The organism is Hyphomicrobiaceae bacterium (assembly GCA_041397645.1).
Taxonomy (GTDB): Bacteria; Pseudomonadota; Alphaproteobacteria; order Rhizobiales; family Hyphomicrobiaceae; genus Hyphomicrobium_B.
In genome coordinates, this window is record JAWKWE010000006.1 from 288357 (window position 1) to 403699 (window position 115343).

General features: G+C 57.1%; 101 protein-coding genes and 3 tRNA genes (1 of these 104 only partly in view). 63 read left to right on the plus strand and 41 right to left on the minus strand.

The window, feature by feature from the left end; all coding sequences use genetic code 11:
* The 8 genes from R3D51_17265 to R3D51_17300 all read left to right on the plus strand — a co-directional run.
* On the plus strand, positions 1-571 hold the 3' end of the coding sequence (locus R3D51_17265; GenBank protein ID MEZ5901233.1) for a recombinase family protein. It extends 1163 nt beyond the left edge of the window; only the last 571 of its 1734 coding nucleotides appear in the window; the start codon falls outside the window, past its left edge; it ends in the stop codon at positions 569-571.
* A gap of 550 nt (positions 572-1121) precedes the next feature.
* Entirely contained in the window at positions 1122-1751 is a 630-nt protein-coding gene (locus R3D51_17270; GenBank protein ID MEZ5901234.1) for a transposase, read from the plus strand.
* Positions 1751-2104, plus strand: a complete 354-nt coding sequence (gene tnpB, locus R3D51_17275) for an IS66 family insertion sequence element accessory protein TnpB (protein ID MEZ5901235.1) — start codon at positions 1751-1753, stop codon at positions 2102-2104. The genes R3D51_17270 and tnpB overlap by 1 nt, the downstream gene beginning before the upstream one ends.
* Before the next feature lie 77 nt (positions 2105-2181).
* Positions 2182-3729, plus strand: coding sequence for an IS66 family transposase (locus tag R3D51_17280; protein MEZ5901236.1), 1548 nt, complete (start codon positions 2182-2184; stop codon positions 3727-3729).
* Positions 3730-4005: 276 nt separating this feature from the next.
* Positions 4006-5325, plus strand: coding sequence for a DNA methyltransferase (locus tag R3D51_17285; protein ID MEZ5901237.1), 1320 nt, complete (start codon positions 4006-4008; stop codon positions 5323-5325).
* The gene (locus R3D51_17290) at positions 5325-5669 is read left to right on the plus strand and encodes a hypothetical protein (protein MEZ5901238.1); all 345 of its coding nucleotides are present in this window, start codon (positions 5325-5327) and stop codon (positions 5667-5669) included. Before R3D51_17285 ends, R3D51_17290 begins: the two co-directional genes overlap by 1 nt.
* A gap of 34 nt (positions 5670-5703) precedes the next feature.
* Complete coding sequence (locus R3D51_17295) at positions 5704-6144, plus strand: DUF5681 domain-containing protein (GenBank protein ID MEZ5901239.1); 441 nt, start codon at positions 5704-5706, stop codon at positions 6142-6144.
* Entirely contained in the window at positions 6098-6307 is a 210-nt protein-coding gene (locus R3D51_17300) for a helix-turn-helix transcriptional regulator (protein ID MEZ5901240.1), read from the plus strand. The genes R3D51_17295 and R3D51_17300 overlap by 47 nt, the downstream gene beginning before the upstream one ends.
* On the opposite strand, the gene R3D51_17305 is transcribed toward R3D51_17300, so the two are convergent.
* The 4 genes from R3D51_17305 to R3D51_17320 form a co-directional block, all read right to left on the minus strand.
* Positions 6222-6629, minus strand: coding sequence for a hypothetical protein (locus R3D51_17305; GenBank protein MEZ5901241.1), 408 nt, complete (start codon positions 6627-6629; stop codon positions 6222-6224). The two genes, R3D51_17300 and R3D51_17305, sit on opposite strands and share 86 nt — an antisense overlap.
* 102 nt (positions 6630-6731) lie before the next feature.
* The gene (locus R3D51_17310; protein MEZ5901242.1) at positions 6732-7217 is read right to left on the minus strand and encodes a hypothetical protein; all 486 of its coding nucleotides are present in this window, start codon (positions 7215-7217) and stop codon (positions 6732-6734) included.
* A gap of 13 nt (positions 7218-7230) precedes the next feature.
* Positions 7231-11184 carry an RHS repeat-associated core domain-containing protein gene (locus R3D51_17315; GenBank protein ID MEZ5901243.1) on the minus strand — a complete coding sequence of 1318 codons (3954 nt, stop codon included), beginning with the start codon at positions 11182-11184 and terminating at the stop codon, positions 7231-7233.
* 705 nt (positions 11185-11889) lie between these two features.
* Positions 11890-12813 (minus strand): type II secretion system protein GspK, encoded by a 924-nt coding sequence (locus tag R3D51_17320; GenBank protein ID MEZ5901244.1) that lies wholly within the window; start codon positions 12811-12813, stop codon positions 11890-11892.
* On the opposite strand from R3D51_17320, the gene R3D51_17325 reads away from it, so the two are divergent.
* The 6 genes from R3D51_17325 (at position 12802) to gspG (ending at position 21917) form a co-directional block, all read left to right on the plus strand.
* On the plus strand, positions 12802-13257 hold the full coding sequence (locus R3D51_17325) for a prepilin-type N-terminal cleavage/methylation domain-containing protein (GenBank protein ID MEZ5901245.1): 456 nt from the start codon (positions 12802-12804) through the stop codon (positions 13255-13257). The two genes, R3D51_17320 and R3D51_17325, sit on opposite strands and share 12 nt — an antisense overlap.
* 1559 nt (positions 13258-14816) lie before the next feature.
* Positions 14817-18851 carry an RHS repeat-associated core domain-containing protein gene (locus R3D51_17330; GenBank protein ID MEZ5901246.1) on the plus strand — a complete coding sequence of 1345 codons (4035 nt, stop codon included), beginning with the start codon at positions 14817-14819 and terminating at the stop codon, positions 18849-18851.
* A 342-nt stretch (positions 18852-19193) separates the two neighbouring features.
* Positions 19194-19391 carry a hypothetical protein gene (locus R3D51_17335; GenBank protein ID MEZ5901247.1) on the plus strand — a complete coding sequence of 66 codons (198 nt, stop codon included), beginning with the start codon at positions 19194-19196 and terminating at the stop codon, positions 19389-19391.
* A 46-nt stretch (positions 19392-19437) separates the two neighbouring features.
* Positions 19438-19827 carry a hypothetical protein gene (locus R3D51_17340; protein MEZ5901248.1) on the plus strand — a complete coding sequence of 130 codons (390 nt, stop codon included), beginning with the start codon at positions 19438-19440 and terminating at the stop codon, positions 19825-19827.
* Positions 19828-20797: 970 nt separating this feature from the next.
* Entirely contained in the window at positions 20798-21376 is a 579-nt protein-coding gene (locus tag R3D51_17345; GenBank protein ID MEZ5901249.1) for an A24 family peptidase, read from the plus strand.
* Positions 21377-21467: 91 nt separating this feature from the next.
* Positions 21468-21917, plus strand: a complete 450-nt coding sequence (gspG, locus tag R3D51_17350; GenBank protein ID MEZ5901250.1) for a type II secretion system major pseudopilin GspG — start codon at positions 21468-21470, stop codon at positions 21915-21917.
* Positions 21918-21943: 26 nt separating this feature from the next.
* On the opposite strand, the gene R3D51_17355 is transcribed toward gspG, so the two are convergent.
* Positions 21944-23170 carry a type II secretion system F family protein gene (locus tag R3D51_17355; GenBank protein MEZ5901251.1) on the minus strand — a complete coding sequence of 409 codons (1227 nt, stop codon included), beginning with the start codon at positions 23168-23170 and terminating at the stop codon, positions 21944-21946.
* A gap of 2 nt (positions 23171-23172) precedes the next feature.
* Positions 23173-24930, minus strand: coding sequence for a GspE/PulE family protein (locus R3D51_17360; GenBank protein ID MEZ5901252.1), 1758 nt, complete (start codon positions 24928-24930; stop codon positions 23173-23175).
* Between the two features lie 167 nt (positions 24931-25097).
* Here R3D51_17360 and R3D51_17365 point away from each other — a divergent pair, with 167 nt between their 5' ends.
* Positions 25098-25970 (plus strand): PilN domain-containing protein, encoded by an 873-nt coding sequence (locus R3D51_17365; protein MEZ5901253.1) that lies wholly within the window; start codon positions 25098-25100, stop codon positions 25968-25970.
* Positions 25971-26021: 51 nt separating this feature from the next.
* Here R3D51_17365 and R3D51_17370 read toward each other — a convergent pair.
* Both R3D51_17370 and R3D51_17375 read right to left on the minus strand, forming a co-directional pair.
* A protein-coding gene (locus R3D51_17370) for an IS3 family transposase (protein ID MEZ5901254.1) occupies positions 26022-27373 on the minus strand; the annotation gives its coding sequence in 2 pieces (ribosomal slippage) (positions 26022-27037 and positions 27037-27373; 1353 coding nt in all).
* 54 nt (positions 27374-27427) lie between these two features.
* The gene (locus R3D51_17375; GenBank protein MEZ5901255.1) at positions 27428-27916 is read right to left on the minus strand and encodes a hypothetical protein; all 489 of its coding nucleotides are present in this window, start codon (positions 27914-27916) and stop codon (positions 27428-27430) included.
* A gap of 517 nt (positions 27917-28433) precedes the next feature.
* Between R3D51_17375 and R3D51_17380 the strand changes: the two genes are divergently transcribed.
* The 6 genes from R3D51_17380 to R3D51_17405 all read left to right on the plus strand — a co-directional run bounded on the left by R3D51_17380 (position 28434) and on the right by R3D51_17405 (position 36492).
* Entirely contained in the window at positions 28434-29516 is a 1083-nt protein-coding gene (locus R3D51_17380) for a hypothetical protein (protein ID MEZ5901256.1), read from the plus strand.
* A 43-nt stretch (positions 29517-29559) separates the two neighbouring features.
* Complete coding sequence (locus R3D51_17385) at positions 29560-29808, plus strand: hypothetical protein (GenBank protein ID MEZ5901257.1); 249 nt, start codon at positions 29560-29562, stop codon at positions 29806-29808.
* Between the two features lie 263 nt (positions 29809-30071).
* The gene (locus R3D51_17390; protein MEZ5901258.1) at positions 30072-31406 is read left to right on the plus strand and encodes a DUF4365 domain-containing protein; all 1335 of its coding nucleotides are present in this window, start codon (positions 30072-30074) and stop codon (positions 31404-31406) included.
* Entirely contained in the window at positions 31403-32857 is a 1455-nt protein-coding gene (locus R3D51_17395; GenBank protein ID MEZ5901259.1) for a hypothetical protein, read from the plus strand. Before R3D51_17390 ends, R3D51_17395 begins: the two co-directional genes overlap by 4 nt.
* Before the next feature lie 52 nt (positions 32858-32909).
* A complete protein-coding gene (locus R3D51_17400; GenBank protein ID MEZ5901260.1) occupies positions 32910-34712 on the plus strand; it encodes an AAA family ATPase in 1803 nt (600 codons plus the stop codon).
* Positions 34705-36492 carry an ATP-dependent helicase gene (locus tag R3D51_17405; protein ID MEZ5901261.1) on the plus strand — a complete coding sequence of 596 codons (1788 nt, stop codon included), beginning with the start codon at positions 34705-34707 and terminating at the stop codon, positions 36490-36492. The genes R3D51_17400 and R3D51_17405 overlap by 8 nt, the downstream gene beginning before the upstream one ends.
* A 306-nt stretch (positions 36493-36798) precedes the next feature.
* On the opposite strand, the gene R3D51_17410 is transcribed toward R3D51_17405, so the two are convergent.
* The 3 genes from R3D51_17410 to R3D51_17420 are packed head-to-tail and all read right to left on the minus strand — an operon-like array spanning position 36799 to position 46813.
* Positions 36799-45573 (minus strand): calcium-binding protein, encoded by an 8775-nt coding sequence (locus R3D51_17410; protein ID MEZ5901262.1) that lies wholly within the window; start codon positions 45571-45573, stop codon positions 36799-36801.
* Positions 45574-45627: 54 nt separating this feature from the next.
* Positions 45628-46293 (minus strand): hypothetical protein, encoded by a 666-nt coding sequence (locus R3D51_17415; protein ID MEZ5901263.1) that lies wholly within the window; start codon positions 46291-46293, stop codon positions 45628-45630.
* Between the two features lie 34 nt (positions 46294-46327).
* Positions 46328-46813: a toxin-activating lysine-acyltransferase gene (locus R3D51_17420; protein ID MEZ5901264.1), complete on the minus strand. Its 486-nt coding sequence runs from the start codon at positions 46811-46813 to the stop codon at positions 46328-46330.
* 619 nt (positions 46814-47432) lie between these two features.
* On the opposite strand from R3D51_17420, the gene R3D51_17425 reads away from it, so the two are divergent.
* The 7 genes from R3D51_17425 to R3D51_17455 all read left to right on the plus strand — a co-directional run bounded on the left by R3D51_17425 (position 47433) and on the right by R3D51_17455 (position 53989).
* Entirely contained in the window at positions 47433-49595 is a 2163-nt protein-coding gene (locus R3D51_17425; GenBank protein MEZ5901265.1) for a type I secretion system permease/ATPase, read from the plus strand.
* A 17-nt stretch (positions 49596-49612) separates the two neighbouring features.
* Positions 49613-50953, plus strand: a complete 1341-nt coding sequence (locus tag R3D51_17430) for an HlyD family type I secretion periplasmic adaptor subunit (protein ID MEZ5901266.1) — start codon at positions 49613-49615, stop codon at positions 50951-50953.
* 382 nt (positions 50954-51335) lie between these two features.
* Positions 51336-51617, plus strand: coding sequence for a DUF3489 domain-containing protein (locus R3D51_17435; GenBank protein MEZ5901267.1), 282 nt, complete (start codon positions 51336-51338; stop codon positions 51615-51617).
* On the plus strand, positions 51604-52086 hold the full coding sequence (locus R3D51_17440; GenBank protein ID MEZ5901268.1) for a DUF2924 domain-containing protein: 483 nt from the start codon (positions 51604-51606) through the stop codon (positions 52084-52086). The genes R3D51_17435 and R3D51_17440 overlap by 14 nt, the downstream gene beginning before the upstream one ends.
* The gene (locus R3D51_17445) at positions 52079-52279 is read left to right on the plus strand and encodes a hypothetical protein (protein ID MEZ5901269.1); all 201 of its coding nucleotides are present in this window, start codon (positions 52079-52081) and stop codon (positions 52277-52279) included. Before R3D51_17440 ends, R3D51_17445 begins: the two co-directional genes overlap by 8 nt.
* Complete coding sequence (locus R3D51_17450) at positions 52276-52887, plus strand: recombinase family protein (GenBank protein MEZ5901270.1); 612 nt, start codon at positions 52276-52278, stop codon at positions 52885-52887. Before R3D51_17445 ends, R3D51_17450 begins: the two co-directional genes overlap by 4 nt.
* Positions 52835-53989, plus strand: coding sequence for a recombinase family protein (locus R3D51_17455; protein MEZ5901271.1), 1155 nt, complete (start codon positions 52835-52837; stop codon positions 53987-53989). Before R3D51_17450 ends, R3D51_17455 begins: the two co-directional genes overlap by 53 nt.
* Before the next feature lie 186 nt (positions 53990-54175).
* Here the strand turns inward: R3D51_17455 and R3D51_17460 are convergent.
* Together R3D51_17460 and R3D51_17465 are read right to left on the minus strand one after the other, a co-directional pair.
* Positions 54176-54265, minus strand: a tRNA-Ser gene (locus tag R3D51_17460).
* Positions 54266-54362: 97 nt separating this feature from the next.
* Positions 54363-55418: a hypothetical protein gene (locus R3D51_17465; protein ID MEZ5901272.1), complete on the minus strand. Its 1056-nt coding sequence runs from the start codon at positions 55416-55418 to the stop codon at positions 54363-54365.
* Positions 55419-55872: 454 nt separating this feature from the next.
* On the opposite strand from R3D51_17465, the gene rplU reads away from it, so the two are divergent.
* From rplU to obgE, 4 genes are all read left to right on the plus strand, one after another.
* Positions 55873-56187 (plus strand): 50S ribosomal protein L21, encoded by a 315-nt coding sequence (gene rplU / locus R3D51_17470; protein ID MEZ5901273.1) that lies wholly within the window; start codon positions 55873-55875, stop codon positions 56185-56187.
* Positions 56188-56218: 31 nt separating this feature from the next.
* On the plus strand, positions 56219-56491 hold the full coding sequence (rpmA, locus tag R3D51_17475) for a 50S ribosomal protein L27 (GenBank protein ID MEZ5901274.1): 273 nt from the start codon (positions 56219-56221) through the stop codon (positions 56489-56491).
* Between the two features lie 107 nt (positions 56492-56598).
* Positions 56599-57132: a GNAT family N-acetyltransferase gene (locus R3D51_17480; GenBank protein ID MEZ5901275.1), complete on the plus strand. Its 534-nt coding sequence runs from the start codon at positions 56599-56601 to the stop codon at positions 57130-57132.
* Complete coding sequence (gene obgE, locus R3D51_17485) at positions 57129-58166, plus strand: GTPase ObgE (protein ID MEZ5901276.1); 1038 nt, start codon at positions 57129-57131, stop codon at positions 58164-58166. The genes R3D51_17480 and obgE overlap by 4 nt, the downstream gene beginning before the upstream one ends.
* A 24-nt stretch (positions 58167-58190) precedes the next feature.
* Here obgE and R3D51_17490 read toward each other — a convergent pair whose 3' ends face one another.
* A complete protein-coding gene (locus R3D51_17490; GenBank protein MEZ5901277.1) occupies positions 58191-58691 on the minus strand; it encodes a hypothetical protein in 501 nt (166 codons plus the stop codon).
* A 125-nt stretch (positions 58692-58816) separates the two neighbouring features.
* On the minus strand, positions 58817-60334 hold the full coding sequence (locus tag R3D51_17495; GenBank protein ID MEZ5901278.1) for a hypothetical protein: 1518 nt from the start codon (positions 60332-60334) through the stop codon (positions 58817-58819).
* 181 nt (positions 60335-60515) lie between these two features.
* Here R3D51_17495 and proB point away from each other — a divergent pair, with 181 nt between their 5' ends.
* The 5 genes from proB to rlmH all read left to right on the plus strand — a co-directional run bounded on the left by proB (position 60516) and on the right by rlmH (position 64830).
* A complete protein-coding gene (gene proB / locus R3D51_17500; GenBank protein ID MEZ5901279.1) occupies positions 60516-61676 on the plus strand; it encodes a glutamate 5-kinase in 1161 nt (386 codons plus the stop codon).
* 43 nt (positions 61677-61719) lie between these two features.
* Positions 61720-63006, plus strand: coding sequence for a glutamate-5-semialdehyde dehydrogenase (locus tag R3D51_17505; protein MEZ5901280.1), 1287 nt, complete (start codon positions 61720-61722; stop codon positions 63004-63006).
* Between the two features lie 12 nt (positions 63007-63018).
* The gene (locus tag R3D51_17510; protein ID MEZ5901281.1) at positions 63019-63660 is read left to right on the plus strand and encodes a nicotinate-nucleotide adenylyltransferase; all 642 of its coding nucleotides are present in this window, start codon (positions 63019-63021) and stop codon (positions 63658-63660) included.
* 202 nt (positions 63661-63862) lie between these two features.
* Positions 63863-64276, plus strand: a complete 414-nt coding sequence (rsfS, locus tag R3D51_17515) for a ribosome silencing factor (protein ID MEZ5901282.1) — start codon at positions 63863-63865, stop codon at positions 64274-64276.
* A gap of 71 nt (positions 64277-64347) precedes the next feature.
* Positions 64348-64830: a 23S rRNA (pseudouridine(1915)-N(3))-methyltransferase RlmH gene (rlmH, locus tag R3D51_17520; GenBank protein ID MEZ5901283.1), complete on the plus strand. Its 483-nt coding sequence runs from the start codon at positions 64348-64350 to the stop codon at positions 64828-64830.
* A 9-nt stretch (positions 64831-64839) separates the two neighbouring features.
* Here the strand turns inward: rlmH and R3D51_17525 are convergent, their stop codons facing one another.
* From R3D51_17525 to R3D51_17560, 8 genes are all read right to left on the minus strand, one after another.
* Positions 64840-66168 (minus strand): amino acid permease, encoded by a 1329-nt coding sequence (locus R3D51_17525; GenBank protein MEZ5901284.1) that lies wholly within the window; start codon positions 66166-66168, stop codon positions 64840-64842.
* A gap of 34 nt (positions 66169-66202) precedes the next feature.
* Positions 66203-67027, minus strand: a complete 825-nt coding sequence (locus R3D51_17530; GenBank protein MEZ5901285.1) for an SDR family NAD(P)-dependent oxidoreductase — start codon at positions 67025-67027, stop codon at positions 66203-66205.
* A 16-nt stretch (positions 67028-67043) separates the two neighbouring features.
* Entirely contained in the window at positions 67044-67985 is a 942-nt protein-coding gene (locus tag R3D51_17535; protein ID MEZ5901286.1) for a cobalamin-binding protein, read from the minus strand.
* A 3-nt stretch (positions 67986-67988) separates the two neighbouring features.
* The gene (locus tag R3D51_17540; protein ID MEZ5901287.1) at positions 67989-68339 is read right to left on the minus strand and encodes an MmcQ/YjbR family DNA-binding protein; all 351 of its coding nucleotides are present in this window, start codon (positions 68337-68339) and stop codon (positions 67989-67991) included.
* Positions 68340-68363: 24 nt separating this feature from the next.
* Positions 68364-68942 (minus strand): YceI family protein, encoded by a 579-nt coding sequence (locus R3D51_17545; GenBank protein MEZ5901288.1) that lies wholly within the window; start codon positions 68940-68942, stop codon positions 68364-68366.
* Between the two features lie 13 nt (positions 68943-68955).
* Positions 68956-69519 (minus strand): cytochrome b, encoded by a 564-nt coding sequence (locus R3D51_17550; GenBank protein ID MEZ5901289.1) that lies wholly within the window; start codon positions 69517-69519, stop codon positions 68956-68958.
* Between the two features lie 48 nt (positions 69520-69567).
* The gene (locus R3D51_17555; protein MEZ5901290.1) at positions 69568-71247 is read right to left on the minus strand and encodes an acyl-CoA dehydrogenase family protein; all 1680 of its coding nucleotides are present in this window, start codon (positions 71245-71247) and stop codon (positions 69568-69570) included.
* Between the two features lie 199 nt (positions 71248-71446).
* The gene (locus R3D51_17560; GenBank protein MEZ5901291.1) at positions 71447-73852 is read right to left on the minus strand and encodes a hypothetical protein; all 2406 of its coding nucleotides are present in this window, start codon (positions 73850-73852) and stop codon (positions 71447-71449) included.
* A 253-nt stretch (positions 73853-74105) separates the two neighbouring features.
* On the opposite strand from R3D51_17560, the gene R3D51_17565 reads away from it, so the two are divergent.
* Positions 74106-75008 (plus strand): YihY/virulence factor BrkB family protein, encoded by a 903-nt coding sequence (locus R3D51_17565; GenBank protein ID MEZ5901292.1) that lies wholly within the window; start codon positions 74106-74108, stop codon positions 75006-75008.
* Positions 75009-75091: 83 nt separating this feature from the next.
* Here the strand turns inward: R3D51_17565 and ccrA are convergent, their stop codons facing one another.
* Positions 75092-76378: a crotonyl-CoA carboxylase/reductase gene (gene ccrA / locus R3D51_17570; protein MEZ5901293.1), complete on the minus strand. Its 1287-nt coding sequence runs from the start codon at positions 76376-76378 to the stop codon at positions 75092-75094.
* Positions 76379-76681: 303 nt separating this feature from the next.
* Here ccrA and R3D51_17575 point away from each other — a divergent pair, with 303 nt between their 5' ends.
* The 10 genes from R3D51_17575 to R3D51_17620 all read left to right on the plus strand — a co-directional run bounded on the left by R3D51_17575 (position 76682) and on the right by R3D51_17620 (position 84524).
* Positions 76682-77044, plus strand: coding sequence for a hypothetical protein (locus R3D51_17575; protein ID MEZ5901294.1), 363 nt, complete (start codon positions 76682-76684; stop codon positions 77042-77044).
* A 179-nt stretch (positions 77045-77223) separates the two neighbouring features.
* Positions 77224-79230, plus strand: coding sequence for a protein meaA (locus tag R3D51_17580; protein MEZ5901295.1), 2007 nt, complete (start codon positions 77224-77226; stop codon positions 79228-79230).
* A 107-nt stretch (positions 79231-79337) separates the two neighbouring features.
* On the plus strand, positions 79338-79700 hold the full coding sequence (locus R3D51_17585) for a hypothetical protein (GenBank protein ID MEZ5901296.1): 363 nt from the start codon (positions 79338-79340) through the stop codon (positions 79698-79700).
* A 55-nt stretch (positions 79701-79755) separates the two neighbouring features.
* Entirely contained in the window at positions 79756-80064 is a 309-nt protein-coding gene (locus R3D51_17590) for a hypothetical protein (protein ID MEZ5901297.1), read from the plus strand.
* A gap of 124 nt (positions 80065-80188) precedes the next feature.
* Positions 80189-80274 (plus strand) — tRNA-Leu (locus R3D51_17595).
* A gap of 369 nt (positions 80275-80643) precedes the next feature.
* Positions 80644-81708 (plus strand): D-alanyl-D-alanine carboxypeptidase family protein, encoded by a 1065-nt coding sequence (locus R3D51_17600; GenBank protein ID MEZ5901298.1) that lies wholly within the window; start codon positions 80644-80646, stop codon positions 81706-81708.
* 317 nt (positions 81709-82025) lie between these two features.
* Positions 82026-82256, plus strand: coding sequence for a hypothetical protein (locus R3D51_17605; protein MEZ5901299.1), 231 nt, complete (start codon positions 82026-82028; stop codon positions 82254-82256).
* A gap of 34 nt (positions 82257-82290) precedes the next feature.
* Positions 82291-83745 (plus strand): lipopolysaccharide biosynthesis protein, encoded by a 1455-nt coding sequence (locus R3D51_17610; protein MEZ5901300.1) that lies wholly within the window; start codon positions 82291-82293, stop codon positions 83743-83745.
* Positions 83746-83948: 203 nt separating this feature from the next.
* A complete protein-coding gene (locus R3D51_17615) occupies positions 83949-84164 on the plus strand; it encodes a hypothetical protein (GenBank protein ID MEZ5901301.1) in 216 nt (71 codons plus the stop codon).
* A gap of 183 nt (positions 84165-84347) precedes the next feature.
* Positions 84348-84524 carry a hypothetical protein gene (locus R3D51_17620; GenBank protein ID MEZ5901302.1) on the plus strand — a complete coding sequence of 59 codons (177 nt, stop codon included), beginning with the start codon at positions 84348-84350 and terminating at the stop codon, positions 84522-84524.
* Positions 84525-84562: 38 nt separating this feature from the next.
* On the opposite strand, the gene pabB is transcribed toward R3D51_17620, so the two are convergent.
* A complete protein-coding gene (pabB, locus tag R3D51_17625; protein ID MEZ5901303.1) occupies positions 84563-86377 on the minus strand; it encodes an aminodeoxychorismate synthase component I in 1815 nt (604 codons plus the stop codon).
* Between the two features lie 471 nt (positions 86378-86848).
* On the opposite strand from pabB, the gene R3D51_17630 reads away from it, so the two are divergent.
* Positions 86849-86925, plus strand: a tRNA-Met gene (locus R3D51_17630).
* A gap of 129 nt (positions 86926-87054) precedes the next feature.
* Here the strand turns inward: R3D51_17630 and R3D51_17635 are convergent.
* The 3 genes from R3D51_17635 to R3D51_17645 are packed head-to-tail and all read right to left on the minus strand — an operon-like array spanning position 87055 to position 88842.
* Positions 87055-87414, minus strand: a complete 360-nt coding sequence (locus R3D51_17635; protein MEZ5901304.1) for a hypothetical protein — start codon at positions 87412-87414, stop codon at positions 87055-87057.
* Positions 87407-88282: a ParA family protein gene (locus R3D51_17640; protein ID MEZ5901305.1), complete on the minus strand. Its 876-nt coding sequence runs from the start codon at positions 88280-88282 to the stop codon at positions 87407-87409. Before R3D51_17640 ends, R3D51_17635 begins: the two co-directional genes overlap by 8 nt.
* On the minus strand, positions 88282-88842 hold the full coding sequence (locus R3D51_17645) for a hypothetical protein (GenBank protein ID MEZ5901306.1): 561 nt from the start codon (positions 88840-88842) through the stop codon (positions 88282-88284). Before R3D51_17645 ends, R3D51_17640 begins: the two co-directional genes overlap by 1 nt.
* Before the next feature lie 278 nt (positions 88843-89120).
* Here R3D51_17645 and R3D51_17650 point away from each other — a divergent pair, with 278 nt between their 5' ends.
* Positions 89121-90254, plus strand: a complete 1134-nt coding sequence (locus R3D51_17650) for a hypothetical protein (GenBank protein MEZ5901307.1) — start codon at positions 89121-89123, stop codon at positions 90252-90254.
* A gap of 170 nt (positions 90255-90424) precedes the next feature.
* Here the strand turns inward: R3D51_17650 and R3D51_17655 are convergent, their stop codons facing one another.
* Positions 90425-90964, minus strand: a complete 540-nt coding sequence (locus R3D51_17655; GenBank protein MEZ5901308.1) for an Imm21 family immunity protein — start codon at positions 90962-90964, stop codon at positions 90425-90427.
* 140 nt (positions 90965-91104) lie between these two features.
* Between R3D51_17655 and R3D51_17660 the strand changes: the two genes are divergently transcribed.
* Positions 91105-91563 carry a hypothetical protein gene (locus R3D51_17660; GenBank protein ID MEZ5901309.1) on the plus strand — a complete coding sequence of 153 codons (459 nt, stop codon included), beginning with the start codon at positions 91105-91107 and terminating at the stop codon, positions 91561-91563.
* 187 nt (positions 91564-91750) lie between these two features.
* Here R3D51_17660 and R3D51_17665 read toward each other — a convergent pair whose 3' ends face one another.
* The 3 genes from R3D51_17665 to R3D51_17675 all read right to left on the minus strand — a co-directional run bounded on the left by R3D51_17665 (position 91751) and on the right by R3D51_17675 (position 94616).
* Positions 91751-92284, minus strand: a complete 534-nt coding sequence (locus tag R3D51_17665) for a hypothetical protein (protein ID MEZ5901310.1) — start codon at positions 92282-92284, stop codon at positions 91751-91753.
* Between the two features lie 540 nt (positions 92285-92824).
* A complete protein-coding gene (locus tag R3D51_17670; GenBank protein MEZ5901311.1) occupies positions 92825-93790 on the minus strand; it encodes a hypothetical protein in 966 nt (321 codons plus the stop codon).
* Positions 93791-94322: 532 nt separating this feature from the next.
* Positions 94323-94616, minus strand: a complete 294-nt coding sequence (locus R3D51_17675; protein MEZ5901312.1) for an H-NS histone family protein — start codon at positions 94614-94616, stop codon at positions 94323-94325.
* A gap of 252 nt (positions 94617-94868) precedes the next feature.
* Between R3D51_17675 and R3D51_17680 the strand changes: the two genes are divergently transcribed.
* On the plus strand, positions 94869-95318 hold the full coding sequence (locus R3D51_17680; protein ID MEZ5901313.1) for a hypothetical protein: 450 nt from the start codon (positions 94869-94871) through the stop codon (positions 95316-95318).
* An 880-nt stretch (positions 95319-96198) separates the two neighbouring features.
* On the opposite strand, the gene R3D51_17685 is transcribed toward R3D51_17680, so the two are convergent.
* The 4 genes from R3D51_17685 to R3D51_17700 form a co-directional block, all read right to left on the minus strand.
* Positions 96199-96453 carry an Imm32 family immunity protein gene (locus R3D51_17685; protein ID MEZ5901314.1) on the minus strand — a complete coding sequence of 85 codons (255 nt, stop codon included), beginning with the start codon at positions 96451-96453 and terminating at the stop codon, positions 96199-96201.
* 51 nt (positions 96454-96504) lie between these two features.
* A complete protein-coding gene (locus tag R3D51_17690) occupies positions 96505-97182 on the minus strand; it encodes a hypothetical protein (GenBank protein MEZ5901315.1) in 678 nt (225 codons plus the stop codon).
* A 706-nt stretch (positions 97183-97888) separates the two neighbouring features.
* On the minus strand, positions 97889-98347 hold the full coding sequence (locus tag R3D51_17695; GenBank protein ID MEZ5901316.1) for a DUF4265 domain-containing protein: 459 nt from the start codon (positions 98345-98347) through the stop codon (positions 97889-97891).
* 16 nt (positions 98348-98363) lie between these two features.
* Positions 98364-98642: a hypothetical protein gene (locus R3D51_17700; GenBank protein MEZ5901317.1), complete on the minus strand. Its 279-nt coding sequence runs from the start codon at positions 98640-98642 to the stop codon at positions 98364-98366.
* 848 nt (positions 98643-99490) lie between these two features.
* Between R3D51_17700 and R3D51_17705 the strand changes: the two genes are divergently transcribed.
* The 3 genes from R3D51_17705 (at position 99491) to R3D51_17715 (ending at position 102839) form a co-directional block, all read left to right on the plus strand.
* Positions 99491-99982, plus strand: a complete 492-nt coding sequence (locus R3D51_17705) for a hypothetical protein (GenBank protein ID MEZ5901318.1) — start codon at positions 99491-99493, stop codon at positions 99980-99982.
* Between the two features lie 1550 nt (positions 99983-101532).
* Entirely contained in the window at positions 101533-102054 is a 522-nt protein-coding gene (locus R3D51_17710; GenBank protein ID MEZ5901319.1) for a hypothetical protein, read from the plus strand.
* A 272-nt stretch (positions 102055-102326) separates the two neighbouring features.
* Positions 102327-102839 (plus strand): hypothetical protein, encoded by a 513-nt coding sequence (locus tag R3D51_17715; protein ID MEZ5901320.1) that lies wholly within the window; start codon positions 102327-102329, stop codon positions 102837-102839.
* Positions 102840-102944: 105 nt separating this feature from the next.
* Here R3D51_17715 and R3D51_17720 read toward each other — a convergent pair whose 3' ends face one another.
* Complete coding sequence (locus R3D51_17720) at positions 102945-103604, minus strand: hypothetical protein (GenBank protein ID MEZ5901321.1); 660 nt, start codon at positions 103602-103604, stop codon at positions 102945-102947.
* Between the two features lie 200 nt (positions 103605-103804).
* Here R3D51_17720 and R3D51_17725 point away from each other — a divergent pair, with 200 nt between their 5' ends.
* A complete protein-coding gene (locus R3D51_17725) occupies positions 103805-104320 on the plus strand; it encodes a TrmH family RNA methyltransferase (protein MEZ5901322.1) in 516 nt (171 codons plus the stop codon).
* A gap of 17 nt (positions 104321-104337) precedes the next feature.
* Here R3D51_17725 and R3D51_17730 read toward each other — a convergent pair whose 3' ends face one another.
* The 3 genes from R3D51_17730 to R3D51_17740 all read right to left on the minus strand — a co-directional run bounded on the left by R3D51_17730 (position 104338) and on the right by R3D51_17740 (position 106939).
* A complete protein-coding gene (locus tag R3D51_17730; protein MEZ5901323.1) occupies positions 104338-104559 on the minus strand; it encodes a hypothetical protein in 222 nt (73 codons plus the stop codon).
* Positions 104560-105593: 1034 nt separating this feature from the next.
* Positions 105594-106052 carry a hypothetical protein gene (locus R3D51_17735; GenBank protein MEZ5901324.1) on the minus strand — a complete coding sequence of 153 codons (459 nt, stop codon included), beginning with the start codon at positions 106050-106052 and terminating at the stop codon, positions 105594-105596.
* A gap of 323 nt (positions 106053-106375) precedes the next feature.
* Positions 106376-106939 carry a hypothetical protein gene (locus R3D51_17740; protein MEZ5901325.1) on the minus strand — a complete coding sequence of 188 codons (564 nt, stop codon included), beginning with the start codon at positions 106937-106939 and terminating at the stop codon, positions 106376-106378.
* A gap of 1299 nt (positions 106940-108238) precedes the next feature.
* On the opposite strand from R3D51_17740, the gene R3D51_17745 reads away from it, so the two are divergent.
* The 7 genes from R3D51_17745 to R3D51_17775 all read left to right on the plus strand — a co-directional run bounded on the left by R3D51_17745 (position 108239) and on the right by R3D51_17775 (position 114142).
* A complete protein-coding gene (locus tag R3D51_17745; GenBank protein MEZ5901326.1) occupies positions 108239-108520 on the plus strand; it encodes a hypothetical protein in 282 nt (93 codons plus the stop codon).
* A gap of 321 nt (positions 108521-108841) precedes the next feature.
* The gene (locus R3D51_17750) at positions 108842-109231 is read left to right on the plus strand and encodes a hypothetical protein (protein MEZ5901327.1); all 390 of its coding nucleotides are present in this window, start codon (positions 108842-108844) and stop codon (positions 109229-109231) included.
* Positions 109232-109475: 244 nt separating this feature from the next.
* Positions 109476-109736, plus strand: coding sequence for a hypothetical protein (locus R3D51_17755; GenBank protein ID MEZ5901328.1), 261 nt, complete (start codon positions 109476-109478; stop codon positions 109734-109736).
* A gap of 461 nt (positions 109737-110197) precedes the next feature.
* The gene (locus R3D51_17760; GenBank protein ID MEZ5901329.1) at positions 110198-110614 is read left to right on the plus strand and encodes a hypothetical protein; all 417 of its coding nucleotides are present in this window, start codon (positions 110198-110200) and stop codon (positions 110612-110614) included.
* Between the two features lie 1004 nt (positions 110615-111618).
* Positions 111619-112086 (plus strand): hypothetical protein, encoded by a 468-nt coding sequence (locus R3D51_17765; GenBank protein ID MEZ5901330.1) that lies wholly within the window; start codon positions 111619-111621, stop codon positions 112084-112086.
* Between the two features lie 1315 nt (positions 112087-113401).
* Entirely contained in the window at positions 113402-113695 is a 294-nt protein-coding gene (locus R3D51_17770) for a hypothetical protein (protein MEZ5901331.1), read from the plus strand.
* Between the two features lie 168 nt (positions 113696-113863).
* Positions 113864-114142: a hypothetical protein gene (locus tag R3D51_17775; GenBank protein MEZ5901332.1), complete on the plus strand. Its 279-nt coding sequence runs from the start codon at positions 113864-113866 to the stop codon at positions 114140-114142.
* 863 nt (positions 114143-115005) lie between these two features.
* On the opposite strand, the gene R3D51_17780 is transcribed toward R3D51_17775, so the two are convergent.
* The gene (locus R3D51_17780; GenBank protein ID MEZ5901333.1) at positions 115006-115284 is read right to left on the minus strand and encodes a hypothetical protein; all 279 of its coding nucleotides are present in this window, start codon (positions 115282-115284) and stop codon (positions 115006-115008) included.
* Positions 115285-115343: the final 59 nt, after the last annotated feature.

Below are 115343 nucleotides of genomic sequence, written 5' to 3' on the forward strand. Positions count from 1 at the left end.
GCTCATTGACCAAGCGGCATGCCTCGCGCAGCGTTGGCCAGAGTTGTCCGCATCCGAGAAACGCGGCATCCTTGATGCGTGCCTCTCTCGGGTGGAGGTCAAACCCGACACCATTGTTATCGCCCTCCGCCCGCTGCGGCTCCTCGAGGCAATCCGTGGGAAGTTGAGCCCTTGCCAGTTCGACTTGTCGGACGAGGGGCCGAGCGCCGAGCTGACAATACCGGCGCGCGTTAAGCGGACCGGTATGGCGAACAAGCTTGTGATCGAGGGACAATCCGAAATTGCAATCAAACCCGATCGAAGCCTTCTGCGCCTGATCGTGCAGGCGCGGCACTTCCACGATCTCGTGACGAACAGCAACGGCAGGTCAATCAGGGATCTCGCCGACGAGGTGGGGGTGAGCCCCTCCTACTTCACCCGTGTCTTCCGGCTGAGCTTCCTTGCGCCGGACATCACCAGGGCGATCGTCCAGGGGCGCCAGCCAGCCGAGTTCCGTGCGATCAAGCTCATGCGCGCTGGCCAGTTCGGTTCGCGCTGGTCCGACCAGCGCCGCGAGCTTGGATTCGATTGACCGCGCCAGTCTCCCGGAAGCGCTCCGTCGCCCGCCAATGAGACGGCGGCACGCCGATTTTGTCAGCATCGCATGAGCGAAACGACCCACCGCGCCGCCGCCAACGGTACCACCCAAAAGCCGATAGGAGACTTGGACCGGAGGGGCCCGCGAGAACCCGCACCGAAGCGGTCTCTCGGTCGCAGATAAAATGGCATCGTGCCGCTAACCGGCGGACACTACGGACCAAGTTCGAATCCGACGCCAAAACTCGTTTTATGTATTCATATCAATGTGTTGCGTGGCGGTGGAGGCATTCACCTGCGAACCCCTCTCTGACACCGAATAACAGGGAATTTTTGCGATTTTCGGGGGTTAAATCGGCCACGAATGCCGCATTTATCCCCGTAAAACCGGCGCAATTTGCAATTTTGGCGGTGAAAATTATCAGGGAATTTTTGCCGTGTTATCAGGGCGGCCTAAGTGAGCGTTCAGGGAATGCACACTTGAGAACAGGGAACGATCCCGACCTTCTTCTGCACCGGTGAGGTCTGCTGCAGGAGAGACGAGGATGGCCCGATACAGTTCAGTCAAATGCTTAGAACTAGCGTTTTTCTGGAAGGAACACCTGAAGGCATGGCGCGACAGCGACCTGAACCAGCGGGAATACTGCGAGCGCCACGGTCTCGCTCTGAAGCGGTTTGGGAACTGGCGGGCCAAGTTCAAAGATCAGGAGACGTTCGTTCCGCCAAACCTGCTTTATCGCCGCGGCGGGGGGCTTAGACCTAGGTCTAGAACTAGGTCTAAGGAAATTCCCTTCACCCCTATGAGAAAGCGGCGCGGCTTCTCGGATGCCGACAAGAATCGCATCATCGAAGAGGCGTGTAGCGAGGGTCGCACTGTGTCCAGCGTCGCCCGCAGGTACGGGATCACGACGAGCCTGCTCTTCCGTTGGCGCAAAGAGCTAGGCATGGGGCCGACGCACTGTATCGTGCCGGTCACGATCACCGACACGCCTGACGGCCTTGCAGATTTTGCGGCGTTGACCAATCTCACGAAGCAGCCCACTCCAGTCCTCATTGATCGAGCAACGCCGGCAATTGAGGTCGAGTTGACCGGAGGGCGCCGACTTCGCTTCGAACGCGGCACAGATCCTGAGACCATTCAGCGACTGGTCGCCGCATTGGACGGAGGTGCGTGATGATCACTGCAGCCTCAAGCGTCAAGGTGCACATCGCGCTCGGCGTTACCGACCTGCGCAAAGGCATGGACGGCTTGGCAACGCTGGTCCAAGAAATTCTCCTGCATGATCCGTTCTCAGGTCATCTGTTCGCGTTCCGAGGCGGTAAGGCCAACATGATCAAAATTCTCTACTGGGATGGCACGGGGCTCTGCCTGTTCACAAAGCGGCTCGAGCACGGCGCGTTCGAATGGCCGGCGAAGGGTACGACAGGGCAAACCGTGAGCCTAACATCCGCGCAATTGTCGATGCTGATCGAAGGCATCGATTGGCGCGTTCCAGATCGCCGATGGAAGCCTGCCGTGGCGGGTTAGACTCACGTCCAAAGTGGATTGCTTCGTAGACCCGATTGCGTTCGCCGGCTGACGGACTTGGGCATAGCATCGAGATCATGAGAATCGATCTCGATGCCCTCCCCTCTGACGTCGACGCACTGCAGGCGATGATTGGCGCGCTTGTGGCGGAGCGTGATGCCGAGCGCAGCGAGGCACAGGCTGAGATCGAGCGTCTCCGCAGCCTCGTCAAGACGCTGCAAAGAAGCCAGTTCGGCCGTCGCTCGGAACGCCTCGACCAGGACCAACTCGATCTTGGGCTGGAGGATCTCGACGGCGATGTTGCCCGGGCCGAGGCGGCGCTCCCGGCGGTCACCACCGAAGGCGTGCAGCAAGAGCCTGCGATCAAGGAGCGGCTTAGTTTGCCGGATCATCTTGAGCGCGAGGAGGTGACCCTCGATGTCAAAGGCCACACCTGTCCGTGCTGCGGCGGCGCCATCCATCGGATCGGCGAGACCGTCAGCGAGGTGCTCGACTATGTTCCGGCGCGTCTCAAGGTCATTCGCATTCGCAGGCCGAAGTACGGATGCCGGACCTGCGGAAAACTGCATCAAGCTCCGGCACCCGAACGTCCGATCGCGAAAGGCCTGGCAAGCGCCGGCCTGCTCGCGCACGTGCTGGTGAGCAAATACTGCGATCACATTCCGCTCTACCGCCAGTCGCAGATTTTTGCCCGCAATGGCGTCGACCTCAATCGCTCGACACTCGCCAACTGGGTTGGTGGCGCTGCTTGGTGGCTTGAACCGTTGCGAACGCGGTTGGCCGAGCAGGTCTTCGCCTCGCCGAAGTTGTTTGCGGACGACACGACGGTGCCCGTGCTCGATCCCGGCCGCGGCCGAACGCGAACCGGGCGACTATGGGTCTATGCACGCGACGATCGACCTTGGGGTGGGACCGATCCGCCGGCAGCCGTCTACTACTACAGTCCCGACCGCAAGGCCGAACGGCCCGCGGCGCATCTCAAGGGCTTCGCAGGTGTGCTACAGGTCGACGGCTATGCCGGCTTCGAGCAGCTCACCACGCGCGGCACCATCGCGCTGGCGGCATGCTGGGCGCACACACGGCGCAAGTTCTACGATGTCCATCAGGCCACCGGCTCGCCGATCGCCGAGGAGGCGCTGCGTCGCATCGGCGCGTTGTACACGATCGAGCAAAGCATCCGCGGGCAATCGGCCGAGCAGCGCCAGCGCGTTCGCAACGTGCGATCCAGGCGATTGACTGACGCCATGCGCCCGTGGTTCGAACGCCAACTGCACCGCGTGCCGGGACGCAGCGGTCTAGCCGAAGCAATCCGATACGCACTCGCTCGGTGGGAGGCTCTCTGCCGCTTCCTCGACGATGGCCGCATCGAACTCGATACCAACACGGTCGAGCGTGCCATCCGCCCGATCACGCTCGGGCGCAAGAACCACCTCTTCGCCGGCTCGGACGGGGGCGCCGACCGCTGGGCCGTCGTCGCAACAATCCTTACGACTGCAAAGCTCAACGACGTCGAGCCTTACGCCTACGTGAAGGATGTGCTGGAGCGCATGGCGGGCGGTCATCCGGTGTCCCGACTCGACGACCTCCTCCCCTGGAACTGGAAGGCCGCGGCAGCTTCCGCCTGACAGACGTGTCAGAAATGGACGCTTACCGGCCTAACCCGTTAACAGGGCGCCTTTATCGACATAACAGGGTAACGAGATCGCCCAAAGTAACCATTCCAGCGGGGGGCTTACCCCGCGAGTCTGCTCTGTGATATTCTAGTTCGAGTTGGAGGTAGTGTGTGCGTTCTCGCGCGCTCCGAACCAACTCCAGAACCCCCAGAACCAAAGTGTTGAAGCTTGAGGTGTTAGCGGTCGCGTGGGCGAGCGTTCTGACACCTCGTTCTGGAGGTGTTACTGGTGACCAAGCTCACTGTTACTGACCTGCCGATCGGTGGTCTCAAACCGTATGATCGCAATGCCCGGACGCACAGCGCCAAACAGATCGCTCAGATCGCGGCGAGCATCAAGGCGTTCGGGTTCAACAACCCCGTGCTCATCGACAAGGACGGCGGCATCATCGCCGGCCACGGCCGGGTCGAGGCCGCCAAGCTGCTCGGGATTAAGACCGTCCCGTGCGTGCGGCTCGAGCACCTCACGGACGCGCAGAAGCGCGCCTACATCCTTGCCGACAACAAGTTGGCCGAGAAGGCCGGCTGGGATCCGGAGATCCTCAGAATCGAGCTGCAGCATTTGACCAGCCTCGATCTGGATTTCGACGTTTCGGCGACCGGCTTCGAGATGCCCGAGATCGACGTGCTGCTGAGCGATGCCGCGCCGGAGTCCGATCCGGCCGATGAGGTGCCGGCCGTCGAACCCGGTCCCGCCGTCACACGCCTTGGTGACATCTGGCAGATCGGCCCCCATCGCCTGATCTGCGGTGACGCGACCAAGGCCGACACCTATGCACGTCTGCTCGAGGGTGCGCGCGCCCAGATGATCTTCACCGACCCGCCGTACAACGTGAAGATCGAAGGCCATGTCTCGGGCCTTGGCAGCGTCAAGCATCGCGAGTTCGCCATGGCCTCGGGCGAGATGACCACGTCCGAGTTCTCGCGCTTTCTCAGCGATGTGTTTGCGAACCTCACCTCCCATTCGATTGACGGTTCTGTGCATTTCATCTGCATGGACTGGCGTCACATGACTGAGGTGCTCGCGGCCGCCTCGCCGGTCTACAGTGAGCTCAAGAACCTCTGCGTTTGGGCCAAGACCAACGGCGGCATGGGCTCGCTCTACCGGTCCCAGCACGAACTCGTGTTCGTCTACAAGGCCGGAACTGCGCCCCACATCAACAACGTCGAACTCGGCAAGCACGGCCGCTATCGCACCAACGTGTGGTCCTATGCCGGCGCCAATACGTTCAGCAAAACCCGCAACGACGATCTTGCCATGCATCCGACCGTCAAGCCTGTCGCGCTCGTCGCCGATGCCATCCTCGACTGCTCGAAGCGCAAGGGCATTGTCCTCGATGCCTTCGGCGGCTCGGGCACGACGCTGGTCGCGGCCGAGCGCACCGGCCGTCGTGGCTATGCCATCGAACTCGATCCGCACTATTGCGACGTCATCGTGCGCCGCGTCGCGAAGATCGCCGACGTTGCGATCGTGCACGCTAAGACCGGCAAGACCTTCTCTGAGATCGCCGCCGAGCGCGCTGAAACAATCGAAACGGAGGCCGTCTGATGTCTGCAAAGCGAAAAACGCCCCCGCGTGGACGCAAGGGTCAAAACAAGATCGACGTCACGGTCATTCTCACCAAGCCGGTCAAGGTCGGCAAGCAGGGTCGTGAGCAGCGCATGACGCCGTTCGAGATCAGCCTGCGTGCACTCGTGAAGAAGGCACTCAAAGAGAAGAGCTTGAACGCGATCAAAAGCCTGCTCGATACCGCCCTCAAATACGAACTCGTCGCTCCAGCGCCAGAACCTCCCCTGGAGGGCGGTGTGCGTATCTGGCGCGGCCTCTTCGATCTCAAGATCGGCGACGAGATCGGCAAAACGAAATCAAAGACCGACAACGACATCACCTGAAGCTTGTGCATCAAACCGAATAGGACACCTTGAAATGCAAGACGATGACGCACTCCAAGACGACAGACGCGCGATAGGCCCCCCAAAGCCACGACAGGGCTACAAGGCCCCTCCCGTACAGCATCAGTTCAAGAAGGGCCAATCGGGCAATCCGCGTGGCCGGCCCAAGGGCGCCAAGGGCAAGCGTCAGATTGCCGAGAAGGTGCTGCTTGAGAAGCATGAGGTTGTCGAAGGCAATCGCAAAGTCCAACGCACGACGCTTGAGCTGATCCTTCTCACCCTTCGCAACAAATCGTTCGAGGGTAGCAACCGCGCCTTCAAGGACTTGGAGAAGCTCGCCGCCAAGTACGATCCTCAACCGCAGACAAAGCGCGCTGGCATTCTGCTCGTGCCGGGTCGGCTGACATTGGAATCCTGGTCAGAGCGGTATGAGAAGAAGAACGATCCGACGCAGCCCGATCCCGATGAGGAATAGGGCAGCTGCCGACCATTGCGGCCCGCACCGGACCTACATCAGCGGCATCGAGCGCGGCGTGCGTAACCCCACCGTGGTCATCCTGGACAAGATCGCCAAGGCCCTGAAGGTGCCAGCGGGGGCTTTACTGGATGAAGCGAAGACTTCGGCGAGAAAGCCGTAAGGATCTGGGGCGACATTAGGTTGATGGAGCAACTGGGTGGGTCGGATTTTGAGCGTTGCGGCGGTGTCATGCGCGCGGATGCGGGTGGGCATCCGAAGCGCAAACAAGATGTGCCGTTGGCGGAACCTGAGTTCGCGATCACGCGGGTCGCGAGCGGCTCGAAGCTGTTGTAGGTGTAGGCATAGCTCACGCCAGAGCGCACGTCGGTGAGGGTGTTGCCGGCCCCGTCATAGGTGAAGGCGCGCGGATCGGGCGTTACGCCGGAGCGTGTCACACCCTGCAGCAGATTGCTGGTGGAATGGTAACTGTAGGTATCCGTCACCCCGCCGATCGTCTCGCTGATGCGGTTGCCAACGCTGTCATAGGTCCGCGATTGCGAGCCGTAGATCCCGCTGGCACTGTTCAGGCGGTTGGCGCGACTGAGCTACAGTTTGGAAATCTCGGCCTGCAACCAACTCTTCGATACCAACTGACCGCCAAAATGCATGTTCTCAGCGTCCTCCATTTCGTCGAGTAATTGCTTCGCTCGATTGATGTCGCCCAACTTCCATGAGGCCATTGCTAAGATCATCAATCCATGATCAATGAAGAATTTTGATCCAGCAGTTCTGTCCAGTGAAACTAGCTTTTCAGCGGCCGTCCGGCATTCAACGTAGGCGCCGTCCTCAAGCAACCATCGCGCCAACTTCGAAAGGTGGGGGCGCGGGTCATCTGAACATTCTATAGCGTTGCGCAAATCAATGTAGGCGCGCACAGCGTCACCGGCGGAACGATGAACGTACGCCCTCATGCCGAGCCAATCACACCGTCTGGGTTCCGAAGGCAGCAACTTGTTGCAAAGCTCTAACGCTTGATCGTACTTTCCAAGCCTGACAAGCGCAAAAATCTGGTCGGCGAAGTCGATTTTCATCCACTAACCTCCATTACTTAAATGGACCAAATCGCTTCTTCCTCGGCCGCCTCGAACCGTAGTCCACCTTGTTTCCGCCACAGCGTTCACTAACGAATCCGCGCGCGCAATCTGCCAACTTCGTATACCCACCTGTCTGTCCCCTTGGAGGATTGGGCAAGCTGAATAGCCATTCGCAGTGGGCATATGCCTCTTCCCATTCACGCTTGCAGTCATCGGGCGGAGGTGGCGGAGGCTTCTTTTTCTCATCGTCATCTCCTGATGACATACAATAGGCGATCCCGGCGCCAATCGCTCCGCCAATCACAGTACCAATAACTCGACCACCAGCGGCACCGCCAGGCCAGGGTGTCAATGCTCCGATGACCTGCCCAATATTTCCGCCCCATTCCGCCCCAGCAATAGCGTTGCGCCCATCCTTATCCACATACACATACGGCGAATTCCCGGCATACGCATAGACACTTGGCCCATCGACGAAGCCGAGGGGATCTGGCTGTGTATATCGTCCGATTGTCGGATCGTAATGCCGATGCCAGTTGTAGTGCAAGCCGGCTTCCATCTGGAACCACTGTCCGGGGAAGCGGGCATTGAGGGTTTCTGAGCCCGACAGCGTATAGGCGCCGCCGAACGGGCTGTAGAGAGCCGACCAGACATCGGCGCCCGTGGCATCCGTCATCTTCACAGGCCGGTTGAGCTGATCGACGTGAACCATGAGCAGCGCCGGCGTGGTGGCGACGTTGGATACCACCGCGACCGGACGGTCCACGGTCGTGCGTGCCCCGCGCGTGGGGGCGATCTCGGCCTCCGGCATCCAGATGTACTCGCGCACCGTGGCGCCTGTCGCATCCAGCTCGGCGATGATGTTGCCCCACTGGTCATGGACGAAGTACGTCGTGCCGTTGGCGGAACCTGAGTTCGTGATCACCCGGGTGGTGAGCTGCTCGCGGCCATTGTAGGTGTAGGTGCCGATGAGGTTGCCCGACTGCGACACCGTCTTGAGACGGTTGGCGTTGTTGTAGGTGTAGGCATAGCTCACGCCAGAGCGCACGTCGGTGAGGGTGTTGCCGGCCCCATCATAGGTGAAGGCGCGCGGATCGGGCGTGACGCCTGAGCGTGTCACACCCTGCAGCAGATTGCTGGTGGAAGGGTAACTGTAGGTATCGGTGACCCCGCCGATCGTCTCGCTGGTGCGGTTGCCAACGCCGTCATAGGTCCACGATTGCGAGCCGTAGATCCCGCTGGCACTGTTCAGGCGGTTGGCCGCCGAGTAGCCGAACGACTGGTTGTTGGCGGAGGTGACCGTATCGCCGATCGAGGTGATGTTGAGGTTGTCGGTCCGCCCGAAGGTAAGCCCCATCACGGTCGTGGCGCCGTTCGTCACCGTGCACTGCGATTGCTCGTAGTCCTGGGTGTGCGCGTCGGTCTCTGCCAGGCTGTTGCCGTAGGTCAGAGATTTGATGAGGTTCGAGATCGGCTGATAGGTGACGTTGTCGATGACGGTCACGCTCGAAGCGCCAGAGTTCTGCTTGGTCGAGACCTTGTTGATACGCCCGACGCTGTCGCGATCGTAAAGGACGATGCGGCCGGAAGGATACGTGACCTTCGAGACCCGGTCGGCCAGAGTGAACTCGTAGGTGACGGATTTGGCGCCTCCGCCGATGGTTTGATCTTCCTGGATGATGTTGCCACGCACATCGTACTTGAAGTCGATGGAGCCGGGCTCATCGTCGAGCGTGGTCAGCCGGCCGACGCCCTTGTTGCCGCTTGTCGTGCTGTCATAGGTGTAGCCGAGGTCCTCGGCCGAGGCCGCAGGATACGTCTTGGTCAGGATGCGGCCTGCATTGTCGTAGGTCATGTTGGTGACGATTGAGCGCCCGTCGGTCTTCTGGGTGACCAGGCCGCGCAGGTCGCGCACGTAGTCGGTGTTGCCGCTGTCGGGAGAGGATTGCCGTTTGGTCTCGCCGAAGCCGTTGCGGATGTAGGTCGTCTGCAGGCTGCGCGGATCGGCATAGGTCGTGAGGTTGTCAAGGCCATCCAACGTGTAGTTGACCTGTGCGCTTTCCTGATCGGTCTCGCGGATCAGACGGTTGAGGCTGTCATAGGCGTAGGAGTAGACGCCGCTGCGCGGATCGGTGACCGTCTTGAGGTTGTCGTTCTTCTCGTAGGCATAGCTCGTGGTCTGGCTATTGGCGCCGATGTTCTGAAGCAGGCGACCCAGCTCGTCGAAGGTCTGGGTCTGCTGGAAGACGATGGTGCTGGAGCTGTCCTTGATGTTGGAGGCGGTGATGTTGCCCATCAGGTCGCGGGTGTAGTTGATGGTCTCGCCGCTGTTGGACGTGACCGTCGTCAGCCGGCGGGCATTGTCGTAGGTATAGGTAAAGTAGGTGCCGTCAGGACGTGTCACCTTGGTGATCTGTGCGATCGCATTGTACTCGAAGCTGGTCACCGCCTGGTTGGTGCCCGGGTCGACCGTGATCGTCAGCAGACGGCCCTGGAAGTCATAGGTCAGGTTGCTCACGACGCTGTTGGCGTCGGTGATCTGGGTCGGCTGTCCCCGCGCGTTGACGGTGTTGACCGTCGTCACATGACCGACCTCGTTGGTGATCGTGGCTACGTATCCGTTGGAATCGTAGGTATAGCTGACGGTGTCACCGGTGCCCGACAAGGGCCCATCGACGGAGGCCAGCAAGCCGGCCGCGCCCGTGTAGGTATAGGCCCACGTCCGCGTCTGCCCGTTCGACGAATAGGGCACCGAGCCCGTGGTCGTATCGAGCTGAGACATCGACGTCAGGCGGCCTGTGCTGCTGTCCCAGGTGTAGTCGGTCGTCAGCCCTGGCTCCACCATCTGGGTCGGAACGCGGAACGTCGTGTGGTTCGTATAGGTCGTCGTCACAGCATCCGCCGTGCCGTACCCGCGCGTCACAGACGTCGGTAGCCCGCGCGAATCCCGAACGTACCGCGTCACACGACCTTCTTCGTCTGTGGTTTCGGTGAGAACGCCGGTTGTGGAATCATAGGACGTTGATGAAGAACTCGCAGGACAGCTCGTGCTGGCCGCGCCATCTACACTTGTTACCCGAGTGCGTCCGGCGACCTTGGAAAAATTATAGGTCGTGGACTTGCCGAGCGCGTTGGTGACGGTTGTGGACGATGTTGCGTAGCTGAACGTATAATGATCGTTGTAGGAAGGATGATACTCTTCGACAACGCGTCCGGCATCGTCATAAACATACGTTCCGTAACGCACGCCTCTTGCGTCAGTGATGCCCGTGATCAACTGGGGAAAGCGACTATCCTCATGATGATAGGTCGTCACCTCGGACGATGTCCCGTCACTAACTGTCACCGTTTTGAGACGGCGGGAATTTAGAATGCCGGTTTCGGGATACTCAAAGGCATATGTAACCGTATTTCCGCCAGGCACAGTGGCGGTGGTCAGCACACCATTGCTGTCGTACGCGAACGTGATCGTGCGCCCTAGATTGTCAGCGATGCTGGAGACGCGGTCCGTTCCGCTCGTGTAACTGATTGTGATCTGAAAGCCAGTCCGATACGTGATCTGCGTTGGCCGATAGATCGACGTGTCGATGACAGACTGCTCAAAATGATATTGACTATCGTCCTCCAGTGTCACGTCGTAAACGGCCGGACTACCTGTGGTTTCCGTTGCAGTCACGTTCATTTGTTCGTTCGACGTTTGAAACGTCGTGCTCGTGCCCACGCGCGTTAGTTCATGGTACTGCCCGGATGGCAGAACCAGAGATATTTTGTTTGAAGTGCCCTTTAGAAAGCCCACCTCAAAGGAAAAGTGCCAGTTCAGATCTATGGCCTTTACGGCCGTGCTCTGAGCCAACGGCGTATTGCTGAAGTACCGCTTTAGCTCCAGTGCGTACGTGCCTCCAGTCGCAAAATCAACCGCCGCATCGGACTTGCTTCCCGTCATCGGACTAACGGGATTACCCACTTTGCATGGGTCGTCGTAGTCTTTGCAGACGCTGCTGTCCGAAGTCACGTTTGTCACTGACGACAGCACACAACGGACGCGTCCCGCCGAGTACCGCGTTAGATAGCCGGACGGACAGTACGCTCCGACCCATGCCGCACCTATTGTCTCATATCCAGAGGCATTCAGGCACGCACAACGCGTTTGCTTCAAACAACTATTGCTTGGATTGGGACGCGTGGGGCCGGATTTGTAAGCAGGGTACGAACGATCAATCTGACAGAATTCATGACAATCATCGGAGGGCGACTCGTACTCGGTGCCGGACAATTTGTAGATCTGTCGGTTCTCCTGCGCTTCGACCGACGAGATTGCACTGAGCAGAACAAAAAAGACCGCAACAAACCTTGCGATGACCAACATGACCGCCCCCCGAACATGTAATGCGCTACGTCTCAAAAAGAGAACATCAGATGTATGATGATCTGATGTCAGCAGAAGAAATCGACCTTGTCGAGAACCATTTTATTCCCAGATGCCGGATGTTTTTGTTGGTGCTTGCGAACGCATCTGTTGACCGAGTGTTCGGTCAGTCCGCACATCCCTTTCATCACTCCGAAAACTTACAGCGCGGAGGAGACAGCGGAGTGACAGACTCTATTTTGAAGTTGCGAGCGTAGTCGCTCATGCAGCGCTTCACGCCAGGCCGCTGCGTTTCGATCGGAGCTAGAAGCAGCGACCCAGAGCACCAACTGACCGTTCATTCTGGCGCGATGTTTCAATCACCGAAGACCAGTCAAGAAACTTGAGCCCGCGTGCTGTCTTATCAATCTCGACTGTCGCGTCGCGAACAAAGCGGAGGTGGTCGCGCTCAATCCCTATCATCAGCCGGATGATCTTTGCCGCAGCGGCCGAGTGCGCGCTGACCGATGACAGCAGCCGATCCTCACCAGTGGAGCGTAGCGCCATCGTCAACTCGACAGGCGCGAGATCCAAGTCAATGAAAGAAGAGCGGGAGTTGACAGTGACATAGGGCCGAACAGCAAGAAACATCTCGCGTGAAACACCGTAGACCTGCTCAAGCTCGGCAATAGACTCAAACGGCGCGTTCTTTGGGCCAAACTTTAAGCCGGCACCGAGGTACTGGTCTCGTTCTGCCCCTCCCTCTGTTTTCTCATCATCGCTGTCCCGGAAATCTACGATTGCCGCAGCGAGGGAACTTGCTTGGGCGGGGGAGATGTTGAGTGATTGGAAAGCAAGAGCCAGCAGGCTCACGGGCGCAAAATTGAGATCAATGAGACCAGCTGTACTCACCATACGGATATCTACGACATCTGTGCCCACCCGGCATCGCGCCTCCCGACCATCCAGAGCGAGCCCTATTCTCCTCGCGGCCGGATGGCTCGGCTCCACCAAGTCATGAGCCAAAAAATCGGCAAACCCGTCGGCAAGAACGCGAACCTCTTCACGTGCGATCAAGTTTGTTGTTTCCTGGACCCGCGCACGCGATGAAATCATGAGTGCCGTAACAATGCTAGAGATCAACGCCAAGGCAACGATTACGACAGCGAGCACATAACCACCCTCCTTCGCCGTTATGGGTGGGGGATCATCGGGGCACGAGAGCCGACTTCTATAATGACGCGACATGACACGGGAATTTCCCTCCTCGAGATGTTGGTTGCGATGGCCATCCTTTCACTGGCCCTCGTAATTGCGGTTCCGCTGTTGCGCAGCCCGGACAACGATACGGCGGCGCTTCGCACAAAGGCGACATTAATAACAGCCCAACTTCGGTTTCTGCGTTCAACGACACAAAGAACCGGCCAGTCCGCCCGCATGACGCTTGATCTGGCAAAGCGGACCTTCGACTTCCAACAAAGAATACCCACCCTGGAGCTGCCCGACGGCGTGGCATTGAAGGTCATTACAGACGCGGGCATGTTGCAGAGTGCTCATAAGTTCCAAATCCTGTTTTTTCCGGACGGGAGCGCCACTGGCGTCACCGCTCAGCTTCGAACCAAGGGGCTTAGCTGTACGATCAGAGTGATATCGCTTACAGGCTCCGTGCTGTTCGATGGGTGCAAGTCATGACCCAACATGATGGAGAAAGTGGATTCTCTTTGGTAGAGGTCCTGGTTGGCTTTGTAATTTTATCGCTCGCCCTTGCCACACTCTTTAGAGCAGTCTCGATTTCCTTTGATGGTCTTCGCTTATCCCGTGAGCGAGAGCTGTTTGTAGCGCACGGCAGCTCACTCCTCGAGCTGGCACAGACGTCAGGTCTCTCGAATATGAAAACCTCGGGGATATACGCCAATGGCTCTGATTGGCGCCTCCGACTTGTGCCGATTGTTCTAGATCCAAATCAAGGCGCACCATCGTTCGGTTCTGTTTGGGTCATATTCGAGGTAAGATTTGCTGGAAAGACACAGCTCGAACTCAGAACCCTTCGCTATCGATGAAGATCACCTGCCGCCAACATCGATGGCCGCAAGATGCGGGCTTCTCTATTCTGGAGATGCTCGTAGCACTGTCGCTCCTCGCCATATTGGCGACCATGCTGTTTACGGGACTGCGCACTGGGCGGTTAGCCTTGGAGCGGGCTGGTTCGCCCGAAAGCGAACTCGAAGTGGCACTGACGCAAAGCCGTCTTCACGGGCTCCTATCTCAGATACACCCCGCCAAAACATCAAATGCCCCGGACGCCAACGACGTATTTGTCGGCGACGCGGGCGCTGTAAGGTTTGTGTCTTCATATACCGCTCAAAGTCAGATTTCTGGACTGTATGAATGCCGTCTGTTCTTGAGTTCGCCATCGAACCGGAACGGGCAACGTCGTCTAGTACTCACCCAGCGTCTACGCCGCCCAAACAATGCTTCCGCGCCCGTTCTACAAACGCAAACTACACTCTTGGAAGGCGTGGCTGGCATGCGAATTCGATATTTCGGGCAGCCCGACAGAATGCAAAGCGCCACATGGTTCTCATCTTGGCGAAAACCCGACCATCTCCCTCAGGCAATCGAAATCGCGCTGTCCTTCGAGCCTCAGTCTCGCCGATCCTGGCACACAATGATCGTACATCTTCGTCTCAGCGATTGAACTGCAGCTGCGTTCGCGCGGCAGGCTTGCACACCGAACGTCCGGTCAACACAGTTGACCGACTACTTGGTTGTGCGCGTGCTGCGCTCTGTTTGCGATCTGTGTTGCGACTCGATTGAGTGGCAGTGTTGCGCGCATACATAATCGACAACGAACGCGCTCTATGATTTATATGCCGACATCAGAGTAATTGCATGTCGCTAGCTTCAGGGAGCGTTAGCGGCAGAAATAAATTCCTCGATCATTATCTTTCACTGATGCGCATTCGCGCCGGCAGAACTTCGGTTCGGCAGGAATGCGTCGCCGCGTTTTGTCATCCGCGTTGGAGAATTTCATGCTTAGGTTGGGTCGCTTATTCAGCTGGGCCGTTTTGCTGACGTTGTTTGTCGCGCAGCCCTCGTATGCGCAAACCGTCAATGGGTGGAATGGTGGCTCGCAAACGGGATTGGCTTCCCCGAACCAGGGGTGTCAGGCCATCGTCGATGCGTCAGCAGCCAATGATTGGGTTGAAAAAGTGTACCCTGCCCCGCCGTTGAGCGGAACGCATCCCGACATGTGCAAGCGGGCAAGCTACAAATGTGACATCGGCATTCAAAACAGCGTCAACGGTAGTGGCACATCGACTTTATCTTGCGCCAGCGGTTATGTTGCCTGTTACGAAAAGTGCGTCCGAAGCAACACTTGCCCATGCGACCAGCCCAAGGAGTGTTGTGAGAATGGTCAGTCAAAAATTGGCAACCCCGTCGTTCCCCTGAATGGCGAGAAATTTGAAACTGCCAACGACTACGCAAGCGGTGGCTCAAAACAGTTACGTGTCGACCGTCGGTATAGGTCGAACAGCGGCGGCGGCGAGCGGTTCGGTCTTCTGGGAAAGTACTGGCGTTTACCGTGGGATGCATTCCTCTCGGTTATCACGACAAATCAGACGTTGTTTGTGGTTCTCCCTGACGGAAATGCTTACACGCTGGAGAAGAACGGCAGCGGCCTCTTCGTGCCGAGCACCAATCCTGTCACCAACTCTCCAAGCTGGGATATTACCGGCACTCACATCACCGGCACGCCCGAAGCCTATGAAATCAAGGATGAGGACGACAAGGTCTTCCGGTTCGAACAGGTAGCGTCGGCTTGGGTGCTGGTACAGATCCGCGAGCGCACCGGATACACCCAGACTCTGGCTTATACGTCGGGCCTTTTGCAAACGGTTACGGACAACCTCAGCCGGACTCTGACGTTCACCTACGAGACCGCCGCCCCCTCGCCGTTTCAGAATACGGCCCGCGCAATCGCGCAGATCACCGCGCCAGGTGGCGTTCAGATCGATTACACCTACGTGCGCGAAATGAACCCGGGCGGAACCCAGACCAACTACACCTCCGCTCGTCTTTCGACCGCCACCGTTTCTCAGCCCTCGACAGGCAGTTCCTCGGAAACGACGACGTATCATTATGAAGTCACGGGCAAGCCAAACCTCTTAACCGGCATAACCGATGCCCGAAACGTCCGCTACGCAACGTTCACGTATGATAGCGATGGTCGAGTTACGGTATCTGAACATTACGGCTCGAACGACCAGACCACTTTCTCCTACAATGACACCACCGGCGAGCGAACCGTCACCAATGCCCTCGGGAAATCATCTGTTATTGGCTACACGACAGTTGCCGGCACTCGCCGCGAGACAAGTGTCAATAACCAGGCCAGCACGAACACTCCCGCAAGCACCTTGAGCCATACTTATGATTCCAGTGGTCGATTGCAGCAAACCACGGACGAAGAAGGTCGTGTGACGCGGTACGTTCGGGATTCGCGCGGGTTGCCGACGTCTGTGACGCGGGGGTACGGCACGGCGGATGCTGTGACGACGACCTATACGAACCACACGACGTTCCGCGTTCCGACCCAGATGGTGGAGCCAGGGCTGACGACCGACTACACCTGGGACAGCAGCACAGGCCGCCTGACGTCGATGTCTCAGCTCGATACGACCACGGGCTCGGTGCCCTATTCGTCGAACGGGCAGACGCGGACGTGGGCCTATACCTACACGGGCGCGGCCGGCTTGCTGGCCTCCGTCGATGGGCCCTTGTCGGGCACCGGTGACACCGTCAGCTATACCTACGATTCCAACGGATACGTAGCCACGATCACCAACGAGGTCGGTCATGTGACGACGGTCAACACCGTCAACGCGCGGGGACAGCCGACCCAGATCACCGACGCCAACAGCGTCGTGAGCAACCTGACCTATGACTTCCAGGGCCGTCTGCTGACGATCACGGTCGACCCGGGCACCAACCAGGCGGTGACCAGCTTCGAGTACAATGCGATCGCACAGATCACCAAGGTGACACGTCCTGACGGCACCTACTTTACCTATACCTACGACAATGCCCGCCGGCTGACGACGGTCACGTCCAACAGCGGCGAGACCATCAACTACACCCGCGACCTGATGGGCAACATCACCGCCTCCAACATCAAGGACAGCTCCAGCACCATCGTCTTCCAGCAGACCCAGACCTTCGACGAGCTGGGTCGCCTGCTTCAGAACATCGGCGCCAATAGCCAGACCACGAGCTATGCCTACGAGAAGAACGACAACCTCAAGACGGTCACCGATCCGCGCAGCGGCGTCTACTCCTACGCCTATGACAGCCTCAACCGTCTGATCCGCGAGACCGATCAGGAAAGCGCACAGGTCAACTACACGTTGGATGGCCTTGACAACCTCACGACCTATGCCGATCCGCGCAGCCTGCAGACGACCTACATCCGCAACGGCTTCGGCGAGACCAAACGGCAATCCTCTCCCGACAGCGGCAACACCGACTACGTGCGCGACCTGCGCGGCCTGGTCACCCAGAAGACCGACGGGCGCTCAATCGTCACCAACATGACCTACGACAATGCAGGCCGCATCCTGACCAAGACGTATCCTGCGGCCTCGGCCGAGGACCTCGGCTACACCTATGACAGCACGACAAGCGGCAACAAGGGCGTCGGCCGGCTGACCACGCTCGACGATGAGCCCGGCTCCATCGACTTCAAGTACGATGTGCGTGGCAACATCATCCAGGAAGATCAAACCATCGGCGGAGGCGCCAAATCCGTCACCTACGAGTTCACTCTGGCCGACCGGGTCTCGAAGGTCACGTATCCTTCCGGCCGCATCGTCCTTTACGATCGCGACAGCGTCGGGCGTATCAACAAGGTCTCGACCAAGCAGAACTCTGGCGCTTCGAGCGTGACCGTCATCGACAACGTCACCTATCAGCCGATCTCGAACCTCATCAAATCTCTGACCTACGGCAACAGCCTGGCAGAGACCGACGCGCACACCCAGGACTACGAGCAATCGCAGTGCACGGTGACGAACGGCGCCACGACCGTGATGGGGCTTACCTTCGGGCGGACCGACAACCTCAACATCACCTCGATCGGCGATACGGTCACCTCCGCCAACAACCAGTCGTTCGGCTACTCGGCGGCCAACCGCCTGAACAGTGCCAGCGGGATCTACGGCTCGCAATCGTGGACCTATGACGGCGTTGGCAACCGCACCAGCGAGACGATCGGCGGGGTCACCGATACCTACAGTTACCCTTCCACCAGCAATCTGCTGCAGGGTGTGACACGCTCAGGCGTCACGCCCGATCCGCGCGCCTTCACCTATGATGGGGCCGGCAACACCCTCACCGACGTGCGCTCTGGCGTGAGCTATGCCTACACCTACAACAACGCCAACCGTCTCAAGACGGTGTCGCAGTCGGGCAACCTCATCGGCACCTACACCTACAATGGTCGCGAGCAGCTCACCACCCGGGTGATCACGAACTCAGGTTCCGCCAACGGCACGACGTACTTCGTCCATGACCAGTGGGGCAACATCATTGCCGAGCTGGATGCGACAGGCGCCACGGTGCGCGAGTACATCTGGATGCCGGAGGCCGAGATCGCCCCCACGCGCGGGTCACGCACGACCGTCGATAGGCCCGTCGCGGTGGTATCCAACGTCGCCACCACGCCGGCGCTGCTCATGGTTCACGTCGATCAGCTCAACCGGCCGGTGAAGATGACGGATGCCACGGGCGCCGTGGTCTGGTCGGCTCTCTACAGCCCGTTCGGCGGCGCCTATACGCTGTCGGGTTCCGAAACCCTCAATGCCCGCTTCCCCGGCCAGTGGTTCCAGATGGAAGCCGGCTTGCACTACAACTGGCATCGGCATTACGATCCGACAATCGGACGATATACACAGCCAGATCCGCTCGGCTTCGTTGATGGGCCAAGTGTGTTTGCTTATGCGCGGAGTGCGCCGCTTATCTTAACGGACAGCCTTGGGCAAGCAATCCCTCCCGATGACCCTCCCGTTCCGCCACCGACGTACCCTTCGCTAACTCCAAAACAGCGATGCGCCCAAGCTTGCAAAGAAGTTGCCGAGCGTGAGTGCTGGGGCGTATACAAACTGCGGCTCCAGTGGTTCCCATTTACTTGGAAGCTAGTGGGTCAGTGCATCGAAAATTCATACAGATACTGCTACTTGAATCAGTGTGAGACACCAACCGCGCAATGCAAAACGACTGGAAAATAGTTTGCCCCCACTGCGGAGAAAAAAACACGAAGTTTAAGTTCGTGTTCTCTGATGCCCCATGTGCAAGGTGCGGGATTAAGATCCGAACAAATATACCAATTGTACTTGGTGGCGCAGGTACAATTCTATTGGCTGTCTTCTTGTACATCGCCGGCTTTTTTGAGGGAGGTCTTGAATGGCCGATCTTGGCAGTTGGTTGGGTTGTAATCGGCCTCCTTCTAATTCGCTTGTATGGCAGAGCCTTAAAAGGCGACGAGGTTCCTTAGCATTGGCGTCACGCCCGATCCGCGCGCCTTCACCTATGATGGGGCCGGCAACACCCTCACCGACGTGCGCTCTGGCGTGAGCTATGCCTACACCTACAACAACGCCAACCGTCTCAAGACGGTGTCGCAGTCGGGCAACCTCATCGGCACCTACACCTACAATGGCCGCGAGCAGCTCACCACCCGGGTGATCACGAACTCAGGTTCCGCCAACGGCACATCTTGTTTGCGCTTCGGATTCCCACCCGCATCCGCGCATATACTTCGTCCATGACCAGTGGGGCAACATCATCGCCGAGTTGGATGCGACAGGCGCCACGGTGCGCGAGTACATCTGGATGCCGGAGGCCGAGATCGCCCCCACGCGCGGGGCACGCACGACCGTGGACCGTCCGGTCGCGGTGGTATCCAACGTCGCCACCACGCCGGCGCTGCTCATGGTCCATGTCGATCAACTCAACCGGCCTGTGAAGATGACGGATGCCACGGGCGCCGATGTCTGGTCGGCTCTCTACAGCCCGTTCGGCGGCGCCTACGGCTTCGGAACTGGGTCCAAATCAGCCGAACCCGGCACCGCGGCCGGTCTTTGCGGAGACTGTGCGTCAGAGAAGAGACGTAGTTTCTTCGACTCACCGTTAGCTGACAATACCACCTCGTTATCGCGGATCGATGCGATCATCCATGCACCAAGCATCGCGCCTTCGGCATAACTCTGCGTTCCTGTCGCACCTTCCATTCTGATCACGGCCCGATGACCATCGGATGTGCCTATAATTCCGATAAGCTGTAATCCCGGCGGCAGGGCCGGAGGAGGTGCAGAAGGCTTTGGTGACTCCGGTGGAGCAACAGCTACTTTCGGCACGTAAGGTCGTCTGCCCGGACGAAACAAAGGCCGCTTCAAGGTCTCACCGAGTTGACCGAGTTCAACTTTCCCAGACGGCAATTCGGGTTGGAGTTCCTCATCCATCGCAAGAATGGGTTTAGGCGCCGCTATCATAACCGGCGTGGCATCAACCTCGTAAAAGTAGATCCACCGATTCAGAGCGATGAGTCCCGCCACCCCGAGCAACAGCGCGACCGTCCATCCCCAAGAACGCCCTGGGAACGAGCCCATTCCCGCCGCTCGCTCTCGCCTCTTCGCCAATGTCAAAACCTCAACACTCGCATCGGAGGCGCCCCATGCGGGCCGCAGTGATACAGTCGTTCGTCAACTTCGTTTTCAAACGGATTTCAGCCTTTGAACCGGCCCTGATGCGCAGTAGCATTTTTCCAACAGAAGTGATCCACCCATGCTTCGATTTAAGATTGGTCGCGTCAAATGTCGATATCCCGTCTGTGTAGCAGTTTAGGAAGCGTCAAAGCCTGTTCGGCGCTGACCCTGCTTTTGCTCTCGACATGCACGGCTTTGGCGACAGACCCTATCCCTCAGCGGCGCGCAATCCTGAGACCCGTTCCCTCCGGTGAAGCGATCGGATGCTATTGGCAGCGCGGACGTCAGTATTGCTCCAGATTTTGCTATTGGGAGATCAACGGCAGACGCTATTGCCAAAATCGTGAACGGCTTGCGCTTCCACAGGGCGCGTTCATTGACGGATATCTTCTCGATGAGATGGCTGCTCCAGATAACCGCCGCCCTTACAGACGCAAGAGACATCGCTAGCACCTGAGCAAGATGACAGCATGGCAGCCCCATTCGTGCGAACGATTGCGCCAGAGATGAGTCCAGCAAAGATCTTCTGCGCAACCTTGATCTTCTACGCTTTATTGGCGTTCACAAAGTGGGTTTGGGACGGGGCAAACGTTCAGCCGCATATGCTTTTGATAAGTACTGTGTTGGCCGTGCTGTTAGCCATCCTGACAGCAATCGATCTTCAGACCTTTCGCCTGCCCGATGCAATCACGTTGCCCTTGATTGTGCTCGGGCTGTCTCTTTCTGCCCTTGTGCCGACGCCCGCATTGCTTGAACGCGTGGCGGCAGCCGCCGTTGCCTATGCGATGCTCGCAGGCGTTGCCAGTCTCTATCAAAGACTTCGAAGAAGACCTGGATTGGGGCTCGGCGACGCGAAGCTGTTTGCCGCGAGCGGAAGTTGGCTTGGCCTCCTCAACCTGCCGACCGTTCTTCTCATTGCCTCTACCAGTGCACTGCTCCTCATCGTAATCCGGATCTTGCGCGATGGCGGTTCAAGCGTGAACGAACCGATAGCGTTCGGCCCCTTCTTGGCATTCGGTTTCTGGTGCGTGTGGATACTGTCACTGTAGAGGGGTATCTGAAGGGGTGATATCACCGCCCACTTGGCCGAGACCAACCGCCTCTATAAGATCGTATGATCTGCAGTCAGAAAGTTATCCGATGTCGATATTCAGAAAACATCGCCTCTCTGCTTCGATCGGAAGATCTGACGCAGGCTTTACCCTGCTCGAACTTCTCGTCGTTCTAGGTATTCTCGCGCTACTGGCGACATTCGTTGGCCCCGCGGTTTTGCGCTACATGGGAAAGGCCAGGACGGACACGGCGCGAACGCAGATTTCAGCAATAGCCTCGGCAGTCGAACTCTATGCCCTCGACATGGGAAAGCCACCTGCGACCGAGCTGGGTCTGAACGCACTCGTCACCGCGCCCCAAGGCGTTGCCAATTGGAAGGGACCTTATCTCAAGAGCGCAAGCGGCTTGACGGATCCGTGGGGACATCCCTACCACTATCGCTCTCCGGGAAAAAATGCTGCTTACGAGATCTTCTCTTATGGCGAAGACAACATGCCCAATGGAGATGGCGAGGCTCAGGATCTTGTGAGCTGGTGACAGTCGGAAATGCCAACACTGCTCGGCTAGCGTAGTGCGAGATCATTGATGCTCAAAATTGCTTGCATGACCGACAGCATGAGTGCGCCGACAAACCCTCCCACTCCCAAAGTCAGCAGCGGGCCAAGAAGAGCGGTCATGCGATCGACTTCCCGTTCTAGGGTCGCTTCATGAACCGCAGCTGAGCGCTCCAGCATGGCCTCAAGCTGACCTGTTCGCTCTCCGACGGCCACCAAGCGCGCGGCCAAATCCGTGAAGAGAAGAGTCGTCTTCAGCTCATGCGATAGGGCGGATCCCTCGGATACACTGCGTGTTATGCCGTCGACAGCGTCCTTGTATATCAGATTTGCCATCACGCCTTCGGTGGCTTTCAAGGCGTCGATAAGCGGTACGCCATTCTTGATTTGGGTGGCCAGGACTCTGGAAAATCGTCCTGTTTCGCTTGTCTTGATCGCGCGCCCTAGAAGGGGAATGCGCAACATCACGCGGTCGAGGGTTCTACGAACACTTGTCGTTCGTCCCAGCCAGAGGGAGAGAAAAATCAGCGACAGCAGCCCAACACACGCAACCAACCAATGGTCGACCACAAAATTCCGCGTGGCTTGTGTGACCCTAAGAGCCATTGGAGCAACGACGCCCGCATCCTGAAACAGCGGCATGATGGCGGGCAAGAGTACGAACATCAAAACAACAATGGCAATAACGGCCACCAGCACCAGCAACATCGGATAGACGAGCGCAGAGGTGACCCGCGAACGGATCTGCGCTCCGCGCTCCAAATAGGACGCGAGGGCTGCAACCGCATCGGCCACCGACCCACTCGTTTCACCCGAGCGAACCAATCGCCAATAGAACTCGGGGAAGGCTGTCTCTTCTTCAGCGAGCGCTTGTGACAACGATCGTCCTTGCCTAACATTCTCCAGTAGCCGAGACGTCATTTCTCTAACGCCTCTCGGCAGGCCCGGCTGCAGCTGAACGACCCCCAAGGCCTCATCTATGGGGAGCTGCGCTTTGAGCATTGCCGCCAGTTCTCGAGTAAAAACCAAACGCTCGGACGCTCTCATTCCCGAGGACGTTAGAATCTCTCGCCGCCACCAGGGTTCCTTGGTTGTCGTGTGCCCGGCTTCGAGAGAAAAGACATGCAGACCCTGTCCCGCCAAAAAGGCCAACGCTGCTTCACGATTGGCGAAATCTACATATCCGCCGCGACGCGCACCGGCGGCATCGTAGGCCTCGTACCTGAAGCTTGCCATTGTCAGACCCTGGCCACTCTCAAAACTTCATCGAGACTTGTCTCCCCACACAAGACTTTCTGGAGGCCATCGGCAAACATTGGTATCATCCCGCCCCTACACGCCAATTCTCCAATGCTTGCCTCGCTCTCTCTATTGGCAATCGCGCGCTGCATTTCCTGATCGAGGCTCATCACTTCGCTGATCGTTGTTCGCCCGCTGTAGCCGGTTTGCCGACAGTCGCGACATCCAACCGGAACACGGCAATTCGCAAGAAGATCATCGCCCGCTGCCAAACGTCCCCATTCTTCGAGTAGTTCTAGCAAATGCGTCGCCGTTGGATTCGTCGTTGCAAGGGGTGCCGAACAACGTCGGCAAAGCCGGCGCACCAGACGCTGCGCCAGGATCGCCTTCACGCTCGAGGCGAGCAGATAACGCTCGACACCCATATCCAGCAACCGCGTCAGGGTTGCAGCTGCGCTATTTGTATGAACCGTAGAAAGGACGAGGTGTCCTGTAAGCGAAGCCTGAATTGCGACTTCTGCAGTCTCCAGGTCGCGCATCTCGCCTACGAGAATGATGTCGGGGTCCTGGCGAAGGATTGAACGCAGTGCAGACGCAAAATTGAGCCCAATCTTGGGCTGGACTTGAATCTGATTGATCCCCGAAATCTGGTACTCGACGGGATCCTCAACCGTAAACAGCTTCCGTCCTGGCCCGTTCAATTTTTGCAGGGCTGCATAAAGCGTCGTCGTCTTTCCGCTCCCCGTTGGACCGGTGACCAGCAGTATGCCATTCGGCTGGTTCAAGGCCGCTTCCAGCCCAGCAAGCGCTTCTGAAGAAAATCCCAGGGACCGCAAATCGAGGTTGACGCTGGCACGGTCCAGCAATCGCATGACGATGCTCTCGCCCCGCAACGTCGGCATCGTTGAGACTCGAAGGTCGAGTTCTCTTCCACGCACCGTTGTCCTTATGCGTCCGTCCTGAGGCAAACGCTGTTCTGCAATGTTCAAGCGAGACATAATCTTGATCCGAGAAGTCAGCGCCGGCCGCAGGTCGAGAGTCAATCGATTGACTTGCTGCAAAACACCGTCAATTCGGTAGCGGACAACGATGCAATCGTCTCGCGGCTCAATGTGAATGTCTGATGCCTGTTGATCGCAGGCGCTCGAGATGAGCTCGTTGACCAACCGAATGACCGGCGCTTCGGATCCGAGATCGGCGAGTTGACGAACATCCTCCTCGTCAAATCCGCCAATCTCAAGCGTACCAGTCGAGATCGAAGCGGCAGCTGGTTTCGCTTCTCCGTAAAGCTGTTCTATCGCCCCAAGAATGAGCGCTTCTTCCGCAAGAAAGACCTCGACGGGTTGTCCGATGCGATAGGCAAGAGCGTGCGCTGAATCTGTCCGCTCCAGATCACAAACGGCAACGCAGACATGCCCATTACGCTCAGCAAACGGCACAATCCTGTTGTGTCTGAGGAAATTGCCGTCAACCAGCTCCCAAAACATTGGCTCGTCAGGGAAATCGGCCGACACTGCGATGGAAAACCCGAAGTGATCCGCCAACAATTGAACGAGAGTCTTCTCGTTCAATAATCCCAACCGGCTCAATACGATGTCAAACCGCTCGCCGGACTGACTTTGAGCCCGCTGGGCTCTGCCAACAGCCATTTCATCCAGAATATTGCTCTGGAGGAGACGATCCGAAAACGAACTTATAAAGCCGGCGGCCCTAAGATCGACGACGTCTTGGCAGGCGCTTGCACTGATTGAAGTCATCGTCACGTCACAGTCCAACTGAACAGCAAGCAAGGATAGCGATCCTGCTTTCGCCCGGCTACAATTCAAATCGGCGGATCACGGCGAGAGGGCGCAAAAGACACATGGGGGTGGGTCAACGATTCCTGACGTGGTGGCTCACAGAGCTGCGTGGACTATTCTCATCGTTGGACCGCTCGCGCCGTAACGATGCAACGAGACACTTTGTTGCCGCCATCGCCGGAGGGAACGTCCGCTGGCTCGCAGAAGATAATGGTCACATCGAAGAGATTGAACGCCGCTCAGCAAGCCTTGAACCAAGCGACGCTTTCAAAGAACGTCTTACCGAGCTCTTGAACAAGAACGCAGCAATGATCGGGATACGCCTCGACAAAAGCGCCTGCCTTGAAAGAAAAATCGTACTACCAACGAACGCCCGTGATCGCTTTAGAAGTATCATCGATCTCGACATCGAACGAACAACCCCATTTAAGCTTGGCGAAATCTACAGCGCGTTCGTCGACGACGACACGCGAACCTTGTCTCGCGATAAGACCGCCTTGCGTCTGTTTATTGTAAAACGTGACTACATCGATCCGCACATCCAAACACTGACCGCAATGGGGCTCCCCCCCAGCTTTGTCGATTGTTGGGATGAGGCAGGCGTGCATCCGATTGAACTTGATTTTTTAGCCGCGTCAGCCGTTCACGATCACCCGCCCCAAACTCCCATTCGAGTGGAAGCCTCTCTAGTAGCGGTGGCAGCCCTCCTCGCACTGTTCGCCGGGGCGTCATATTTCTGGAAAGTTTCAAGCGCGTCCGCTGACCTTCGCAACAAGGTCGAACAAGCCAGAGCGCATCATCAGACCCTTCGTGCCTCTATTGCTCAGCAAGAATCCCAGCTGGAAATAGCCAATGAGATCCAAAACTTTACACGACGCGGGCCACGTCCAGAGCTCATCCTGCAGGAACTGACCCACCTTCTCCCGGATGGGACCTATCTGACGGATTTAGAACTCTCAGATGACAAGATCAGGATTGTCCGTCGTCGAATGCTTTGAGACAGTTTGCGGCGTAACTGAGCGGAGGCTCGGGATCACCTGGGTTTGATGTTAAGCGGCTTTCGATTGATGCTGCAATCGTCGTTTCCGGATGGTGTCGCGTTTGATCCTTTCTCTTTGCAACAGGATAGTTTGGCCGCGTCCGAAGTAGACGTCGGCCGGTGTGAGGTTGGCGAGGCTCTCGTGGTAGCGGCGGTGATTGTAGTGCTCGACGAAGCGTCCGATCTGGGCTTCGAGGTCACCGGGCAGATAGTAGTTTTCGAGCAGGATGCGGTTCTTGAGCGTCTGATGCCAGCGCTCGATCTTGCCTTGGGTTTGCGGGTGATGGGGCGCGCCGCGCACATGCCTCATGCCGTTGTCGCCGAGCCATTCGGCGAGATCGGCGGAGACGTAACTCGAGCCGTTGTCGCTTAACAGGCGGGGTTTATGGACGACGCGGGCTTGGTCGCAGCCTGACGCGGCCAGTGCCAGCTGCAAGGTGTCGGTGACGTCTTCGGCTTTCATGGTGGTGCACAGCTTCCAGGCGATGATGTAGCGCGAGAAGTCATCGAGGATGGTCGAGAGATAGAACCAGCCCCAGCCGATGACCTTCAGGTAGGTGAAGTCGGTCTGCCAGAGCTGATTGACTGCAGTGGTCTTATCCTTGAACTCATCCGCCGCCTTGATGACGATGAAGGCGGGGCTGGTGATGAGGTCGTGGGCCTTGAGCAGACGATAGACGGAGGCTTCCGAGACGAAGTAGCCCTGCGTGTCAGTGTATCTGGTTGCGAGTTCGCGGGGTGAGAGCTCGGGCTCATTGAGCGCCATCTCAATGATCGTCCGGCGCACGTCATCGGGAATGCGGTTCCAGACGCGCGATGGCTTTGACGGCTTGTCATCCAGTGCTTCTACGCCGCCGGTTTGATAGCGATCGACCCAGCGATAGAACGAGCCCGGCAGAATGCCGAGCTTCTCCAGCGTGCGCCGCACGGGCAGATGGGACTGCTCGACGAGTCGAATGATCTCGAGCTTTTCGGATGCAGGGTACCTCATGCCTCGTCTCCCCCATCCCCGGTCATGCTTTTTTTGAGCAGCCGGAGTTCGAGGGCTTGCTCGGCAACGACTTCTTTCAGCTCCAGGGCCTGGCGCTTGAGGTCCTTAACTTCGCTGGTGGTCGCCGACCGCGCCGTGTCGCCGGCCAGGCGCCGCTTGCCGGCTTCCAGGAACTCTTTCGACCAGCTGTAGTAGAGGCTCTCAGCGATGCCCTCCCGGCGGCAAAGCTCGGCGATCGAGACCTCGCCACGCAGGCCGTCGAGGACGATGCGGATCTTCTCCTCGGCTGAATACTGCTTGCGGGTGGCCCGCCGAATGTCTCTGACAAGACGCTCGGACTGTGTCTCTGGCGGGCTGGATTTCTGTCTCATGCTCCACTCCTCAGGTGGTTACGATGAGCCCGAAATCCTCCGTTCTTCAAGCCGCTAGTTTAGTCTCACAAGTGTTGATGTCGGACAGGCGCCTATGATCGAGCCACCAGAGACGGTACTTAGATGGGTCACGGGGACGCCCAGAATTGCAAGCTCCTCCATGACGCCCACATGCACGAGCGCCGCACGATACCCTCCGCCCGACAGAGCGAGCCCGACGCGAATATCCTTCCAGGCGTCAGGCATTTTCTCTGGCGCAACCACGTGCCCATTTTTCGGAAGAGCGCAGCCTTCCGACACAAAGTCAGCCATCGAAACGAGGGTCCAGCTGAGCAGTAGCCAGGCGGTTTGAAACCAGCGGCGACTAGGCGCGAGGTGGAAGGAAGTGAGGCGGGGTGGAGGCGCAAAGACGAGAAATGTTAGGGCGGTGGCAGTTAGGATCGCCAGTAGATCGTGCCAGTAGCTGTAACTGCCCGCGGCGTAGATCCACAATACCAGTAAGGCAGGTACAGTGAGCCATACGCGATGGAACCAGAGCCACATTCTTGCACGCCAGCATAGCGGACCAACTGCAGCGACTACGCAAGTGCGTAGGAGCAGAGGCCCTGCTCCAAGTCCATGTTGGACCAGAGCTGCCATGATGACCCAGAGGCTTGCTGTGCCGATGAGAAGCGTCCGCGTGAAGGGCCGCCTGCGAGCTAGTCGACATAACCGATGGAAACTTATTCGCAGCATGTAAAGTCTCTCGCGTGTCGTCGGTCGAACGCTAGTCGCGTGACCTAAGCCGAACGGGATTGTAAGCCCACATTACATAGCCATATCGCGACTTCTCAAATATGGAGTGGACAATTTCGACTGTGGGTGCGTTTACGGCGTCCCTGACTTCCATAAACTCACGGAGCTTTAATGCGTCAAACTTCGACGCTGCGAGGCTCTTCTGGAAAGGATTGATCAGTCCAGCGTGTGCACCGTGGTGGCGCTTGACCGTTCCAGCTGTAAAAATGCTTAATGCGGAACAGTGGAGCGCGGAGGGCGAAATCGTCGGATATGTTACTAACCAATGAAAAGACATGCGTGTTCTGCGGAAGCCCCCCCCGGGAGCAAGACCAAAGAACATGTCATCCCCCAGTGGCTTATCGCATTCACAGGTGATCCCAAGCGCACATGGAACCTTGGCGTTCGTTATGCCGAAAAGGACGAAGCCAAACGAGAGCGCCGATTTGCGGCCAACCAATTTCACTTTCCTGCCTGCGATGTCTGCAATAACGCCTACTCCGAGCTTGAAGGACGCGCCAAAGGCTACATCACCAGACTTGCTACAGCCGATCCTTTGACAGCCACACAGTGGAACGACCTACTCGATTGGTTCGACAAGGTTCGCGTCGGGCTATGGCTCGGCATGCGGCTGTTCAGCCAGGTGCTTCTACTCCCTCCTGCCAAATTCCACATAGACCAGCGCATCGGCCGCAAGGATCGATTTCTTTTGGTCTATCGCATCAACCCAGATCACAAAGGCCTCATCATGCACGGGGCGGGCGACCTGCCCTTCCTGATGTGGCCTTCCTGGATAGCTCTCACTATAAACGATCTCATCTTTGTGAACGTGTCGACGGAATATCTACTTGCGTCACGAATGGGCTTTCCGTTCCCACGCAAACTTGAAGACTTGGAAGGTGTGACCCGTGCGGGCGATTTCGATGCATTTTTCCGAGTAAAAACCCCTCTAGTGCGATTCGCATTCTATCAGGCTCCTCTTGCTATATATCAGACCATCCTCGTCACTCCGGAGACCATCGAGGAAGACGAAGAGGACCGCTACGAAACACTTCGGCAGAATGCTTATGTAAGGGAGCTGCTAATGCCTGGCAGCAACACACGCTCTGTCGTTCACTCGTCGGATGGCTTATCCGCCACTGCGCACAAACCCGATGACTTGATCAGGGAGCGTGAGCTCGCGAAGGGGGAATACAAGGATGGCATCCATTACATACGCCGCTTCTTCGAATACCGTGGCCACATGCTGAAAAACTACATCGCGTCAGGACGTGGCGAATACTCCAAGACGTTGGTCCGAAGTCTGATAAAATTCAATAATTGGGCCATCGATAGCCTGGACGATAGTTGGGAGCGGGAGGTGTTGTGACCCTGCTTTTTTGTACGGCAGGGATTAGAATCTGCTTTCGTAAATGCCAAGCGTTCCTACCTACTATGGCAAGACCGTCACGGTGCTCAATCGCAGTCCGCTGCCTGCCACTCATGCGGCAAGTGCTCTGGTCGGCTTGGGAACAAAAACGTGGCTTCTCAAAGGCTGGACGGTGGGCAGCGGAAGCCGACATCCTGCGACGCTCCCGACCGGCGCGTGGAACGGTCTTTGGCAGGTCAGCATGGCCTCGCATAACGGACATCGACTACCTGACGTGATGGGCCAGAAGTGACGAAACACATTTGACCGGACGGTGCGCCGCACAACGTTGTGTCATCCCATTAGCGGTCATCGCCACCAGTGCAATTGGCGACTTATAATTCGCCGCAGACGTGTCCGGTCTCTGGAGGATCGCGTCCGTCAATAAGACTTTCGCGGTTGAGATCGCATCAACACAGCAACAGCCCATTCAGCGAACGCCGGATCTCCACAGGATTTCGAACATAAGAAGAACAATCGTCTCGCCGATAGCCGAAAACTCATTAATCTTGTGGGATGGGCAAGCGAATCACAGACAGCCAGATTCTGGGAGAACTTGGCGAGACCGCGGTAAAAAAGCTCGTCCTGGAGATGAAGTTCATCTACGAGCACCGTGGCCGGCTCGAGGCGGGCACCGATGGCTTCATAGAGCTGCGAGATCCGATCACGGGCGCCCCGCTCGGCAAGGTCCTTGGCGTCCAGGTCAAGTCCACCGAACGCGGCCAGTACATCCGCGAGGACGACAAAGGCTTTGAGTATCTTCTTAAGCCCGACGACCTCGCTTACTGGCGCGAAACCAATTACCCTGTGATCATTGTTCTCTGGCGCCAGTTCGATGGGTCTGCGTACTGGAAAGATGTCACCGACGGCGTCAAAGGCGAAGAGCGCCGCCTGTACTTCGACAAGGCTGCAGACGTATTCGATCCCCGCTGCGCAGACCTGCTTGGCGCGCTCACGATCGACCGTCGCACCCAAGGCGTCTACCTGCCGCCTCTCAATCTTGGCGAGCAGGCCATCATCAATCTCCTGCGGATCAAGCTCCCGGACGAGATCTTTGTTGCCACCTCGCCTTTCGGTAGCATCCGTGACGCCGCTCCCGAACTTGAGAAGCATGACGACACGCGCTTTGATTGGGTCATCCGCAAGCGGCGCTTTATCTCGTTCTTTGATCCACGAAACTGCTGCACACGCGCTATTGTCGATCTCGACCAAGTCGAGGCTGTCGACACCGAGCTGATAGCCCTAAGCGACGATTCGGACGACATCACCGACATCATCGATCTACTGCGCCGCACGACCGCCCGGCAGACATCTGCCGAACTCAACTATTTGCGCAAGGAACGCCTGTTCTATTTCCGCGCGACAGGTGAAAACAGATCTCGGAGCTACAAGTATGCGGCCAACGTCAAGGAGCCCTCCGCCAAGGTGGTGAGCTATTACCCGAACAAGAAGGGTCTCAAACATCCAGGGTATGTCCGGCACCACGCAGCCACGTTCCGCTTCGAACGGCTTGCCGATGAGTGGTTCGTCGTAACCGATCCCACCTTCTATTTCACAAGAAACGGATATCAGCCGCACCCGTACCCCGAAGCGCTCCTTGCAGGCAAGAAGCGGCTTGAAAAGAATGCTGCCATTCGCGGCCAGGTGATGATGTGGCAGCACCTCCTGGTGACGAGCTCCGAAGCCCGGCCGGGATTGTTTGACACAGACTTAACCGAGCCGCTGCTCAGCTTTGAGCGTCTTCCGCTGCTTGAGCTTTCGCGCGCCGTCCCGGAAGACACCTGGACGCGTACGGATCCGCGCGCCGCAGACATGCAGGTTGATCTCTTCGCCGAAGGGCTCGCCACATGAACTTCAAGACCCACATTTTCGATGAGCCCCTACTAGAGTTCGGCGATGGCGGCCAGCACCTCGATCCGCGCGAAGGCTTGCGCCGGTATGGTCCGCTCCAACCGCGCTCAGGCGATGTTGTTAATGTCGGAGTCATCGGCACGGAAGACACAGTGAACGGCTTCCGAGAATTCCTGGCCGAAACCGGCCGCGGCATCGAGAGCGGCAACAAGGAGCTGGTCAACTTGAATCCGGATTTTCCTGGGCTCGGCAACCAAAATCCATTCCGCTGCAAGTTTGAGGTTCCAGAGGGCGCCACGGCGACGCTGTCACGCCGGCAGGTCAAGGACATCACCTCGATCGTTCGCCATGATGAGGCCGTTCGGGAGGCTGTGGAGCTGATCAAGTCTCTTGTGTCCGCCCTCATAGAGGGCGGCGCCAAGCCCGACGTGATTGTGCTGGCACTGCCCGTGCCGCTGATCGAAAAGCTTGTAAATGCCAAAAGCGACGAAGAGGTCGAAGCCGCCGAGGAAAGCGATCATCGCGATGAGGGCCTCAATTTCCGGGATTTGCTCAAAGCCAGGACGCTTCACCTAGACGTCCCGACGCAAATCGTATGGCCCGACACGTGGGACGACGCCGCCAAAATCCCCCGAAAGGTCAAACGCGACAGCAACCGTCAGCGTCAGGTCAAAGCCACGCGCGCCTGGAACCTGCTTGACCAACTCTACTATAAGGCGGGCAAGGTTCCTTGGCGCCTCTTGCCGACCGTCGGAGAATACCGGACGAGCTTCCTTGGCATCGGGTTCTATCGCGATTTAAACGGCCAGCAACTCTGGACTAGCACCGCCCAGATGTTTGACGATCGCGGCCGAGGCCTTATCTTGCGTGGCGCACGCGCCCAGACCGAGAGCCGCGGCCGGCATCCTTATTTGACGGCTGACGATGCCGAGGACCTGGTTGCCCGCTCGGTCAAGACTTACAAAGCCTTTCATGGGCACGTGCCCGCGCGCGTCGTCGTTCTCAAGACCTCTCGCTTCCGCCCGGAAGAAGCAGACGGCGTCGATGCAGCGCTCATCAAAGCCGGCATCGAAATGGTGGATCTCTTGTGGGTCCAGGAGAGCTCGCCCATCGCCATCCTCCGCGAGGGGAACTATCCAGTGCTGCGCGGCACCTTCGTTGACCTGAAAGGCAAAGGCCTCCTCTATACGCGCGGCAGCGTTCCCTATTACGGCACCTACCCAGGCTTGCGCGTCCCTCGCCCCCTGCTGCTGGTGCCACATGAAAGCACGGACCGGACAATACTCGCGCTGGCGAAAGACGTTTTGGCGCTGACGAAGATCAACTGGAGCACGACGCAGTTCGACCAGAAGATTCCTGCTCCCATCAAAGCGGCGCGCGAAGTTGGCCGCATACTCAAGTACATTGAATTCGGGACCGAGGTCTCTTCCGACTTCCGAAGATATTCGTAAGCCGGCACCTACGGCAGATGACTGCTCCAGGGTGAAATGAGGTGGAATAACTGTGCATCTTTCCAGAATCATTATCGAGAATTTCAGGAATTTTTCTGAGCTGGATGTAGCCCTTGGGGGCAACATCGTCGTCGTCGGCGAGAACCGCGTCGGCAAAAGCAATTTGCTTTACGCGTTGAGGCTCATTTTCGATGCCACGCTCCCGGACAGCGCGCGCCAGCTCAAGATGTCTGACTTCTGGGACGGACTGGGCACACCCGGTAGCGACGACAAGATCATCGTTTCCGTCGAGATTGAAGATTTTGAGGACGATCTCGACACGCTGGCACTGCTTACAGACTACCGCCTCAACGATGACCCAGATACCGTCAGACTGACTTACGAATTCCGTCCCCGCGCCGAGTTGGAGGACGATCCCACAACAGATGAGGACTATGAGTTCGTCTGCTATGGCGGTGAAGATGAAGCGAAGCGCTTCGGATTTGACTTACGGCGTCGGATGGCGATTGACGTCCTATCGGCCTTACGCGATGCCGAAGGTGATCTCGCGACGTGGAGACGCTCACCGCTCCGGCCATTGATCGAGAACGCTTTCAAGGGCGTGGATCAAGCCAAGCTGAAATCGATCAGCAAAGAGATCGAGTCGGCGAGCAAGAAGATTGTCGAATTTGATGAGGTTAAAGCTCTTCAAGAGAGCATCGCGGAGCTGCTGGCCAAAATGGGAGGTGCTCGGCAAGACGTGAAACCGCGTCTCGGCTTCGCGCCGACCGATCCTATGCGACTGTACAGGAACATTCAGTTCCTGATCGATGAGGGAAGACGCGGGATACAGGATGCAAGCCTCGGCTCGGCAAATATCGTCTTTCTGGGCCTGAAGGCGCTAGAGCTGAAGCGACTGCTTGAAGAGAACAAGCGGGACCATACGTTCCTGGCGATAGAGGAGCCGGAGGCTCACCTTCATCCTCACCTGCAAAGATCAGTCTACCGGCATCTGTTTGAGAGCATCGGCGATGATGCTGATGAGGACGCTGCCCTGTCGGTCTTCATGACGACGCATTCCCCGCACATCGCGAGCGTCGCTCCGCTTCAGTCGATCGTCCTGCTCAAGGAGACGAATGATAACGGCACTCTTGGTCGATCTGTGGCCTCGATTGATCTCGCCGGCGGCGAGGTCGAGGACCTTGCACGATACATCGACGTGACGCGGGCCGAGATGCTGTTTGCGAGGGGCGTGCTTCTTGTTGAAGGGGATGCCGAGCGTTTCCTTGTGCCGGCATTCGCCCAGACGTTGGGGAAGTCTCTGGATGATTTCGGAATTACGGTTTGCTCAGTCGGAGGCACGAATTTCGCACCCTATGTCAAGCTGCTTACCGGCCTGCGCATCCCGTTTGCGGTGCTAACCGATTGGGATCCGAGAGGAGAAGAAAAGCTTCCACTGGGCTTCAACCGCACGCTCGGGTTGGTATCGGTTATTGAAGAAACAAAGACAGGGAAGACGCCAACAAAGCTGCTCAAAGAACTCAAAGATCTTGGCGACTACAACAAGTTCTGTGAGCAATGCGAAAAGTACGGAATATTCTCGAACCTGCACACACTGGAGATTGATCTGTTTGAAAAGGATTTTGTCCCCCTGATTATTGAAGGCTTACGAGAGGGTGAGTTCGGAGACGAGCGCAAGGCGTTGATTGACGAGTGGGAGGGAGACCCAGAAAAGCTAGATCAGGGCAAGTATCTCGCCATGATAGAGTCGATCGGCAAGGGTCGCTTCGCTCAAAGCCTCGTAGCCCGCATGGGTGACCTGAAGCCGCCTTCGTACATTCGGAAGGCCATCAACTTCGTGACCGATCGTGTCTGAAACTGCTTTATATTTGCGGGCTGCAGAAGAGCTGCGCGGAAACGCAGAGCAGTGGGAAGCCTACAATAGCGAGGGCCACTGCGCCGTGCTGGCGGGTCCAGGCAGTGGCAAGACCAAGACCTTGACGATCAAACTGGCACGCATACTGGCTGAAGATGTGGAAGAGCCGAGAGGGCTCGCTTGCATCACTTACAATAATGAGTGTGCGCGTGAGTTGGAAACGCGCCTAGCGGCATTGGGCGTCGAGCCGGGGCCGCGGGTTTTCATCGGCACGGTGCATTCGTTTTCTCTTACACAAATTGTAATGCCTTACGCCAAGTCGGCTGCGCTTGGCCTGCCAGACAACTTCAAGGTTGCTACACAGCAAGATCGGCGGGCAGCGCTTGAGCGGGCTCATCGGCGCGTCATTGGTGGGCCAGGAAATCCCCAGGATTGGGATTCTCGCATGACGCGATATCGGCGCTCCATTTTGAACAGGCAAACCGAACAATGGCGCAATGAAGATCCCGAGCTCGCCAGCTTGGTGGAAGCGTTCGAGGCAGAGCTTCGGAACGTAGGCCTCATCGATTTCGACGATATGCCCTTGCTGGCTGTGAGGGCGCTGCGCGAGAACGATTGGCTGCAGCGTGCGCTTCTTGCGAAATTCCCGGTCTTGGCCGTGGACGAATATCAGGATCTCGGGGCCGCGCTTCATCGCATGGTTCTGGGGCTCTGCTTCAGCACGGGGATGCGCCTCTTTGCTGTCGGCGACGTTGACCAGTCCATCTATGGATTCACTGGTGCGCATCCAGAGCTCTTGCAGCAAATTTCCGAGAGACGTGATGTTCAAACTGTGAGGCTTCGCTTCAACTACCGATGCGGGGCACGGATCGTGACCGCTTCAGAGTATGCACTGGGCGAAGAGAGAGGCTATCAGGCCCCTGAAGGAGCCGCCCAAGGCACGATTTTCTTCCACCCGCGCCAAGGAAATTACGGGCAGCAGGCCGACTACTTGTTCGCCACTGTATTCCCTCAGATTCTCGATCGGCATCCAGAGATCAAATTGGGCGACATCGCCATCCTGTATCCGGCTGCATGGATCGGCGATAATATCGTCGCCTCGGCACAGCGTTACGGCTTCGGTACGATCCGCGCGGATACGAATGCTCTGTTTCCGCGATCAAGCAAGTTGATGAAATGGCTGGAGATCTGCGCAGTTTGGTGCTGCGGCGGCTGGCGAACGGGTAAGCCTCGCTTCGCTCAGATCCTGAATGAAGGCCGGAGGATTTTCAGCGAGGCGCTGCTCTCTGAGGAGGACAGGCTTGCGTTCCAAAGAAGTCTCACGAGCTTCCTTTGGGTCAACCGCGATGATCAACAGCGGCTCAATACATGGCTACAGGGCGTGGTCGATAGCACCGTTGGTCAATTGCTCGCACGGTGCCGCACAGCATCTGAGGAGGCAGCTGTTCTCAGCGCATTCTTACAGAGGACGGGCCGCGACGGAGACGCCTCTCAAATGAAGCTCGGCGAGTTCGCCGGTGATGGCGAGGGAAGCGAACGCATCAATCTGTCAACGCTGCATAGCTCAAAAGGGCGGGAGTTCAAGATCGTAATTCTCTTTGCGATGGACGATGGACGGATTCCGCGACAAAACGCGGGTCCTGCCGAACAGCGTGAAGCCCGCAGACTCTTCTACGTCGGGTTCACGCGGCCGAAAGAGGAGCTACACATCATTTATACGGCAGCTAGGCCTTCACTGTTTGTTGTTGAGGTCGAAAGGAGAATTCGGGACGATCTATGATCGCTGCTCGTGCGTGGAGACGATCCAATGCACTGCGCAGCGAGCCCAGGGCCTCGTCCGCTCTTGGAGGACGAGCGGAAAAGTCGATCGGCAAACTTTAGTCGAAGTAACCGGGGGCAAGCGATTCCGCTTCCTCTGCATTTCGTCGATTTGACCAACCCGTTGTCCCAGAGTCGCCGTCGACAGCAACAGCATCGTCGGCGGATACGATCTCCGCCGAGAATGGCGTCCGGATTTGACCAGCACGCGTCCACGATCACTTGTCGCTGGCCGACGGATTTCTCTTGCGCAATGGCTCACGCGCATCTAGCTCCAGGCCGCATTAACAGCAAGCTGTACGCTGCTTGGAAGTGCAGCAGATGTTACCGTGGCGTCTGCGAGACCACTTGCCGTCGTGTACGAAGCCATGGCATTGACCAATTGATTGACACTAGACGCGTTGAGCACCTGCCCGTCATTCAATTCAACCTGATCAATACGTGCCGTTGCATCTGTGTACCAGTTTTGCAAACGCATACTATCGTTCGTTTGCAAGATTGAGATCATCAGGTCGTTTCCTGTCCGTCCTAACCAAATCTCATTTCGGGTGGTGTTGCTTGTAATAGAGATAATGTCGGTTGTTGAAGCACTATCGCCATTTTGGATCACGTCTTGCCCATCACCAACGGCGAAGGCGTAGGTATCCGATCCGTTGCCCCCGGTCAGCGTATCATTGCCTGTTCCGCCGACAAGTAAATCGTTGCCATCGCCACCGTATAGAGTGTCATTTCCACCCCAGCCTTTAATCGTATCGCTTCCACCACGCCCCTTGAGCGTATTTGCCCCGCTGTTGCCGTGCAAAACGTCGTTGTAGGCAGTCGCGGAAACGGATTCGATATTATAAAGCGAATCCGTTGTCCCATCGGACTTCAAAGCCGAAGAGGTGTCGAGATTTACGACGACCCGACCTGACATGGAATTGTAATCCACCTCATCGGTTCCAGCCCCGCCGTCGATGACGTCATTTCCGCCACTCGCCGTAACAATGTCATTACCACTGAGGCCACGGATTATGTTCGCTCCACCCGTTCCCGACATACTTGGGTTGTCGCCGTTGGTTCCATTGATCCATGGGTTTGCGCCGCCGATCGTCAGTCCGAGCGTGTTGCTCGGATCAATGCGGTAGATCATATCGGCAATGCCGATCTTGGAACCATCCAACAGGAACTCAATCGACTCGAGACGGTTTGCTTCGGACGTCAGCCAATCAGCAACACGAACTTCATCGTAGGCTCCAGTCGTGGAATTCGGATCTGCTATCCTGATCAGAAGGTCGCTGCCAGACAAGAGGTAGCTGAATTGAGTACGAACGACATCGTTGCTTCGAATCCAAAGCCGATCGGTTCCTCCGCTGTCCGAAATCGTGTCGGCTTCGTTCACACTACCGTCAACGCGCGCGTCACCCCGAAGGAAAAGGTAGGAGTCGTTACCGGATCCACCGTACAGGGTATCGGCACCCTGGTGACCGAAGAGCCAGTCGTTGCCATCAAGGCCCCAAAGCGTGTTGCCTACGCTATCGCCGTAGATGAAGTCGGTCTCACTCGTCCCCGAGATATTCTCGACGTTGGTGATGGTGTCCGTGCTGTTCGTCGCACCCGAGGACACCACGACCTTCGTAACCGTGTTTGCTGCCAAATCGGCGGTGATACGAACGCCAGAAGCCACGAAGTTGTACTTGGCTGTATCTATCCCTGAACCACCGTCGATCGTGTCGTTCCCTTCGCCGACTACGATCTCGTCGTCGCCGTCCTCGCCATAGATCTTGTCGTTGCCCCCACGGCTAACCAGCTTGTTGTCGGCGGCGTTACCGCGAAGCGTATCGTTGTAGTCCGAATCAAGCACCGACTCGATATTATAAAGAGCATCGGTCGTTCCATCGGCCTTCTTCACATAGCCTTGAGTGAGGTCCGCGATGACCCCGCCGGTCATCTCGATGTAGTTGATACTGTCGTATCCGGCGCCACCGTCTATGACGTCATCGCCGCCACCGGCTACAATCGTGTCATTGCCGTCGAAGGTCCGGATGATATTTGCGCTCGCCGTTCCTCTGAAGACGGTATTGTCGCCGTTGGTTCCATTGATCCATGGGTTTGCGCCGCCGATCGTCAGTCCGAGCGTGTTGCTCGGATCAATGCGGTAGATCATATCGGCGGTACTGATTTTCGATCCGTCGAACAGCTCTAGAGACTCTATTCGATGCGATTCGCCATCTGCGAGCCAATCAACGAGTCTAATGGAGTCAAAAGCGCCCGACGCAAAGTCGTCGATCCGAACCCAAATATCGTCGCCAGAGACCTGCAAGCTAACGTCAGATCGCGCAATATTGTTGCTTGTATTTAGAAAGACAATCTTGTCGTTTCCTGCAGCATCATAGATGCCGTCAAAGTCACTGTGGGTTGCGTCGTTCAACGCGTTCCCGCGAACAAAGAAATATCGATCATTTCCGTTGCCACCCAGCAACGCGTCGGCGCCATTCCGCCCCCAGAGTACGTCATCTCCGTCTTCGCCGAGGAGTGTTTCCGCGCCGTCTGCTCCATAAATCCAATCATCACTATCGGACCCGTACACACGCTCTATGCTGGCAAGCGTATCGTTAGAACCGTCAGACTTGGTAACATTGGCACCGCTAGAGATGGCTAGATCCAAGACGACTCGGACGCCGGACGAAAGAGTGGTGTAGCTTACGGTATCGAAGCCCTCGCCACCGTCCATCGTGTCATTGCCCTGACTTCCGATGAATGTATCGTTTCCACCCTGGCCGTAAAGCGCGTCGCTTCCACCCCTACCGTTGAGAACGTTGGCTTCTGCGTCGCCGACGAGAACATCGTCGAAGTTACTGCCTTGCAACGATTCAACATTGAAAAGGTGATCGGTCGCCCCGTTTGATTTTGTGACTATGCCTGTTTCTAGGTTCGCATTGACGCTGCCAAAAGCGGTATCATGGTAGGCAACACTATCCCTTCCAGCGCCACCATCGATGACATCATTGCCCTGACTGCCAAAGATTGTGTCGTTCCCATCATTGCCGACGATGATATTGGAACTGCCGTTTCCATTGAGAGTGTTGGCTCCTGCTGTTCCAAAAATGAATGGAGTATTGCCACCGATAGTCATGCCGAGACTATTGAGCGGATCAGCCATGTAGACGATGTCTGCAACACCCACGGCATATCCATCCGCAAACTTTACAGTCTCGACGCGATAGCTTTCCAATTGTTTCCAGTTTCTCACAACGATCCGATCGACCCTAGCTGGGTTCTCCGGATCGCTGACTTCAATAACCAGATCATTGGCAACAATCTTGAAGGTCACTTGATCGGACGTAATACCGGTACCAAATTCGATCTTGTCGGTGCCACCGGTGTCGACGATATAATCCGCTCCTGTCTCACCCAACTCACTCGCATCACCGCGTTCGAAGCGATAGGTGTCGTTGCCAGCTAGGCCATAAGCGACGTCAAAGCCAGGCCCGCCAATCAGGACGTCGGCGCCCGAGGTACCATTGATCGTATCGTTGCCTGAGGATCCAATCAGAAGGAGGTCGGACTTAGAAATATCGAGACTGGCGCCATCGTGGAACTCTAGGACTTCGATCCGGTTCTTCGCCAAACTCCAATTTTGAATTGTGATCTCATCATCAGAGAGAACGCCAGCGGGCGTCTTGACGTTGATGATAAGATCGGCGCCTGCCAGCTGCACCTGTAGATCGGTGAGCCCAATACCCGGGCCAAATTTTATCTTATCCCAACCGGCATCGACCGACGCGCCAGAAACGGTCGCCCAATCGGAAATGGTATCCTGGCCGTCACCGCGGCGATAAACGTATGTATCGTTTCCGGCTCCGCCGCGCACGATGTCTGCTCCGGCTTGACCAACCAGAATATCGTCCCCAGCTTCTCCATCAATAATATCGTCTCCGGCACCACCCAGCACGATATCATCACCAGCGCCAGCAAAGATGTGATCAGGTCCCGCGCCCGATTGAATAAAGTCTCGTCCGCCACCGGTATTGATGTCGTCGCCAAGCTCCGTGCCCACAATGATATTGTTCCCCGACATGTCCGTGAGCGACTGGGAGGACATCTCCGATGCCGAAACACCAAGCTTCGACTCGTAGTTGGCAATTGTAATACTTCGGCCGTTGGCGTTATTTTTATCGGCGAATGAGACAACTAAGTCAGTACCGGATACCGCCACCGAAATGTCCGCAAACGTAGCGCCGTAGCGACTTATGCCGAGCCCCTCGACAAATCCGGCCAACCCACCGACGTAATCCGTCGCAATGCTTTCCTCGTCGAGATGCAGCTCTTTGGCTTTGCTGAGCGTAACCAACCATCCTGCCGCGAAGGCCGAGTCGGGCATCAAGGCAACCACGGCATCAATGACGTCTTTATCGGCGAGGTAGCGCGCATAGTCTACGGCTACCGCGATCTCGCCGTTCAGCTCATTGATCGACGTCGCCGTTGAATTTCTCAGTGCACGCTTAACATAGATATCTCCGCCATCGATCGAAATGGTCTTCAGAGAGGCCAAGAGCTTTGCTTCCACGAACGCCTGTGCAGCAGCAGCATCGGCAAAGCTGACATTGAAGCTCGGTATGGTCTGAGATGCTATCTTGCCGCCGATGCCACCGACGTAGCCTTGAATGAGGTCGCCCAGATTGATCGCGGCCCTCACCTGCAGCTCAAGCAGCTCCAAAGTGCCCGCGGTAGACTCCTCAAACGCTTTTTTCGCGTAAGCATTGGTGGAAGTGGTCGTCGCAGACTTGAGCGCTGCAAGTGCGATCGACTTCGTCGAGGCTTCGGCAGCCGCATTGCGTGCTGCCTCCGTGGTGGCGTTGCCCGGCGGGTAAAGATTGAAATTGATGGCCGCGACGTTGATGCCGTTGATAGAACCACCCAACAGCTTCGCGAAGTCTGAGACCGTATTGCTGACGCCCTGTGCGATACTGAGCTGATACCCCAGATCGACAATCTTGCTGGCGTTCGTGTCCTTGATCACTTCCTTCATGTAGGCGTTGCCGCCAGACAGCGTCATCCGCTTCAGTGCCGTGATAACGGCGAAACTGAACATCGCATCGCCGCGTTCGTTGTCTGGAAGGCTCCCAAATACCTGAGATGCCACAAGGGCACCATTTTCCCTTATATTGACCGAGAAGGCCCCTTTGGAGGGTTTTGCATAGACCTCCACCTCGATTGTCTTAGATCCTGAATACGTCCCGCCGATGGTCTTGATAAGATCGTTCAGGGTATCGACCGCCGCGTCCCGAATCGTCTCGATGCCCTGCAGTGCGGTCCAATCGTCAGACCGGCTGAAGCCGTCCACGAACCGACTTGAGCCGGGGTTCAGCACTAGCGTATGCGAACAATCTGTGTTGTCTGGAATAATGCTACCGAGCCAGTTGCCGGCCACCGTACCAAGCACCGCCCCTATTAGTGCGCCGATACCGGGTAGCACGACGCCCAACACGGCAGTAACAGCCGTCGTCGCAAACCCAGATGCAGCCGCAATTGCTGGCGCAATGCTTCCGATTACCGTCGTCGCAACGGCAGCGGATCCACCTATGACCGATCCTACGGCCGTTCCAATCGAGCTACCTAAGGATCCACCGATGTTTTGCGCCGACACAATTTTAGATGCAAGATAGCTTCCAATAAATGTCGAGAAGCCCTGCGCGATGCCAAATCCTGCTCCGCTGGGCAACGTCGTGCCGTTGCTGAGCACGACAGGCAGATCGAAGGCGTCCGCGCCAAACCCAGTGAAAACATCAAGCTGGTTGGCAACGTTCGAAATGGCTCGGTTGATCAGGGTATTGGCGGCATTCTGAACAAGTGCGCCATCAACGGTGTGATCGATCCCTAAAGCATCGGCCAGTTCGGCCGTGAGGAAATTCGAAATGGAGCCTAGAGACTGCGCCTGCACCGCTTGGAACAAGCTGTTCCCGAATTGACTGAAGCCCTGCTCAACGGCTGTTTCGAAATCTGCAGCGGGGGGAAGACCATCAAGGCCAAAGTAGCGATCAAACGACCCGCCAACGTTTGACAACACAGCCGAGAGCGCGGAGCCAGCCGCAATCTTTGCAAACGTGTTGTCACCGGCGAGATAATTGCCCAGCGTCGAACCGAAGATTGTGCCAACTTGGCTGAGTGTAATTGCCGCCGGCAATGGTGGCGGAGTGTACTGTCCACCCGAAGAGGTGTGATGCACCTCCGTTTCCCAGTTTTCAACTGTAAGGGTGTCATTACCTTCAACGGCGCCGGCTTCGTCGCGGCCGTCAGCGCCGTAGATCGCGTCTACGCTCACACCACCGACCTCGACGCTGGCGCTGATAACATTGCCATCCGCATCAACGGTGGTTGTGGAAGCTTCCCATTGAGATCTAGGGTTGCTGACTGCGAATGTAACTGACCCGTCTTCGTTCTGGGTAGCGGATGCCTGAACATTGCCGGTGGTGTCAGCTATAAAAGAGTTGGCTTGAAAACCCGGGCCACCGAGATTCATGCGCTGGTCCGATAAAACCATTCCCTTCACAGCACTGCTCGGCGCCACCTGCTGTTCTCTGCATTCATCTATTTCGGCGAGAAATTGTCCGAAAACATCGTCGAGGCTGATTGAAGGATTTGCCGTCGCCTGTTGCGACCACGATTGGTAGACAAGCTCTGCTGCCGCACTGGCGCTTTCGGGCGTCAGCCCCAATGAAAGGAAGCCACTTGTGATCGTGTTATTCGACCCGTGCAGGAATTGGTCAGGCTCCCTGAAGCGAACGTCAATTCCAGAAAGGAGGTTCCAAGTACACTGATAAGTGGTTTCCGCAGAAGCCGATGCAGCAGTCGCAGGATCCACTCCTTCGCCGGCAGAACCGCTTCCACCTACGTTGTTCTCTGCCGCCGATCTCAAACTCCCGGCAAACTGCAAATACGGCAGGGCAACAGCTGAGAAACTGACATTGTTCCCAACCGTCGATTGAGTGGCATAGGCTATGCGCCCGCCTAGCCTTTCCGCGAGCGTGGCCGCTCCACCAAAGTCACCCGCCGCAATTTTTGCGTCGATTTGAACTTTGGTCGTCAAGATGTCGACACCGACGAGCTGAGCGGCGTTTGCGCCGGCGTACACTGCATCTGGTCCGGTCAAAAAGGATGCAATTCCTCCGGGGGGAATACGACCCACCGCCGACACGACCAGCGCGATATCCGACTGACTGTAGGGAGATAGGCTGCCTATTGAAACCGCATGGAGGAAATCGCCGGCGAGCCTCAGCGGGATAGTGCCGTCCGCAATCAATTCGCCCGCCGTCATTGCTGCGTCGAAATCTAGTTGCGTACTGGCTTCCTTCAGGGTTCCACCCTGGTAATCGACCTCCGTAACAAGAGATCCATCGCTGGCTTTCGTGACTGTGACAGCTCCGCCTGCCACGATCTTCGTACGACCCGCGGGCAAGCCGGAGCTGTCGAATCTTGTGAGAGACGAGAGGTCGCCATCCTGCGCGTATTCATATTCAAGTGTCTTAACGCCATTCTCAAACGTTATGACTTTGCGGCTTGGCCCGCGATCATCCACGATGGCGGAAATGTTCCCAAACTCTCCGCCCAAGCCGCGGCCCAAAATCTCGGTGTAGACGACACCTCCCGACACCGGATCAAAGTATTCTCTCACCCAATCGCCTGCATCGGGATCGTTAGGATCGTTGCTAATCAACTGGGAAGTCGTGGTCTCGTATTGTTGCCCATCGAGCAATAGGGGACCCGACTCAGATGTATCGGGGTCGATCTGCCCCGTAACATAGCGCTGGTAAGCCGCAATGCCGTCGTTATTGATGAGGCCAGCGGCATTGAGGCCGATGGACGCCACATCCAATCCAGCGTCGATGACCTCCTGTATCTTCTCTTGGGCCCATGTTGCGTTGGTCTTATATTGCTCATAGCCGGGCATGGCTTGAAGGCCTTCGGCAGCCTTTCCAAGAGCATCCCACACTGGATCGCCCTTATTGAAGTGAGCCATTAGCTTGACGGAATCGACAATCGCGTCGCCGTTCAAGAGGAGTTCGAACATGCGCTTAGCCGCGAGCGTCGGAACGAGTGCAGCAGCGGCCGTCTCGAATCCTGCTCCCGCTGCCAGACCCGTCAGAGTTTCCTGGTTGAAGCCAACTCCCAATGCCTCTGCTGCCTCATCAAAGGATACCGGGCGCTCCAATTCGGCAGCCATCGCCTTGCTGGTAGAGTTGATCGCGAAAATCAGTGCTCCAGCGCCAATGGCCAAGGCAACGCCGGACATATTTGAAAGCTTAGCAGCCAGAGTTTGTGCAAAGTGCCTTGTGTTCAGACTAACTGTGCTTGGATGTATGTGTAGGTCATCGGCAAACTTAGCTGCAATCTGCTCGGGAGTGCTATACGTCGCCATATTGAGGGGCGAGGTCTCGTTCAAAGGATTAAGCAGCGGATCGTTGTTGACGCCTAACTGGTAAGCAGGATGATTCGTGAGGTCTGAATTGAAAGTAAGAGTCGGCGTATCAAAAAATTCCCGATAAAAGTTCCTCCAAAGTACGCCTGCATTCAAATCGCCGCGAGCCTTGTTAATTGTATTGATCTTCAGTCCGCCATTGGGATTGACGAGCTCCGCTCGCATGAAGCCGACATAACCGCGAACCTTGGAAACCTGGGCTTCGAGCCAAGCTTGCTCTCCCGCCGTTCCCTCTACAGTAGTTTCGTATACTTTATCAAATGACGCAAAGAAGTCCGCCTGCCACTTGTTGTAATTAGGGTGTCCACCAGTGTGGGTGGAACCTTGTAGAAAGTCCTCGACGCCGGCGACGTGGGTCGCATATTCGGTGCCGACTTTTTGGATCAGCGCAACGCCATTCTGAGAGAAGTCATTTTGTGTAAAAAGTCCCGCCGCCTCAAGCGCCTTAAGAAATGGAGAGTCTTCAAACACATCCGTTGCGATGACATGGTGATTGGCGTACGTCAGGACACCTGCCGGTGATGGGACGTTTACAAAATTTGGGGTTGTACCAACCCAATTGGCCCGGCCTGATGTGCTACCCACGAGAATTCTCTCCCTCCAAGAGTTTGGCTCAGACGCTGCGTCGCAAGCTCTCAGCTATTTCAAAATGCACTTCTTGATGACGTCCAAACCTCGGAACTTGTGCGCACGATATCGGCGCAGCAGCTCAGGAGAAAACATGAATTCTGCGCCGCCTTTGAGATACCAGAAGTGGTGCCCCTCCACGGGCTCGCGACGGATGTAGCAGGCCTCGTCCTCACTGGCTGAAATATGGAACCGTCCATCTGGCCCGATTTCGCCGCGACCTGTCCGACCACTCCAAAAAACCGTTCCCTCGGGAATTATCGCGTCGATCACCGGGGGACGAACAATCAGGTAATAAGTGCCGTGATCGCTCACCCCCTTGATGGGCCGCGTCGATTGCACGTGGATAGGATGAAAGACGTGGCGGCCTGGCTCGAGCTCTTCCAACCAATCGCGGAATTGCGGACACACGATATGCGGACCCGTCGACCAGCCCATGATCTCAGGTGCCCCGCGACTCTTGGGATCAAAAATGAGTTCGCGCGGAAAATCGGCCATCTCTTCCGGGGTGAGCGTTTCGCCGCGCTTAAGTCTAGTTACGACCAAACCACATTTTCGATGATCCGGCCGATATTCCTTGTAGACGCCCCCACCAGTAACAGATGAACGCACGACGTAAACGTAGTCGTCATCGCTGAGCTTGGGCGGGCGTGCTTTGGATTTCGATGGTGTCTTCATTTGAGCGACGCGTCCATGTTTCCGGAGAGCCACATCACAGCACTCTCACTTGCCTGCCATCTTTGGTGGCAGCGAGAAAACTCACCTGCCTCGACGGGAACACCTTGTCCTTCAGGTCCTTCACCATCTCTTCCGCACCACCGAATGGGGCGATCACTTCGACGATCCAGAGCTTGTCGCCTGATTTCCAATCCTGCGGGCGCAGCTTCGTCGTGCCCTGCGCGAGCCTTTCAGCGACCTCGTCTGAAACATTGGCCCATAACACCACCCCGACCGGCTTATCCGTCGCATAGTAGGTACGAAACTGCTGCAACATCACCGGCGTCATCACGAACCACTCAAGATCCGAGATGAAGAACTGTTTGTGCGACGGGCTCTGGGACATCAGCCAAACGATTTCACCAAGAACCGCCGAGATCGTTCTGGCGCTTCCCTCTGGCGGCGCGTGAGAAAACAATCCCGACCCGTTCGACGATGCACCTTGCGATGCCCCTCCCTGATCCATTTTCTTCGTATTCATGGCGCGCAATCCGCTCCTATTGGCCCGATTTTGATCCAACGTGCTTGTGCCCGAAAGTGTTGTCTGCTTCGAGACGGTCGCACTCTTGGACATCGTACCCGGCAATGAGGAGGAACGCCAAGCAGGTCCTGCTGGCATAAGATGAGGTCCGGCGCGTTCCTGCTCGCCAAGAGCATTTTCGCGCGACACCATTGGAGGAATGTTTTCGAACGACGCGGGGTTAGATGCAGTCATCGCACCCATGTGGGCGCACACAAGTCCAGGCAACTTCTCCACCCCAAGAGACTTCACAGGCCCACCAAAACTACTCATGCATAAGCCACAGACCAAACGACAATAGGCCTCCTAGCACGCCGGCAACCACCGGCACAATTAATTTTGTCCGCCGTCTGCCTATCATTGGTCTGACGTACCTCAAAACCTAGCCGGTCAATCCTCGAACTTACCTGGCTTAACCAAAAGGCCATTTGCAATCGCGCATAGCTCTAGTGCGATCGGCTCATACGTTCAGCGCACATGCCATATCGCGCTATAGACAAATGCCGCGCTTGTGGTAGGACGTGCGCAGATCAAGATTGCCGTTGGACATTTTCCGATTGTGAGCATCCTTAACTAACCGATGCAGAAAGTCTCGCGTCCTGATGAGGAGCCAGCTCCTTCGTTCATCCCACGATCGCCGCCAAATGTAGATACGGGGCTTGAAGCACTCGTACTCCTGCTCGCGTTCCACGAAATTCCTTCTGACCCTACGACGCTCGCGCGTGAGTTCGCGCCAAATGGCGAAGCAATCGGATCGATCGCTATCGTGCGGGCTGCGCGCGCCAAGGGCCTCAAGGCGCGCAAGACACGCGCTAAACCAACGCGCATCGCCAAGCTTCCTTTGCCAGCCATCGCAATCGATCGCGATGGCAAATTCTTCATTCTTGCCAAGACCGTAAAGGGGGCGGTCCTCGTCAAAGAGGCCGAAAAGCCGCCGGCAGAATGGAGCGAGGCACACCTTTCAGAGCGTTGGAGCGGCGACGTCATCTACATGACGCGTCGCGCAAATGTAGCTGGGGACAGCGTCCGGTTCGGACTCGGCTGGTTCGTGCCTGCGGTCGTCAAGTATCGTGAGCTATTCACGGAGGTACTTGTCGTCTCGTTTTTCTTGCAGATCTTCGCACTGATAACGCCACTCTTTACCCAAGTCGTAATCGACAAGGTGCTCGTTCACCGTGGTCTCACAACACTCGACGTGTTGGTGGTCGGCCTTCTCGCACTTGGTCTTTTTGAGGTCGTGCTGACCGGGCTAAGAACCTATGTGTTCGCCCACACCACAAGCCGAATCGATGCACTGCTCGGGGCGAAACTGTTTCGTCATTTGCTCGCCCTTCCAATTTCCTATTTCGAGAGCCGACCAACCGGTCAGACAGTTGCCCGCGTGCGTGAGCTGGAAAATGTCAGAAACTTCCTGACGAGTTCTGCGCTCACTCTGGTTATCGACTTGGCATTCACCGTCGTCTTTTTCGCAGTGATGTACTGGTACAGCCCAAGACTGACAGCGGTCGTGGCCATGTCCCTTCCCGTCTACGTCGTGCTGTCACTTGTCCTTAGCCCCCTCCTGCGACGGCGTGTTGAAGAGCGGTTCGAGCGCGGCGCGCAAAATCAGGCTTTTCTGGTCGAGACCATATCTGGCGCAGAAACTCTCAAAGCCATGGCGGTGGAGCCGCAAATGCGCCAACGATGGGAAGAGGTGTTGGCTGGATACGTCAGAGCGTCCTTCCGCACCGTGTCTCTTGGATCATTCGGTGCGCAATCAGTTACGCTGATAAACAAGGTCGTCATGGGGCTCGTGCTCTGGTTGGGGGCCCACGCCGTCATGAGTGGGCAACTCACGATCGGTGAGCTTATTGCCTTCAACATGCTAGCGGGACAGGTTAGCGGCCCTATTCTGAGACTTGCGCAACTAGCCCAAGATTTTCAGCAATTCCGAATTTCGGTGGCGAGGTTGGGCGACATCCTCAACACCAATCCTGAGGCTCAGACTTCAGCAACGCATCCGAATTTGCCACCTATTCGCGGTGAAATCCGTTTTGAAAACGTCACCTTCCGATATCGGCCTGGTACGCCTGAGGTTCTCCGAAACCTTTCGCTTTCAATCGAGCCGGGACAGGTGATCGGCATCGTGGGGCGCTCCGGCTCCGGCAAATCCACTCTTACGAAGCTGCTCCAGCGCATGCACGTACCGGAACAAGGACGGATACTTGTAGATGGCGTTGACATTTGCTTGCTCGACCCGGCTTGGTTGAGACGCCAGATTGGTGTCGTTCTCCAAGACAATATTCTGTTCAATCGCACGGTTCGCGACAATATCGCACTCAGCTTTCCGGCAATGTCCATGGAAAAGGTCATGACAGCGGCGAAGCTTGCAGCCGCGCACGACTTCATCCTCGAACTTCCTCAAGGATATGACACCGTGCTCGAAGAACGCGGCAGCAACCTGTCAGGCGGCCAGCGTCAAAGAATTGCCATCGCCCGTGCTCTCGCGACAGAGCCGCGCATTCTCGTGTTCGATGAGGCAACCTCAGCACTGGACTATGAAAGTGAGGCGATCATCCAACGCAACATGCGCGTTATCTGCAGCGGAAGAACCGTCTTCCTCGTGGCACACCGTCTCTCGACGGTACGACGAGCTGATCGTATTCTCGTCATGGAGAAGGGACAAGTCGTGCAAGATGGTCCGCACAACGAACTCGTCAATCAGCCCGGGCTTTATGCCGAATTGGTGCGTCAGGCAGCCTGAGAGAAAGTCCGTTTTCCATGTCCAACAAATCAAACTCGCTTGGCATGACACGCGAAGAATTGGAGTTCTTGCCTGCCGCATTAGAGGTCTTAGAAACGCCCCCACGACCGGCTGCAAGGCTGAGCGCATTGACAATCTGCCTGTTTTTCCTATCGGCAGTTCTTTGGGCTATATTTGGCCGTGTCGACACTGTCGCCGTCGCGCAAGGGCAGATCGTTCCTAAGTCTCGCGTCAAGTTGATCCAACCACTCGAAACAGCAATCGTTCGAGCTATCCACGTTCAGGACGGTCAGTTCGTCAAGGCGGGCGACGTCCTGATCGAACTCGACCCAACAGACGCAGCTTCCAACTACGGCGCCCTCCGTGCCGATCTCACCAAGGCTCAGTTGGATGCCGCGGTGACAGAAGCGCTCGACAGCAACGATCCAGACGGAAATTTTCAGCCCCCCAAAGATGCGCCCAGCATATTGGTCGAGGCCTCGAAGGCCCAGCTGCACGGCGAACTTGAAAAGCTAGCAGCAGTCCTAGCGATGCAATCATCCGACCTAGAGGAACAAGAAGCGTCGCTTGCAACCTACCAATCACAACTCAGAAAGGCTCAATCCGCAGAGCCACTCGTAGAAGAACGATTGGCAGGCCTTGAGCAGCTCAACGCAAAGAATTTGGTTCGCAAGCCCGACCTCTTTGCGACGCGCCAGCAAAAAATTGACAATGCATCGGAACAAGAATCCGCCCGATCAGCAATCGCCCAAACTCAGTCTCGCATAGAATCGAGACAGCGGAAGATCGAGGAGGCGCGTGCAAGTTTTAGAGCCGATGTTCTCCAAAGACGCGCGGATGCTCTCCGACGCATAGCTTCACTCGAACAACAATTGAAAAAGGAAGAACAAAGGCAAAAGGATCGTCTCCTGCGGGCACCGGTTGATGGAACCGTCCTTGGTTTGGCAATCTTCACGGTCGGCGGCGTCGTATCGACGAAAGACGTACTTCTTCGAATTGTCCCCGCTGAGAGCGAACTCCTTCTTGAAGCCACCGTTCTCAATCAGGACATCGGCTTCGTCGAGGTTGGGCAAGCCGTAGAGATAAAATTGGAAACATTTCCGTTTACGCGATACGGGCTTATCGACGGTGAGGTCAGGGAGGTTTGGAGGGACGCAATCCAGGACGAGAAGAAGGGGCTCGTCTACAAAGCTGAAGTTTCCCTTAAGCAAAAGGATATTCGAGTTGGAGATCGTTGGGTGCCATTGTCACCCGGCATGGCAGCACAGGCCGAGATTAGGACTGGAGACCGACCCGTTATTCAATATTTTTTGTCCCCACTTCTGCGCTATCGTAGCGAAGCGCTTCGCGAACGCTGAACCGCGCAAATAGCGAAATCACTGCTCAAAAAGTTCCTATGATTGTCGAAAAACATTACAGACCTACCGGAGCTATCACTGTTTGGCTTGTCGCTTGCGCTTAGCCTCTGATCAAGCGGCCGCCCAGCGATGGGCCCTTTTATTTTGAACGAGTCACAGGGAATCCTACAAAACAACAAAGCAGCGCCGGCTCGCCACTCTGTTGCAAGATAGTGCACTTCAACTTCAATTCTTCAAACTCGCTGGACTTCCTCGTCAAAGCAAGCCGTACTGAGTGCGTTCGGGCGCACGTAGCGTCTCCTTGCACAACCTCGGCACAAACCCGGGGCTTTGGGTGGTGCGAACGCCATCAATCTGGCTGGCGACAAAAGGAGACCGCAACATGACGCGACGTAGTAAGCCGAAATCACAAACCACCCCTCCCTCAAAGACGGCGGCTTCCGCCCGCTCAACATCGGTAGAACCGACATCCAAAACTCATAGAGTCATCGGGCTGCTGCAAAACAAGCGTGGCGCGACGATTTCCGAGTTGGCGGCTGCAACCGGTTGGCAGGCGCATAGCGTTCGCGGCTTCCTTTCGGCAACAGTGCGCAAGAAACTCGGACTTGAACTGCGTTCCGAAAAGCGGGCTGGTGAGGCGCGGCGCTACCATGTCGAAGGATGAGCTTGACCGAAAGGGCCGCAAACCATCTCTCGACGACATAGCGGCCCATCTCATTCGATTGAGCACAAGCGACGCAGATGAACTGCGGGCGTTTTGGCGAGAGTACTTTGGCCGCCCTGCGCCATCGCGTTTTAGGCGCGATATGATGGCCCACGTCCTCGCCTACGATATTCAGGTCAAGGTTCGTGGCGGATTGTCAAAGGCCACCACGAACCAGCTCGATATGATCGCAGCCGAAGAGTTTGGTGAAACGATCCGGAAAGGCAGGCAGCGCCTCCCGCCCGGCACTCGCCTGGTTCGCGAGTGGCACGGTGTGACGCATGAAGTCTATGTGACCGACGGCGCATTTATCTGGCAAGGAACGGCGCACCGTTCCCTCTCAGCGATCGCGCGAGCGATCACCGGCACACGATGGAGCGGACCGGCCTTCTTCGGGATTCGCTCGCTGAGCGAGGCGATGCATGGCTGACCGCGTCCCCTCAAACGAAGTCCATGTGGTCTTCGCAATGCTTACGGCTGAGTTTGAAGATGCCTCAACGATCGCCGCCGGAGTGCAACGCGTTCAAACCCCTGCCAGAGCAAAAAGAGCCCTTCGCAGTATCCGCAAGATGGCGCGTCGGACCGAGCAGCTTCTGGATCACCTTGAGGCTCTTCTAGAATGAAGCGAAAGCGCTGTGCGATTTATTCGCGCAAATCCTCTGAGGAGGGCCTCAGCCAAGAGTTCAACTCGCTTGATGCCCAACGGGAGTCTTGTGAGGCCTACATCACCAGTCAGCGTCACGAGGGCTGGCATCTGCTGCAAGACGCTTACAACGATGGTGGCTTCTCTGGCGGGACCATGGACCGTCCAGCGTTGGTACAGCTGCTGTCAGATATCCGCGCCCACAGAATAGATGTGGTGGTCGTCTATAAAGTGGATCGCTTGACCCGGTCTTTATCCGACTTTGCACGAATCGTGGACATCTTCGATGCCCATGACGTTTCGTTTGTGTCCGTGACACAGTCCTTCAACACGACAACCTCGATGGGCAGGCTGACACTCAATGTCTTGTTGTCGTTTGCGCAATATGAACGGGAGGTCACCGGGGAACGCATCCGCGACAAGATCTCCGCCTCCAAAAAGAAGGGGCTTTGGATGGGTGGGTTCTTACCCATCGGCTATTCTGCCAACGGCCGAACGCTCGTGGTCCTACCTGATCAGGCAAAAAACGATCCGTTTGATATTCGAGCGCTATCTGGAATTAGGAACCGTACGCAAACTCGAGGCTGAGTTGATTGCCTCAGGCATCCATGCGCCGACGCGAACAGCAGGTACCAATCGGGTCTTTGGAGGGCGTCCGTTCACGCGGGGCCAGCTCTATAAGCTGCTCGGCAACCCTATCTACTGCGGAGAGATCCGCCACAAAGCCACGCGATACCCCGGTCAGCACGAAGCAATCATCCCATCTGACATGTTCCAACGGGTGCAGACGTTGCTCGCCTTGAACACGCAAGGCCATCGGACGGGCCGCGGTTCAAAGTCTCCTAGCCTGCTTGCCGGACTGTTGGTGGATAAGGATGGCGATACGCTGGTTGCCAGTCATGCAACCAAGGCCGGCAAACGCTATCGCTATTACGTTGCGCGCTCCTTGCACGAGGCAGGAGCGTGTCGCAAGCAACGCGACGCTTCACGTAGCGGCTGGAGATTGCCGGCCGATCAGATCGAGCCGCTTGTGATCGGGGCCGTTCGGCATCGGTTGTTGGACACAAGCTGGCTCATCGATACGGCCAAGCTTCTGTTTGCCAGCGATCAGCTGTTGGGCGCTCAAATACAATCCGTGACACGTGCGTCATCTGAACTTCACGGCAAACTCGCTGATGGCGATCCAGTCGGACAGCGAGAAGCGATGCTCAAGATCATCAAAAAGATAGACCTTGGCAGCGATAGCCTCGCAGTCGTTTTTAAACCGAGGGGACTGGCCGATGCGTTGGGCGTGCAGGCAAGCGGTATCGTCAGCCAGCCCATTCGCTTCGAAGTCCCAATCGCACTGCGGCGCCGGGGCGTGGAAATGAAACTCATCCTCAATGCCCCGGGTCAGTTGCCGGAAGCCCCCGACGCAACAATGATACGCGCCATCGCAAGGGCACGACGATGGTTGTCCGATTTTGTCGAGGGCCGCTATCGGACAATTCAGAATATCGCAGACGCCTACGCCACAGATCCACGCTACGTTGCACGCCACCTCCCCCTGGCATGTCTTTCACCACGCATCGTTGAAGCAATCATCGCAGGACGTCAGCCACCTGAGTTGACGACCTGGTCCCTCCTCAACCGCATTGATCTTCCGCTGGACTGGGACCTTCAAGCGCGCCGTCTCAGCTTTGACAAATAGCCCGCCGCGCGAAGCGGACTGCGCGAAGCGCGCAAGGAGAAAACGCGCGGATGATTGCCACTTTGAGGGGCAATTTTCGGGGTCTTTGAAAACGGAGAAAGCGCACGCGCGAAAAAGCGCCCATTTGGGCGCCTAATACGCCGCGCAAATCTGATTTTTAGTCTTTAATATCAAGTAGTTAAGTCGTGGCGGAGAGGGAGGGATTCGAACCCCCGGTACCCTTGCGAGTACTCCGCATTTCGAGTGCGGCGCGATCGACCACTCTGCCACCTCTCCTGGTGCCGTGGTGCCCTAAGGCAGGACCCGGCTTGTAGCTTCTCAAGCTCAGCAGCGCAAGAGTGCTGCAAGCGGACAAATTGCGCTCCGCGATCAGTTAGTTGGATATGCGCCAATTCAGGTCGAGGGCCTCGGTGGCAGCCCGACCGTGCTCGTAACCGCGCGCCAACATCCGCCCCGTCTTGGCGTCGGCAACCATGGCAATACGTGTGCGCTCGTTGAGAATTGGAGGCGCGAGCCATCCGAAGTCGCTATCGAAGTCCGCGCCAATGCCCGCCATCATGCGCGCACGCCCCGGACTGTTGATGCCGCGGGCGTGACCATACCAACCCGCAGCTTCCCAGTGGTTAGCCGCGACCTGCGCACCTTCGCGAACACGAAAGTCCGTCTCCGTGCGTTCGATCACGGCAAGCTCATGCGGTTTGACGCCCGCAATGGAGAATATCGCCGGGGTGGCCATGGGCGCCCGGCATAAAATTTCCTTGGCCCGGGCAAAGGACTCCGCATGCTCGGAAACCTCGCGCAACACATGCGCGGGGGTAGGATGTGGCATACCCCAAACGCGTCGGCGGCCTGAGGCCCAGTCGAAATAATAGATCCCTGACGACTTGCGCATAGGTGCCTGATTAAGCGCGGCAGAGAACCGTTGTGGCGCCATCACCTGCAGAACACCTGAATATCCGGGCCAAGTCAGAATAGCGAAAGGTCCCGCCGAAGCCCCGGCCACACGCGCCCCCACGAGATTGCGGCCAAGCCCCGCTGTCCGCCAATCGAGCACGCGGATGAGCCTCGCTGAGGAATGATCTTCGCTCGGAGCGACGCCGCACGTGCAGCCCCACTCGTAATTGACGGAAAAAAAGTATGCACCAGGCCGACCCAGCGCCTGCGCGATCTCATCGATCTCCGATAGATGCGCATTACCGTGGCGCACCAACCAGGCACGCGTGACCTTGTCCAACAAAGACAACGCGCGGCTCGGATACCCGCGCGTAGCGGCGTTGAAGAGATCGTTGGCGCGAGGGCGGAAACGCACGAGCGTCGCTATAGGAAAATCCGTGCCGGTCTCAATCACGGGAATGGCCGGCAAGGGCCTGTAGTCCGCACTTGTCGCGCGGCCAATGCCCTGCTCAGATTCCTTAAGTTGGCCAGACATCTCTCAGCCGTCCCCTTTCATCCGCGTGACATATGAAGTGCTCCAGCCGTTTCCAAGGCCAGAGTGAGACGCTGAATAGGAGATTGTGCGGAGAAGGTCGGGCGGGCCGAGGCTATCGAGGACCCCAAACGTCCAACCGCCGACCCTCGAAACCCCCACGTCCGGCGATCGGGTGGCTTCTTGGAACGGCGGTTGAAACAAGATGGATTAAAGAGGCTAACCCGACGAGGCGCTTTGACCTGCATCAATCACCCCTTTCAATCTCTCCCGGTCATGTGGACACAATTGACAACGGCCGGAAAAATCGACAAAAGATGCCTCCAACGCGACGGCTTCCCGCCAGTCGCGCTCAACGCGCTGCCCGAGGCCATAGCCGGATTTCCGGCAACCCTTTGAAAAGTCCGCCTTTTTATAGGCGGCGCCACAGGGCGCGGACAACGAAAGGATAAGACCCATGTACGCTGTCATCAAGACAGGCGGAAAGCAGTATCGCGTTGCCAAAGACGACGTCGTCACGATCGAGCGGATCGCAGGCGATGCCGGATCCACGATCGAGTTCAGCGAGGTACTCCTCGTCGGCGCGGGTGCGGATGTCAAAGTTGGTACGCCGGTCGTCTCTGGCGCCAAGGTTACCGCAGAACTCGTCGAGCAGACGCGCGGACCAAAGCTCATCGCTTTCAAGAAGCGCCGCCGCAAGAATTCCCGCCGCAAGAAGGGCCATCGCCAGGACCTTTCGACCGTGCGCATCACGAACATCACAGGCGCCTAACGGCAGCCGGATCACACGAGGACTTTGAACGATGGCACAAAAGAAAGCAGGCGGCTCAACGAAGAACGGCCGCGACTCAGAATCGAAACGCCTTGGCATTAAGCGCTACGGCGGCGAACACGTAATTCCTGGAAACATCCTGTGCCGCCAGCGTGGCACTCAGTGGCATCCAGGCACGGGCGTCGGCATGGGCACCGATCATACGATCTTTGCCGTGCAGGAAGGCACCGTGGAGTTTGCCAAGAAGCGCAACGGCCGCATCTTCATCTCGGTGCGCCCGGTCAAGGCAGAAGCCGCCGAGTAACCGGCGCTTCAAAAAGAACACACGAGAGTTCGAGACTAAGAGGGGATGGCACGCCGTCCCCTCTTTCATTTTGATAGATGTGCCCTCACAGTTGTCGCGCTTTTCCCATGTCCGCCCCGCTCACGACCAAGCGCCTGACCTTACGTACCCTGACTGCTGACGATGCGCCACGCATCGCCGAGCTTGCCGGAGAGTGGGAAATCGCCAGCATGACGGGCCGCATTCCGTATCCCTACTCCAGCCAAGACGCGCTGCACTGGGTTACCGATTTGGCGGAAGGCGAAATCGTCTACGGCATTACACTGAAGGGCGAGTTGATCGGCATCTGCGGCTATACACCCGATGGAGGTGGAGTTGCAGAGATCGGCTATTGGATCGGCCGCGACTACTGGGGTAAGGGTTACGCCACTGAAGCGGCCCGAGAACTCATCAACTCAGGCTTCCGCAAAGGCGGGATCCGCCGTTTCACCTGCTCGCATTTCATCGGAAATGAAATGTCTCAGCGCGTCATTTCTAAACTCGGCTTTCGTCTGCTCGGGTTGAGTTCAGGCTGGTGTGCAGCGCGTGGAATGGACATGCCCACCATGCGATATGAACGACGCCGTCCGCTGACGGCGAGACTGAAGGTATTTGCGTCATGAAGTTTCTAGATCAGGCCAAGATCTACGTGCGTTCCGGCGACGGTGGCAACGGTTGCATCGGATTTCGCCGCGAGAAGTTCATCGAGTTCGGCGGCCCCGATGGCGGCGACGGCGGACGCGGCGGCGATGTGTGGATCGAGTGCGTGCCCAATCTCAACACGCTGATCGACTATCGCTATCAGCAGCATTTCAAGGCCAAGAATGGCCAAGGAGGGATGGGCCAGAACCGGGCCGGTGCCAACGGCGACGATATAGTCGTCAAAGTGCCGCCTGGAACCCAGGTGTTCGCCGAAGATAACGAGACGCTGATCGCCGACCTCACCAAGCCGGGAGAACGCTTCCTGCTCGCCAAGGGTGGCAATGGCGGTTTTGGCAACGCGCATTTCAAGAGCGCAACCAATCAAGCTCCGCGGCATGCTAATCCGGGCCTGCCTGGCCAAGAGCTGACCATCTGGCTGCGCATGAAGCTGATCGCCGACGCGGGACTTGTCGGTCTGCCTAACGCCGGCAAGTCAACGTTCCTTGCAGCAGTATCGGCCGCAAAACCCAAGATTGCGGGATATCCCTTCACGACGCTGCATCCAAATCTTGGCGTCGTGCGAGCGGGCGACACCGATTTTGTTTTGGCCGACATCCCGGGTCTTATCGAAGGCGCACACGAAGGCGCCGGCCTCGGCGATCGCTTCCTCGGACATGTCGAGCGGTGCCGCGTTCTCCTTCATCTGGTCGATGCGACCGACGAGGATGTTGCGGCGGCATACAAGATCGTGCGCGGGGAGCTGAAAGCATACAGCTCCGATCTCGCCAAGAAGAAAGAGATCGTAGCACTGTCGAAGGCTGACGCCCTCGATCCCGAGACGCTCAAGGAAAAAGCGGCGCAACTTAAGAAAGCGGCGCGCAAGACTCCGCTAGTGCTTTCTGCTGTTTCGGGACAAGGGGTGAAAGATGCGCTTTACGCGCTCACCCGCGAGATCGCCCGTGCGGATGCGGCAGAAAACGAAGAAACTGAGGACGACGCGCCCTGGAGACCATAACGACAACTGTTGGCTCTTCTTCTGTCAACGTGCGCCGAAAACGTATTGATGCAGGATCGACGGCCCTTCGATAAGGTCGACGCCGAGCGCACTTTTGACGACGTAGCCTAATAGCACGCACGCGACGAACGCCACGCCGACGAGCAATAACGTCAGGACTGCGTAAAAACCTGCAGCTCGCCGCGCCCGTGATTGCCCCTCTTGCACAAGACGCGAAAGTGAGCGGCGCTCCCGCCCAGCCATCAAGGCGACGTAGAAGCGACGGCCGAAAAGCGGAATGCTCGCACGATAGTCGATGACGTGCTGAGGTGGGTCGGGAATAAGCGCGTCCGAAATACAATCGAGCTGTTGACTTGTCAGCGAGTTGCGCACGTACGGAGGCAGCCTGGCCAACATGCGCTCGAACTGGAACGGCCTGCGGAATGCAGGTCTGGAGACTTGCCTGAGCGGCCGCCCCTCCAGAGTGATCCAGTGCGGGCGGCTTGCTGTGTCGCAGGGATGCAGAGGCTCCTCGAAAGAGGACATCGCGAAGCACCATCAAGAATGATCGGCTTCGTTGATCGAAGCCCTGTGTCTGCTGCAACTATGACGAGTTGCAGTTAAAGGATTGTGAAATCTAAGGTTGTATTATTTCTTTTATGCACGCACAGCTAGCCGTGCCTGGAGTTGGCGCTTTGCCCGTCGATCCTTCCACCGAACAGCAGAATGGCAAGCAGTGGCGCGAAAAAGCCGATTGCCATGGCCGTCGCCAGGAGTGCCGGCAAGTTTTCGTAGTGCCCACGGTCCACAACCAAAAGCATATTGAGGTACTTGGTCTGAAGCGCGCCTGCGACCAGCGCCAGGTTCATCAATGACGCCATCAGAGCAAACCAGCTCGCTCGCCGTCCCTCAGGCGCGTAGATGGCGCACAACGTCAACAGAGGGATCATCGAGAGCTGGGCAAAGGGCGAAGACGCGGCCGTGTCGATGATTGCAATGGTGCGAGCTCCAAAGCCGAACATGCGTTCCGTCCAGTCCTGCAATCCGAGAGTGAGCCCAAGACTGGGAAGGGAAAGAACGGTCGTTACCACCGTCAACCATAAAAGCACCTTAGCGACCGGCCGGCGCGTGATGGCATCCGAGAACATCCAGGTCCCGATCAACGCCAGCGCCGTGCCAATCTGGTTGAGCGTTCCCTGGAACGCTTCATCGAAACCCAGAACGTCGATCGTGAACCACGTATATCCCGATCCCACCGACGGCGCCGCGCGATAAACGAAGATGATGATCGCGGCATAGAAGATCTTGCGCTTTGTCGCCTCGTCGAGATCGCCCACAACGCGCACCAGCATGGCGACCACGACCGCCATCGAGACCATAAAGATGAGTTCTTGGTTGTAGGGGATTTCGAGCACACCGAGCGCCACGACAACAGCGCCGAACACGAGGCCGCCGCCGAGAATGCGCCAATCCAGCGGTCTGCTTTCAACCTTATCCAGTTTCACCAACAGCGCGCCGGTGACGGAGATAAGCGGGATAACGAGACCGATCAAAAACACGGTTTCATACGAATAGATGCTAGCAATCCAGCCCGATATGCCCGCAACGGAAAACATTCCCAGCGACAATGCGAGACGGCCCAATACCTGTACCATGCCAAGATCGCGGTTGATTTCGTCTTTGGGCCGTGGCGTGCCGTCGCTATTGACACGCGCGACGACCTCCGTGCTCATCGCGTCGGCGGTGACATCCTGAAGCACAACGCCAACAATGTTCAGAAACGATCCTAGCCGGTAGATGTTTTCCGGGGTCGCAAACGTCAACCAACCGCCAGCCGCTCCCGCGAGTAAAAGCAGCCCCGAAGCAATCAGCGCGCCGCCGATCATCACATAGACACGCCGCTGCGAACCTAGAATCTCAACCGAGTCCACCAACTCGCCGAACACCATTTTGATGGTCCAGGGCAGCGTCAGCCACACGCTCAAGGACGCAAGCTCAGTCGGCGTCAAGGTGAGATTTTTCTTAATCCAGAAGCTCTCGGCGACCGCGACAAGCCCCAGCGCTCCATAGGCGAAATAGACCATCAGAAGCGGCAGATAGTTCCAGCGGAAGGCTCGGATAGGATTTAGCAGCGCCTTCTTGAGTTGCTCCGCCCAATAGTCGCCCTCAGACGCCTCGTGCGCCGTCATCTGCACGTCCCTTCGATCTGCCCTGATCCGCGATAGGGACCGGCTCTCCCGTTAACCCACACCGGTGCGGGCTTTTCTCTGCTTTCACCTGTCAGGGAAAGATGGCTGCCGCAAGGGGCTTGCCTCCCAGCGCAGCTTGTGGCTTGTCGTGACAAACCCTCAAAACGAATGTGCCAAACCCATGTCCCGCCCCGCCGAGACCACCTCCAGCCACACGCTCGCGCGCCCCGAATGGGCCGATGCGCGCCGTATCGTCGTTAAGATCGGCTCTGCCCTCCTCGTCGAACGCGAGACCGGACGCCTGAAGCGCGAATGGCTAAGCTCACTCATGGACGACGTGGCTGAACTTGCGCGTGCGGGTAAGAGCATCGTGCTTGTCTCTTCCGGCGCCATCGCGCTAGGGCGCAACACTCTGAAGCTTCCCAAGGGACCGCTAGAGTTGGAGCAGAGCCAAGCCGCGGCTGCGGTTGGGCAGATCAGCCTTGCACATGCCTATCAGGAAATGGCTGAACAGCGCGGATTGATCTGCGCCCAGGTGCTGCTCACGCTGGGCGATACCGAGGAACGGCGACGCTACCTCAATGCCCGCCACACTCTTGAGAAGCTTCTCGCGTTGAACGCCATACCGGTCGTCAATGAAAACGATACGGTCGCGACCACGGAGATCCGTTACGGCGACAACGACCGTCTGTCGGCCCGCGTTGCTTCGATGGTATCGGCCGATTGCCTTGTTTTGTTGTCGGACATCGACGGGCTCTACACAGCCCCACCCAACAGCAACCCGGATGCGCAGCACATTCCCCTGGTGACAGAGGTCACGCCGCAGATTGAAGCGATGGCGGGCGATGCCGGCACCGAGCTTTCCAAAGGCGGCATGCGCACGAAGGTTGAGGCGGGTAAGATCGCGCTTGGCGCTGGCACCGACATGGTCATCACCACAGGCAAGGTGCTGCACCCGCTACGGGGTATTTCACAAGGCGCGCGGGTGACGTGGTTCCTCGCCAAGTCGGACCCGGTAACGGCCAAGAAGCGTTGGATCGCTGGGCAACTCGAAGCTTCCGGTCAGATCTTCATCGACGAAGGCGCTGAACGTGCATTGGCTTCGGGCAAAAGCCTGTTGCCAGCTGGCGTGAAGCGCGTCGAAGGCGATTTCGACAGGGGAGATGCGGTCATCATCCGTACGCTCGATGGCCGAGAAGTGGGCCGAGGCCTGATCGCCTACGCCTACGCCGACGCACTTCGCATTATCGGCAAGAAATCGAGCGAAATTGCCGATATCCTCGGTTTCGAGGGCCGTGATACCCTTATCCATCGCGATGACATGGCCTTGCACCGCAAGTAATATCCTGTCAAACGCGACACAAGACAACGAACACGAGAGTGAAATGAACAAGCGCGAAGACATCGAAGGGGACACCGCGAAGCTCATGGCCGGTATCGGCGAAAGCGCGCGATCCGCCTCGCACGCGCTCGCGATTGCCTCGACCGAGCAGAAGAACGAGGCCCTCAAAGCAGCAGCCAAGGCTATTCGTGCTGATATGGCGGCCATCCTGGAAGCAAACGCCAAAGACGTTGCGACGATGGCGTCGGGTGATCGTCCTGCATCGTTTATTGACCGCTTGATGCTGAACGAAAAGCGTATCGAAGCCGTTGCCCGAGGGCTGGAAGAAATCGCGGAGTTGCCCGATCCGGTCGGCACCGTACTGGCGGAATGGACACGTCCCAACGGTCTCAAATTCCAGCGCGTGCGCGTGCCGCTTGGCGTGATTGGCATCATCTACGAAAGCCGCCCCAACGTGACCGCCGATGCAGGCGCGCTGTGCCTTAAGGCAGGAAATGCCGCCATCCTGCGCGGCGGCTCGGAAAGCCATAACTCGAGCGCAGCCATCCATGCCTGTCTCGTCGCGGGTCTACGCGCCGCCGACCTGCCGGAAGCCGCAATCCAGATCGTGCCGACAACAGATCGCGCGGCGGTGGGACACATGCTCAAAGGGCTGAACGGCGCAATCGACGTCATCGTACCGCGCGGTGGAAAAAGCCTGGTACAGCGCGTGCAGGACGAGGCGCGCGTTCCCGTGTTCGCGCATCTGGAAGGCATCTGCCACACCTACGTTGACCGTGGCGCCGATATGGACATCGCGGTGCCCATCGTCGTCAACGCCAAGATGCGCAGAACAGGCGTGTGCGGTGCGACCGAGTGCCTGCTCGTCGACAAAAACGCCCATGAGGATTATCTCACTCCGCTCGTAAAAGCGCTTCTGGAAGCTGGATGCGAGGTGCGTGGCGATGAAGCGACCTGCAAGGTGGATCCGCGCGTGAAGGCCGCCAGCCCTGAAGATTATGGCCACGAATTCCTAGACGCAGTTATCGCCGTCAAGACGGTCGATGGTGTTGACGAGGCTATTGCACACATCGCCAAGTATGGCTCGCAGCACACCGATGCGATCATCACCGAGTGCGAGCCGACTGCCGAGCTTTTCTTGAAGCGTGTCGACTCGGCCATCGTTCTCGTCAACGCTTCGACCCAATTTGCGGATGGCGGCGAGTTCGGCTTTGGCGCCGAGATCGGCATTGCAACCGGCAAGATGCACGCACGCGGTCCTGTCGGCGTCGAACAGTTGACGAGCTTCAAGTATCTCGTGCGCGGGCACGGCCAGATCAGACCCGCGTGAGGCATAGCGCAATTGGCACACGACTTCTCGCCTCGCGATTTCGGTTCAATAGCAGTGCGCACGCCGCTCGTTGCGCCGGGACAGCGCATCGGCCTGATGGGCGGCACCTTCAATCCGCCCCATGAGGGGCACCGCATCGTTGCTGAAACAGCTCTCAAGCGCCTGCGGCTCGATCAGATCTGGTGGGTTGTAACGCCGGGCAATCCACTCAAGGAAAATGGCGGACTGCCTGCTCAGGACGTCCGCATGAAACAGGCGCGCAAGTTCTCGCGTGGGCCGAAAATGAAGATCACGGGCTTCGAGGCAGATCTTGGCACGCCCTATACGGCCGCGACGATCGCATTCCTGCTGCGACGCTTCCCGAACGTGCGCTTCGTATGGGTGATGGGCGCGGATAATCTGGCGAGCTTTCACCGCTGGCAGCGTTGGCAGAACATCGCCGCCAGTGTCCCGATCGCAGTGGTGGACCGGCCAGACTGGCGACTCAAGGCTATTGCCTCCCTCGCGGCCCAGTGGTTTGCGGGCAAGCGGATCGACGAAGCGGACGCTGCTTCCTTACCCGGGCAGAAGCCGCCCGCATGGACCTTTCTCACCAGCCGACTCTCCCCCCTCTCCTCGACTGCGCTTCGCGCGCGTGACAGTCTGGCCCGCTAATCGCATCACAATCCGCACTTAACATTGTGTTTTGTATTAGTATTTTTCACCCCTCCTGCAAAAGCCATTGCCGTATGTCCGGGGCGCCCTTATCTTTGCCCGGTCTGCAAGACTCAAGGGTGCCTGGTTCAATTCAGCCGCTCAAGCCTGCGGATGCCGGCCGCATGTGCTGCCGCGCCAATCAGGAAAGGACAACGACCTCTTGATAAGCTCCACCACTGGAAGCGCTCGCAAACGTGCTTCTACTCCGAAGGCTGCGGCTGCCCTGCCCGCCTCGGCAGCTCTTCTCGCCGACATCGTGCATTGGCTCGATGAGGCAAAGGCGGAAGAGATCATCGACATCCCACTCCAAGGCAAATCCTCGCTCGGCGATTACATGGTGGTGGCCTCCGGCCGTACCGACCGCCATGTCGGCGCCATCGCGGACCAGCTGGCGACCAAGCTGAAAGCGGCCGGCGTTTCGCCTGTGCGCGTGGAAGGCATGGAAGCTTGCGACTGGGTGCTGATCGACGCGGGCGACATCATCGTGCACGTCTTCCGCCCGGAGGTTCGCGCGTTCTACAATCTTGAAAAGATGTGGCAGGCTGAACTGCCCGCCAGCGAGCCTCAGCACTAGCGAACGCAAAGACGTTCGCGGAATGCGTTCTACCAAGCGCGCTCGGCTTGAGTGCGCTGCGTGAGGATTTTATGCGCTTGCTTATCGCCGCTGTCGGCAAGCTGAAGGACGATGCGGAGCGCCAAATGTGCGAGCGCTACGCCAAGCGGTTCAATGCGATGGGGCGAGGCATCGGACTCGGCCCCATTGAAATCGCGGAGCTGGCGGAAGCTCGAAGCGCGTCGGCGGACGCGCGCAAGAACGACGAAGCAGCCCGCCTTCTCAAGATCACAACACAAGCCGACATCGCGATCGCCCTCGAAGTCTCGGGCACTCAAATGACGAGCGATGATTTTGCGAAATTTCTCGCGCGCGAACGCGATGGTGGTGCGCGCTGCACAGCGCTTCTGATCGGCGGACCGGACGGGCATGGCGAAGCCGCCCTTCAAGCATCCAAACTAAAACTTTCGCTGGGCCCCATGACACTGCCGCACGGGTTGGCGCGGGTTGTTCTGAGCGAACAACTCTATCGCGCCGCGACCATTCTTTCGGGGCACCCCTATCACCGAGCTTGAAGCACACTGTCAGTCGTCGATGGGCGTTGGCCGCAGCACCATGTAAATAGCAAGGATCCCCGCCAGCAGCACTCCTGCGATTGCTGGCGCCTGCCAATGTCCGGTGGCCACCCGGAAGACAATTAAAATCGTGCAAATAATTGCGCCGACGATCGGCACGAAGAATGGAACCTCGAAGGCCCCCTGGGGCTCACCCGGGCGACGCTTCAATATGATGAGAGCGCCGTTGACGATTGCAAAGACGAAGAGCAGGAGAAGAACGGCCGCCGACGCGAGTTCGGCAATTGATCCTAACAGCGCCAGTGGGATGAGAACCGCGAGCAGAGCCACAATCGCGATGTGAGGTGTGTGCCGCTGGGCATGTACTTTTCCCAGGCTTGCCGGCAACAGACCCTGACGCGACATTCCATAAATCAGTCGCGATGCCGTCACGTAATTGACGAGCGCTGTGTTAGCGACCGCAAACAACGTGATCGCGATGAGCACGCCCGAAGGAAACTGAGGTGCCGCGCGCTGCATGACCGCGCCGAGAGGCGCCGGTGCATCGGCAAGCTCCTGCCACGGCGTCACCGAGACGGAGGTAACAGCGACAGCAATATAGAGGACGGCAGCCATCGCCGTGGCCGCGATCAGCGATACTGGGATCGTCACCTGCGGGTTCTTGCATTCTTCGGCAATATTGATCGTGTCTTCAAAGCCGATGAAAGCGAAGAACGTCAGAACAGATCCGAGCATGACGAGATAGATCAAGCTGGAGTCGGCCTTTTCAGCGGGGATTTCGAATAGATCGACGCTTCCCCAGTACGACATGCCTGCTCCGATCACGATGAGCAATCCACTCGCTTCGACAATCGTGCAGACGATATTGGCCCACATCGATTCCTTTATTCCGCGAAATACGATGCCTGCCAGGATGAGGATGAAGCCGAGTACCACGACCTCGCCAGGAAGCGCGGTGGCACCAAACAATGCGGCGACATTGGCAGAAAAGACCTTGGCCTGGGTTGCAACGGAACTTAGGCCAGAGCAGACGAGCGCCATGCCAACCAAAAAGCTGAGCACCGGAATTCTAAAAGCTCGATGCGTGACGTAAGCGGCCCCGCCGGCGCGCGGATAGCGGGAACCAAGTGAAGCGTAGGACAATGCGGTCATCAAAGCGGCGACGAGCGCAACCAGGAACGACAGCCAGACTGCATTGCCGACTAGACCCGCCGCCTTGCCAATCAGCCCATAGATCCCTGAACCCAACATCGAGCCCAGCGCATAGAAAGTCAGCTCGCCGATGCCGACCGATCTCTTTAGCTGCGGCTCAATGCTCGTTTGGCTGCCCGCGGGCATCGCACCCATCTCCCTTTTGCGCTTAAGCGGGCTGTCAAAGCCGCATCGACAGATAGTCGATTGCCCCGGGCGGTAATATGCGCCGGCCAATTGCGGCGAGGTAGGTCGGCGTCGTCACGTAGTAACGTCGACGAGGACGCCGCGACTCCAGAGCATGTACAAGACGTTTGGAAACCGCTGCAGGCTCCAACTTGAACGTCTCTTTTCCGCCGGCTTCCATCGACTGCAAACGCGCGACGTACTTGTCGCGATGGGGAGAACCCTCGATATCGACGTTGGCTTTCAATCGTTCGAGGGCGTTTTCTACAAAGCGCGTGCGGATCGGCCCCGGCTCTATGATGGATACGTGGATGCCTGTGCCCACAAGCTCTCCCCGCATGGCATCCGCCAAGGCTTCGAGGGCAAACTTCGACGCGCAGTAGGCTCCACGATAAGGCACCGCAATCATGCCGAGGACCGAAGAGCACTGCACGATCCGTCCATGACCGTTTCGGCGCATGGCTGGAACAACGCGGCGGGTAAGATCGTGCGTGCCTATCAGATTGACTTCAATCTGCTCACGCAGAATGGCCGGCGTGATGTCCTCCACCGCGCCAGGCTGGCCGTAGGCTGCATTGTTAAAGATCGCATCGAGCTTGCCGCCGGAGAGATCGAGCGCCGTAACCGCACAGGTGGCGATCGATGTGGGATCGGCCAGTTCGAGAGGAATGGCCTCAAGACCTTCCTGTATGCGAAGATGATCGAGATCCTCCGGCCGTCGTGCTGTCGCAAGAACGCGCCACCCTCGCGCTTTCAACGTGCGAGCAGCATCGAGCCCGATACCGGACGAACATCCGGTGATGAGAACTGTCTTCTGCATGAAGGCAATTATCCCCTCAAGTCCTGCTGGACTCGTGCCTTACCACAGTTTGTCCCATGTGCCCGTAATTGACACGGCCTGGGTGCAGGATTTCCGCCAAGATCTGCGCACTTTCCACGAGCCGCGGACCTGGCCTATTGAAATACGCATTGCCGTCAGCCACGAAGAGTCGCCCCTCGCGAACCGCACGCAATCTCTGCCAGAGCGGATTTCGATCCAGAACGCCCATCTCCGACTGCGTGCGGGCGATGTCGTAGCCGCAAGGCGCCACCAGGATGACATCGGGGTCGGCTGCAACGACGTCTTCCAGCTTGATCCAAGGAGATTGCGCGCCATGCTCGCCGAACAGGTTGATACCGCCGGCGATTGAAATGAGTTCAGGCATCCAGTGCCCGCCCGACATAGGCGGATCGATCCACTCGATGAACGCCAGGCGGGGCTTATCTTCGCCTGCTACACGCGCGGAAACGTCCGCAAACTGCGCTGCCATGTGCGCGTTGAGTTCAACACCTGCTTGCGGACGGCCCAGTGCCTCCGCGACACGTTCATTGTCGGCATAGATGTCCGCAAGGGTATGGGGGCGCAGAGAAACGACGTTAGCTTTGCATTCCGTCCAGCCTTCGACGGCGCGCTGCACGTCGGCGAGTGAGACGGCGCACACTTCGCATTGGTCCTGCGTGAGGATTACGTCTGGCGCGAGATCCTTGAGAGCATCCGCATTGACTTCGTACACGGCGAGACCATGCTCGACTAATGACTTCACTGCGGTGTCGATTTGACGTGACGAGCCCTCAACCTTGAACCTCGCCTTGGTCAGCGCAGGCAAGTCCATGATGCGCTCGGGCCAATCGCATTCGTGCGACCGCGCAATCTGTTGATCTCCCGCGCCAAGCGCGTGCACGATCTCCGTGGCACTGGCGATGAGAGATACGACCCGTGGCGTTGCGGTTGGCGTCATTGATCAAGCCTTCTTGTTCGTTGTTCGCCGCCGCTTCGACGGTGATTTTTGAGTTGCCTGGGACCAGGCAGCCCGCAGAGCATTTTCGAGCACGCCTTTGTAAACCTTAGAAAGCGTCACCGTGGTCCATCCCTGCCTGCCCCATCCGCCAGAAGCCGGCGCAAACGCTTCAGGATGCATCTCGACGCGCAAACTCTGCTCGTCAGGTTCGAGCTTGAGATTTGCAGTTTTGCCGTCGGCGGCGAGCGTCGCATAGATCCGCAAAACGCGAAACGCCGCACGATCAAAGTGCGGCGTTTGCGTTGTACCTTCCATGCCTAGAGCGAGGTCGCGGAACTGGCGTTGAGATACCATCAAGTCCACCGGCTGGCGCGTGGCTTACTTCTGGATGCCTTCCACGTCGAGAAACAGCTCAACTTCTTTCGAGGCCGGACCTAACTGCTTCTTGAAGCCAAAGTCCGCAATAGTGAGCTTCGTGCTGCCCGTGAAGCCCATGCGCTGTCCGCCCCACGGATCAGGACCGCCACCCATGCGCTCCATATCAAGAACGACTTCTTTGGTAACGCCGTGCAGCGTGAAGTTACCTTTGATCTTAGCCTTGTTCTCACCGTCAGCAGTGACCTCGGTGCTGACGAACGTCGCCTTCGGATAGGTCTCGGAGTCGAGGTAGTCGGGCCCCCGCAGATGCTTGTCCCGCTCGGCGTGATTTGTGGAGATGCTGGTGGTGTCGATCTCCACGCTTACTTTGGAGGCCGCCACGTTGGCTGGGTCGTAGGAAAACGTTCCATCAAACTTGTCAAACCGACCCGTCAGCCAGCTATAGCCCAAGTGCTTGACGCGGAATCCGATTGAGGCGTGCTGCCCTTTAATATCGAAAACATAGTCGGCGGCGCTAGCCGGAAGGGCGGCGGCGGCAATCGCGGCGACGACCCCGGCGAGCAACGTCAGGCGCTTCATAGTGAACCTCCAATCAGGAATTTTTCTCATCTTTTGGCGGACCAGAGATCATCCGCTTGAGTATGTCGCTGCGATCCCAGAAATGATGTTTCAGAGATGCGGCCGCGTGGATCAGAGCCAGTCCTATCACCGAATAGGCCAAAATCTTATGTAGATAACCAGCCTGATCCGACAAGCCCTTCTCTGTGACGACCGACGGTATGGAGAACAGGCCGAATACGTCAATAGCACGCCCGTCGGAGGACGAGATCAAATAGCCGCTAACGACTATGATCAGGATGAGCGGATAGAACGCCCAGTGCACAACTTTAGCAGCATATTGCTCCATGGGCGAAAGCTCACCGTCGTCCGGCTTGGGGTTGGTCAGGCGCCAAAAGAAGCGGAACACGAGCGCGAGACCGACGACGGCGCCGATGCTGCGATGTAGGTCCGGCGCGCTGTTATAGTAGGGGCTATAATATTCAAGCCTCATCATCCAGTAACCAAGCCCAAACATGAAGAAGATAGCCAGGGCCATGAGCCAGTGAAGCCATCGCGTCACCAGTCCATAGCCCTTTTCGCTGTCGCGGAATTTCACGCGCTCATCCTCACCGCAGTTTAAATTTGCGGCGAGACCTTACGCGGCTCAATTGGCTCCTTCAAGAAGGCGACGCGCGATAACTTGCGCTTGAATCTCAGCAGCCCCTTCGAAGATGTTTAAGATGCGCGCATCACACAGCACGCGAGAGATCGGATACTCGAGCGCGAAGCCATTGCCGCCGTGGATCTGGAGCGCGTTGTCTGCGTTCGCCCAAGCAACGCGAGCGCCAAGAAGCTTGGCCATGCCAGCCTCAAGATCGCAACGATGCCCCTGATCTTTCTCGCGTGCGGCAAAGTAAGTGAGCTGCCGTGCAATCATGGTTTCAACGGCCATCATCACGACTTTGTTACGCACGCGCGGGAACTCATAGATCGGCTTTCCGAACTGAATGCGCTCCAATCCATACTTAAGTCCAAGGTCCATGGCGCACTGGGCAACACCAACCGCACGGGCCGCTGTTTGAATTCGCGCACCTTCGAACGTCGCCATCAGGGCCTTGAAGCCCTGGCCTTCCTTGCCGCCAAGTAGATTTTCAGCCGGCACTTCGAAACCGTCGAAGGAGATGTCGTACTCCTTCATGCCGCGATAACCGAGCACTTCGATTTCACCGCCCGTCATGCCTTTGGCCGGGAACGGATCCTCGTCGCTGCCGCGCGGCTTCTCGGCCAGGAACATCGATAATCCCTTGTAGCCTGACTCGTCGGGATTGGTGCGCGCAAGAACCGTCATGACATCTGCGCGCACAGGATGCGTGATCCAGGTCTTCTGTCCGGTAATCTTGTAGACGTCGCCTTCCTTGACTGCGCGCGTCTTCAGCGAGGCAAGGTCGGAACCTGTGTTCGGCTCGGTGAAAACGGCGGTCGGCAACATTTCACCGCTAGCAATCTTAGGCAGGTACTTGCTCTTCTGCTCTTCGGTACCGTTGTGCACGATCAGCTCGCCAGCGATTTCCGCACGGGTGCCGAGCGATCCAACACCGATATAGCCGCGTGACAATTCCTCGGACGCCACGCACATCGCTTCCTTGCCAAGCCCCGAACCGCCATACTCCTCCGGCAGAGCTAGACCGAACACCCCGATCTCAGCCAGCTTCTGAATGACTTCAAGCGGGATGTAGACGTTCTCCAAATGCCACTCGTGGGCATGCGGATAGACCTCATCCAGACAGAAGCGGCGCATCGTGTTCTGGATTTCGGCATGAAGCTCATCTAGTCCCGTGTCACCGAAGGTCATCGCCTCTGGCTGCGCAGAGATAAACGCGCCAAGCTTCGCCTTGACGGCTTCGGAGCTGCCTTCTTCGACGAGATCGGCAACCGAATCTTCGAACTTGCGCACATCGGCTTTTGCAACACCCAGCGCGTCGGTACGAATGATCTCGACTTGGCTCATGGGAATGCCGCCCGCAATTTGCGCGCAATACTCCGCAAACGCAGCGATGAGCAGGAGGTGCTCGAACTCACCAAAGCGCGATTCAGCGTTGAGGCGTTCGCCCCAATGGTACATCTGGCGCAAGCCCTCGACCGTGGTCGCGAGCCAAGCAAGGCCATGTGCACAATGCTGCGCCTGATCGACACCGCCGGCTTCTTGGATCTTGATGCGCGCACCCGCTTTGGCCGCCAGCAGAATTTTATCGGCTTCCGCGACCGCCTCACCACATCGCTCAATGAGCCGCGCGGGGCCCGCCGCAAGGATCGAAGTACCTGACTTGAGCTGTGCGACGGACATAAGCTTCTCCCTTCGAGACCAATAGAAAACCACCCCGGCGGGCGTTCCCGGCCGGGGAGGATTAAATTTAGTCGAGTAGAATAGTCGGAATACCCTACTGCGCAACCGCAACATCACGCGACGTAACGGCGCAAATCCGCCATTTCCCAGTGGCTTAACAGCAAAACGCTGACCTTCGAACGGGGCGATCGTCCAGAGACTATTGGCCGGTCAGCGCCTTTAGAAACCGTCCCATGGTCACGACCGGCTTGCCCTGCTCGTTAGCAGTAGCCGCTTCGGGATCCGCGGCTTGCGATGGCGGAACTGCTTGCGGCCCGGCCTGAGGTGGGACGGGTGGCTTTGCTGTGAGGGCTGCTGCAGCCTTCGCTGCTGCCTCGGCAGCGGCCCGGCGCGCAGATTCGGCAGCCTGGGCGGCAGCATTCGCCAAGCCCGCGGGCGCCTGAATGCCCTGGCCCTGTCCGCCAAGATTGAGCCGGCCGCCGCTACTGGATGGCACAGAGCGCGACACACCGGGAGCGGGTGTGCGCCGGATCTCGACTCGCGCCTCCTCGACCTCGCTGTGATAGGCCGCGTAGCTGCGACCATCGAATTTCTCGTCGCTGGGGCGGCGGGGGTTGCGCAGATGCACGTCGGTGCCGCCTGGAACGCGCAAGATTGCATTCGCCATGGCTTCTTCTGCCCGGCGGATCGTTACGCGAGCTTCAGCGTTCGACTGTCTGGCAGTTTGCCTATCGTCGATTTGTACGGATTTACTCTCATCCTGCGGGCCGGCCGATTGCGCGACAGGCGTGACTGGCGCAGCGGGCAAGGACGGCGGCAACGGTGGCGGTGGCGCTGCCGGAGCCCGCGCAGCGGCGGCTGCGAGAAGACCAGCTTCTGATAACGGAACTGGCTGAGATGCGGGCATCTTCTGCGGCATCGGCGGCGGAACTGGTAGAAGCGGTTGAGCCGCAATCTCGTGCGCCCCTTCCCTTGGGGGATGCTCTGCGTTCTCGCGGGCAAAGCCTTCTGGAGCCAAGGGCGGCGTGACTACGCCCAGCTCGGCTTTGGCTGGCGGTTCCACCGGACCGGAAGCGGGAAGTGGCGGCGCTTTGCCCGCCGGCTTCAGAGGGAGAGGCGGTAAGCTGGCTTCGAGAATGTCGCCAGCGCTTTTCTCATAGTCTGTTTCTTCATCTGCTGGCGTGACCGCTTCACTTGAACCGGCAGCGTTACCGTCAAGAGCGCTACTTTCGGCCTCGACTTGAAGCGCGACCCCATCGTGCTGTTTGCTTTCATCGACCTCACCGTCAAGCTGCTCATCTCCCGCGGTTGCTCCTCCAGCGAGAGCGTCTTGCAGGACCGTATCGGACGAAGGCAGTCGTGACGAATGGTACTTCGAAGCGGCCTTGGGCTTGGGCGGCAACAATCCGTCCGCTGTCTCACCAGCGTGGGGAGGAGCGTGCGTCGATCCAGCATAGAAACCGGCCGGTAGAGGCATCGCTGGCTTCAAGTTCGCCGTATCAATCTCCGGCGCGGCAACCATCGCTTCTGGCTCAGGTTGCTCATCGGCTACCTCAGAGGGCGACTGGATTGTGTCGTACGCTACATCCGGCAATTCAAATGGCGTTGCGTAGGCACCGGCGGCCAGCGGCATAGCTGGCACCAACGACGAATAATCCGGTTCGGGTTTCTGAGGAGGCGCCTCATCGATCTCAAGTTCGGCCAAAACGGGTCGAGCCGTCGAAGAGGTCTCTTGTTCCTGCTCCTCCTCCAAGACGGACGCAGCAAGTCCGTCTTCTATTTCCTCCTCTTCCTCGATGGCGGGCGGAGCCTCGGAGAGTTGCTGTTCGCCGTCGCTATCGGAGGCCTGGGTCTCGGTCGCCTCCGGCTCAGTCTCTATCTCGACAGCGGCCGAAGCAGGCAAGGTGTCCACCACCTCGACCACAGCTTCTTGTAACTTTGTCGCGTCATCGGAATGACCGGCGGGTTTCGACTTGGTCTCGTCACTAAATCGCGCACTGGGTTTCTCGCGAGTCCTGCTTTCAACGGCTTCGGCACGCGGCGGCGCGGGTTGAGGTTCGGGCGGGCGCGTGATTGGCGAACTAGCGCTCTTCTTTGGCGCAATCTTTTGGCGAGCCGCCAGCACAGCAGCCTGCTCAATCCACTTCTGATCGACGATTGCATCTTCCAAGCCCAGCGTGCGGGCGAAGTAATCGACGTCGGCCTCCTCCCAGACTGCAATCTGACTGTACGACGTAATGTTGAGCGCGTTCAGCCGTCGCTCGAGGCGGGCGTCGATACCGCGAATTCTGGTGAGGTCATCGTCTTCCGGTTCGGGGGATGGCGAAGACTCGTCGCCACCCGCAGCGGCGCGTGTCCGCTGGGTCACGCGCTCAAGTTCTTTCAGGAGTGTCTGACGGCGAAGGAACAGCGGGTTGGTGGCAAGCTTGTCCAGCAACAGCGTCTTCAAGCTGGAGGACGCCACATTGGCCGGCAGTTCGCCTTTGCGTTCACGAGCCTCCAATTGCGCGAGCGCACGCCAATCCTCGTAATGGACGAGGAGGTCTTCAATGGCCGCAATTTCTGCGTCGAGAAGCTCAGGTGCGATCACACTGTCGACAGTCATTTACCGAGGCCTACATCAGGGATCGTCGCACGCGACGCAACTGCGCCTGGCGCCAGCCAAATGTAGAAGGCAGCCCCCTCTGCGTCCATCGGCACCCTGGCACATCGCTTCCTTAGCCACCAAACGACGGCCAACGTGTGACAGAAATGCCAAATCTGCCATCCCCAGGTCAGGTAGACCTTAAAGAGCCGACTCGTTAGGGTGCCGGCAAAAAATCGCCCATTGGGTGGCTTGGGAGAGGCGAAAATTGAGAATGAAGCGGTTTCGCACGTTCATGGAAGCGCTTTACCGGCTCTATGAACACTCGGGCTTCGCCTTGGCAAGTGCGGTGGCCTTCTCGTTCGTCGTCTCGGTATTCCCGTTCTGCATCTTTCTAGGCGCCCTTTCGGGTGTGTTCGGCGGTCGAGAGCTTGCCGATGCAGCAATTCAGCAACTGTTCGCCATACTTCCAGAGCCCGTCGCCAAGGGGCTTGCGCCTGAAGTCCAGGCCATTATGGGCACCAGCCGTATCGACTTGCTGACGGCCAGCGGATTCTTAGCCCTGTTCTTCGCCACGAGTGCCATCGAGACAATGCGCGCGGCCTTGAACAATGCTTACCGCGTGCATGAGACCCGTCCGTATCCGCTGTGCCTTCTGATCTCGATGTCGTTCGTCTTCATAAGCGCCGTTTCGACACTGGTGCTGACCTGGGCCGTTGTCGTGGGCCCGGCCTTGGCGGAGAGGCTGAGGCCTCAGTGGACCAAAGAAGTCATGGATGTGGAGTGGATCGGCTCGGCAATGCGTTTCTTGGAGCAGATCTGGGTTGGGCCTTTCACGCGCTACACGCTGGCAGGCATCATTATAGCGCTCCAGTTGCTAGCTTTTCATCTGTTGCTCGCTGCCGGAAAACGCCGTTTCCAGGACGTCTGGCCCGGCATTCTGCTGTCGATCGGACTGTGGCTGACGTTGGCTAGCCTTTGGTCCAAATACTTGGCGATCACCAACTACTCGCTGTTCTACGCCGGTCTGTCTCAGCTGATGATCGCGATGATCTTTTTCCAGTTTACCGCCATCATCATCCTGCTCGGCGCCGAGCTCAATCGCGGCATCATGGAATTCAAGCGAATGTCGCGCGGCGAGCCTCCACGTGGCGATGGACGTGCCGAGCGCCACTGATCACTTTGCTGGTGGCTTGTCAGAAACAAAAAACGCCGGAGCAAAAACTCCAGCGTTTCACTTTGTTGCGCGTGTTGGCTGGCTCAACCCGAACGGTTGTTGCCGGCCTCGATGACATCCTCGACCGTCCGCAGGCCCGTAGTCGGCGCAGACACGAGCACAGCCATGTTGCCAGGCTTATGCTCATTTCTCATCATACGCATGTGAGCCTTGGGGATCTGCTCCCACGAAAAGACTTCAGACATGCACGGGTCGATGCGACGCTCGACCACCAGCTTGTTGGCCTGGCTGGCCTGGGCGAGGTTGGCAAAATGCGAACCTTGCACGCGCTTCTGGTGCATCCAGAGATACCGCGCATCCATGGTGAGATTATAGCCCGTCGTACCCGCGCAGATCACGACCATCCCGCCGCGCTTGACGACCTGTACAGAGACCGGGATCGTCGCTTCGCCCGGGTGCTCGAACACACAGTCGACGTTGACGCCTTTGCCGGTGATATCCCAGATCGCCTTGCCGAACTCGCGCATTTGCTTCAGCCACTCATGATACTCGGGCGTATTCACTTTCGGTAGCTGGCCCCAACACTTGAAGTCCTTCCGGTTGATGACGCCCTTGGCACCCAACTGCATGACGAAATCACGTTTATCATCTTCCGAGACGACGCCGATGGCGTTGGCGCCAGAGGTGGCGCACAACTGAACGGCGAACGACCCCAAACCACCCGAAGCGCCCCAAACCAGTACGTTATGTCCCGGTCGCAGCACGTGCGGACGATGGCCGAACAGCATGCGATAGGCGGTCGCCAGGGTCAGCGTGTAGCAGGCGCTTTCTTCCCAGGTGAGATGACGGGGACGCTCCAGAAGCTGGCGATCCTGCACGCGGCAGAACTGCGCGAACGACCCGTCAGGCGTCTCATAGCCCCAAATGCGCTGGCTCGGCGAAAACATTGGATCGCCGCCATTGCATTCCTCATCGTCGCCGTCGTCCTGGTTGCAGTGCACGACGACTTCATCGCCGACCTTCCACCGCTTCACCTTCGAGCCGACCGCCCAAACGATACCTGAAGCATCGGAACCGGCGATGTGATAGGGCTGCTTATGCACGTCGAACATTGAGATCGGCTTGCCGAGCGACGCCCACACGCCGTTATAATTGACACCGGCCGCCATCACGAGCACCAGCACGTCGTGGCTGTCGAGTTCCCAGGTGGGCACTACCTCGACCTGCATCGCCTTGTCGGGCTCGCCTTGCCGATCCCGTCTGATAGTCCACGCATACATGTTTTTAGGGACGTGACCGAGCGGCGGAATCTCGCCAACCTCGTAAAGATCCTTCTTCCCCACGCCTGAGACGAATTCCGAAGCGGTCATGCCGGCTCCCGTTGAAATTGGATTGGTGGCTGATTGACTAGCCATCTTGTTCTGGTCTCCCGGTCTTCAAAGTGTCCGGCCGGTGCATAAAGCCCCGAGTTGCCATAATGCGTCGATTTGCGTCCCAGCCGTCATTTACGTGCAAGGGAACGGCTGTATGAAGCACGTTTTTGCGCTGCAATGAAGTGTTTTTGTGCAGGACGCAACCCTGGCGAAATCAATCCTTAACCCGGTTTTGGATAAGTTCGAGAAAGCAGGTATCGCCAGAACCGCCTCTTCTCTATCCACCGAGGCTGCCGAGCCATGATTCACGAGATTTCCGACTATCTGTTCCAAATTATCGACGTAAGCACGTTTGTCGCTGCTATCTCACTTTGCCTGATCGCATTCGCCTATTGGCTCGTCCGGGTGATGACCGATTCCATCCTTCTGTCAGTCACATATACGCCGATTATGCTGCTGGGCGGGTTGGCCGCAAACGACTTTTTCAATAAGCACTTCATCGTCGTCATCCAGCAAGACTCCGATTCCAACACCGTCCTCAACATCGCTGTCGGTATGCTTATTGCCCTGGTCGTGATGTTGATCCTTACCCGGGTTGTCTATGCCGTCAGCGAGGCAAAAGCCCGAGCGCGCCGCACCCCCACCGCCGCCGAACTGAACTGACCGCCGCCAAAATCGTTCCGAGCTTTGATCCCGATGCGCCCCAAAAAGGCAGCGTCAACAGTGCATTTTGCATTGCAGTGCACCGCAGTTATCGTATGAAAATGCCTGGGCGATATTGGGCCGCAGCATCGCATGGCGCGGCCCACTCAGCGTCGCCGGTTAATGACCGAGGAACGAGAATGTCTGACAAGAAAACCGGCACCCCGGCCGCTGTCGCCAGTCTAACGCGGGACAAGCCCTGGATGTTCAGGACTTATGCCGGCCATTCCACGGCGGCCAAATCCAATGAGCTCTATAAGAAAAACTTAGCCAAAGGTCAGACAGGCTTATCGATCGCTTTCGACCTGCCCACGCAAACCGGCTACGACAGCGATCATGAGCTGGCACGTGGCGAGGTCGGCAAGGTCGGCGTTCCCGTCTCCCATATCGGCGATATGCGCACCCTGCTCGACGGCATTCCGCTTGATCAGATGAACACCTCTATGACGATCAACGCGACCGCCGCGTGGCTGCTGTCCCTCTATGTGGCGACGGCGGATCAGACCAGCGCATCCCGTGCCAAGCTGACGGGAACCATTCAGAATGACATCATCAAGGAGTATCTCTCGCGCGGGACCTACGTGTTTCCCCCAGAACCTTCCTTAAAACTCATCAAGGACACGATCGTCTTCTCCACCAAGGAGGTTCCCAAATGGAACCCGACAAACGTGTGCTCCTACCACCTCCAGGAAGCTGGGGCGACGCCGGTCCAAGAGTTAGCCTATGCGCTCGCCACCGGACTTGCCGTGCTCGATGGCGTCAAAGCGTCGGGCGAAGTGCCTGCAGCCGATTTCGGTAACGTCGTCGGCCGCGTTTCTTTCTTCGTGAATGCCGGCATGCGCTTCGTAACTGAGATGTGCAAGATGCGCGCGTTCACCGAGCTGTGGGACGAGATCACACGCGAACGCTACGGCGTGACCGAGCCGAAGAACCGTTTGTTCCGCTATGGCGTACAAGTGAACTCGCTCGGGCTAACCGAACCGCAGGCGGAAAACAACGTCTACCGGATTCTACTCGAGATGCTTGCAGTCACGTTGTCGAAGAACGCGCGCGCGCGCGCCGTGCAGCTGCCTGCCTGGAACGAGGCACTCGGATTGCCGCGTCCGTGGGATCAGCAGTGGTCGCTGCGCATGCAGCAGATCCTGGCCTACGAAACCGATCTCCTTGAGTACGGGGACATCTTCGACGGATCCACCGAGATCAACAAGAAGGTCGAGGCTCTCAAAGCCGAAGCCAAGGCAGAGCTCGCGACAATTGAGAAAATGGGCGGCGCGGTTGCTGCAATCGATTACATGAAGCGGCGTCTGGTAGAAAGCAACACGGCGCGCCTTCGCCAGATCGAAACCGGCGAGCAGATCGTCGTTGGCGTCAACAAGTGGACCGAGACGGAGGCCTCTCCGCTGTCTTCTGGTACGGACGCCATCCTCGTCGTCGATCCGGCCGTGGAAGCAGAGCAAGTCGCCCGACTCAAGGCATGGCGCGAACAGCGCGATGCAAAGGCGGTTGTCGCCGCCCTTACCGAACTGGAAAGTGCCGCCAAGGAAGGCCGTAACGTCATGGAGCCGTCCATCGCGTGCGCGAAGGCCGGTGTTACGACAGGCGAATGGGGCAGCCTGCTGCGTAAAATCTACGGCGAGTATCGCGCCCCTACCGGCGTGGCCCAGGCAGCCGCCCAGCGCGAAGGCGCTGGCCTCGACGACGTGCGCGCGAGCGTCGATGCGGTCTCAAACAAGCTCGGCCGCCGCATCAAGTTCTTGGTTGGCAAGCCTGGTCTCGATGGCCATTCAAACGGTGCCGAACAGATCGCGGTTCGCGCACGCGACTGCGGCATGGAAGTGGTCTACGAAGGCATTCGCCTGACACCGGCGCAGATCGTACGCGCCGCACTCGACGAGGCTGTCCACTGTGTCGGACTTTCGATCCTGTCGGGCTCGCACGTTCCGTTGGTCAAGGAGGTCATGGACCGGATGCGTAAGGAAGGGCTCGACGACGTACCGGTCGTCGTCGGCGGCATCATTCCCCCGGAGGACGCCAAAACCTTGAAGGCATTCGGAGTGGCGGCAGTCTATACGCCCAAGGACTTTCAGTTGAACGACATCATGGCCGACATCGTGCGCCTGGTGGACGGAAACGCGAAGGCTGCGTAAGGGATCACGCACAGGTGAGAAACCGCGGGAGTAAGTCGAGCGCACGCTTGCAAGCGTACGCTGTCCTGCTACACGTCCGCCAACGTCCAATGAAGGAGCCATGACCTATGGCGATGAGCGAAGAGACGAGGCGCCGACTCAACCGCGCACTGTGGACAGACCGGCTGAAGAAAGCGGGCATCGGCGTTGCGATTCTGGCTGCGGTCGCGGCGGTAATAGCTTATCAAAACCTTGATCTCGCAGTGGACAACAAGCAGGTCGCCGGTGTCATCGAGACGCTCGAGCCGCTTGTTGCGCCTAACACGGTCACCGCAACACAGGGACCGGGGGTTACCGTCGGGGTGAAGCTCGACGATGGTCGCCACGTCCGCGTAATAGCTTACAAGTCGCGTAACCCTTATGTCGGCGAACGCATCGAGATCGTCGAGCATCACCACCACACCGGTCGCGTTACGCACACGCTCAAATGATCACCGGACATTGACTCTAGAGCGCGGCAAGTGAGCAGGCATGGAGCGCAAGCGCATGAGCCTAGGAATGGCTCTCTCGTTTTTGGGATTGGCTGTCTTGGTGCTCGGCCTGCTTGGATATCTGCCGGGCTCCGACGTAGAACAGACGACGGGCGTGGTCACGTGGTCCCGGGCCGATACCCGATGGAAGGGTGATGCCTACTCCAAGATCCGCGTGCGCCTGTCCAACGGCGAGGAAATCTACACAACCGCGCCGCGTACACCGCCCCCCGCTCAGGGCGAGACCATATCCCTGAAGGTTCGCCGCAATATCCTGGGCATAAAGACTTACGTCTGGATGCTCGGACCCTCCCGCACGCCTTGAAACGCCTCATTGGCACTTCGCCGCCAAAAGGGCCAGCGCACAGGTGCGCGCCATGGCACACCGAGCGGCGTTGACGGATGGGGAGGACGCGGGATAGAAGGCGCCTTCGCTAATGTGTATCAATGCCTCTGTGGCGGAACGGTAGACGCGGCAGACTCAAAATCTGCTATCCGCAAGGGTGTGGGGGTTCGAGTCCCTCCAGGGGCACCATTTTTGTTTGCGCGATGCCGCCCGCCAACCCATCGCGCGGGTTCCGGTTCGAGGGAAGTCCTCGAACCTGCACCATTTTTGTTTGCGCGATGCCGCCCGCCAGCCCATTGCGCATTCTGGTTCGAGGGAAGTCCTCGAAGCTGCACCGTTTTTCCTTGGCGCCATGGTAACCGCACAAATCGCGCCGACACTGGAGGAAATCCCGCCACGGTGAAAAAGACATCAATCCACCAGAAATTGATCTATGTGCGCCCTCCTGCCACACCTTCTGGTCATAACGGCCCTTAGGGGGATGCCCTCAATTGCCCGGTTTGGATTGAATGTGTTATCGGATCAGCCGTTATTTTTGCCTGTACGGGATACTTTTTGATGCGCGCTGCCAAGGGCTGTATCCACGCTTTGTCGATGTGTCTTGCGATGCTGTCGGCTGCGGTGTTGACGTCCCAGCACGTGCACGCGAGCCCCGCCCTGCTGTTTGAGGTCGATAACGGCAAGGTCCTCTACGCGGAAGATCAGGACGATCTCTGGTTCCCCGCATCGCTTACCAAGATCATGACGGCGTACGTGACCTTTAACGCCATCAAGGCGGGAAAGCTCAAACTCGACGACAAGATTTCCTGCTCGCTCGTTGCCACGCTTCAACCACCGAGCAAGGTTGGCCTGCCGGTTGGCGGCGAATTGACCGTCGACGTCGCGCTGCAAGCGGTGATCATTAAGTCAGCGAACGACGTAACGGTGATGTTGGCCGAAGCTGTTGCTGGATCGGAAACAGCTTTCGTCGACATGATGAACGCTACAGCCAAGCGGCTCGGCATGACGCGCACGCATTTCGTCAACACCAACGGACTTCCCGAACCAGAGCAGTATACGACGGCGCGCGACCTGGCGAAGCTGTCGAGGGTCGTGGTCGCGGAGTTCCCCGAATATGCACACTACTGGTCTTCGCCTGCCGTTCGCATAGGCAAGCGACGTCTTGGCAGCCATAACGCTCTTCTGAAAACCTTTCCCGGCGCCGATGGTCTGAAGACCGGCTTCACCTGCGACTCCGGTTACAACGTCGTTGCCAGCGCCACTCGAGAGGGCCGACGGCTGATGGCGATTGTGCTGGGCGAGTCCTCAGGCGACGAACGCGCAGTCCGCGCTGCGAGCCTGCTTGAGCATGGCTTTCAAACCTACGACTGGAAGCAGTTGTTCAACACCACTGACCTGAACAGCCTCCCCGTCGATCCCGACGCCAAACAACTCACAAGCGTGCGCACTACTGTGACCGCCTGGAGCTGCGGCAATCGCAAAGCGCACGCGAAGAAGGCTAAACGCAAACGCCCGACCAATTCGAAAGCGGTTAAAAAAAAAGACGATGACGCAGCCGAAACATTGAAGGGCACCATCGAGCCGAAGACCGTTGTGCAGGATACCCCTGCAAAGGCGCAATAGCTCCAAGCGCCCCATTTGAAGTCAATTTCTCGCGAGACCCTGGGACACCTGTCCCGCTTTTGAACGCACGGGCTAACGAAGCGCGCGTTTGCCCGCGCGCGTGATGGAGCAGGCTCTTGCCGTGCTTGTATCCAAATAGGCGAAAATCCTACCGCAATCTCGCGCTTTAACGGGAGCGAAGGCTCCTTAGTACGTCGAAAGGCTTAATTGGCGTTAAACTTAGAACGCGCTGTTAGCGCTCGGCCGGAGAATTGGCGCTGAACTTGCTTTTACAGTCCGCATCAACGGTTATTTAAGCCGCCGATAGGACTTTATCGATGACAGCGACACTGACTTGGCACTCTGACGAAGACGCAACGCCGACGCCGAATGACGTCACCTTCATGGCTGAGGTTCTCGAAGGCCGCCACGGAACGCTCGCTGCCGACATCGCCGACTTCTTTGCCAGCTATCACTGCGAACGCGGCGATGCCGGGCGAGCATGGGCATGGTCGGGAGTTGCCGAGCTGGTCCGCACGCGCGAGCGGGTTCGGCTCGAACAGAACTGAGCTATCGCGGCGGACGAATAGACGTTTAGATCAAATGACCAGCGCCACTCTCCAACGGCTGTTTCCGGACCAACCGGCAGGCGCTCAACGCACGCGGGATCATTTTGAGTCCGGAGAAGACAATCCCGAAAGCCCACAACTCGGATTGATTGCCGCTCTTCTCGCGCAGGGCGTCAACATTCTATCCTCCAACGGAGAGCGTGAGCGCACGCAGCGCAACGCCATCATCGCGTTTGCCATGCGCTGTCTCAGCGCAGCGCTTCTGTATGCCTCTCAAATCGTGCTCGCGCGTTGGATGGGCGGACACGAATACGGCATCTACGTCTTCGTCTGGACATGGGTCCTTATTCTGGGGGGCATGTCGCATCTTGGACTGAACGTCACGGCCATGAGAATGGCACCGACGTATCGCGAAACCGGAGAACTCAGCAAGCTGCGTGGGCTGGTGCGCGGCACGCGTTTGATGTCCCTGGCAACCTCTACAGTCGTCATGCTAGTCGGCGTCGCAGGCGTGTATCTCTTCCAGGATTATGTCCTGAGCCACTACGTTCTTCCACTGTATCTGGCGCTTGTGTGCGTGCCTCTGTTCGCACTGACAGACGTGCAAGACGGTATTGGGCGCGGCAATGCCTGGATGGGCGTAGCGCTTGCTCCACCCTACGTTCTGCGTCCCGTCTTCGTGCTCCTGACGATGATCGGAGCATATTCCGCTGGGCTGCCCATGCAGGCGACGACAGCCGCGGGCGCGGCGATCATCGCCACCTGGGGTGCGGGCCTCATCCAAAGCCTAATGATCAACCGCCGTCTCTCCATAAGTGTTCCCAACGGCCGGCGCGTATATGACTTCAAGGGATGGTTCTCGATTTCACTACCGCTACTCGTCATCCAAGGGTGCGAGCTTGCACTACAGAATACCGACCTCCTCGTCATATCGCACTTCATGACACCAACCGACGTCGGCATCTATTTCGCCGCCGGCAAAACCATGGCTCTGATCATGTTCGTGCATTACGCAGTCGGCAGCGCAGTCGCCAACAAGTTCGCCGCCCTGCATGCGCGCGGCGACCGGGAGAGCCTGCGCAGCTTCGTCACGGATGCGGTGAATTGGACCTTCTGGCCCTCGCTGGCCGGAGCCATTCTCATCCTCGCTCTAGGTAAGCCTCTGCTCTGGCTGTTTGGACCGCAGTTCGAAGCCGGGTATCCGGTCATGTGCATCCTGGTCGCCGGCTTCCTTTTCCGCTCCTCAATGGGACCTGCAGAATTCCTGCTCAACATGCTCGGCGAGCAGGCCCTGTGCGCCACCGTTCTTTTCTCAGCAGCCATGCTCGACATCGTGCTGAATTTTGCGCTCGTGCCACGCTACGGCCTGGTCGGCGCCGCGGCCGCAACCTCTGTCTCTCTGATGATGGCGGCACTGATGAATTACATCGTGGTTTGGCGGCGCCTGGGGATCGAAATCGCGATTTGGCGCAATCTCCCCAAATTCTAGGCCCTGCCGCCTGCTGAGAATCAGTCTTCGCGACGCGGTGCCTGCCCCCATCCTTCGCGCTTTTTCAGAGCCCAATACGGTCAGTAATTTGTGGGCACTGCCAAAAGTGTTGCAGCACAACCTTGCCTTTGAGTACCCAGACCCTGCTATAACGCCCTTCAGCGAAAGACTCGCGTTCACCGTGTGCCGGGGGGAGTTTGGCCATGCGCGTGCGAATGAGAAGCCAAGAGGGAGTTGGTCACATGGGGCTCAAAGCGCCGGGTATCATCACGTTTATGCTGTCGGTCATCCTGACCGTTATCGTGCTCGTGTCGACGTTCTTCGGAGCCGAGATTCCAGGCCTGAAGGGCAATGAGTTCTGGGCGCTGCTGCTCTCGTATTCGATTTTAATGCTGGGCTGTCTGCTGCGGGGGCTGTAACACCCGTTCACCTAGGCGCCGCCCTTTCCATTCTTCGCTGCCGCTGCCCTAGGCTCCGACGAAGTTTTGCTTGTCGTGAGCCATCTCGTTTTTGCAGTGCAGCACTGCAACCTGCGCAAACGTGTCGCGCGGCATAGAGCGGAATGGAGCGGTACCGTCCTCTCGACTTAGTTAGAGGGCATGATGGATACGACTTCAAATACGTTTGCCCGGCGTGCGCGCCTCTCTACGGCAGCAATTGCGCTGGCCGTTGCGCTCACGGCAGCCGCCGTCGCCGCGGTGATGTACTCGTCAGGGAAGACCGAGCTGGCGGGCTACCAGTTGGATAGTCCGATCCACGCAACGACAGAAGAACGCTAGGGCGGCGCTGCCGCCTTCTGTAGCAATGCGCCGTAGCGTTACTTCGTGGCCGCCGGAATTAGCGGGGCGGCTTTCATCAATCCCCGAACCGAATTTCCAAGATACACGGCATCGGCGCGCGACAGATCATCAAGCGTAAGCTGCGCCTCTCGCGCTTTCCCGCGTGCAATCAAATCCGCACGCAACGTTCCTGGCAGCAGCCCTGACGACAGGGCCGGCGTCAGCAACACGCCATCCATCTCGATGAAGATCGTGGTTCGGCTTCCCTCCGTCAGCTCCCCACGCTCGTTTAGATACAGCACTTCATCAGCACCTAGCGTATCGGCGTAGTGCTTCCATTCGCGGTCATACAGCTCGCGGCGCGTGGTCTTGTGATACAGGAACAGATCTCCGCTCGACACGCGGGTATCGGAGACCAAGTAGTTCATGACGGCATCTGCGGCGCTGGCCGGTTGCGTTGCGACCGTCACCGAAACGCCGCCCTCCTCATCGAGCAACAGCCGAACGCGCGCCCGCTCCAGATCCTTCCCTTCGAGCGCCTTTGCAATGGCGGCGCGAACGCGCGCTTCCTCATAAGGAAACCCGAAATAGCCCGCCGATGTTGCAAGCCGTTCGATATGACGCTCAAGCAGCCAGATCCCCTTGCCCGGCTCGTGTAGCATCGTTTCGATCAACTCGAACCGTCGGACCGGATCGGTGAGGAATTTCATTTTGAGCAGGCATTCTTCGTGCTCTTTAATCCCCTGACTATCGGCGACCAAACCCGAACCGATGCCCATTTCGCCACGACCTTCGCGATCGATGACGGCCGTGCGAATAGCGACGTTGAACAAAGCCTTTCCATCCGGCGAAATACGGCCGATGGCACCGCAGTAGACGCCACGCGGCTCGGTCTCCAAATCGCTTATCAACTCCATGGCGCGGATTTTCGGAGCACCCGTAACCGAGCCCGGTGGGAAGATCGCCTTAAGCAAATCTTCCAGCGTTACTTCCGCCTTGAGCACCGCGCGCACGCCTGATGTCATCTGATGCAAAGTCTGAAATGTCTCGACAGTGAAGAGATCGGTGACGCTCACCGAGCCGAGTTCAGCGATACGGCCAAGATCGTTGCGCATCAGGTCCACGATCATGAGATTTTCAGCGCGGCTCTTGATGTCGCTTGAAAGCATCTGGCGTACCTCGCGGTCGCCTTCGTGCGTGCCTGCGCGTGGCGCGGTCCCTTTCATCGGGCGCGTCGAGATGACTCGGCCATGCTGCTCAATAAAGAGTTCCGGAGAAGCTGAAAGGATCGTCGCCGCGCCAGTATCGACAAGACCGCCGTAGGCAACCTTTTGCTTCAAGCGCAGATCGCGATAAAGCGCCAGCGGTGAACCTTCCAGGTGAAACTTGGCCTTGAATGTCAGATTGAGCTGATAGATATCGCCGGCGCGGATGTATTCCTGCACCTTCTCGAAGCGCGCGAGGTAGTCCTGCTGGCTCCATGTGTGGGTCAGCGTCCCCAGCGCGGGATCGCCAATGGCCTCGGCACGCAACCACGCCTGCACCTCGGAGCCCCGCATCTCACGCGGCTCCTTATACAGTCCGAACCACAACAGCGGCATGGAGCGCTTCGGCGGCATCCGGTCGGCCAGCCTGGGTTCGAGCACATACCCTAGTTCATAGGCAAAGAAGCCGGCAGCATGCAGACCGCGCTTAGCCCCATCCTGCAACGCGCTGAGCGCGGCGGGCACCTCGGTGGGCAAGTCGGCACGCACTGTCTTCACGGGGTGCTCGAACAGGACGGAAATCGCATCCATCCGCGTGCTGTTGTCGAGCAGTACAAAGCCTTCTTGCAGTTCGGGCTTTCGCGCCATTGTTCTTTGTTCTTCTAAGCCGGTGCTTCGCCCAACAACGAAGCGATGTTGAATGCGAGCGGCGCGAGAGCCGTCGTGCGTGTTCTTAACGCTTTGGGCCCGCAAAAACTATGTGGCACGGCCGACAAAAAACTCTGGACCGAGCAGGGCAAAAACGGCAGGAGCCGTGTTGAGCTGAGGAAATTGGTTATCCACAAGATGGCGGAGTTCACTAAAGCGCGGCGGTTCGCACAAATCTGCCGATTTCCCAGCAGATTTTTCGCTGTTTTTCAGGCTATTGGGCCGATGTGTCGCGTGCCTGAGATAGGGGTTCACAAGCACTCGAATTGTGTTATAAGCCTCCCCATTCGAGCCGCTCGGGAACGAGCGGCTTTTATATCTTCGCTTTCAGGCTAACGCGGATTTTCCCTGGGCACGCTCCGGGGATCGACACGCCGCCCGCCTCTACCGGGGCGAAGATCATGTTGGTGACGCGGGGTGGAGCAGCCCGGTAGCTCGTCAGGCTCATAACCTGAAGGTCGTAGGTTCAAATCCTGCCCCCGCAACCAACAATATCGCGCCTGACCAAGCCCCCCCGAATCCCGTTCCGACTGAGCGCCTAGAGCTCCGCGTGATGTGCGCGCTCGGGGGGAGCCTCGTGGTGATGTAACTACCGAGAGTCACCACAGTCCTCTCCACTACATTCCCCTATCCCTCATCTTCGCATTTGCCCCCTCCCACAAGAGGTCAACCAGCAACGGAGCAGTCTTGGCCGCTTTGAGGTCCGCGTCTGTGCCGAGACCGAATGACTTAACGAGCTTTTTCAGATCGGCAGCTTTGAACGAGAGAAAAGTCTCCCGGAATGCCTTTTGGCCTTTCATGGCGACGATCACCGGATCGACTGCTAACAGAGCCTCCGGCCCACGGAACACGACTTCGTAGCCCAGAGCCTCGGCCAGTTCCTTTGCGAAGCGCGGGTTGCCCATAGCTTCGTGGCGCACGATAGCGAAGAATTGGTCGAGCGCACGGCCGACGTCGATTTGCTTGTCGTCACTCATTGGCGGCCCCCTTTGCCAAAGCATAGCGGTAAAACTGATCGGTTAAGGCACGTATGTCGGCTTCAAGTCGCCCGTACTTTGCTCGGTACGTGCGAAACGAGTTGTGGCGCAGCCTTTGCGTCGCCTTCGTCATTTGGATCGAGAAGCCGATCGGCGGTTCGAGCACATCGTACCGTCTTCGCAGGCGATTGATCTCGGCCGGGTCTGTGGTTCGCTGCTGGTATTTCGAGATCACGACGAAATGCGGGATATCCTTCTTCTGGAGCACCTCGCCCAGGCCTATCTCCACGAAGTCTGTAAGGCTTCTCATCGAAACGGCGTCGGCGATCGTCGGGCTTAGAACCATGTCGGCCCCCAGCAATCCTGCGCGCGTGAGCCCCGAGAAGCCCGGCGGGCAATCGAAGATAATCAGGTCATAAAACGCATCGAGCGGATGGAGGTATTGGCCCAACGTCAGGCGGAGCTCAGCTCCTGGATCGACGTTCTGAATATAGCTGCGCTTCTCGATAACTGTTTCCACGAACCAGAGACGCGGCACCGAGGGCAGCACGTCAACGCGGCCGCGGACGCAGCGGCCCCTCAATTCCTCAAGATCGCTTGCCTCGCCGACGATATACGAATGCAATTCCGGCTTGGGGCCTTTGCCCTCGACATCGAGAAGAAACTTCGGCAGGAGCCGGCCCATACTCTCGGCGACGTCCATGCCCTCGCTGCTCAGGAGCATGAAACTGGTGCTCGACTGAGGGTCGAGATCGACAACCAGCACCCGCACCCCGTGGCACAGCGCAAGCGTTTCGGCAAGAAACATCGTCGTGGTGCTCTTGCCCACGCCACCTTTGAGGTTTGCGACGGCTAGGCGCGCTGCCATCAGTGTGGCCCCCCGATCCAACTCAGGAGAAGCGCCTGCTGCTGCTCGGGAAAGCGTGTGTCAATGAACTCATCGACAGCGGCCGCATTAGGCTCTCCGCGCTCCGCGTCGTGATGGATTGCGAACGTGCGGGCATCCTCCGGCGAGCTCAGCGTGATAAGCCCGAGACCATACGCCTTGCAGTTCTCGAGGATGGTTTGAAAGCGTTCAACATCGAAATCAGCGCTGCGGTAGTGCCAGACGAGATAGGCAAAATGCACAAGGCGCCGGTGGGCAAGCGTCTCGTGAACCGAACGCAAGTCGCACCCCTCGTCGCGCTTCACCTCGAAGCCGTACACGTCCACCTGAACAGTCGGTTGGTACTTGTGCCGCCAAGCATTGATCATCGCCAGATCCGGCCGGGACCACACCCCAGAGCCAGCGGGGCCCGCTGTCGCGGTCACCGCTGCCAAGGGAAGGTGGGTGCCAAGGCGGGGCTTCAACCGGGCCGCAAACTGAATATTGAGGAACCGGTGAACTACCGGATACAGATCGGCCTCAGGACTACGATACTCGGACATGTTTCCCCCCTCGGGAAGCCACCATAGCATCCGCGGTGCCGGACGCCAGAGGTTGGTCGGGGTGCAGACAAACCACCCTAGATCGCCACCGGCAATGCCTCGCGCTCCGCTCTCTCGCCCTCCAGCAACGTGGCGTGCCTTCGCGCCAGCGTCTCGCGGTACTCTTGGACTTCGATGTCCTTGAAAAACGGGTCGCCGGGGGCTAGCGGACCATGCCAGAGTGCCAATTCGTCGTGCGAATGCTATCAGTTTCGGATTGGTGGCCTGGAGACAAACGGATGTCCGTGCAAATGAGCGTCTTCCAACGGACACATCGGTCTTATGGCGGGGCCATGCACGGTTCTGTCATCACCAACCTGCTGCAGCGCGCCCAACCTGAGTTTGGGCCTGGTCTTCTGGACGTCTATGTGGAGTTGGTATGCCGCGCACCTTCGCGTATAGGAACGTCAATCGAAGCCAACGAAGTCATCATGGGCACGCTGGTCGCCAAACTTCCCATTGGCAAGATGTCGCCGAAAGCCAAGCGTTACGCGCTGACAGTTTTGTCGCGGAGGCCCGGCGACGAAGAACGACCAGTCCTGCCCATCGGCGCTTCGTCTTTTTCGCTAGAGGACATTCAACGCGAGGTCGCAAGGCAACAAGCAGAGGAGGAAGCGCGCAAAGCTGAGTTTGACCGCAAGCGTGCCGACGTCACAGCACTGCCGCGCTTGTTCGATGAAGTCGCCGACGCTTTGGCTGCGATGCCGCCCAAGCTCAAAACAAGTGCCTTTGATTGGATCGCCTTTGTTCAATGGTTTAGGTCGTTGAAGTCTGAACTACCAACCACATTAGAGGACATCATAGCCGCTGAAGCGGCGGCCCGTGCAGCCGCCGAAGCACGGCTTGAGGCGATGGATCCATGGGCGCGCCTAGACATTAATTGGAGAGGCTTCCACCAAGACGCCCGTAAGCTTCTGCCTGAGCCGTTCTTCTGGAGTGGCGACGATGACTTTGCCCCGCACGGCAACGACGAGGGCTTCGATGTGTTAGCTAAGATGCGCGATTTTCCACGCAAAGCCGCATTCACCGAAGACTCGCTTGCTTCACTTGCCGACCATTTCGGGCACACAAGCGAAATCATGGTCGCCGATACGGATGGCTTCAACCAGACACGTTATCTCGACTTTGTCGTCGCTGTGGCCTTTGGGCACGTCAAATTGAAAGGCTTCTGCCCATTCTGGCTTCGCGACAGGGCGCTCGCAGCGATGAAGCGCGAGATCGCCATCATCGAAGCGCTTGCCGAACGCGACAATTCCGGTGAGCCTTTGACGACTTTGGACATAGCGACAGCCCCCAATCGTGGACTGCAGCGCGACTCGTTAAACAAGCTCATCGGCGCGCTCGAACAAGTGCCGACCCACGCCTCCACCTGATCGCAGATTTTGCAGCTCAGATCTCCGCTTCACGGCGTGCGAGCGTCCGATTCACATTATTCCGACCCGCTTTTCGAATAGATGTGGCGCAAACCCAGGAGTGGTCGAGATCAGTCCGATATGCCAAATCTGATGATCGTCCAGAAGTATAAAGCAGCTGGCCCCGCTCACTATTGCGCCGGCGATATGTATCGAACCACGATCATAAGGTCAGCGGATTGATAATAAGCCGCGCTTGCCACATACCGGCCCGGCTTCAGCCGCAGGATTTCGTAGCCATCTTGCAAGTTTTTCCCACACTCGGACGCATCGATCAGCCACATTACACCGGATGAACCTGTCTCGAAATCAAGCCGCTCGGCTGTCGGGTCGTCTAACACGTCTCTCATATCCGTGCTGCGCAGTACCGGTTCAATGAGAGCCTCGTCATTGATGCAAAGCCATTGGACAAGAAAGCCCTGGTCAGCACCTTTGGCAGGATACCATGCTATGTCACCTACATCGCCAGAAAGAACGACCGCGGTGCCTTCGTGGCAAGGGATTGATCCCATCCAAGTCGTCACTCTGCAGGCTCGGGCATAGTCGCTCTGATCGCCCGGATCCATGTGATCGCGCCATCCCTCGGTCCCGCGCCAATCCTCAAGCTGTTCCTCGGCAATAAGCAGGTGAGGCCCACCGGTGGTCGTGACCCAATTGCGCGTATGTGTCATGCAGGGGGATCTTGCTCTTGGCCGTTGCAGAAATCGAACGCTCGTATCACTACTCTAACCTGTGTGAAAAACAACGTTCGTCAACGCTCGCACAAAGTTGGTATGGCTGGATGTTTGGAAGTTGCCGGAGAGGCGCAAATATGAAGAGTACGCCACCTCTGACCATCGAAGGCTATACTCCGGCGGAGATCGCCGCGATGGAGGATGTCTGGGCATTGGCCATTTGCGGAGAACCCATTGTCCACAAGGTGGGTGAAGCAAACATACTTGCCCAATTCTCAGTTCTGGACCGGTCTCTGATCACAGAGCCAGGAGCCACGGAAGGTGGAGGAGATGGCACTCTACGTACGCTCATTGACGCTATAGAGCGGTGCGCTCGCAGCCGGGAAATTACTGCGATCGATTGGCGGGTCTATGCTGTAGATTGTACAACCCCAAACCCGAAACTGATCCGCGTATTGGAATACCTCGGTTTTAAACGCGCTGAAATCCAAAGCGGTGCGATCGTCTACCGGCGGAAAGAGATCAAGAACCGCGGCGATACCCAGGACCTGGTGATCGTCCGGAACCACGGCCTCCAGGTCGAACGCATAGAATAGCTGGCCCTGCTCGCTCTTGCGCCGCCCCATCATCGAACCGCTCCGTCAATGCCCGACTCACAACCACGGCATCACGCTTCGTCCGACCTCTCAAGCCGGTTCTGCAACAAAATCGGCCCGTTGCAGATATCAAGACTTTCGCACCACCTTTTTCCGAGATGATATCGGTAAAGCTAACAAGCAGCGGTTACTGACGCGCTGAAGCAATGCGGCGATCACTCCTTGTGTCTGTTTCGATGTCGGCAACAGCCTCGTAATTAGATCCTGAGCCTCCCATAACGAAAACCACGTTACCTGCCCGATCAAAGACTATATAGAACAGCTCGCTGTAAATTTGTTTGGTTGGCGGATGTGCAAATGTACCGACCTTATAGATGTACAACCCGTACGCTCCAAGACCACGCATGTTGGCAGCGGGAAATTTCTCGAGCTCCTGGGAGCCAACGACGACTAGGTCAGGTGGGCCGAAAGTGTTCCGTACTTCTGCTTCACTCAAACCGTTGCGCGCCGCAGTGAACGCTCCGTCCATAACCAATTTCCGTCCGCCGTGCCGCAGCCAGTTGGCAAACTCTGACCACTCTCTTCCTTCAGATGACCAGCTGGGTTGCACATATTCGGCGCGGCCAGAACTTAAGGAATGAAGAACGAAAGAATAGAATAAGATTGTGGTTACGATACCCATGGCCAGACCGGACGCTGTTGGCGTCAACTTCCAAGACATCTTGCCAACTTTGCGCTCAGGTTCAGGCTGCTCGTGAGTTTGTAGAGGACTTGCTGCGTACACCGCAAGAGTTATTGTTGGGCATGCTTCTAACTAGAAGGCTACAATGATCCTAGTCTGTGCGTTGCGAAGCCAGCAATTGAATGACGGCTTCTGGCCCGTCGCATTTGATGAGCAGCGACCGGTTTCTGAGTATTGCGAAATCCGCAGACCGTTCGAGCTTCTGGACTCGATCCAAGGGCTCAAAATATCGTGTCCGCTTGCGGTGGTACTGCGGTCGCGACATGAGCGACGTTCCCAGTAGGGTCAATCAGGGACGCCGAAGTCTGCAATCTCTGCAAAATGAACGTACCTCCATGTCGGCAATACAGAGAAGCCTGCCAAAGAGGATGCAGACGATGCATGCTTGCGCGGCGCACCATCTTCAGAGAAGCGGACATCAACGCTTGAGTTCAGCGTGATATCTAACCGAGCAGCACACGTCAGCTGTCGGACGAACGCACACTCGTTAGTCCTATACACCGTGTTCGGTGACAGCCATTACAGGGTATACAGTGACGCGATTCCTTCCAAAGACCCTAGCCGAACAAAGAACGCGTCGTTGCTTGATTCCCGCGCGGTCATCGGCCAGATGAACCGCCACTCCTTTTGATAGGCGTAGCGGAAATGCTTTGAAAAGCCCTGCTTGAGCTGCCACGTAGCGCAAAAGTACGGATCGAAATAATTGACGTTTCGGGCATCCATCCGCAACTCCGGCCTCGCCGCACGAACCGCGCCCGCCAGCCGTTTGGCAAAGTCACCCACGTCGTAAATCACGACGAACGAGTCATAACCGAAATTGTCGAGTAGACGGTAATCGTAGCCAAGTGTCATGCAGTAAGCATAATAATCATCGCACCTCAGGGACATGCGCGTCCGCTGTGCGCAGCGCCCACCGTGATCGTCGCTGGGCTCGGCGTTGCCGATCCGCTCGTTCAACGTTTCACCCTCGGCAATAGAAATCTCAAAATTGAGCTCGTCGTCCTGGACAGCGGTGCTGAGGTGCCCAGCAGACCATGACGAGGCTGGGCTGATGCGGATAAGGCCTTCCCGGAACAGTCCCTCTGAATGCGCTTTCTTGGCGAGCTTGATCAGGAAAGGCCCCGGCCGCAACGGCCGCCCTTGCAAGATCTTTGCGCCAGACGGGGAGTCTGGATGCGTAGCGACGGGGAAGTGCGGCGGCTTCGGCAGGCCCGTAGGTATACCGCCGCGCAGGTTGAATTCCTCCATGGCGTGGGTCATCCGGCTCATCCAGAAGAAACCATTTGCATCGGCCTTCAGGAGACCAAGCTGCCCTACGTCCGTCGTCGTGCAGTAGTTGGCCTGGATGTCCCCAAAACGCCGGGTCAGCTCATTCATCGAGCAGTCGATCAGGTAAGGAAAATTGAGATAATCGAGCCGCCACTGATTCGAGCGCTTGATGGCAATTCCGTCTGTGCAGTGAGCCAGCATGTGGCTCTTCATCATCGCGGCGAGCTCGCGTCGATTGGGCCGGCGCAGAGCGAAAGGAGGAAGTTTCCACACAGGAGCGAGTCTCGGTGAGGCGCGAATCAGTCAGATACATAGAGGTTAGAGCATGGCCCGGGTGTTCATCAAAGTAGTCGCTAGGTCTGCTTTGTCCGCGCGGCGGATTGTGATCACATCACCCTTCGGGCCGACCCATCGCCGCTGCGAAGATTGCTTTCTCCTACCAAGCGGACCCACGTGTCTCACACACTCTAGGGGCCGTAAACATCACTCGATGTCCGCTCCATTGCCATACTGGCGATTAAGGAGGCGGGTAGTCACACATGCTGGCGACGACCGCAAGCTCGGCCGCAGCCGTCTGACACGACAACCAGTCCCGTGTGAGCTTACGAAAGCGATTCAGATTTCAAAACATGCGGAGAACAAATTACAAATCTCAAACAACAATTTGGACAACAGGTCGTCCCAGCGCAAAAACCGCAATAGTGTTTTTAAATACATTTTTCTTTGTCCGCTCGAAGGCTCGTCGGAACTAAACCGCAAAGCTGTCAAGCTTCGTGCCTTTACCAACGGCATCGGCTAACCACAGAGGCCTTCTTCCACGGCCAGTCCAAGTCTGAGAGGGGTCCTTTGGATTCCGGTATTTCACGGCAGACTTGCGCTTGGCTGGACGCTTTCCTCCGTCGATCAGTTCGGACAAGTTGAAGCCGGATTTCTGCGCAAGAGCGGCGAGTTTAGCTTTGACTTCTTGGGCTTGATCCGCCCGCTTTACGCAAATAGCAGCGTCAAGACGTCTTTTAAAAGCCACCAAATCTTTATAGCTCATCTTCGTCGGATCAATCCTGGACATTACGCAAATTCCTCTCCCAAAGTGCATCGAGCATTTGTGAATACGCATCCTCGCGTTGTCACGTAATTTCCGGCCAAACGGTCAACTTTTCTAAATCGCGCATCGCCCAAGCAACGTTAATCACGGATCTGATATTTCATAGATGCACAGGAGGCTCCGTGGACATCCTGCCGAACGTCGGCATCCCCACGTACAAATCGGTGACACAGATCCTTCAAGAGGTCGAAGATGACATCAGAGGACTTTAAGAGGGATATATACGGGGCGCTGCAAAGCCTGGGCTTTAAAAAGCGCGGCAAGTCGGTCTACCGCGATCAAGAAAACGTAATGGTACTGGTTTCTATAGAGAAGGCTTCCCGATGGCACATCGATGTCGGTTTCTGGCTCAAATTCTTGGGCGGAGAAACCACTACAGATCGGCATGAGAAGACACACATCTATATGCGTTTAGACCGCATCTTTCCTATGTATCGCGACATTATTCGAGCAGCCTGTGATTTAGGCGCGTCCGATCAGCTAATAGGGTACACAAAGTTACTTGAGCTCTTGCCGACTGTGATGGATGGCAAATTGCGATCAATGGGCACGGAAGAAGGGCTGAAGACTGCTCTGCGCGACGGTCACCTCTCACATGCCCTTTCCTTGCTTGAAGCCCGTAAATACCTCGAACAGTTGTAGCCACTGCAAAGCACAAACGCCGTGAAGAAAGCCAGCGTATTGCCAGAGAGCGCATAGGATCCGCGTGTCCTCAAGGCATGAGCACGCCGGTGGCGCGCACACGGGCTACAATTATCAAATTAGGGGAGTTAGTCAGCCAGACCAACTCTCTCAACCGCCGCTTTGATAAATGGCTGCAGCCAAATTATTAGCGAACAATGCGCCTTAATGAGGTTTCAAGAAAGGCGAGACGTAAAGGTAATCAAGATCCGACTTCGCCTGCGCAAAAGGAAGTGCGCACCGGGCCAGACGTTCCTTACAACGCTCGATCTCGCAGTGCACTGGGAACTTAACGGACGATTTGAGGTTGCCTCAAGCGGGCAATTGCGTCCGCTGTGATGTGATCTTCCCGTCTTGATCATTCGCAGACCCGGATGACGCGCTCGCCCTATTCTCCCGTCATCACTGGCACGCTCACGAGGGCGTTTGGCCCCTACAACTTCGATCTCTTTCGCAAGAATCCACCCCGACAGCCCTATCGAAGACGAAATAACGACAGCTGAAATTCTAGATCTTCGTAGCTCATCGGACGCTGATTTGGAGTCCTTCGTCCAAGGACCCAACGCCCCAGCCTCGTTGAATGAGGCTGCAGCTCTTCTCCATAGTCGCGCACAAAGTCATCAGCAGGCACAGTTTCAATGTTCATGAAGATGTTGCCAAAGGCGTCATCCTTGAGATGGTAGCCCACGACATCATTGAAAATCAGTGTCGAGCTTTCTGGGACATCCGACCAATTCGGCCGACGGAGCCCGAGTTCGATCACCTTCTTCTCACAATCGACACTGTAGCCAGTGACTAGCCAATCACCAAACGACGGCAGCGCGGTGACGCAATTTCCCAATCAGGGAGCATCGCCGGAATATTGGCTCTCCGGCAGACGAACTAAGCGAAGGCTGTGCACTAGAACGTATTTTTCTCCGCCGAATTTGTCTTCGGTGAGTTCGTTTCCTGCCCAAGATGGAGTCATTAGGTGAAGATGGCCAACCGGGCTCCGTAGCGTATTCAACTTTGACAGAAGAAAGTCGAGCCCTTCTTCATCAAAACAAATCGCGACTTCGCCATCGTCGCCGACCTCATGTTCCACCGTCAATTTCATCGCTCTCAACTCCACGAAGGTGACCATACACCGGCGGCTAGGCAGCCAGCTCTAATTCGCGAACTCGAAATCCAGACACCTCTTCACAAATTCGAGGGGTGCGGAGGTGAGTTCGCGTGAAAGGCCCGATGCTATAAACTTCGAATATGGTGTAAGTTGTAACAGGATTTGGTCGTCTGCAATCCCGGCTTTTCTGCCCGCCATGACAGCTTGTGCCGCTCGCAAGGCGCCATGCACTTGGCTCCATCGGAATGCAGCTGAATCGGAGACAAGAACGCTGTAATACCTGGAAAAACTTGTTATATCTTCGCAAGGCCTAACAATTTCTTCGCGAATTTTGCTCTCTAGAATCTTCGACGTATGTAGCAAATCCGCATCCGGCAAATACACCGATAATCCCCAATGGCCGTGATCCTCAAGCAGCGTGAATGCCATATATCCATTGTCAAGCGTGTATTTTGAGGGATTATCATGTTGATACAATTTCCCACCAAATGTACAGAGCGCGTTCCCCGAAAAGGCGAACACGTCGGGGTTGAACATTCCATACTCAATCCCGAGGACATTAGGTGGACCGCGCGCGATGGATCTTCCGAGGCGCAGGAATAAATAGTGATCCACATCACGGGAAGCCCAAACGGCCTTAAAGCGATTCTTCCCGACCCGTTTGTACCCACAGCGCTCGATTGCTTGAATCACTGTAGGCGAGCCTAAGTCCTCAACGTCCATTTCCAGCACTCCGTGACAGTTGAAATGCGGGATTGTGCGCCTACGCTCGAATGACTGTTTAGGCAAGCCACCATTGCAACGGGAGCGGGCACGAACCAGCTTTGTAACGCCTTGATCGAAACCTCAGGTGACCGATGCAGTCTCTCATGGCGACGGAAGAAACTGTGTTGCAGGCGCTCCGCATTTTCATTGGAAACGCAGACGTCGAAATCCCCGGCAGGGAGCTACGTTCAAGGCACCAGCCCACCATCCGTTGGCTTCGGTCCAAGCTGCTAATGCCTCGAGATAGTTTTCGAGCGGTACACAACCACGACCAGCGCGATGGCTGTTTGTACCGTCCGTCGGCGAGAAGTGTTATGAACTCTTGAGGTCGCGCGTTACCACTCCGCTTCGCGGCGCCAGACGCAACGCGCGGCTAACGGTTCCCTCTGCGGCTCACAACCAATGAGCGCAGATCGCAAATTTTCCGCAGCTTCGTTGACTGCTGTAACCGCGTACACGCGACCCCAGTCCTCGAGATTGCTCGCGACCGCTCGAAAAAAGACGATCGACTGATCGCGCTGTCTAAGTGCAATTCCCGATGGTGGTCCCTCGTAATAGTCCATTGCGATAAGCCATCGACAGTAAGGTCGTTCTGACATCTTCAGTAATCTCGGTTGGCGGGCATGTCATTTCAGCCCCAAACGCAGCACTGCACCCAATCTTATCATCTTCGGAGTATATGGCCGACGTGCCCCTCTTCGAACTCCAAGACGCCCAAGCGCTCACCACCCTCCAACGAAGCGTACACTTGATAGATATCTGCTTCGGGGTGAACGTCTAGCGCATATAGATGGCGCGCGCCAAAATCGATCCGTTCGAAGCTGCTGCCTAGTGCCTCTAGCTGCGTGAGAATCTCGCTGAAACGTTGATCGTTCGCATCAACGAGAATTCGGTACGTCGAGTGGCCGCTTCGCGATACGACTTCTTTAAACTCGAACCTCAGGCCGTCATCGGATGGAACCACACGAACTACGTCTCCCCAACTTAATCCACGTGCGAAATACGGAGTATTGAGGAGTCTAAACACTCCTTCCTCGCTCGAATCTGCGAGAGGTTCGATCCAAATGCTTTCGCTGCCGTGGCCATGCCAATCCTTGGCATCGAGCTTTAAGTTGAGCTTCATGATCGCGCACGTTTGCCTAACCATTATTGGAGGCACGAGACGAAGTAGTTGGCGAGGCCAGCAACGCCCGCAATCGCTCGACCTCCGCTAACAACTCGGGCACATCTTGGCGGGCATGAGCGATAAAGTCGATATCCTCACCCGTGGCTCCCAATATTTCCAGCTCTTCGCCGGAGGTGCGCACGATACTAGAGCCACCAAAATGATCGCGCCCTTCAATGAAACTCTTCCAGGGACCCGGCGTCGCAAGCTGTAGCCTAACCCTTATTTGATTGATGCGTTCTTGCGTAATCATTGCAGCGCTCGTTTACCCCGTCCCATCTAGCTTTAAGGAACTTGCCATCGTTTTGTGAGGCCTTCCGCATTGCGACCCTCAGTGCTCGATTTCAATGATCATTCCATGCAAACCAAAGGTCTTCAGCATTTATCTTTTACACTGTCAGCGATCGCTCGATGTCACTCCGCGTCTTGCTCTTTGTGGCATAGCGATGGATACGCGATGAAGCCTCCGGCGGTAGCGACCGGCTCTTGATCCACCCCAGTTTGGGCGCCGACGCCCGTGGGGCTGAGATAACAGTTTGTGCGGCGTCGGCGTCACCGCGTTGCACAGCAGCATCCGACGGAACTGAATAGCAGCGAATTTGATCCCACGTGAAGTCCCCAAGTCTGCAAGCGTAATGCACCTACGCATCGCGTACAATAGTCAGAGGGCCGACGAAGAGCATGTGGATCATATCTATCCGACCTGATAATTTCACACGCGATTGCGGCAACTAGGCAGAGGGGCATCGCGTGACAACCGAAGAAGTTGCCTGTCCATGTTGTGGGTATTTGTCTTTTCAGCGGCGCGGGGACTTCGAAATTTGCCCTATCTGCTATTGGGAAGATGACCCTACCCAGATTGCTGATCCCTGGCTACGCGGCGGCGCCAATCGACCATGCCTTGAGGAAGCACAACGCATATTTGTTTCTGCCGGTGCGATGGAAGAACGATTTGCTGACAGGGTTCGGGGCCCCTCCGCGCAGGATAGAAAGGATCCAGATTGGAGAGTAGTAAACGAGCTAGATAGGGAACACACAACCACTCCGAGGGAGATAGAGGAGAGACGGAAGCAAGGAAAGACTATCCCGTACGAATACTGGTTGCGAGCCCGCGCGCATAGCTCGAGAGCAACGTCCCCGTTACATGCGCACCATCCATGGAATAACCCCGGCGACATCCAGCGCGCCCTGGATGCGGTAAGCCATGCGGTCACTGATCAAGCGAAAGCTGCCACTTATGACCAGATCCTCTATTCTATCGGCAATAATCATGCGGGCACCTACTATCCCGTTGCGCTAACTGTCTTGCCCGAGTTCGATTGCATTTTGCTACGAGGCAGCTTGGCAGCGTGCGAGATCGTTCTCGACGTCCTTATTGAGCTGGTCACCAGCTTCGCGCCCGAACCTGGCTTTGAATACTACACAGATGACACTGGTATCGAGACAGACCTCGCGGAGGCGATGAAACGCGGTGTAAGCGCGAGGATCCCCGCCATTCGTACGCGACTTCCGACGTTTCCAATCGGCTCGCGCGCGGCGCGTATCGCCATTGAGTTGCTCGACTGGTTAGAAGATAACCGACCTCAAGCCTAGCGGCGTGCTAGCGCGTGCGTCATTCACTAGACCTTCAGTTGGCACGCTCCGATCACCACTAAAAAATCGCAACGACGCACTGACAATCGATGGCGGGATCGAGCGTTATCGGGACGACGGAAGTATGCTCTTCAATACGATTGAATGAACGAGGCAGTTTGAAAGCAATCGAAGCAGACAAAGACGTACACCAATCCCGCATCGGCCAAGCAAATCTCGTCCGAGATAGAGTCCAATTGACCGTAAAATGTCATTTGTTCACCACACCCGTTACAAACCGGCCATTTTGCTTTCTGAATAAATAGCGGCTCGCCGCCGAGTTTGTGTCTAGTGCCAATCTCTGGAGCCGCCCATTCGGACTTTACTATTTTCCTTGCTTCATCGTCTAACGGTTCAGCAGTAAGTTTGAACAGCGGTATGCGAATTTTCGACATGGGTTTCCTCACCCTTTTAGTTAGTAAAACTGGTCGAACAGCAGGGCTGTTATCGATACCATGGATTCTCAACGAACTATGCTGATCAATCTCAACACCGAATACCTAGCTGAGGCATTTCCGTCGCCCTACAGAAGCGATGCGCTAGCCGCAAGCAAAGCGGCTCTGAAGTTGCTAATTCCTCCACATCGTCATCTGGTCCTGACCGACGTTCCGCCGCAGCGCGGCAGGATGGTCGGTAACCCCGTCAGAACTCAACCGGAAATAATAAACAGCATCTGGACTGATGCGCTGAGCATCTAGAAGGAAACGGCTGGATGATCGGGACTTGCCGAGATCGTTAGTGAATTACTGGAATGAACCGCTCAGCAACGACGTCAGCCCTAACATGCGGATCAGTTTATTTTCGACTGAACGAACGAGATGAATTGCTGCTCATGCTCGGCATTGGCGAACGCTGAACGGGCAATAAAAATCCCCGCAAAGGGGTCCGTCCAGAGTACCAAGACAAGGTTCTGCGACGTGATTGAGGTGATCAATTTCCAACTGACCTGGCACTCACGGAGTTCATCGGACATGACACTGCATTTTTCGGCTTCATTATAGGGTCGGGCACGTTCTGGTTGGTCAACCTAGCTGAGCGCGCAATTTTAAGGCGGAAACCTACACCCACCTTGTTTCGTGACGATGGTTTAGTGCTGGGCGATCGCACATTGTCCGTGGACGAGTACGGTGTACACATAACCAACGAACTCCTAACAGAAGAGGGGCAGGAAATGTAATATCCGCCCCAATGGCAACTGCCCAAATTCTGTTTCCATCCCATCGCTTGGCCTGAAAGAGCTCCCGACAACGCGTATCGCTAAAGTCGTCATGGTGCTTTTGTTCTAGCCTATAAGTCAGAAGCATTCTGTGTCGCCCCTCTGCGTCTGCAAAGTCGCTCCGAAAAAGCACCTCGGCGGTGAAAAAACAATGGTCATATTCTATAAGCCATGCGCTAGGTTGGGCGTTCAAATACCGTTAAGGTGTGGTTCCGCCACGGGGTGTGGTCGACATTTTGCTGGAACCCGCCGTCCGCAAAATTCGCAATCGAGTTAATGCCGAATGGGGGTAAAAATGGGCTACGATATCGTGTGGTTTGCCTGCCAGCTCGCGAGCTGCAATCCGGCCACTGTTGTGGATGCGATCATCTTTGAACAGCAAAAGGCTGTCGCTGAGTTGCTGGAGCAGTCCGGAATGACAATGCAGGAAACTCGGTCCAGCTCGGGAGTAAGGATTCAAACGCTTGTGCCGAAATCCGGGAAGAATTCTGAAGTTGATGGCAAGCAAGCTGACAAAGTGCCCCCTCCTAAGCCGGGGCGCCAAGGTTTGGCAGAACTGCTGAAACCGACAGACCGCAAGACGCTACAAGAAAAAATCGCGGCGGCGATGCCGGGGGACTGGAAGCTACTCGACGATAGCGAGCGGGAGACGACTTGGCAGTCCGGCAAGGGTGCCGTCCAAATTGGTTGGCATGGAGCCTACGTCATCGGCACAGGCTATGGAAATTTTGAGGATGGGCTCGATGCTGCAAGCAGGGCGCTGACAAGCGCTGGATTGACTGCCTTTGATCCGCAATCAGGTACGACCCTGCCGTAGCGCTCAATACGGGGACGCGCAGTGGCAAATGACTGTGCTGCTTGAATTCCGCTCCGTGTCAGTGAGCGGCGAGGCCGTCCTTCTTCCTGCGCGTTTACATTTCGACGATGAAAGCTTGCATTTCAATCCAGGCGTGGCCGAGACTCGAAGGACGTAGAGCAAGCAATTTCGCCTGAGGCGGGAGGTGTCCTGAGCTTCCTAGTACGACAACATGAACCGCTTGAAGGCCCTAAAGGGCAGCAACCCACCGACGTTGATGTTGGAACAGAATAGTGTCTACTGAAACAATTTTTGCCAACAAGGTAGATGAGGATTGGCTCCGTGCCACGTCTGTCGTACTAACGCGGCGTTCAGCACACGACGACCGCACGCCCGACAGATACGTCCTCGTTGAGCATCACGGCAAACGGCTGCGATGCGACATCTTCCTTACTGACGCCGAATGCTTTGGATTCGAGGACGTTCGAATTTGGCATCAACTTTTGCTCGTCGGATGGGGAAGTACCGTCTATTGCGTCGATCTTGGAACGCTCACTACGCATATTTATCCACTCGACAACTACTTCAACTTTTTCATTACGGGAGATGAGTATTGCCTCGTAATTTCGGGAAGTCGCATCATGCGACTCAATCGAAATGGCGAGCTCTTGTGGCGATCAGTCGAAATCGCGGTCGACGGCATTACGATATCTAAGATCGAAGACGATACCATCGCGGGCGATGCGGAACATGACCCGCCTGGCCGATGGCGTCCATTCACGCTCAGTCTCGCAACGGGAAAGTGACAGGAAAGAATGGCTCCTAAACGCTCTTCGAGCTAGCAACAGAGATCCAGAACTCCTTCAAAACGACCGCAAGGAACGCTTCTAACGGCTACATCGATGTTAGGTTCAGCTTGCCGCGGGTGAACTATTATGCAGCAATCTATCCATCCCTTGCCGCCAGCGAACAGCGATTTCACCGACGTGATCAACGTCATTCGCAATCAGCTCCTTCACGCGATCTTGCTGCAAAACCCTTATAAGCCATTCTTCTGATGGGGCATCCAACTCGCAGAGAGATGCAAGCGAGGCGGCTACCTTTGAGGCGTGTTCGGCGATTGAACTCGGACCCAATGCGGAGTGGCGCTCAGGAGGAGACATCCGCAGTGCAGATTCAATAGACATTTGGCATCCATCTTCAAACCAAGCTCGCGCCCGCAATAAAAATTCGGGGTCTAATCGTGAAGCTACAGCACAAAGCTGAGGCGAGGTCCAGCAAGGACGGAAGATTGCTGACCACAGTTCGGGCAGACATGTTGTGTTCCGTTTTATCAGCATGGCCACGGCTGCTACGATTTGGGGTCGCCAATTCAATTCACGAAGCATTGTCGTAAGCGTTTGCTCAAGCGTTAGACCGCTGGCCTCCACTGCTGCTCGAATACGCTCGAGCACAATGATAGCGTCATCATGTGGGTAAAGCAGTTTGAGGTAACTTGGGGCTTCGCTACGCTCGCAAACAAACAGCAAGCGATCGAATTCACCGAAAGTCATAATTTCGCTGCCTTCCATAGCGCCAGCTCGCCTGCCATAGGCGCGTTAGCGCGGCTGTTGGAACCTGTTCGCCTCGTCCGATCAAAGGAAAGCATACATGGATCGTCGTCGAAAATTTGCAGAATTTGTTCGCTCGAAGCTTAGCAAAAGGGCTACCATTGGCATTGACGACAATGCAGAAGCGTTTGTTCTCTCGCCCTAGCCTCTCAAGTACTCAGATGCGCCCTTCCGATCAAAGATTTTGCTCAGTCCTGCACACACTTCAAAGCCCACAAAACGTGGGTACGATTATACGAGCACACGTTGCGTTCGGCGGCGGCCCAGTGGTCTTCATCGGACAAGGCCGTCCCTGGGACTTCAAAAAAGGATCACAAGCATTTTCCCGAAAGCTTGAGCGACTTTGCGAATTAGTGTTCCTCGAACATGACGCTGCCTTTTTCGACTGGAGCCTGCATCAGGGCTATATGCCGGTAGCTGTGGAAATCGCCGAACATGCAAGCCCGCTTCCCGGCTTCAGATTTCCTGAACGACCGGCAATCGTCGTTGGCAATGAGAGAGCAGGCCTCTCACCAGCTTTCTTGACCCGCTGTGAAGCCGTCGTCTCCATTCCGCAATTCGGAAACGTTGAGTGCCACAACGTTGCAGTTTCGTGCGCCCTAGCGATGTACGAATTGAACCGCTGTCGCGCAGATGTTCTACCCATCGCCGGTTCAAAATTTGCGTTGAATACTTAAGACGGAAGGCGCGGCCACTACCTCACGATAGTTGCCTCGCCAATAATTCGGCTCTCCCACAGATAAAACTTCTCCAGGTCTGAAAGCGCAGCGAGGGCCAGCATGGGCACAAGAAAGATAATGCCGACGCGTCGGCGCTCTCCAGGAAGCATCGGATCCCGCAGCAAAGGATATCCGGTCCAGGCTTCTTCTACAGTTCGCTCGGACGGTGTCTCTGGCGGGCTCGATTTCTGTCTCATGCTCCACTCCTCAGGTGGTCACGATGAGCCCGAAATCCTCCGTTCCTCAAGCCGCTAGTTTAGTCTCACAGGTGTTGATGTCGGACAGATTGCCGATGTACAAAGCCGGCGCATCTAAGATTAAGAGCGATAATCCCGAGACTCCGCGCGGTGAAAAACCATTACCTCCCCTGGCCAGGGCTCAATCTTTGTCCAGGACGGCGTACTTTCCGCCGAACATTGCACGCTGAAGTCCGGGAAGAAATGCGATATTAGCTCTGTTTCAATGCAGCTAACATCCTCCACATCATCGGGCGTGAACATTTCATCGTAGACAAACCGGGCATGAATATCTTTACCGCCATAGGACATGAGAACGCATCTCAAATTAGGCTTCACCATCCCTAACATCGCTACCTGTAGGGCGGCCATTATTGCGCCCCCCAATTCTCTAGCAGACATCTAAGGCCTCGATGGAACAATATGCGCGCCGCGACTTCCATAGTGAATAATGCCCTTTGTGGTTGGTGTACTATTACCCTCCTGGTCAACGTAATTACCTATCGGTTGCCCCAATCCACTCGTTCTCTTGAGCTTGGCTCCCAAGAGGCACCTGCGCCCACGATCTGCAGCATCAACAAGCGCACGGTTGCGCTCACGTGCGATTCACCAAACACTCCATTTCGTTCCAGATTTTGTCTCAAACATTACGGCTTCAGGGCCCTCACGATCTTCAGGTCTCAACGATATGCAAACCGACGTATCTTCCGCAAATTTTAGTTTGAGGCACTTCTCCTTAACACCGCTTGCTTCGAGTACCTTACTGCCGATTAAACTGCAAATTTGGTCGCGAAATCCAGCCTGGAAACTTCGAAATTCTATTCCAGAAATAGATACCTGAACGGGACTCAAAATAGTCATCTCCGCGGCGTCAAAATTTAGCTTCAAGTAATCCATAACGAATTGCACGGCAATTAGCCGTTCACCAACTATGGTACTCAAAGATGCGAATTCGCTGTTTTCGGGTAATAACATGAATCATACTCTCTACGAAATCAGGGTGTCTGCAGCGGTATGTGCCAACCTGAACCCTTGCCGACGGGCTTTCCTGTATTCGGGTCGACAGTCTGACCCCAACTTCCACCCTTCCCATTCCCGTAACTGACGTATCCACCTGGATATCCAGGAGACGAGAGACTAGGATTGGTTGGATCCATGATCCGTACGCCCGTTACGTTGTCATGTAAGCCATTACCACCGCCTGATCCGTTTATGTACTTTATTCCCTTATTGTTATCTGCGGGATATGGCCCGTCGGCACCCTCTGGTACTGGGATAAGTTCGCCACTGCTCGTTCCCACGAAATCAGGCGCATCGCTATTGAAGATGTAGCCGTAGACGGTCGTCACCGCATCATAGATCAGAAGGCCACCGCCAATTATGTCGCCAACAGGGAGTGGCCCGTCCATCGCGGCGATAGTGGCGGCCGTCGCGGCTGTTGCGGTGAAGCGCACTGCGAATCGCCGCCACGGCCGTGCGCTCGGCGATGTTGCCAGGTCACGCCCAATGTTGCGGAAGAAACTCCCGCTTCGAACGATAGTTAGTCCTGCGCGACATGCCGTAGTGAGGGGGTTGACATTTTTCGACGATTTGAAATCGAACGGATTGCTGCACACGAACGCAGTCGAGCTGAAGTCACGCAACGACTTACCGCAGGCAATCGAAAGGCGCTAAATGACTTCGCCTTTAGTATCCTAACGACAGAGAACAGCGCACTGTTCAGCGCGCACCTCTAAGGTTGGCGCGCGTGTGCGCTTCTCGGCGCAGCATTCTAAGACTACTTGCTTCGGATAAGTGTCGCCTCAACACGCCCAAGAAACCCATCGAGTGACTCTGCGCAGACACGAATACATGTTTGATCAACGATAAACGAGGCGTCAATCGTCAATGTCTTTCCGTTCGTGAACATCATGGCGCAACTCGTGTAATCACCGGCATACTTCACCCCCGCTTTTCGACCAATGACCAAGGAGAATTTTTGGCCGAAGATGGAAGCGTCCATTACGGCTCTCACACCGCCGATAGATTTGGTCGGATCGCTGGAAACTGCTTTGAGCTCATCAGCGAAAACCTTCAAAGCTTCATAAGCAACGGCAACTTGAGCGATTTGCAGCCGGAAGTCGGTGATGAGAGGGGGATCGGCAGCACGTATCAATTCTCGCTGCCAAAAGTCGCCATCGTATCGGATCGACAGCACCAAGTATCCGCTGTCGAACACCGTTCGAGCCAGTACAAAGGTAAGGTTCTCTCGCCCGCTCGACGACGGGATGCTCCAGTCGAAGTCGTCACCTACGTGGTCCACCACCAGGGTTTCCTTTCCATCTCCGTCCATGCTCTTCATTTGGATTTACATTCCTCTCCCCGGTTTCGTGAGGCGTCCGACCTCGAGATTCGTGACCTCCCATGTCCTCTCCAGGTCCTCGGTCGGGTATTGGATTATCAGGGTCAGGGTCTAGGCTTGGAGCTCCTTCGACGTCGCGCCATTGACTTCTTCTCTTGTCCACTTCCCCGGACGGTTTTGTTGCTCAACACTCGGCAAGCCGGTGTTGATGTGGTTCCAGATGTTGCGCGCCTTCCGGCCGGCTCGCGGAACGTGAGTCGGAAGGCGCATCAAGCAAGCAGGCTTGCACTACAACTGGCACCGGCATTACGATCCCAGCCTCGGCCGCTACACCCAGCCCGACCCGCTCGGTTTTGTGGATGGGCCGGGGGTGTTTAGTTATGCGGGGAGTGCGCCGCAAACGCGTATAGATAAAACGGGACAGAATACTTTTACCGAAGGCATCGTACTAGGAGGCCGGACAGGCGGAGCCATATGTGGACCGAACTGCGCTGCTGGCGGCGCTATAATTGGTGGTATAGTTGGCGGCGGAATACTACTCTACCAGTGCTTCAAAACAATTACGTGCGAAGCGAAATGCAACGTTCAGCAAATTGACCCAAAAGCCGAGTGTCCTCAGCGAGTCTATGGCACCGCAACGGGGAATGATCAGGTCAACGCATGCAAGGCCGCCCAAAAAGATGCCAACAGCAAAGTGCCTAGGGGCTGCTACAAGCGGCATTGCGACTGTGACTGCGGTTAACGGGCGAGGCTGACCTTGAGAGTATGGGAAATCACCGGCACGTTCGAGATCGAATTTGACCTAGCCGGCGCTGAGGTTCTGGTTTTTAAGGTGGAGCTGTGTCGGCGCGTTGATACAGGTGAGATGAAAGTTCATGTTTTCCGATCGGATATGTACCGGGTCCAACCCCTTGAAGCTGGACACGAACCAGTCGCGGAAGCTTGGTATGTGCTCGACACAACTTTTGATGATCTACAACTAAGGGCACGGTCCACCAAAGAGGCCCTGGATGAGATTATCGCAGCGATGAGAACGCAGCTCACTTTGCCTAATACCTGATCTGACTGTGGTCACGACGGCGAACAACCAGTCGTTCGACTACTCACCGGCCAATCGCCTCAACAGCGCCAGCGGTCCTTACGGGTCGCAGTCGTGGTCTCCAACGTCGCCACGTCGCCGGCGCTGCTCATGGTCCGCTCTTTTGTTGGTCAACACGCGGCAAGCCGGTGTTGAGCGTGATCAGCTCAACCGGCCAGTGAGCGCGCGGATGCTGGTGGGCATCCGAAGCGCGATCAGGAATGACGGATGCCACGGGCGCCGATGTCTGGTCGGCTCTCTACAGCCCGTTCGGCGGCGCCTACACGCTCTCAGGTGCCGAAACCCTCAACGCCCGCTTCCCCGGCCAGTTTTGTTGCTCAACACTCGGCAAGCCGGTGTTGAGCGTGGTTCCAGCTGTCGCGCCTTCCGGCCGGCTCGCGGAACGCGAGTCGGAAGGCGCATCAAGCAAGCAGGCTTGCACTACAACTGGCACAGGCATTACGATCCGACAATCGGACGATACACACAGCCAGATCCGCTAGGGTTTGTGGATGGGCCGAGTGTCTATGATTATGCGAGGAATCTTCCTATTAGGATCATTGATCCAGATGGTCGTATCGGAAGGCCAAAAGGAAAAAATAAGGAAGATTATCGGTCACGAGCCTGCAAGCCGAATGAGCTAGCAAAATGTGAGGCTGAATGTGCTCCGAAGCCATTGTGGCTATGCCAAGTGTCTCAGGTACGCAAAGTCTTTGGGTTGTATGAAGAAAAAGACGGTACAGTTACCGTATTGAAGAGTTGGGAGGACAAAGAGCTGACGTGCAAATGCGATGTACCGGAGTGCGAAAAATAAGGGCGACGCAATGTGGTTTGAAGGAAGAGAGGTCTCTTTAACGGCGATGCCGGTAGAGGCAACTGCGTTGGAGATCGGAAAAACCTATTTTTCCCTAACCTTTATAGACAGCTTTATGCTGACTCCCATTCTAGAAACTTTGGTGTATCTCGGACAAGAAGAAGCGGTTGACGGTAAGATAGTCTTGCAATTTCAGGACATCTCATCTTTCAACGCCGGCGTGCCAATGCCGAAGTCATTCGAGGGTTCAAAACCCAGGCTGAGCCATACTCCTTCAGGTGACATCGCGACTTTCTATCAATGCTCGCCAACAGATCTTGGCTCCGTCTTCGAATTCGAGAATGCTCTGGCCCTTCTTATGCTCTGCTCGTTGCGACGCAAGAAAGCGAACGCCAAGTGAGGGGGAACTCCCCGTCTCGAAGGTCACGTATCCTTCCGGCCGCATCGTCCTTTACGATCGCGATAGCGTCGGGCGTATCAACAAGGTCTCGACCAAGCAGAACTCTGGCGCTTCGAGCGTGACCGTCATCGACAACGTCACCTATCAGCCGATCTCGAACCTCATCAAATCTCTGACCTACGGCAACAGCCTGGCAGAGACCAACGCGCACACCCAGGACTGAGCGCAATCGCAGTGCACGGTGATGAACGGCGCCACGACCGTGATGGGGCTTACCTTCGGGCGGACCGACAACCTCAGCATCACCTCGATCGGCGATACGGTGCACCTCCGCCAACAACCGGTGTTGGGCTGCTCGGCGGCCAACCGCCTGAACAGTGCCAGCGGGATCTACGGCTCGCAATCGTGGACCTATGACGGCGTTGGCAACCGCACCAGCGGACGTTCGGCGGGGTCACCGATACCTACAGTTATCCTTCCACCAGCAATCTGCTGCAGGGTGTAGCACGCTCTCGCTGGCGCTTCGGATGCCACCGCATCCGCGCAGCAACGCCCGATCCCGCGCCTTCACCTATGATGGAGCCGGCAACACCCTCACCGACGTGCGCACTCTTTTCGCGCCTTCCGGCCGGCTCGCGGAACGCGAGTCGGAAGGCGCAACCAAATTGGCGTCACGTATGCCTACACCTATAACAACGCCAACCGCCTCAAGACGGTGTCGCAGTCGGGCAACCTCATCGGCACCTACACCTACAACTTGCTGTTTTGCGCGCCTGCGCGCGCGGGGGGCCGCGAGCAGCTCGCTCGTTGCGTTGCGCTGCCGATTCACGTCGCGCATGGAAGGATGTGCGACGATCGGAGCGCGGGCGGGTGATCACGAACTCAGGTTCCGCCAACGGCACATCTTGTTTGCGCTTCGGATGCCCACCCACATCCGCGCGGTCTCGGTCGCGCAAGGCGGATCGTTTGAAACAGGTGCGCTCACCGGCGCAGTCGCAGCAGGTTCAAGCCTGCCTGCTGGACTCATCCGGAGTCATGGGCCACTCGGGCGACGGCAATCCCGGGAGTACATCGCGGAACGCACTGCCGTTGCAGCCGTTGCCGGCGGCACCGGCTTCCGTCCTCGCAGGTGGCAAGTTCGCTAACGGCGCAATAACAGGCGCGTTTGCGCAGCTGTATAATGCGGAGGCAGTTGATGAAGTCCAGCAGAAGCTCCAGGCAGTTGCCGACGATGCCATAAAAATCGATGCTGCAGGGGATGCGGCATTTTCTGACGATCAGCTGGCTGCTCAAAAGACCAAACCTTATGTCGTGCAATGCACCGAGGCTACAATATCGACGCTGGTTGTCCGCGACGCGATAGTAGGGATATCCAGCTGTTAGGTCGGTTGACGGGTAGAATAAACGGAGGAGGATTTGACGGACCCTGCTGCGTTACCGGTATGAATGACTCACCACCGGCCAGTGGCCGACGAAGGTAGCGAAGCATGGCAGCTTGAATCTCTTCCACATCAATACGTCTCGTGCTCTGGCCCAGCGGCCAACGTGTTGAGTGTCGTGGGAGCAATAATTGACATCATCACTGGCAGACAGTTTGATACATTCTGCCAAGCCAATCCCTCAACATGCTATCCAAAGCGAAAGGAGATATATTAGTCGCAATGCGGAAAGCCTCACAAACCGATGGCAAGTTCCTTAAAGCTAGATGGTGCGGGTGAACTCGATCTCTGTTCCGTCTCGCCGTTTGATTTACAACGACCGGTGTATGGGCTGATTTCCGGGGCCACTGCCGATGGGCGCTCATTCGAGAATGCCACGTTCGAGAACGTCGATTTTTCGTATAGCAACTTGACGCGCGCCAGATTCATCGCCTGCCGTTTCGAGAACTGGCATTTTCAAGAATGCCAATCTCGTGAGACTCTACGTCAAAAAATGCGAGTACACAGATTGTGATTTTTCCGGAGCGGATTTTCGCCGGGCCCTTCTGGGAGTGTTCGGGACAACAATGCGACGTTGCGTTTTCGACGGTGTGAAAACCGCGGAATGCAGCCCCGTAAACCTCATATTCGAGAATTGCAGCTTCCAAGGTCGCGACTGGCGAAGGATCAGATTTTGGCAGCAGGATTCTGGAACTGCTCTTTTGTCGGGGGGACGTTGACGCTGTTGATCTAACGGCCATGGATTATTATACCCCATATAAATTGGCTGGGTTCGCCGCTACGAAGTGGACTGCATGATGTCTCGTTTGAAAACGCGAGGCTGCGGTTTGTCGGGTGTAAGGATGGCTGCACAATTGAAAACGTGCAAATGCTCGTAGACGGAGTTCGTTCATTGGCGATGCTGCCGGTCTGGTCTCATTGGAAGGGCAACTCACCTCGCAGCCGCGATTGCTGGATGGTATCCGCGAGTATTTCCAGGTAAAGCATCTGAAATCCCAGACTAAGCAGATAGTAAACAGAGACGACCTCGAAATCCTGAATACGCCGAAACTCGCTGACGAACTTGATGAACTGATGCGTACTGAACCGCAATTAGACCTTCTTACACAAGGGCCGGATGGCGTGCGAGTTTCGAGCGGGATTGCTCGCTCCACCGTACATGCAGTTGCGGCAATCTTTATTATAGACAGGCGCGTACGTGCCGATCGGTCGCAGATCAATGCGGGGTATTGCAAACCGGGCAATCCAATCGCTGCGGCGGTCAAGGTCGGCCTGCACGCGGTTGTGGGCGGCGCGGTCTCGGTCGCGCAAGGCGGATCGTTTGAAACAGGTGCGCTCACCGGCGCAGTCGCGGCTGGATCGAGCCTGCTCATGGACAGCCCGTCTCATGGGCCACTCGGGCGATGGTGTGCCTGAGAACGTTGTAAGCCCGCACTGCCGTCGCAGCTGTCGCCGGCGGCACAGCCTCCGTCCTCTCCGCCGGCAAGTTCGCCAACGGTGCCATCACAGGTGCGTTTGCGCAGTTGTATAATGCGGACTGGACGAGCACCGAGCCACCCCGGGGACTTCGATTACCCTATTTCCGTGTATTCAATGCACCGGGCGACAACCCATTTCTCCTGTAACTGGGAAGCTGGTGCCGGACAAACTGTGACTTTGCGCACTATCCGGTTAATCCTCTTAAACCTATTCAAACATCCCCATAAACCTATTCGTATAGAGGAATCCGCAATGACACAAATGAAGGTCTATAAGATTGGAGAAGAGCCGGTCTCGATATCTGTCGAATTGCAGTATCTTCGAATGTTTTTCGCGTCTCACGCGATTGCCTTCAGAATTTAAATTCGACCCCACCCTCCACAGATGTGGCTTGATTGAGTTTGACATGTGGGAGCGGAGTGGTGATTTAAACGTATTATGGCCACTATTGGCGTATCTTCCTCGCAAGCATTGATGGATGATCAGGTATTTACACTGCATTTCGATAACGGAGTGGGAGATGTCTGTCGCAATGACTGGCGTACTCCGGAACTCGTAAACATTTATCGTCTCGGGGTTAAGAGAGAATGAAATGATGAGATATCCGGCCGACGCCATTAGTACCCGATTACATCCCTTTAGTTCAGGATATTACGCACCCTCGGCGAGGCAGAACGTATTTCCACAACGGAGCGATAAGAGAGGAGTGATGGGCTGGCGATCAGTGGCGGCGCGTTTGGTGATTTTAACCGCGCCGAGGAAATTCTTTGTTACGCATTCCACGTTGCATCCGGGCGCTCCGCCGATCCGTTCGTGCAGGACATCACAAACTTCAGGCCTTCAACGCCTATGCGTTGATTGCGCTTCCGACCTCCTTGCTGAGAGCCGGCCGGAAGCGCTTAGAGCCGCGCGCGCAAATGGCCCGAAGCGGAGTCGTAACGCGCCAACCACGGCGGCAGAGCAACCCGCTGTCCTGTTCTTGCGCTTCGATGCCCACCCGCATCCGCGCGTCACCGACCCCTTCAGGCTTCTTCCTCAAGGGCCTGTTCAAGGCCATCGGCAGTGTGTTCAGAGGTATCGGTCGTGGCCCTTGCTCATGCCGCTAAAGCCATCGCTAGATCATCAATAGGAAGAGCGATCCTTCAGATCGTGGCCTGTGCCAATCCCGCGGCTGCGTTTACGCAAAGGCGCCAGCGGTGGCGCGGGTCACTACCGCAGGCGGAACACTCCAAGCAGGCGTTTATTTTGCGCTTTGGCATTCGTGCAAGTCGGTGCGAGTAACGGCGGCATCATCGACATTTGGGGTAAGGTCGGCGACGCGGTGGTCCTCTCCGGCACGGGGCTCCGTCGGCGTCCGGCCTGTCGCACGGCGTGGTCTCCAGGTGATCTCGATGGCCCAGGGCGGCTCGTTCGTCAGCGGGTTCATGTCCGGCAGGTCGTGGGCGGCGTCGGCGAGATTTCCGGCGGATCGGTGAAGCTGGCTGTCTTACCGCGACCGTCGTCGCAGGCGGGCATGGCCTCGGTGCTCAGGCGGCAAGTTCGCTAACGGTGCCATCACAGGTGCATTCGCGCAGCTGTATAATGCTGAAGCTGGCCCGGAGTGGTATAAGAAAATTCGACAGCAGCATTCAGATGGCGTGCGCCAAGCTCGAACATTATCAGGGCTCGCCTGGATGAAGGTGCTGACTGAACCAGGAAGGCCGAGACGACGTATGTGGCTGGCTTTGGATACGCCCTGATTTTAGATGATCTTCCGCAAGATCCCCAAGGGGCCATTAAGGGAATTGAAGCCGCCGACTTCGGTTATAACGACCTTCGGCTGGACCCACACCAAGTCGACAAGGATGTCGCCGTTCAGTTGTTAGATGCGGCGCACAACGACAGGACTATCTGTGAGTCGACCCGCCTATTATGGAGTTGGGTTCATATCGACATTGAAGCCGGTTGGTCTGGATTTAACCTGGAGTTTCAGATTGAAAGCTGCCGGCGTTGAATTGCAGACGTGTGGTTATAAGGGCTGTAGCAAGGAGATTGAGTGCAAAAACGACCGCGCCGTGATCTCTCGCGAATTGTCAGAACTCGGATATGGCAAAGCCTGTCGATACGAACATATGGGCGACGGAGTAATGATGACGTTTATCACAAGTTGCGACTCGTCGAAGCACCGTTCGCCGGTGGAGTAGTCGATAATGCCGTCGTATCGGTTCTGGTCTGGAAATCCCGGCGCCGACCATTTCTGCAACGTGTCAGAAAATATGGGCCACCAGCTTTTTCAGGTTTCCACCTCCTTTTCACCTGAATGTCCAACAGTCGCGACGTCCACCGGTACGCGCGGCCTTTACGAGTTGTGGCAATGGATACGGCCCAATATGATGCCAAGGGACTGGCAGAGGCACCAAATTGAGTTGCAAGAAGCCGCAAGCGGCTGCGTCCGATCAATCACCGACCTTGAAAGTTTACGCGGCTGCTGTCGGACTGTCGGTGATTTTCTTGGCATAGGGTGAACGCTTTGATGCGTACAGCGCTCATCATCTATCTAGGTGTACGTCAGAGACGTGATCCTGATGAAATCGCTGCTGCAATTCAAGGTCAAAGTAGCATCAGCTGGAAGGCTCAAAATTTGCCTGGCCGAACCGGGAAATGGAAATTATAGAGGGTATTTGGACTCATCGGTGGAAGCAAACGCATGGTCCGGTAATGCGAAGAACCGTAGGGCGAGCGATGACCTCAACGAAGCGATATGGTGGCGGTGACGGTGACGATCACCTGGTCGGCGTTCGACAACCCACATCGAGAAGGGCACCAACAGCATCGATCTGGCGTATGGCCCTGGTCAGTCGTCATGGCGGACCGATGTCAACCAGACCGGCACCACGACCACCTATTACATCGCGGGCGGAAGCTTTGAGGTCTCGGTGGCCCAATTGGTCTGAAGACGCAGGCGCCTACACTTTCAGGCACCGTTGTCGTCATGCGCTCCGAGAGCGCACTGCCGGCCCAAAGGGCCCGCAAACCTGCCACTTCCTCAAGGATCACCTTGGCCTGCTTGCCGCCGAGGCCGACGATCAGGGCGCCATTCATAGAGTCTACTCGTTCGATGCCTGGGGCAAGCGCCGTCAGGTCGACGACGGCCATATTGTCCATCCTTCAACTGGCAGTTCGCAGGTCACCTGCGGTTATATTTCTTTAGAGGT

Bases quoted from the DNA above. Each gene is read 5' to 3' on its own strand.
- R3D51_17645 (MEZ5901306.1), bottom strand. From the start codon at position 88,842: ATGTCCGAGTATCGTAGTCCTGAGGCCGATCTGTATCCGGTAGTTCAC.
- R3D51_17480 (MEZ5901275.1), top strand. From the start codon at position 56,599: ATGTCCGCCCCGCTCACGACCAAGCGCCTGACCTTACGTACCCTGACT.
- R3D51_17445 (MEZ5901269.1), top strand. From the start codon at position 52,079: ATGGCTGACCGCGTCCCCTCAAACGAAGTCCATGTGGTCTTCGCAATG.
- R3D51_17320 (MEZ5901244.1), bottom strand. From the start codon at position 12,813: ATGTCGCGTCATTATAGAAGTCGGCTCTCGTGCCCCGATGATCCCCCA.
- R3D51_17665 (MEZ5901310.1), bottom strand. From the start codon at position 92,284: ATGTCTTGGAAGTTGACGCCAACAGCGTCCGGTCTGGCCATGGGTATC.
- R3D51_17615 (MEZ5901301.1), top strand. From the start codon at position 83,949: ATGCGCGTGCGAATGAGAAGCCAAGAGGGAGTTGGTCACATGGGGCTC.
- R3D51_17725 (MEZ5901322.1), top strand. From the start codon at position 103,805: ATGCGCCCTTCCGATCAAAGATTTTGCTCAGTCCTGCACACACTTCAA.
- R3D51_17675 (MEZ5901312.1), bottom strand. From the start codon at position 94,616: ATGAGCTATAAAGATTTGGTGGCTTTTAAAAGACGTCTTGACGCTGCT.
- R3D51_17580 (MEZ5901295.1), top strand. From the start codon at position 77,224: ATGTCTGACAAGAAAACCGGCACCCCGGCCGCTGTCGCCAGTCTAACG.
- R3D51_17690 (MEZ5901315.1), bottom strand. From the start codon at position 97,182: ATGGACGTTGAGGACTTAGGCTCGCCTACAGTGATTCAAGCAATCGAG.
- R3D51_17300 (MEZ5901240.1), top strand. From the start codon at position 6,098: ATGAGAAGAAGAACGATCCGACGCAGCCCGATCCCGATGAGGAATAGG.
- R3D51_17555 (MEZ5901290.1), bottom strand. From the start codon at position 71,247: ATGTCCGTCGCACAGCTCAAGTCAGGTACTTCGATCCTTGCGGCGGGC.
- pabB (MEZ5901303.1), bottom strand. From the start codon at position 86,377: ATGGCGCGAAAGCCCGAACTGCAAGAAGGCTTTGTACTGCTCGACAAC.
- R3D51_17635 (MEZ5901304.1), bottom strand. From the start codon at position 87,414: ATGAGTGACGACAAGCAAATCGACGTCGGCCGTGCGCTCGACCAATTC.
- rpmA (MEZ5901274.1), top strand. From the start codon at position 56,219: ATGGCACAAAAGAAAGCAGGCGGCTCAACGAAGAACGGCCGCGACTCA.
- rlmH (MEZ5901283.1), top strand. From the start codon at position 64,348: ATGCGCTTGCTTATCGCCGCTGTCGGCAAGCTGAAGGACGATGCGGAG.
- R3D51_17430 (MEZ5901266.1), top strand. From the start codon at position 49,613: ATGTCCAACAAATCAAACTCGCTTGGCATGACACGCGAAGAATTGGAG.
- R3D51_17590 (MEZ5901297.1), top strand. From the start codon at position 79,756: ATGAGCCTAGGAATGGCTCTCTCGTTTTTGGGATTGGCTGTCTTGGTG.
- R3D51_17310 (MEZ5901242.1), bottom strand. From the start codon at position 7,217: ATGAAAATCGACTTCGCCGACCAGATTTTTGCGCTTGTCAGGCTTGGA.
- R3D51_17295 (MEZ5901239.1), top strand. From the start codon at position 5,704: ATGCAAGACGATGACGCACTCCAAGACGACAGACGCGCGATAGGCCCC.
- R3D51_17280 (MEZ5901236.1), top strand. From the start codon at position 2,182: ATGAGAATCGATCTCGATGCCCTCCCCTCTGACGTCGACGCACTGCAG.
- R3D51_17575 (MEZ5901294.1), top strand. From the start codon at position 76,682: ATGATTCACGAGATTTCCGACTATCTGTTCCAAATTATCGACGTAAGC.
- R3D51_17525 (MEZ5901284.1), bottom strand. From the start codon at position 66,168: ATGCCCGCGGGCAGCCAAACGAGCATTGAGCCGCAGCTAAAGAGATCG.
- R3D51_17385 (MEZ5901257.1), top strand. From the start codon at position 29,560: ATGCCAAGCGTTCCTACCTACTATGGCAAGACCGTCACGGTGCTCAAT.
- tnpB (MEZ5901235.1), top strand. From the start codon at position 1,751: ATGATCACTGCAGCCTCAAGCGTCAAGGTGCACATCGCGCTCGGCGTT.
- R3D51_17585 (MEZ5901296.1), top strand. From the start codon at position 79,338: ATGGCGATGAGCGAAGAGACGAGGCGCCGACTCAACCGCGCACTGTGG.
- R3D51_17565 (MEZ5901292.1), top strand. From the start codon at position 74,106: ATGAAGCGGTTTCGCACGTTCATGGAAGCGCTTTACCGGCTCTATGAA.
- R3D51_17495 (MEZ5901278.1), bottom strand. From the start codon at position 60,334: ATGACGGCGCACGAGGCGTCTGAGGGCGACTATTGGGCGGAGCAACTC.
- R3D51_17530 (MEZ5901285.1), bottom strand. From the start codon at position 67,027: ATGCAGAAGACAGTTCTCATCACCGGATGTTCGTCCGGTATCGGGCTC.
- R3D51_17330 (MEZ5901246.1), top strand. From the start codon at position 14,817: ATGTGCAAGCGGGCAAGCTACAAATGTGACATCGGCATTCAAAACAGC.
- R3D51_17270 (MEZ5901234.1), top strand. From the start codon at position 1,122: ATGGCCCGATACAGTTCAGTCAAATGCTTAGAACTAGCGTTTTTCTGG.
- R3D51_17345 (MEZ5901249.1), top strand. From the start codon at position 20,798: ATGGCAGCCCCATTCGTGCGAACGATTGCGCCAGAGATGAGTCCAGCA.
- gspG (MEZ5901250.1), top strand. From the start codon at position 21,468: ATGTCGATATTCAGAAAACATCGCCTCTCTGCTTCGATCGGAAGATCT.
- R3D51_17360 (MEZ5901252.1), bottom strand. From the start codon at position 24,930: ATGACTTCAATCAGTGCAAGCGCCTGCCAAGACGTCGTCGATCTTAGG.
- R3D51_17450 (MEZ5901270.1), top strand. From the start codon at position 52,276: ATGAAGCGAAAGCGCTGTGCGATTTATTCGCGCAAATCCTCTGAGGAG.
- R3D51_17610 (MEZ5901300.1), top strand. From the start codon at position 82,291: ATGACCAGCGCCACTCTCCAACGGCTGTTTCCGGACCAACCGGCAGGC.
- R3D51_17600 (MEZ5901298.1), top strand. From the start codon at position 80,644: ATGCGCGCTGCCAAGGGCTGTATCCACGCTTTGTCGATGTGTCTTGCG.
- ccrA (MEZ5901293.1), bottom strand. From the start codon at position 76,378: ATGACCGCTTCGGAATTCGTCTCAGGCGTGGGGAAGAAGGATCTTTAC.
- R3D51_17425 (MEZ5901265.1), top strand. From the start codon at position 47,433: ATGCAGAAAGTCTCGCGTCCTGATGAGGAGCCAGCTCCTTCGTTCATC.
- R3D51_17640 (MEZ5901305.1), bottom strand. From the start codon at position 88,282: ATGGCAGCGCGCCTAGCCGTCGCAAACCTCAAAGGTGGCGTGGGCAAG.
- obgE (MEZ5901276.1), top strand. From the start codon at position 57,129: ATGAAGTTTCTAGATCAGGCCAAGATCTACGTGCGTTCCGGCGACGGT.
- R3D51_17710 (MEZ5901319.1), top strand. From the start codon at position 101,533: ATGGGCTACGATATCGTGTGGTTTGCCTGCCAGCTCGCGAGCTGCAAT.
- R3D51_17745 (MEZ5901326.1), top strand. From the start codon at position 108,239: ATGACGGATGCCACGGGCGCCGATGTCTGGTCGGCTCTCTACAGCCCG.
- R3D51_17325 (MEZ5901245.1), top strand. From the start codon at position 12,802: ATGACGCGACATGACACGGGAATTTCCCTCCTCGAGATGTTGGTTGCG.
- R3D51_17700 (MEZ5901317.1), bottom strand. From the start codon at position 98,642: ATGATTACGCAAGAACGCATCAATCAAATAAGGGTTAGGCTACAGCTT.
- R3D51_17605 (MEZ5901299.1), top strand. From the start codon at position 82,026: ATGACAGCGACACTGACTTGGCACTCTGACGAAGACGCAACGCCGACG.
- R3D51_17755 (MEZ5901328.1), top strand. From the start codon at position 109,476: ATGAACGGCGCCACGACCGTGATGGGGCTTACCTTCGGGCGGACCGAC.
- R3D51_17650 (MEZ5901307.1), top strand. From the start codon at position 89,121: ATGTCCGTGCAAATGAGCGTCTTCCAACGGACACATCGGTCTTATGGC.
- R3D51_17375 (MEZ5901255.1), bottom strand. From the start codon at position 27,916: ATGTGGCTCTGGTTCCATCGCGTATGGCTCACTGTACCTGCCTTACTG.
- R3D51_17670 (MEZ5901311.1), bottom strand. From the start codon at position 93,790: ATGATGAAGAGCCACATGCTGGCTCACTGCACAGACGGAATTGCCATC.
- R3D51_17395 (MEZ5901259.1), top strand. From the start codon at position 31,403: ATGAACTTCAAGACCCACATTTTCGATGAGCCCCTACTAGAGTTCGGC.
- R3D51_17355 (MEZ5901251.1), bottom strand. From the start codon at position 23,170: ATGGCAAGCTTCAGGTACGAGGCCTACGATGCCGCCGGTGCGCGTCGC.
- R3D51_17685 (MEZ5901314.1), bottom strand. From the start codon at position 96,453: ATGAAATTGACGGTGGAACATGAGGTCGGCGACGATGGCGAAGTCGCG.
- R3D51_17540 (MEZ5901287.1), bottom strand. From the start codon at position 68,339: ATGGTATCTCAACGCCAGTTCCGCGACCTCGCTCTAGGCATGGAAGGT.
- R3D51_17420 (MEZ5901264.1), bottom strand. From the start codon at position 46,813: ATGAATACGAAGAAAATGGATCAGGGAGGGGCATCGCAAGGTGCATCG.
- R3D51_17505 (MEZ5901280.1), top strand. From the start codon at position 61,720: ATGAACAAGCGCGAAGACATCGAAGGGGACACCGCGAAGCTCATGGCC.
- R3D51_17535 (MEZ5901286.1), bottom strand. From the start codon at position 67,985: ATGACGCCAACCGCAACGCCACGGGTCGTATCTCTCATCGCCAGTGCC.
- proB (MEZ5901279.1), top strand. From the start codon at position 60,516: ATGTCCCGCCCCGCCGAGACCACCTCCAGCCACACGCTCGCGCGCCCC.
- R3D51_17620 (MEZ5901302.1), top strand. From the start codon at position 84,348: ATGGATACGACTTCAAATACGTTTGCCCGGCGTGCGCGCCTCTCTACG.
- R3D51_17720 (MEZ5901321.1), bottom strand. From the start codon at position 103,604: ATGGAAGGCAGCGAAATTATGACTTTCGGTGAATTCGATCGCTTGCTG.
- R3D51_17660 (MEZ5901309.1), top strand. From the start codon at position 91,105: ATGAAGAGTACGCCACCTCTGACCATCGAAGGCTATACTCCGGCGGAG.
- rplU (MEZ5901273.1), top strand. From the start codon at position 55,873: ATGTACGCTGTCATCAAGACAGGCGGAAAGCAGTATCGCGTTGCCAAA.
- R3D51_17465 (MEZ5901272.1), bottom strand. From the start codon at position 55,418: ATGTCTGGCCAACTTAAGGAATCTGAGCAGGGCATTGGCCGCGCGACA.
- R3D51_17655 (MEZ5901308.1), bottom strand. From the start codon at position 90,964: ATGACACATACGCGCAATTGGGTCACGACCACCGGTGGGCCTCACCTG.
- R3D51_17490 (MEZ5901277.1), bottom strand. From the start codon at position 58,691: ATGTCCTCTTTCGAGGAGCCTCTGCATCCCTGCGACACAGCAAGCCGC.
- R3D51_17435 (MEZ5901267.1), top strand. From the start codon at position 51,336: ATGACGCGACGTAGTAAGCCGAAATCACAAACCACCCCTCCCTCAAAG.
- R3D51_17680 (MEZ5901313.1), top strand. From the start codon at position 94,869: ATGACATCAGAGGACTTTAAGAGGGATATATACGGGGCGCTGCAAAGC.
- R3D51_17290 (MEZ5901238.1), top strand. From the start codon at position 5,325: ATGTCTGCAAAGCGAAAAACGCCCCCGCGTGGACGCAAGGGTCAAAAC.
- R3D51_17730 (MEZ5901323.1), bottom strand. From the start codon at position 104,559: ATGAGACAGAAATCGAGCCCGCCAGAGACACCGTCCGAGCGAACTGTA.
- R3D51_17560 (MEZ5901291.1), bottom strand. From the start codon at position 73,852: ATGACTGTCGACAGTGTGATCGCACCTGAGCTTCTCGACGCAGAAATT.
- R3D51_17750 (MEZ5901327.1), top strand. From the start codon at position 108,842: ATGTGGTTTGAAGGAAGAGAGGTCTCTTTAACGGCGATGCCGGTAGAG.
- R3D51_17415 (MEZ5901263.1), bottom strand. From the start codon at position 46,293: ATGAAGACACCATCGAAATCCAAAGCACGCCCGCCCAAGCTCAGCGAT.
- R3D51_17545 (MEZ5901288.1), bottom strand. From the start codon at position 68,942: ATGAAGCGCCTGACGTTGCTCGCCGGGGTCGTCGCCGCGATTGCCGCC.
- R3D51_17780 (MEZ5901333.1), bottom strand. From the start codon at position 115,284: ATGGCCGTCGTCGACCTGACGGCGCTTGCCCCAGGCATCGAACGAGTA.
- R3D51_17695 (MEZ5901316.1), bottom strand. From the start codon at position 98,347: ATGAAGCTCAACTTAAAGCTCGATGCCAAGGATTGGCATGGCCACGGC.
- R3D51_17740 (MEZ5901325.1), bottom strand. From the start codon at position 106,939: ATGAAGAGCATGGACGGAGATGGAAAGGAAACCCTGGTGGTGGACCAC.
- R3D51_17390 (MEZ5901258.1), top strand. From the start codon at position 30,072: ATGGGCAAGCGAATCACAGACAGCCAGATTCTGGGAGAACTTGGCGAG.
- R3D51_17380 (MEZ5901256.1), top strand. From the start codon at position 28,434: ATGAAAAGACATGCGTGTTCTGCGGAAGCCCCCCCCGGGAGCAAGACC.
- R3D51_17440 (MEZ5901268.1), top strand. From the start codon at position 51,604: ATGTCGAAGGATGAGCTTGACCGAAAGGGCCGCAAACCATCTCTCGAC.